Here is a 115,343-nt window from a genome sequence, read left to right as displayed (position 1 = left end):
ATTCCGCCATTTTGTGGGCTGTAGTATTTTTGAAAATAATACGGAATCCCTATTTTGAAATGCAACTTCAAAAGTTTGACACCCGATATAAATTGCATGGTAAGATAGGCAGTTGTCTAGCCGATTACAGCACCTAACAAAATGAGAATGGGGTACAATATCTTGTTTGGTTCAATTGGAGATTAGGGAGGGATAGCAGAATGAGTAAATTCATCTTTAGCGACGTTTACTTCATTCGGTTGGGCTTGCATTGAGTGAAGGGCTTGTTCGAAGGAAATCGAATCCCACTTTAAAGCCAGTATTTCGTTGCATCTTAAGCCACAGTGAGCCGACAAACAATAACTTGGCTTCAAGCAATGTCACTCGTCGGAATCGTACCAGCACGCCCGCATGGAGTTGTTGTTTGCTTCAGTTATTTCAATGAATTGCATAAGTCATGTTGCATTAATTTATTTCTTATACACACGGACCGCGTGAGGTCCGTGTGTTTTTGGTGCAAGTAATTGGTAATCGAAGCTGGCACTTGATAATTTTTAATACAAAGAAGGTGCAAATATTAAACAATATGTAAAAAGAATTTACACGATGTTTACATATTGTTAATGTCTCGAAAACAATGGATAACTATACTAAATAGGTTACTACTTAGGTATCTCTAGAAGCTAAATTGACCCTTAAAAGCCGAAGTGAGTGAAGAAAGAATCGAAAGATTTTGTTTGCGGAATGTAGCGATTATACTGCGGATACGAGCAAATTGCTTTGCATTAGATAGCGTTCGATAGGAGCCAGATACTTTTATTTTAATTTTCACCATGCGAATGTCACGCTCGGCTTGGTTGTTATCAAAGGGAACGTAGGCATCACGAATAAAGCGAAAAATGGCTTCTTTGTGAAGCTGAAATCGCTGCCCTAGATTTGCTGCTTTGCTCTTTTTCTTTCTGCCAGCTTCCTTTACCACTTCCCAGGTCTCTCGAGAAAGCGCTTTCATATCAGTTGTCCAAGGCTGGTTATCATAGGTTTCAATGCCTATGCATTCACGTAATAAATGAGAGTTACATAACGCATGGACAAAGTTGTAGATCTCTTTGAAGTATGTGGCGTAGCAATCATGCACCAGTGTATTTGTGAATCGAGGCAAAAAGTCCAGTTGCTCGATTCGCTGGGCATGCTCTTCAATGGTTTGAGTTAACGTCGTGATAAAGGCTGCAATTTCTGGATCTCCTTTGCTGATTCCTGAGATTTGCTCTGGCTTTAGCTTCACGATGTAACCTCTTTTCCGTTCTCTTATTTGTTTTCTATTTCTATCTTAATTTCCAATAGTTTCATATATGGGTACCTAAGTAGTAACCTAATTAGATGACAAAACTTCTAACAACATGAAGGAGACAGAATAATTTGAAAAACATTACAAAAAAGTTGAATACTAAACCAATCTTACGTGCTCTGAACGTCTTTTTGGCAGTTTCGTTGATCTTCACAACTCTATTCACAAATCCGATCACGGTTTCTGCCGCCGTCGATTATTCAAAACAAGCCTATGCGAGCTTCGTGATAAACAAGGGCAATCGCTATGACGTCTTGCGCGTCAACCCTAACATACTTAATACGGCAAATACGTATTTTATGTACACCCCCAAGAGTGGTCTTGCCACAACGCCCGCTTATCCAGCAACAGCCTCGGAAGTTATCGTTCAGGTCATGGACACTGATGTAACAGGCGGTTACACCACAACCAAGGCTGTTGGCCGTGTCATTTCAAAGCCGATTGCCGGTGACGGTACATTCGGCACAAAAATTCCCGAGAACAGTTTTGTTATAGGCGGCGAAGGTGCAACGTATCAAGCTGTCATAAACAGCCTTAACGTGGGCGATTTGATCGAATATATTCCGGCTACAGGTGCAAATGCCAGCGATGCGTATCAGCTTGCAGACCAAACGTATAACGGCGGCACCGGCGCTGCGACAAGTCCATACTGGGTAACGATCGCAACCCCCTCCAACGGAAGCTATACCATTCCGATTGATAAAGTGAATGACGGCACCGGTAATGGCACTATTAGTCTCTCCACTTATGGTACCTATGCGCTTTATATAGGCGAAACGGGACTCGCCGACTATATCAGTCACAATACCGGGACCGTGTATTCTTACCGGATCGGATTCAACGCTTCCGGCAACATCGTGTACTACGGCTCCTGGGCAACTAATCAAACAACAGTGGCAAACCTGAATGCTTTGGGTGTTACGAACCTGCTTGTCATCAAATTAAAAGCCACCGACACAGGCGTACCAACCTACCAGCCGGCGCCGGCCGATCAAGGTGCCTTTGCTCAGGAGTTTTCGAAAATCGTTGGATACAGTGCAACGAATGGAGGAACAGACACAGGCGCTTATACAGGCGTGATTGCCGCCGCCGCGAAAGCAGGCAACTTCTCCGGCTTCAAATTGACCGTATCCAACCCGTCTTTGACCGCGATCAAGCTCCCGAACGGCGGGATCGGCGTCACGGCTATCAATCCGACAACCGACGTTCCCAACACGATGACGGCCGCGAATAAAACCGTCATTTACACCAGTGTCTTCGGTAGCTCGGTCACGACACCTGATTCGACGAGCAATGTGATCGTTGTCGACAATACGGGCAATGTTCTACAGAACACAGCCGCAGGAAGTTCCCAAGGCATCTATACCATCCCCAGCAACGGCAGCGTTATTGTCAGCAATATGGGCTCGAGCTACTATGCAGCGGCCTTCGCCAACACCTTCCAGTTGGGCTCAAGCATTGCTTTTGATCCGACAACCATGCAGCTTACCTTGCTAAGCGCCTCGACGGTTGTTATCAAAACTGCTCTTCAAGCGGAGATTGCGGCAGCAACCGCATTGAATGAATCCGACTATACCTCCGCTACGTGGTCGGCACTTCAAACTGAATTGGCAGCAGCTCAGACGGTGGAGGCAAGCGATTCTGCCACCCAGAGCGAAGTGGACACTGCATGGATGAATCTGAAAAATGCAGTTCAGGCGTTGGTCAGACTCTCAGAGTCAAATGCAGTTTATGATATTCTGCACAGCGGGCTAACCTGGTCGACTCCGACAGGCGGGAATCTCAAGATCAATGCCGGCGGCGCCGTCGCAATCACAAATCTGAGAATAGATACACAGGATACGATAGGCTGGCCGAGTACCACCGCGACGATCCCGGGCGGCGGCTGGAGCATCAACACCCATGCTACACCTTATCTTTATGTGGATGTGACAACAGACCCGGATGTCACGAATGACGACTGGAATATCACCTTGAGCAACGGCAGCAGCAGCGTCAACCTTGACAAGATATTCAACGAAGGCTCGACAAATGACGGGCACGGATCGCAGAAGGTCAGGATCAATCTGAAAGATTCGAATTTTGCATCCATAACGACAGGCGGCGTGATCCATTTAAAAACCGTTTCGCTGCAAGCTGTTACCGAAATGTACCGAACGGTAACTTTCAACAAAGTGTATATCTCCGGCCCGCAGCAAAGCGAGGATACGAATAGTTATACGGATCCTGTAAAAATCCCTAACGGTGTGATGATGGATCGTACGGTAGAAAAGGATCCTTCAGAATACGAGATTAATCTCAAAAACAACGCAGTGGTTAACGACACGCTGAATCTTACCTATACATCCCAATCTGCTGGCCAATTAAGCGTAGAATTAGACGGGGAACCTGTTGATGGAACGTTGGTCACGCAGAAACCTGTATTGTCCGTTTACACGTACGGTCTCAACCCGACTAGTTTCCCATATGCCTCGGTGCTGTCACCAACTGAGGACGGAAGCGCCTGGAATGTGGATGGCCGATTCCAGAAAACGAGTACCGGAAGTACCAGCTATTGGCTGACCTCACCGGAACAGGTGCAACTATTAAATGAAGTGCATTCCGGTGTGAACGAGCTCCGAATTGCTCCCAGTAACTCGTCGGGTTATTTCAAGCTTGGAGAAACGCCTTTCGGAACGGATAACCTCAACGATATCCAGTTGAAGAATATCAGGCTTATCATGCCGAACGGCAAGGCCTATGCCCCGACAGGTGTTAATAAATACGCCCCTGTCGCCATTGGCAGCACCTCCTACTCGAAGACCGAAAACGTCACCTACTCCGACACTGCGGCTTATGCTCTCGGCGACGGATATCCGGCCGGTTCAAGTCTCGGTTTGGCCACTCTTGGCTTGTTGTTCGATATCTCTGCCGATGACATGGACCCGCTTTATAACGCCGAGTCTTTCTCGATCAACACGACGACCTTAACGGACGGGCCACACACCTTATCGCTTTATTTTAACGGCAGCGAGGTCAAACAAGTTAACTTTACGGTTAGCAATGCTGCGACCCGGCTTGCGCTTTCGCCGACTTATAGCAATGTCGGTTCTGCTTTTGACAGCGTGACACAATCATACTCTTTAAATTTGAACGTCAGTTCTGCGCTGAACGACCCGTTGGACGTAAGCTTCTATAAAGCGGAGCTCTTCCCGGTCAGCGGAACGGTCACTGAAGACAGCGGAACAGCAGAACTCAGCGATGATCAGATCAACGCTTTGAGTTCAACCGATGCCAATATGAGCACCAACGCATCTTCAGAGGTTCCGTCGCATGAATTTGATGTCAACGTCGGATCCTATACAGGTAATGTGATCTTAAGCTATAACGGAAGTACGAAGCCTGGGGAAACGATTCGTTTCTCGGTGTATAATCCGACAACTACAACTTGGGATGTTCTGTACAAGAAGCAGACGAGCATCCAGAACAGCTTCGTCGTCGATTCGGCCCAATATGCTTCCGATGGCATCATCAAGACCAAAGCCGATCTGGTCTATGTCGATAACGGCTCCGATACCTTTATGTGGTTCTCCGACCCTCAGATGTATACGAACTTCACGGGGCTTAATCACTTTTATTCTGATGTGACCAATTATGCAGTTTCTCAATATCAGGACGGCGATATCGGTTACTTTATCAATACCGGCGACCTGGTCGACCTGAACGTAACCTCCAACTGGCAGATTGCCGACGCCGCGCAGCAGATTCTGGATGACGCCGGCGTGCCGAACGGAGTTCTCTCCGGGAACCATGATGTCGGCAACCATACCGGAGTCCGCGGAGATTATACAAGCGGCGATTATAGGAACTATAAGAAGTATTTCGGCGAGTCGAGATATATCAACAACGATTGGTATGGAGGCAACATCGACGACAATACCAATCATTACGACCTGGTCACGATAGACGGCAAGGACTTCATATTCCTCTATCTCGGCATGGGCAGAGAGGCAAGCAGCGAAACCGTCAGCTGGGCCAACGAGGTATTGAGCAAATACCGTGATCGCAACGCCATCATCGGAGTTCACCAATATCTGAGCTATAAAGGCCAGTATTATGTAGATACTAACGGCAATAGTGAAACTGTTGGGCAAGATATATTCAATAAAATCGTCACGCCTAACAGCAATGTCGTCATGGTTCTATGCGGACATGAACCGGGCGCATTCACTCGGGTGACTCCCATTGCCGGAACGGATCGGAATGTCATTGAGATGCTAGCCAACTATCAAGTAGTGGATATCAGCCGCTCTCAGACGAGTACGGACACCTATTTCAGGTCTAACGGCGACGGATTCGTCAGGCTGATGACGATCGACGGGAACAAGCTGAACTTCACTACGTACTCCCCGTCGCTTGATAAGTACAACGCCTTCGCGCCACAAATCGACACTGGCACGGAAACGCTTGATCTGCAGAAGCCAGATCGTCAGCTGACGACCCTTAACTTCACCGCTACGGCTGGATCCGCCACACCGATCCAAGCCATTCAGGACCAGGCAAGCGGGAGCACGGTCTCAAGTACGCTTGATATGTCGAATGAGACGGCCGGAACCGGGATGTATGCTGCAATCCAGGATTCTGCAGGGAATATCACGTATTCTCCGGTATTCGTTTGGGCTACCGATGCAACTGCAGATCTGACATTCACCACTCAGCCCGAAGACGTGACGACGGGTGTAGGCGGAGCTGCCAACTTATCCGTTGCAGCAAGCGGCGAAGGGGTACTCTCCTATCAGTGGTATAGCAACACGGTAAACAGCAACAGCGGAGGAACCCTCATCGATGGAGCGATAGACAGCAGCTATTCCGCACCGACTGATGCAGCGGGAACAACCTACTTCTACTGTGTAGTGACCAGCCCCGACACCGGGGCAACGGCAACGAGCAATGCTGCCAAGGTGACCATTATTACGCTGGATATGATTGTGTTGACGACAATGGCTGGCGACTCGCAAGTGGATCTTGCATGGACATCCGTAGTGAATGCGACGTACACATATGATGTGAAACGAAGCACAACGTCCGGTTATTCTTATGTAACAATCGCAACGGATGTGGCAGCATCAAGCTACAAGGATACAACCGTAGACAACGGAACGACTTACTACTATGTCGTCACAGCGCTGGATCAAGGAGTGGAGAGCGCTTGGTCCAATGAAGCAAGTGCGACTCCAACTGAAGTGGTTGTTGTGCCAGCAGCGCCTACAGGCTTGATAGCAACGGCTGGCGACTCGCAAGTGAGTCTTGCATGGACCTCCGTATCGGATGCGACGTACACATACAACGTGAAGCGAAGCACGACGCCAGGCGGTTCTTATGTGACAATCGCAATGGATGTGACAGCATCAAGTTACAAGGATACAACCGTAGCGAACGGAACGACTTACTACTATGTCGTCACAGCGCTAGATCAAGGAGTGGAGAGCGCCGAGTCAAACGGAGCGATAGCGACACCGACTGCAGCGTATGTGCCGACGCCAACGCCAACGCCGACACCAACGCCGACGCCGACGCCGACGCCAACGCCAACGCCAACGCCAACGCCGACACCAACGCCAACACCGGAACCAACGCCTGGAAAACCAACGCTCAAGGGTGATCTTGTAGACGTTGAAGCGTTGAAGAGTACGATCGTACACGCAATAGAAACCGTTCCTGCTCTTACTTTTGATGATGTGTCGACAACAGGCTGGAGTACGAAATCAATCACGTTGGCTTCGCAAATCGGTTTTGTGACAGGGTATGCCGATGGCACTTTCCGTGCTGGCTCCTTCATTACAAGAGCAGAGTTCGCTACAATGCTCGTCAAAGCATTGGGAATCAAAGCTGAAGGTTCCGATACTTTCAACGACACTCATGGTCACTGGGCAGAGGTGGCTATTGAAGCTCTCAAGTCAAATGGTATAATTGCAGGTTATGGAGACGGAACCTTCAAAGCGGACAATGAGATCTCTCGTGCTGAGATGGCAACTATTCTCGCCAAGATAATGGATTTGAGGAACGTATCCGTAGCTTCCATGTTCTCGGACATATCGGGCAATTGGGCAGAGCAATCCATTAATCAACTGGCTAACGCGGGCATTATTAATGGTAAAGGGGCAAATACATTTGATCCTGACTCCCCTGCATCTCGCGCAGAGTCGGTAGCGCTAATCCTTCGCGTTCTGAATGTGGGCCTTGGTCTAGATTTGAAGCTGTAAGAACCTCCAGCTCGGAGGCGATTTCGTCAAGAACAGCCCGTTCGGATTGTATCTTAAGATTACAGGATCCACCCGTTACCGCAGAACCAACTTGATGGAATTGCGCTTTGACGCGGTTCCATCAAGTTGGGCGGTACCGCGAACTGACGCTCCTCGTCCCAGTACGGACGAAGGGCGTCTTTTTGTTATCTCAAAATAGGAAGATAGGTCAAGGAACAATGAATCGCGTTTACAACTTTAACTCGGGTCCAGTAGTATTGCCGTTTGGGATGCTGGAGCAGGCGCAGAGAGATATGTAAGGGATTTCTCTGCCAGGATCAGCTCGGACATTGTCGGACTTACGAGATGGTTGAAAGAGCCAATTAGTGAATCATCCTTCGACATTAGCTAGATAGCTGAAATCCCTTGTCCCACTGGGGATTTCAGTCGATGAATCCGATGCGTAGCGATCACACCGAAACCCCAATTTCAAGAATCAGGTTCTAATGGTGTAACAACCGTGGAGGTTCGAGTCCTCTTGGCCGCATAATCGATTTATAAAAGAGAAGCCTTGATTTTGAAGGCTTCTCTTTTATATTTGTCTGTATTAGGTGGCTAAGAAAGAACTAGAACAAAGAGAAGGTGATGAAGTATATGTCGTGATGCGGGTAATGCCGAAAGAATTAAGAGTTTACGGGATTGACGATATCCGCATCGAGCGAATTATACACGAGGAACTGGGCTTGAATATTTTGTGGGTACGTCTTTTTTTGTGCTCTGATACATAAATAACCCTCCTTACTCAAACAATGAAAGCAGAAGTAAGAAGGGGTGATCTATATGCGTTCAATAAGTAGTCGGTTTGTACAATGTCGTAAATGGGTAATTGTCTGTCTTGGGTTCAGCTTGATTTGGAACATTGGAAATGCGGATGCAGCGGGAGTGCGTACTGAAACCTCTCAGGCCAAGCCAAAGGTAGCGGTGATCATTGATGATTTCGGTAATGGACAGAATGGAACGGAAGAAATGTTATCATTGCCTGTCAAAATAACAGTGGCCATCATGCCATTCCTGCCAACAAGTCATCGGGATGCAGAGTTAGCCCATAAGAAGGGCTATGATGTCATCGTTCATATACCAATGGAGCCTAAGCATGGGAAAGCGAGCTGGCTTGGACCTGGAGCCATAACATCAGAACTTAGTGATACAGAAGTTCGTAAGCGGGTAGAAGATGCGATTGATGATATTCCATACGCGATTGGAATGAACAATCATATGGGTTCTCTAATAACTGGCAATGAAAGAATTATGTCTGTGGTGATGCAAGTCTGTCTAGAAAGAGGATTGATCTATATAGATAGCAGTACCAATTATCGTTCGATCGTTGGTAAGCTTGCAAACCAAATGGGCATACCTCCTGTAGCCAATCATATTTTCTTAGATGATGTTCACACGACCAGTCATATTAGTAGGCAATTAAAAGCTGTAGAATTATGGGCCAAGGATCATCACTATTGTGTCACTATTGGTCACGTCAGTACAAAAGGAGATAAAACTGTCCAATCACTTAAAGCACAAATTCCACAAATGAAGGAAAGTGTGGAATTTGTCGGAATAACTGATCTTGCGAGAGAAGTTTGGGGGTGGAATCCTGCTCCTATGATACCGTCAAATAACTAATAATACCTGCTACAATGGCCTCTGCTATGGCTAGTTGTTTACGTGGATTACAAAGCATGGCCCGATCTTCAGCATTACTTAGAAAACCCATCTCTACAATAACGGCTGGGTCTAGAACATAGTTGAGAATATAATATGGTTTACCATATACAGGCTGTTGGTGTGTGGTGTATAGAGGATTTAGATGTTGTTGAATGATATTGGCAAGAAGGAAACTACGTCCTTCATTCTGGTGCAACACGAGCGGGCCACGTTTATTAGCTCTCTTTCCCCAATTGACATGCAGGCTAACCACAATTTGTGTCGGAATGGAGCGACTTAACTCCTTACGCTGGGCTAAATCGCGAAGGTGACGTGAAGAGTTGTTCAACCAATGATTGTCATCGCTGAGGGCGTAATCTCCTGAACGATTCAATACGGCATCGTAACCCTTGCTTCGGAGGAGCATATATACTTTTTTGGCAACAATAAGATTGATATCCTTCTCTAGAATTTCTTGAAAAGATGTTCCTCCGTCGATTCCCCCATGACCTGCATCAATTAGAATGGTTTCTTTGGTGAAGGCAGATTGAGCTGGATCTTCAGGGGCAGCAATGATATAACTTGGGTTGGATAGCGTACTAAATAGTAAAACGATAGCCATCGTAATAGCTAGTAGATAACTTTTCCTGGATAAGATGATCATTGTTTCGTAGCACCTCTCTTTTCGTTTGAGTAACTGAATGTTAGAATGTGCAAATATGTGGAGAAAATTCATAGAAATATTTTTTTTAGAAAAAGAAGAAACCATTATCTAGTTCTTACGTACTAACCCTATAGTGAACCATTTGTTCAGAAGGGGAGAGATATTATTGAGCTTTAGTAATCAAGATCAGAACCACAGTAATAGTGGTCCAAAGATGCCAGATTTTAAGCCGGGAACAGTAAAAAAAATAGTTATCGGTATTGTTTCAGCAATCATTATTCTGTTTGTAGGATCATCTTCGTTCTATACGGTGCAAGAGCAAGAGCGTGCTGCTATTCTTACATTCGGTAAGTATTCGCATGAATCTTCGGCAGGATTACATTTCAAATGGCCTTATCCGATTCAACAGGTTATAACGGTCCCAGCGGAACTGACACAACGAATACATATCGGTTACCGTGAAGAGGGGAATAAATCAGTTGAAGTTGAAGATGAAGCGATGATGATTACGGGCGATGAGAATATCGTATCAGCGGACGCTGTCGTTCAGTGGAAAATAAGTAATATCCGCGATTATTTATTTAATATTGATGATCCAGAGCAATTTCTGCGTAATGCGGCCAGTTCTTCGATCCGTGCTGTTATTGGTTCAGAGAAATTAGATTATGCGATTACAGATGGTAAGACGGTCATTCAAGATAAGGTTCGAGAGAAGTTACTTGAACTCCAGACCAAATACAATACGGGTATTCAAATTATCGATATTAAATTCCAGGATATTGAACCCCCAAGCGGCCAAGTATCAGAAGCATTCCGTGAAGTAACGAATGCGCGTGAAGAGAAGAATACGAAGATTAACAATGCTGCGAAGTATGAGAATGATCTTATTCCCAAAGCACGCGGTGAGGCTCAAGCACTTCTGGAGAATGCAGAAGGAGAGAAGAAGTCACGGATATTAAATGCGCAAGGTGACGTAGCTCAATTTAACGCGATATATGCGGAGTATGTGAATAATCCAAACGTGACTGAGAGCCGTCTGATTCTAGAAACTTTAGAGAAAATTCTACCTAATGCACAAATATTTATTACGAATACAAATAGTGATACGGTGAATTACTTACCATTGAATGAGCTCATGCGCAGTGGTTCGAATAGCTCAACTAATTCAACCAATCCACCTGCTACAACTGCTCCACAAGGAGGCGTTACACAATGAAGAATAAATGGATAGCTCTTGTATCGGTCATTCTTATCCTTATTTTGGGATCAGGATCTATGTATGTTGTGAAGGAAGGAGAATATAAGGTCGTACTTAGATTCGGTGAAGCAGTAAGAGCAGTATCAGAGCCAGGATTAAAGTTTAAGATTCCGTTTATTGAGAATCTTTCAACTTTGCCTAGATATCAGATGACTTATGATAGCGCTCCTACCACCATACTTACGAAAGATCAGAAACCGATTGTCGTCGATAATTATACCGTATGGCGTATCAATAACGCCTCGAAGTTTCTAAGAACCGTTCAGTCGGTTAATGGTGGTACTCAACGAATCAATGAAGCGGTATATAACTCTGTTCGCCGTAAGTTATCAGAAGTGAACTATGAGAATATCATTAGTGAGAATACTGAACGCGGTAACATTAATGATGAGATAACGAAGGATGTTATTGATGCATTAACGAGAGATGATTATGGGATTGAGATTATTGATGTTCGTATCAAACGTACCGACTTACCAGAGGAGAATAAACAAAGTGTGTATAACCGGATGATTTCTGACCGTCAATCGATCGCAGCTCGTTATTTATCTGAAGGTGATGAACAATCGCGTAAAATAACGTCTAAAGCGGATCGTACGTCAACTGAGCTGCTTGCCCAAGCGCAAGCTGATGCGAAGAAGATTATTGCGGAGGGCGAAGGAGAAGCGGCAAGGATCTATAACTTGGCATATGGTAAGGATCCACAATTCTACAGCTTCTATCGGACGTTAGATAGCTATGTGACGACACTAAAGAACGAACCAGTCATCATGTTACCAATCGATTCACCGTATGCTAAAATTTTGCTAGGTAAGTAATAATTAAGAACCGCGTTCTTTCCGATACTTCGGAGAGGGCGCGGTTTTTGGTTTAAATCCTCTGCTAATTGCACAACCTAGTCATAAGCACTCTCAATGCGACCAATGAGCAAAGGAGATGAGTAGTTGTGGGAGATGAACTAAAATTGGTGAAATACATTACAGAACAAGTCGTCACTTATATAGAAACACCGCGTGAAGAGCGTCGTACAACGGTAAAAGAGCCTTGGTCCACGAAATGGTTCGGTATGATACCGATCGGTCTGACTTTGTGGAGACGGAATAGACATCCCATATCCGAGGCATCATGGCAAGATACTGACGGGGAAGAGAATTAACCTTTGTTACTTTTATTCGAACCTTATCTTCTGACCCTTTAATATATTGTGCAAAAGCGTCACTGTATTTTGCTTGAATTTGCTTCGCTGTATAATAATAGCTGTTATATTTACCAATAACTTTTCTTTCAAGAAGTGGTACGGACAATCATCGGTTTTCTACAGTTATTTTTCCATCCTTCGAAGATAAATTGATTTTAACTTCTCCCGATCCAATTGTAACGTTAGATCTTTCTTCGCCGAAAATCTTAATGCTTCCGTTATCAGCCTGTGCATGAATCGTCGCATTTGTAGGCTCGGTAGAAGTCAAAATATCAATGCGACCATTATTGGTAGTGAAGTCAATCGGGTAATCAAGTGAGTCTGTCAACAATTCGATCTGCCCGTCATTCGCATTTGCTGAGAGCTTGCCTTTGATCTCTTTCAGCCCGATCTTTCCGTTATCAGCAACGGCGGAGACTAAATCTGCCTGAATACGTTTAAACTCAATACGCCCATCATTTGCTTTAGCTTTGATGGTAGAGCCAATCATATTTTCTGCTTTTATTCGACCGTTATCGGATTCAATAATAATCGAATCAGCGTGAATGTCTCTTAATTCAATCCGTCCGTCATTCGCTTTAACGTTTACTTCGCTTGCCTCCATATCTTCTGCTGAAATCGAACCATTGCTGCTCTGAATCTGTACGGTGTCATACAGTTTTTTCGGTACATACACTTTCAATGTTTCTGATTTCGGAACAATGTCGAAATTATAAAATTTAGGACTCGCTTCTTTATAGACAATTGATAAAATGGAGTCCCGAACGGTAGCCGAAACATTATTTCTTATACCACGTCCTGAAATTTCGATAAAAGCACCCGCTTCATTTGTGGGAATCAGTTCAACCCGAGCATCATTGGTTGATATCTTAATGTTCGTGAAATTCTCATCTTTAATTGTGATTTCTTCCGTAACCCATTCGGATTTTTGTGTTAAATTATAGGTCAAAACACTTCCGACAACACCGACTAGTAAAAGGAGCAAAGCAATAATCGATATCTTTTTAATGTTCAGCATGTTTTAAACCTCCTTTCACAAGTTTCATGTTGAATTTCATATAGTAAACAAAACCGTTCATCAAAGACTTCGTAGCGAATAGCATACCAATTGCGATGAAGAAACCGAGTCCACACAAGGCTACTGAACTGAATAAATCGAAATACTCAAATGTACTTGGGTAAATAATAACATTTAGCAAAACGAGGAGAGGTGCTGCTATAAATCCAATGCCTGCCACCCAGCCAGCAATAATTACAGCGAGTATTGCAATGAATGGTCCAAGGACAATAATAAGGTTGAAGAACCCTAAACCAATAAGAGCCCACATTGCACGCATAATATTACCCGTTGTTACAGTAGTTTTCGCTTTTTCAAGATGGTATGTTGCGGACAACTCTTTGCCTATATTTTTTGGAGAGCCAAGGGAGGTTGCAATTTGCTCCTCGGATTTCCCATCTAAAAGCCCATTTGTGAAATACTCTTCATAGTCCTGTAATATTTCTTGCCGGTCGTTGATAGGAAGTCGTGTTAGAGTTGCTTTTAGTTCCTTTAGAAATTTTTCCTTATTCATCTAAACATTCCTTCCAAATAAATTTTCTGATCTATTCTTGATTGGATTACAATGCTTCAACTATCTGTCGGAAAATTAAATTTCATTCCGTAAACTTTCCTCGATTAATGTATTCACGCCATCCGTGAAATTCCTCCATTCCGCCAACTGTTCATGAAGATACTGGCGACCTGTCTCTGTCAACTTGTAATATTTCCGTGGAGGACCTTCCGTTGAATCCTGCAAATAGGTCGTGAAATAACCCTCCTTTGTCAAACGGCGAAGGAGGGGATAAACCGATCCTTCCGAAATGGCAATCTGATTGGAAATCTTTTGTACGAGTTCGTATCCGTAGCGATCTTGCTTGTCGAGAAGGACAAGAACACATAGATTCAAAACACCTTTTTTGAATTGAATATTCACCCAACAACTTCTCCCTCACTACTAGTTAATGTACAGTACCGTTTCATGTAAAGTACTTGCTGAAAAGAATATATCACATGGTACTATCCATTGCAAGGTACTGATAATTTATAATAGTGCGGATGCACCTGACACCCACACTATTATAAATTATTTGTTTTAGGATCTTTTATATTTGACTTTTCTTTTATAGATTGAACCTTTTCATCCACATAACAAGATCATTCTGTCAACTCAGGGAAAGCACGGAATTCCCCTTTGCTGCGTAAGAGAGATAAGGGAAGATATCGCTGTCCGCTCAGACCGGTACCTACATAAATAGTTTGTTGCGGAGTAGCTTTACTAGAGGTCCACTTCTGAAAACCTGATACTGCAAAGGGTCCGCCCACATCATCATTATGATAGGGTGCCGTGAAGATTAAGTTGTTATTATTATTGATATAGTTGACTATATCGTCGTCAGATAGCAGCGATAGACGTGGGGTTGTGATCCACATGAGATTTGCTAGTGGGTCTCTTTCCCCTTGTCGAGCTACCGCAGCTGCGGATGTAAAAGAGTAATCTTGTTCAGTAAAGTGTGCGGTATTTAGCTTAGAAGTTTGTAGGTTGAGCTTCTTTAAGTGCGATTCGTCCCAAGGAAGGACGTCCATGGTTAGTGCGTTAAGGTATAAGGTCTCATAGTTCCCAAATGATATTTTCCATAAAGGGAGTAATGGTGCATAGAGAGGCTCTATGTTAGTTGGGTACGCATACTTAGATGATGAGGAAATGATGTCTGACTGCATCAAGGTCTGATGCAGGGAAGTTAGATCGTAAGGTACCGAGGGACTGCGTCCGTATTCGCTGAGTATATAGGCTTGGGTATCACTGTCTTCTGCTGTGAAGATGAGATAGCCGAGTTCTTGTTGATTCATGGATACGGTAACGAGCCAGCTATGTGTACCAGGTCCTAGCGGGAAGTACCCAAGTTCGGAATTCTTCCAAGAAGCGAATGATGCTTGTTCTGAAAGTTGCTCGACAACAGTCTCGGTAAGAGTCTTTAAGACGGAAGGAGCAGGAATTGAACTCTGACCTGTTGTGACAGCCCAATCCGAAGGCTCATTGGGGGATTGCACTGTAGTCTTTTTCACGACAAAGGATTTTTTAGATATTGCTGCAGCACTGACAGTAGATACAGAAGCCGACGGCTGAGTGGCAGACATCAACAAATGGACACTGAGCAGGGCGATCATTAACTTGGACATTGTAGGTAAGAAGTTCATACAATCCACCTTTCACAAATAGAGGTTGTTCAAAAAGTCATCTTTTGATCACGAAGCATAGTGGGAAGCGTATTCGACATCGAATATTGAATTCAGCCGGTCTTACTCGCACTAATGGGAGCTTATTACAGTGTAAAGGACAGGCTTTAAAAAGGGTGTTGCAAACTGTCATGAGGCCAATGAAAAGAGAGGGTCTTATTTTGCCCTCTTTTAGCGATGGAAGTCATACTATCTCTACTGCATAGGTCTGAGGTGAAATAGACCGCAAGTTATGGCGGACAGTTTCACTTTGGGCTCGTATTGCCAGGCCATTTCACTACGTCTTGCATCGTATTGCTCACGGATGTGGTTATTCTTCTCTTCATCGGGGTCATTCATCATATGTTCATAATAACTATCAATAATCGCGAGCTCTTCCTTTAACCGTTCTTGTGCTTGATCTGCCCATTGGTAGTCGAGTTGGTTGAGTGTAGCAATCAGATTGGATTGTAACTGTTCGGCAGCCTTGCCTAAAGACAGTTCCGCAGGATTAATATGAACATTCTCGGGAATTCTCGGGCTTAAGCTTCGACCTGCTAATTGTTGACGGAAATCCTTGGTTATGACACCACTTAACAAAGAGATCCCCATGAAATGGAGTTGTTCTTTTTTCACATCACAAGTCATTTCTACTTTGAAGCAGACCGCTAACCAAGGTTCATAGGCGGCAGAGAATAGTGCGCGACGTTGTAAGTTTCCTGGTTCTTCAAATAAATAGACAGAGGAGCCTTCCCGTCTAGCAGCATCCCATATTTGCTGAAGTCGTTGGCTTCCATAGTTCACATCTTCACGTAGAATTCGACCGGGTCCCATGCGAGGCACCGTAGGTGTTACATCGAAATAGCGTGACAGAATGCTGTCTTGCGGAATCCCCTCACTATTCATTATAGGAGCAGGCTTCACATCGGGTACGGTGTAGCGTTCGGAATCGAAGACAAAGGTGTAGCACAAAGTTTCGGGATCTACTCCAGTACGCTCAACAAATCCCCAATAATAGGGACGATTCGTTAGTTGCTTATCAGCTTGGGGCGATAACTTCACCGTGATATGATATGGAGATTTCTCGATCACTTGACAGTCGGTCGCTTCTAAATAAGTCATCATATGTTGTTGTACTTGATCAGAAGACATACTCATGTCATGCCTCTTCCTCTCTTAATTCACTTAGGTCACTTATGCCTTCAACTTCAACTTGCCGCTTTACTTCATCTAATGTTTGACCGAGTGAACTAACCTTTTGTCTTAACTCCTCATTCGATTGGGATTCCAATACTATTTTATAGAGACTTTTCTCTAGAGATTCCTTTTTCTCGAATCGCTCTAGGATGACATCGAGTCCACCAATGACTGTTTCGAACATATTAATTTTTTCATGTAGCAAATTTAAAATATGTTCTTCAATCGTTCCTGTCGTAGATAAATTGAATATCTTCACATCATTCTGTTGTCCTAATCGGTGGATTCTCCCAATTCGTTGCTCTACACGCATCGGGTTCCATGGCAGATCGAAGTTAATCATATGGTGGCAAAATTGTAGATTGATCCCTTCGCCACCCGCTTCCGTAGCAATCATCACTTGTGCTCGACCACGAAATAGATCCATCATCCAATCCTTCTTACCACGATTCATACCTCCACGATAAGGAACGCAATTCAGTCCATGTGCACGAAAATACTGCAATAAATATTCTTGAGTGGCACGGTATTCTGTAAATACGATCACTTTTTCATTCATATCGCGGATAAGCTCCATCGTTTTCTCGGCCTTGGTGTTGGACTTGATTTCTTTGATCATATAGACGAGATCCCATATTTTGGCGCGAAGAGGGGAGTCCTCGGGCATTTTCTTAGTTAGATTTACTAACGTAACGAATACAGCATCACGGCTACTGCAAACTTCGCGTTGAAGGGTTACTAAAGACAGCATACTGCTGAGGTTACTTCCGGCTGCATCATACTGATCTTTCACATAAGAAGTCACACCGTCATATAAAGCTTGCTCGTCAGGAGATAGTTGAAGATTGACATTACGAACCGTTCTTTTGGTGAAAATAGTAGGACCTTCGCCCCGACGATTACGAATCATGACCTTAGAAAGTTCGTCTTTCAATAGTCCTTCGTTCTTAGCGATGCGCTTATCGACAACATAGTTCGTGGAGAACTCACCCTGTTTCCCAAGTTGACCAGGCTTCAGCAGTGTGATCAGATTGAATAACTCTCGAAGGTCGTTCTGAACAGGAGTTGCTGTGAGTAGCAGACAATATTTCTTCCTGAGCTTTTGGATGAATTGGTAGTTCGATGTCTTCTTATTTTTGAGTTTATGTGCTTCATCAATAATGAGCATGTCATATTCTTGATCTAATAGAATTTCCTTGTGAGGATCTCTCTTCGCTGTATCCATAGAAGCTACGACGATATCTGAGTTCCAAGAGTAGGCTTTCTTCTGAGCGACGGCTGGAATGCCAAACTTACTATTCAATTCACGAACCCACTGAAGAACCAATGACGCCGGTACGAGAATAAGCACTTTCGAGACTAGCCCGCGAATGATATATTCTTTTAGAATAAGTCCAGCCTCAATTGTCTTACCCAGCCCTACTTCATCTGCCAGAATAGCTCTCCCAGACATGTTAAATAATACTTTACGTGCCGTATCTATTTGATGGGGAAGCGGGGTTAGACCTTGAAGGTATTTGAGACATTGTAATTCATCAAAACTTGTAACCAAACGGGATTCTTCACCCTGTACAGCTAATTGGAACAATCGCCAGTCGCCCCAAGGTCCTCCTTTGTCAACACGATTCTCTAAATCTTCAAGCCAACGATTATCAATCACGAGTGGAACGGGCAACTCTTGTGTCGTCATAATGTGAGGATGAGTGCTTGGCGTATCCATGATTACCCTCCCTTTTGAATGAATAGAATTCACTGTAAGGTGTAGTATGCACTGAAGTAGTGGAGTTCATAACTAATGATGAAAGAAAGAGGTTGATAGAGGAAAATGAAGATTGTCTAATAATGAATAGGTTTCTTGGCTGAAATTTCACCAATTCGGCATAGAATTACAATATGTAGTGTAGTATAATATTCTGAGCACAATATATTGTGGAATATAGTTTTGGAATCTCGGATTTCAAAACATGAATACCATTAATGGGAGGTTGTTTTTTTGAGCGAATTACAGCATACAAGCCGATTAGAGGGCTTAAGTGAGAAAATATTTCTGGATAGATACGCGTGGAAAGATGCGGATAGTAATAACGCTAAGGTAGGGGATGTAGTTCTAGTCCTGACGAAGGATGACCCTAAATTCCCAACGAAGGAAGTAGGCGAAATTGTTAAGCGCGAGGGTAGATCGGTAACGGTGAAAACGCGCAGTGGCGAACTTGTAGAGTCTCAAGTTGAGAAGCTTACATTGAATATTGAGAAGACACCTGAAGAGATGTGGGATCGCTTAGCGAAGGCGATGTCCTCTGTTGAGGAGACACCAGAGCTTCAAGCCGAATGGCAAGGGAAGTTCCGTTATCTGTTGGATGATTGGAAGCTTGTTCCTGGGGGACGGATTGCGGCAGGAGCTGGTGCGAGTGAAGAACTGACCTTGTTTAACTGTTATGTTATCCCTTCACCAAAAGACAGCCGTGGCGGTATTATGAACACTCTTTCGGAGATGACAGAGATTATGGCACGTGGTGGAGGTGTGGGGATAAACTTATCATCCCTTCGACCGCATAGATCGATCGTCAAAGGGGTAAATGGTTCATCAAGTGGTGCTGTATCATGGGGAGGTCTATTCAGTTATACGACGGGTCTAATTGAACAGGGTGGTAGCCGACGTGGGGCGCTCATGTTGATGATTAACGATTGGCATCCGGATGTACTAGATTTCATTACGGTGAAGCAGACGATGGGTCAAGTAACGAATGCTAACCTATCTGTTTGTGTGAGCAATGGGTTCATGAAGGCTGTCAAAGAAGATCTAGATTGGGAATTAGTATTCCCAGACACATCAATGCCTGGTTACGATGAAACGTGGGATGGCGATTTAGATAAGTGGAAGCAAGCTGGAGGCAAAGTGATCCCGTACCGTACGGTGAAAGCACGTGAAATTTGGAATACGATTACGGAAGCGGCATGGAAATCCGCTGAACCTGGTGTCGTATTCATGGAACGTTATAATGATATGTCTAACAGTTGGTATTTTAACCCGATTATTTGTACGAATCCTTGTGGTGAGCAAGGCTTGCCGGCTTGGGGTGTATGTAATTTATCTGCGATTAATTTATCGAAGTTCTACGATGCGAAGACGCATGATGTGAATTGGGATGAACTAGCAACAACAACTCGTTATTCGGTGCGCTTCTTGGATAATGTCATTAACAAGACACCTTACCATTTTGAAGAGAATGAGAAGAACCAGAAGAAGGAGCGGCGTGTAGGTCTAGGTACGATGGGGCTCGCAGAATTGATGATTAAACTGAATATTCGTTACGGTAGCCCAGAATCATTGGAATTCCTTGATAAAGTATTTGGTTTCATAGCTCGCGAATCTTACTTGGCATCGGCAGATATTGCGGAAGAGAAAGGTTCATTCACAGCATTTGATGCTGAGAAATACTTACAAAGTGGATTCATGCGTAATATGACGGAAGTCTACCCAGAAGTTGGCCAAGCTATTAGAGAAAAAGGTATGCGTAACGTGACAGTCATTACGCAAGCACCGACAGGTAGTACGGGTACAATGGTCGGGACTTCAACGGGGATTGAGCCATATTTCGCATTCAAATATTATCGTCAAAGTCGTCTAGGTTATGATGAGCAATTCGTGCCGATCGCGCAGGAGTGGATTGAAGCACATCCTGGTCAGGAATTGCCGGATTATTTCGTCACATCGATGGATCTGTCGGCTAAAGAGCATATTTATGTACAAGCAGCGATTCAGCGCTGGGTAGATAGCTCCATCTCGAAGACAGCCAACTGTCCTTCCGACTTTACCGTAGAAGAGACGGCAGAGCTCTATGAGCTGGCATTCGATCTCGGTTGCAAAGGCGTAACCATCTATCGTGATGGTAGTCGTGACACGCAAGTTCTCAATACGGAAAAGAAGGAATCTGTGGACAATGTGGCACAAGAAGTGGAAGAAGAGAATCAAGTAGTGGATCATATTGCAGGTGAAGATGCTGCTCTAGAATCACTAAGTGGAAGTCTGACGTCTGAAGCGTCCGTTGAATCGCAAGAGACGAAAGTCGTTGATAAGAAGTATAAGAGACGTCCACAAGTTCTGCGTGGAGCGACATATAAGGTGAATACACCATTTGGGATGGCATATATAACAATCAACGATCTCAATGGAATCCCTAGCGAAATCTTCCTGAATGTTGGTAAGGCAGGATCTGACGTATTCGCTATGGCAGAAGCTTTAGGTCGTGTATGTTCCTTGTTCCTCCGCTATGGAGATCATGGGCAGAAAGTGGAACTCCTTATTAAGCATCTTAAAGGAATCGGTGGTTCAGGCGCTATTGGCTTCGGTGCGAATCGTGTGGAATCCATCGCAGACGCGGTTGCGAAAGCACTAGAATCTCATGTACAGAGTGATGCAGGGAGTGAACATGATCATGATCATGATCCAGCACCTGTAGCGCGCGCAGTAGAATCAGCGAACGCTGGCTCTGGTCAACATCATCAGGGGATAAAGCAAACATCTCGTGACCTATGTCCAAGCTGTGGTTCAGCTGCACTTATCAGCATCGAAGGATGTAAGACGTGTAGTAACTGTGGATATAGTAAGTGCTCGTAGGGTGAGGTTTAATATTTACTTTGGTGATCGTTTGTGATGGATCGCGAAAGCTGCGAAAAATTCTACAATGTTGCGAAAAATGGATCATATAAATTCTAATAAAAATACTGATAGTTGAGCCTACAGAACAATAGTTCTGTAGGCTTTTGTTTAATGGGTTACCCCGCTAGATCTACAACAAAAATTAACGAAGATTGATAATGCAGATCATAGATTATCAACATCAAGCTAACGGCGAACGGTAGTTGATTGAAATGGTAGTTACTGGTACTAAACTGAAGGGCAGCTTAGGTCAACAGTGCTGGGTAATAATATTTTTCCTTTAATGCGAACTTTGGGTTTAAAGTTGCGTCTAGATTACTATATAGAATCTTCTAAAAACATTTTTTGAGAGGGGTTTTTTTAAGTTGCAAAAATTGACAGAAAATGAGGTGTCTATATTGAAGAAGAGGGCTTTTGTTCTTCTCTTGTCCTTTTGTTTACTAAGCTCAGGAACGAGTTTTGCAAATTCGGTAGATAAACAATCGATAATCGTTAGTGTAAATGATTATGTAATAAATTTAGATGTGGAACCTATTAATGATCAAGGAACGGTTTTTGTCCCGATCCGTTCTATTGTGGATTCATTAGGAGGTAAAATAATCTCATGGAAGAACAACGATGTATTCATATCGAAAGGAACCACTACGGTTAAGCTAAGCATGGGTTCTAAAACGGTCTATAAAGATCACGAACAATTTTCGCTTATAGCTGCTCCAAAGTTAATAAATGGGAGAATATTGGTACCCCTTCGTTTTCTCTCCGAAGCGTTAGGTGCGTCGGTAAATTATGAAAACCATCGTGTAACGATTATAACGGACGACTCAAAACAATCACTAGACGTCAGTGGAAACACAATAGGTAACCTAAACAACGATGGCTTGTATGTGGAATATAAAGAATGGATTTATTACAATAATCATCGTGACAGCGGCAAACTTTACAAAGTAAATACAGATGGCTCCCAAAGACAAAAAGTCAGTGATGGAAAATTCGTCCAGTATCTTAACATCGTTAACGAAATTCTTTATTATACAAGTGACAATAAACTTTTCAAATCAGATTTAGACGGGGCAGATCGAACGCTTCTAAAGGACTTTGGAATTGGGAGCAACTTGGTAACAGTTATGGGTGATTGGATATATTACACGGAAGGAACTTCTATGCATAAACCGCTATATCGCATGAAGGTGGACGGAACATCAAATGAGTTGCTTGAAAAGAATGGTGTATCGAGTATCGCTATAACAGGTAGAAATATTTTCTATACGATTAATTTCAACAAATTATTCGTTATGGAGATTGATGGTAATAATAAAAAGAAACTGTTGGATGGCGGCTATATCATGTGGGTAGATGTAAAAGACCAGTCATTATTCTTTAACTATGATGGGCAGCTTTACACAATGGGTACAGACGGAAAGTCATTAAAGAAAATCTCGGAACATGATGCTCAAAATATTAACGTGAAAGGAGATTGGTTATATTACAGCAACCACTCAGAATATACTAAGAAATTATTTCGGATAAACCTAGTCGATAAGACAACCCAAAAGCTCAGCGACCACAAAACATTTTACCTTCACATACTGGGTGATAAGATTTTCTTTTACAATCCTGATGTCACTAGCATTGAAGAGATTACTGTTGAATGAAATGAAAAGGCAATTGAAATAAAACCAGCTAATATCTTGTCAATATATTTCTCTTAATTCAGGTTGTTAAAGGAGTTTGAGAAGATGGCTAAACTACATGACAAAAAGAACAATGGTACTTTTGTCGAATTCACTTTTTTAAGATGTATACCAGGGGAAGACGAAGGTTGCCAACTTAATTTCAAGTATTATAGAGAAAATAATAAAATTTATGAATTGTGTTTTGGATGGACAAATTTAACTATAAAAAATTATATTGAGGTAACTTCAAAATTCCCATTGGAGATGTTAAACAATTTTATATTAAATGGTATGTATGTCTCTTTTGAGAAACATCTTTACCAATTGGATTGGAAAAAGCTAAGAGAAGAAAAAATATATAGACTTAGATTTTTTGGGTCGCAACAAGATTTTTCGATAAATGTAGTTGATGATGCAGTCAGAAAGTTTGGCCGCGAATTAGAAACTGAGTGGAAAGAAGGGCTTCATCTAGCTCAATAAACAATAGAGACAGCTAGTTAACCTAAAACTTAAATGATGAAATACTATGTCTCTAATTCTTTAGAGAAGACCCCAAGATGATTTGAAGTCATTAATCTTTTGGGAATTGTGGGAAAATGGTAACAAGCCGCTTCCAGTTCACGTCACTAATGTAACAGGGGAATAGTATGATAAAAATATTTTTTGCGATAGTTAGTTTTGTGTTGTGCATTCCTGATTGTGAACATCATTCGAGGAGGAGATCTAAATGAAGAAAACCCAAATAATCATGATGGCAATTGTTCCAGCGTTACTAATGACTCTCACTGCCTGCAATACAGATCCGGTCGTTAATAGCCCTGCCATTCAAGGGCCAGAGAATACCACAACAGTTATTGACGATTCCAGCAAAGAATCAGTCGAGCCCGATGTTTCCGTGGGGAAAATTGATCACTATGAGAATATAGCCATCTCCGATTGGTTGGATGAAGAAACGGTCATTATTTCAAAAGAAAACGAAGATTTGGACAAAATGAGCCTCGAAGAGCTATCGGATTCCTATCCCAAAAGCCTGTATCTGTATCATCTGAATACCAAACAATACGATTTGTTAAAAGAACAAAAAGAGGTGTTTCTGGGCGACGCTGTCTTATCGTCCGACAAGAAGCATCTGTTATATAGCGAATACTCATTAGGGGATCCCGTCTTTCACGTGATGAATCTGGATACTTTGGATTCATTCGGCATCATGGGCGATCCAATCGGAGGGGCAATTAACGCCCATTGGACCGATGCTGAAACGGTTATTGGGACTTCCTACAGCGGCGCTGCCTTTACGGCAAGTATATCTGGGGAGATCGCAGCAGTGACTGGGCTATATGGGGAAGAGGACCCCATATTTACGGTCCAAAAAATGAAGGATAAGTTCTATTACAATACCCATTCCGATCAAATTTTACAATCTCTGGATGTAAAAACGAAGACTAAGTCAAGTTTAAATCTTGATCATGTTTATAATATATCCCCGTCGCCGGACGGAAATCAAATATTGGTGTTGCAAGATAACGCCTCGAAACAAACGTTAATCCTTTGCGATGCGGACGGGGGAAATAAAAAAATCATCGCGGAAGGTGCGGAGTTGGGCGGTGTTTCATGGTCGCCGAATCAGCGAATGATTGCCTATATCCTGAAAACCAATGAGAACGGTACAACTGTTAACGGACTTTATCTCTACGATCTGTTAACCGATAAGCCTACTCAGATCGCGGTAGATATCGAAGGTGTAACAACCTCTTGGAGCCCTTCGAGCAGAGAACTGGCGTATACCGATTGGAGTGAAAATCAAAACAGCAGCAGTATTGTCCATTTAACGTATTCGTTACAGGATTAAAGAAGATATCGACTTGTCGAAACTGAAGAAGAAGTGAAAAAGTAATGGATGCCATGTCGTTCTGACATATTTGAATGGAACATGACATCGATCAAAAATATTTTTTTAGGAGAGAACGATATGGAGGTTTTTGCAGAATACTTAGCGCAGATTGATAACCCACAACATCGGGAGAGAACGGAAGAAGTTTTGGCTTGGGTAGTTAACAATTTTGCAAATTTAGAGCCGAAAATTGCGTGGAATCAGCCTATGTTTACCGATCACGGCACATATATTGTTGGCTTTAGCGTAGCCAAACATCATTTGGCTGTTGCCCCTGAGTGTGCAGGGATTAATCATTTTTCTGATGAGATTGTGCAGGCTGGCTATGATCAAACCAAGCAGTTGGTACGTATCCAGTGGGATAGTCCGGTTGATTTCTCATTACTTGAGAAAATGATTAAGTTTAATATTTTGGATAAGGCAGACTGTTCAACTTTTTGGCGGAAATAGAAAAATCGAATTATTAAAGATTCATCACAAAGATAATAGAATATACTAACACAAACAGTCCCAATGAAGAGTTTCTGCATCAGGACTGTTTGTTTTTTAGGTAATTGTAGAAAGAGCACCTAATTTAGCTTTGAATTATATGTGCTGCCGCCTTTAATATGAACTGGTACGTCATTAATGGATACCCATACATCGGCTGCCGAATTATTGACAATAACCGAGAGGTCGACGCTAAACTTTAGGTTGCGCAAAGCGGTGACATAATCAAAAATTTCAATGTTTGTCGCATACCATACATCGGGATGTCCACCGGCTTTCTGACAGAAGTATTCCATTAGTTCCCAGTTGTTCTGATCTTCAAACTCGTAGCTATGTCCCCAAATATAGCATAGGCTAAGTTTCTGTGATGATCTTTGTGTAGTAAAACGCTCCCAGATCTTATTGATGTCATCATTGTGGTGGCAGGTCGGATGCCATTCCATGAAATCAAGCGGAACATCAAATTGTTTAGTGGAAGAAACGGTTCGACTGTATTCGATGCCCACTGCTTGCAGCGGGGGGATGATAGTTTGCGAATAAGAACCAAATGGATAAGACATTCCTCGAATCGGGTAGTCTACCAGCTTTTCCAACTGTTTACGGTCTTCTAATAGTTCATCCACAACCATAGGCAAAGGAAGACGGTCCAAGTGAGGATGGGTTACAGAATGTGCCGAGATTTCATGATTACGTGCAATACTTCGTACATCGTCATTCGTTAGAAACCCTGGGGTGTTCAACTTCGCGCTGTTGAGATGAAAGGTCCCTTTAATTCCGTATTGATCAAAAATTTCGGTTAATCGAATATCATGCTTTTGCCCATCATCATAACTCATTGTAAGTGCTTTAGATCTTCCATCTGGAAACAAATTAAATTGTAGACTCATTATATTAAACCTCCTTTTTAAACAGTACATAAACGTATTATATCATTCTAGTCTAATAGTTGAACGCTGATATTAACGATTATTCTAAGGTGGAATTCATTATGAATCGCAATCCATTTTTTAAAATGCCTTTCAGGAAATGAAACCTTTTGTCTCAAAGTGATGTATTATATGTGTAATGGAATTCTTAATGAGGAGGGTCATCATGGGAATCTTGTCAAGATTTAAAGATATTATGGCAAGCAATATTAACGCGTTATTGGATAAGGCAGAAGATCCAGAGAAGATAATTGATGATTATATGCGGAGCTTGAACAGTGATCTGGGCAAGGTCAAAGCGGAGACAGCTTCGGTGGTATCGGATGAGCGAAGAGCGAAGAGAGCGCTCGATGAATGCCAAGCTGAGATTAGAAAGCTGCAGAAATATGCGGAGAAGGCTGTGGAAGCTGGCGATGATGAGGGCGCTCGGAAGTTCCTTGAGAGAAAGGAGACGCAAGTAGAGAAAGCCAATCAATTACAAGCTACCTACGATTCAGCTGCGGCTAACGCCCTAAGTATGAAACAAATGGAGGACAAAATCGTGTCAGATGTAGGTCAGCTCGAAGAACGACGAGCCAATCTGAAGAGCAAAATAGCTGCCACGAAAGCTCAGCAAAAATTGAATTCCAGCAGCTCTTCTGCAGGTGCGAACAGTTCCATCCTCAATGCTATGGAAGAGAAGGTTAATCTGGCATATGATGAAGCTATGGCTCTAACTGAACTTAGAGCAGAACCGAAGGATGATTTGGACGATCTGATCGCACAATTAGAGAAGAGTATGAATGCGAATCCAGAAGATAATGAATAACAGTTTATTTGTGATAGAGGTGAGTAGATGTCAGTAATTGAATATAAATGTCCAAACTGTGGTAATGGTATGGTCTTTAATAGTAAGACAGGAATGTTATCATGCCAAAGCTGCGGAAGAGAAGATAATATTGAGCAACTTCCTGATCCAATCAGTCCCCATGTTTTTTCGGAGAATGAGGTTATGGAGTATCATTGTAATAGCTGCGGAGCAGTTATCATGACTGAAGCCGAGACGGCGGCAACGGTCTGTAGCTTCTGTGGTTCAGCTGTCGTAATCGGTGATCGGCTGACGGGGACGCTTGCTCCGGCGATGGTCATCCCCTTTTCAATTAGTAAGGAAGAAGCGATGAATGCTTTTCGGAAATGGTGCAAGAATGGACGTCTGACGCCAAATGACTTTATGACAGCGGATCGAGTCGAAGGAATAACCGGATTGTATGTGCCCTTCTGGTTATATGAATTACATAATAAGGTGGAGGTTCATGGTCATGGCACGAAGGTGAGAACCTACAGAAAAGGAGACTATCAGATTACGGAAACGCAGCATTTCGATGTATACCGAAAGATTCGTCTCAACTATGTGAAGGTACCGATTGATGCCGCGGAGAAAATGAATGATGAACTGATGGATAAATTAGAGCCATTTCCTTACGGAAAACTAAAAGAATTTAAAACGCCATATCTTGCTGGCTATATCGCAGAAAAATATAGTTATAACGATAAAGAGTTGTACCCGCGTGCGAAAGAAAAGATTAAGGAATACATTAATTCTTATATTCAGTCTGCGACTTCAGGATATACAACGATGAGCTTCACGAATAAGCAAATTGATACCCGTGTCAAACAGGCGGATTATGTCCTGCTTCCGGTTTGGATGGTACAGTATGACTATAATAAGTCAAAGTATACGTTTGCTATGAACGGCCAGACGGGTAAGATCGTTGGGAAGCCTCCGATCAGCAAGGTGAAAGTGACCGCATGGTTTGCAAGTATTTCTGGTGCCACCTTACTTTCACTGAAGCTAATTTCGTTGATGATGGGGGGAGGGTTCTGGTGAACAAGCAAAGAACGATCCTTGCCATCCTGTTCTTCTTCGTTGTGTACCTAGCGGTTCCTATGGAGATGACAGCTACAGCAGCAGAATTAAAAACGCTAATATATGATGAAGCGGGTCTGCTAGATCAGGGAGAGTATGATGAGTTGAATCTGATGGCTAATGAATACGGAGCCGAAAGAGAAACGGATATTATCATTTTAACTTCTAACAACGATGGCAATATTGATGTAATGAAAATGACACAGGATTTCTATGATGAACAGGCACCAGGATATGATAAGCCTCATGGTAATGCGGTTATATTGACTATGGATATGAGAAATAGAGAGATCTATTTCGCTGGATTTTATAAAGCTAAGGTTTATCTGGATGACAGTAGGCTTGATAAGATCCGCGATAAAATTACACCGGATTTAAGTAATGGCGATTACGGACTTGCATTTCAAAAGTATATTCAAACAGCATATGAATATATGGGAATTGAGCCAACGGTTAACTCAGGCACTAACTCGGGTATAAACTCAGGTAATAACTCAAGTATTTACCCGAATGAGACCTCAAATATGAACTCAAACGTTGATCCGGATAACATACTATTTAATGGTTGGTTTCAATTGGCTGTATCATTAGGACTTGGTGGGCTTATCGTAGGTCTGATGGCTTATCGTTCTGGTGGTCGTGTGACGGTAAATCGGCATACGTACGAGGATGCAAGCACTTCAGGGATTCTGGATCGCCGGGACCAATACCTTCGAACAACGACAACGAAACGGAAGATCGAAAAGAACAATGGCGGCGGTTCAGGTGGCGGAGGTACGACTCGAGGTGGTCATTCGCATAGCGGCAGTAGAGGATCATTTTAAATAGAAGGGATGATATAATAATGGGGTTTTTCAAAAACCAATTTGCTAACGTTGTGGAATGGGAAGAGTTTAGAGATGATATGATTTTTTGGAAGTGGAGCAACCGTGAAATTAAAAAAGGAAGTAAATTAATTATCCGATCTGGGCAAGATGCCATCTTCGTAAATAACGGCAAGATCGAAGGGATTTTCGAGGATGAAGGGCAATTCAATATTGATTCGGACATCATTCCATTCCTATCCACGTTGAAAGGGTTTAAATTTGGCTTTAACAGCGGGATGAGAGTGGAAGTCTTATTCGTCAATACGAAGGAATTCACCGTCAAATGGGGAACGCAAAATCCGATTCTGATCCCGACTCCACAGCTTCCAGGCGGTATGCCTATTCGTGCTAACGGCACATTCAATTTCAAAGTCAATGATTATGTTACGCTGATCGATAAGATTGCCGGAATTAAAAATAGTTATCTTGTCGAGGATATTAAAATTAGAATTACTTCTGTGTTAGATCAGTTATTAATGAAATGGATCAGCAGAGAAGGCAAAGACATGTTTAATCTGCAGGCGAACGCTTCGGATATTGCCAAAGGTATCCGCGAAGATTTGGATATGGAGATCATGGATAACGGGATGACAATTACAGGCTTTCAAGTGATGAGCTTTAATTACCCTAAAGAAATTCAAGACATGATTACGAAAACGGCTTCCCACGAAATGATTGGTAATCTGCAGAAGTATCAACAGGTTAGTATGACGGACGGTATATCCTCCGGAAAAGTAAAAGGCGGCGGTGCTGCTTCGGACATGGCGGGTATGATGATGGGAATGAATGTGGCTAATGAAATGATGAAAAATATAAATCAAAATCAAAACCAAAATCAAAACCAACAGTCTTCGGCTGGAAACCAGCAGTCTGCTTCTGCTGCTTCCTCTTCTCCGGAAGGCCATAAAAAGCCCAACTTCTGCCCAAATTGTGGTGCGAAAACCGAAGGTGCTAATTTCTGTCCGGATTGCGGTCAGAAGCTGTAACTAGGCTTGCAGTCGCTGAAGTTGATGAACTTCAATCTACGGATGACTTTATGACTCGTTTTCAAAAAGTGATTTGGAGGTTCAAATATGAGCGAACAAAAATTAGATTTGATTCTACAAAAATTAGAGTCACTGGAGTCAGGACAGCAAGAACTCCATCAAATCACTAGTGCGATCCGTGATCGCCAGGAAGAAACAGATGCAAAATTTGAAGCGTTGAGTATGGATGTGAATAATACTCATGGAAATACAGTTCGTATCGAGAAAATAATTGCTGATAACCTAGATGATATTCGTGGAGATGTCCGCTTCTTAAGTCATCGCATAGTTGCATTAGAGATGGATGTTGAAAAATTAAAAACTAAAAACTAAAACAGAGCCTCGCTCACCTGAGCGGGGCTCTGTTTTAGTAGAAATTGCACACTATCCCATAAGTGAATAAGTGATGACATGCCTTGTAATCACTCAACTTGGTAAGTATAATCGATGGACAACAAGCATATCGACAAAGGAGATAACAATACATGAGTAAGAAACAGAAGATTAATAACGAGTGGCTTTTTTCGAAACAGCCGCTACGATCGAATTACGATTCGGTATCTCAATGCAGTGATTGGGCTGCTGTAACGCTCCCACATGATTGGTTAATTTATGATTCGAATCATCTATATGAAGATGGGGACGGCTGGTATAAAAAGACGATAGAACAAACAGAAATATGTCCGAATACCTTATACACCCTCTATTTTGAAGGCGTATATATGGACTCAACGTTGTACGTAAATGGTCATGAAGTTGGAACATGGAAGAGTGGCTATTCTAGCTTTGAAATGGATATTACCCCTTATCTAATAGAGGGAATGAACGAAATCTATGTTCATGTTATCCATGAAGCACCAAATTCCCGTTGGTATTCTGGAGCTGGAATCTATCGTTCCGTATGGTTCAAGACGTATCCAACTTCCCATATTTCTCCGCATGGTATCTATGTAACTACCATGAAAGAGGAGTCGAATTGGAATGTAGAAGTGGATACAGAGATTGTGATCGATGCATCCCGTAGCACCTCATCAACCTATAAGCTTAGACACAGTATTGTGGATGGTAAACAGAATGTAGTGACGCAATCTGAGGTTCAATTTCATGCGGAAGATAGACAAATAAAGTCCACGCTAATTGTCAGTAATCCGAAGGTATGGGATGTTATCGATCCGAATTTATACACATTACAAACAGAACTTATCATAGATGATACGGTCATCGATGATGAGCAACTGAACTTTGGCTTTCGGACGATAGCTTTTGATACAGAAAAGGGATTCTTTCTGAATGGACGTCATGTCAAACTATATGGTGTGTGTCAGCATCATGATTTAGGAAGCCTAGGCGTAGCTATTAATAGAGTTGCCTTGAAACGTCAAATGACCCTTCTTCAAGAAATGGGAGTTAACGCGATCCGGACCGCCCATAATATGCCGGCGGTAGAACTGATGGAGCTTGCAGATGAGTTGGGACTATTAATCGTGTCTGAAGCGTTCGATATGTGGGAACGGCCTAAAAATCCATTTGATTATGCACGATTCTACTCAGAATGGTGGGAGAAAGACGTTGCAAGCTGGGTACGCCGAGATCGAAATCATCCTAGCATGTTAATGTGGAGTATTGGAAATGAAATATACGACACACATGCTGATGAACGAGGACAAGAGGTAACGAGAGAATTGTTAGCTGCGGTACAACTGCATGACCCAAGAGAGAATGCTGTCGTGACGATTGGCTCGAATTATATGCCTTGGATAAATGCTCAGAAATGTGCGGATATCGTGAAATTCGCTGGCTATAATTATGCGGAGAAATATTATGAAAGCCATCATGAAGAGCATCCAGATTGGTTTATTTACGGCAGTGAAACATCCTCTACTGTACAGAGCAGGGGGATCTATCATTTCCCACTTGCACAGTCCGTTCTATCTGATGATGACGAACAATGTTCATCCCTTGGTAACAGCTCAACAAGCTGGGGAGCTAAAAGTACAGAACATTGTATTATCGCAGATCGCGATGCGACGTTCTCGTTAGGCCAATTCATATGGACTGGCTTTGATTATATCGGTGAACCAACACCTTACTTTACTAAAAACTCTTATTTCGGTCAATTAGACACAGCAGGATTTAAGAAAGATTCCTTCTATATCTATCAAGCGGAATGGACAGATTACAAGAAAGCACCGATGGTGCATATTTTCCCTTATTGGGATTTCTCTGAAGGGCAAATGATCGATATTCGTGTATGTTCCAATGCTCCGAAGATTGAACTATTCTTCAATGAACAATCACAAGGCGTATTCGACATTGATCATGTACATGGTCAGAAGCTGATTGGAGAATGGCAATTGCCTTATACGAAGGGCACGTTAAAAGCAGTAGCATATGATGAGAATGGTCAAGTTATTGCGACGGATATTCAGCGCTCTTTCGGTGATGCAGCGACCATCGTACAGACGACGGATCACACGGTCATGCAAGCAGACGGATCTGACTTAATCTTCATTGAGATATCAAGTAATGATGAGGATGGAAATCATGTAGCCAACGCTAATAATCGTGTACATCTTACGGTTGATGGACCTGCTCGTCTAGTAGGCTTGGATAATGGAGATAGCACTGATTATGACTCTTACAAAGGAAACAATCGAAGAATGTTCAGCGGTAAGTTGCTCGCGATCATAGCCAGTACGAATGAGCCTGGTACAATTGTGGTGTCAGTAAGTTCGAAGGGACTTCCTACAAGTCAACTTACTTTGTCTTCTGTTGCGCCTTCGTATGCTGGCGAAGCTGAAGAGGAGCTAGCATTATACAGCTATTCAGCTATGCATGATGTATCGCAGCCGAATCACGAACTAGAACAACAAGCAGCAGATGAAATTCCGGTACGCAAGCTGGAGATCGTTTATCCTGAAGGCACCCAGTTCTCTCCAGAACAAACAACACTTCCGGTTCGTGTAAATCTTTATCCAAGTGATGCAACCTATCAGGAGGTTGAATGGAGAGTTACGAATGTGGCAGGTGTAGAATCTAACATTGCTACAATCGAGTCTAATGGTCATGAAGCTACGGTAACAGCTCTCGGAGATGGAAAAGTCTATATTCGATGTGCAACAAAGAATGGCTCCGATAAAATTAAGATGTATTCATTAATAGAAATGGAAATTCAAAATATGGGTCATGCCTTTATTAATCCTTATGAATTCGTATCAGCAGCTTATCATAGTGATACAAGCTATAATTTAACGAATGGTAATGATCGGGGAATGGCAACTTCTAGGGATGTCGAAAGTCTGATTAGTTTTGAGAGAATTGATTTTGGCCCATATGGCTCGAATGAAATTACACTCCCAATCTTTTCTTTGGATAGCGAACAGTTCTCTATCGAAATTTGGGAAGGTATACCGGGAGAAGCCCAAGCAGAATTGCTGACAGTCGTTTCCTATCACAAGCCAACGATATGGAATGAATATCAGGCGGAAACGTATACTTTACCGAAAACGTTAACGGGAGTGACATCGATCTATTTCGTGTTGCGCCATAAAATTCACCTCAAGGGCTTCGAGTTCAAGAAACGCTTGAAAGGATTCGAAAGATTAAGCGTACTTGATAATAATACGCTGTATGGAGATTCCTTCACTGTTACTCCAGATGCGATTGAAGATATTGGGAATAACGTATCGCTTATTTTTGAAGATATGGATTTTGGGGAAACAGGTAGTTGTAAGCTGGTTATTGAGGGACATTCACCAATCGATCATAATACAATCCATGTACTGTTCAACGGTGAGCAGGGAGATGTTAAACAATTGGTTGAATTCAGTTTCTCTGAGGGCTACTGCGAACGTGAATATGTTATCGAGCACGTCAAAGGTCTACAGACGGTCACTTTCGTCTTCCTTCCGGGTAGTCAGTTTAATTTCAAATCATTTCAGTTTCAGTCTGAGGAAATATAATTAAATTGAATTTTATCTATAAACTGAACGGAGCCTTCTCAATATGAGAAGGCTCCGTTATTCGTCTATCTGAATGTCATTTCAGTCTGGGATTGAAATTGTGTATACTTATATTCTAAACACCGATCATTTTGACGTATAGTTGGAGGTATTAAATTGACAAAGAATAAGATGCTATTCATTCTGTTGCTCTTGATGGTGATGATGCTAACAGGTTGTGCTAAAGGGGCAGTAGGTGTAGAGCTACATAAGAACGGAAGTGTAGATATCAGCGTGAATCTACAGATGGATGCTAGTATCAATATGCTTATAGGTAAGTCGTTGGATAAAGCACTTGAGACCTCGATGAATGACTTGGGAATTCAAGTTAACAAAAACCAAACTGGTGACAAGACGGAGTATGAATTGTTGAAATCTTATGCTTCATTTCAAGAGATGAAGGATATTCAAGGCGATTTCAAGGGGATTAAGGTGGATGTGAAAGAAACGGATAAATTTTTCTATACAAAATATAATATTTCTGCACAGCTTAATTTAACAGAATATGAACCTGAAATATTACAGGGCATTCGTACTTATGGGTTACCGGAAAAGCTGAGTCAATTTATTCTTAATCAGCTTGCTTTTGATTTCTCGCTTACGTTACCAATAGACCTCTTTGGTGATCATAACGCTAATAAAATAGAGGGAAATACATTAATCTGGAATATTTCATTGACTGAATCTGAACCTGTTCGGGTGGAGATTAACGCTCCTAACATAAACAATATTTGTATTGTTGCAGGATCGACCCTTCTAATTATGATATTGTTCGTCATTTATTGTATAAATAGAAGAAGGAAACATAGGAAGTACAAAGAAGGTTGATACGTTGTTGTCTGGAAACGAAAATGGCAGTTCAGAGGCGTATCATCACCTTCTGGACTGCCATTTATTCTCTGTATAGATTTTACCCTTAAACGTTATTCCTTCTCCAAACGATAGCCACCGTGAAAGACCGGACCCACATATTCATTAAATGCAAAACCGTTCCGAATGGCAGCTAAGACGAAATCTTTGGCTTTCGCTACAGCATCGTTAACCGACAGACCGTTAGCTAAACCACCAGCAATCGCAGCGGCAAAGGTGCAGCCAGCTCCATGATTCGTTGCGGGCTCAATTTTGACAGCTTCAAAGACTGTATATTCAGATCCGTTGAAAAAGACGTCAATAGCTAATTCTCCCCCAAGTGCTTTTCCACCTTTGACAACAACGTTACTTGCACCAAGGCCGTGAATAAGGCGGGCAGCCTCCTTCATATCTTCAATCGAAGAGAGCTTGCCTAGACCAGACAGTACGCCTGCTTCGAATAGATTGGGCGTTGCTACGGTAGCTAAAGGTAGAAGTAGATCACGGATAGCGTTAGCGCTCTCGGGATTCAGCACCTCATCTTCGCCTTTACATACCATGACTGGATCAATGACTACATTGGTCTGACGATTATTCTTAATGGATTGCTCCACAACACGCACAATGTCTACACTTCCGAGCATACCGGTTTTCATGGCATCGACGGGACCACCAGCAAAGACAGTCTTCAACTGTTCAGCGACGAGTGCTGCATCAATTGGATAGACATTATGATGCCAGCCGTTGTCTGGGTCCATCGTTACAATAGTAGTTAAGGCGCTGAAACCGTAGGTACCATATTCCTCAAAAGTTTTCAAATCCGCTTGAATGCCTGCGCCCCCGCTGGAGTCACTACCGGCAATAGTTAAAGTTTTAATGATTTTTGACAATTCGAACGTCCCCTTCGTCTATATCTAAGTTTATAAAATGTGAATTGAGTTGATTATATCAAACATTCTTGGAATTTTCATAAATGGATTGAAAAAAAACTGAAAACTCTGTTAGTCTATTAGAGTTGATCATTTTAAAAAAATAAGTTGAATTAATGAAGGGACTATAAGCATCATGAAAATCATTCGAATTATATCTCAGGTCGGATTGTTATATTTATTTTATTTGGCTGGTGACTACATACAGGGTCTGCTTCATCTCCCGATTCCAGGAAGTATTGTAGGCTTGTTGCTTCTCTTTAGTTTATTATTGTGTAAGGTGATCCCTGTGACTTGGATCGAAGTAGGATCGAATACGATATTATCATATCTTCCACTGTTTTTTATACCAGCAACTGCAGGGATTGTGAATCATATGGACATATTTAATGGAAGAGGATTGTTGTTGATCCTTGTGCTCATTGTAAGTTCAGTGTTGACGATTGGAGCTGCTGCCCACGCCAGTCAATGGTTAGCAGGGCGAGGTACTAGGAGTGTAAATGATACCAGCGATATGAGAGAGAAGGGAGAAGGAATATAATGTTTATGACTGCAGTAGTGATTGTTCTGGCTAATGTAAGTATTTACATCGTTATGTCTATGATCTATAGACGGTTTCATATTCCCGTGCTCATGCCTGCATTAACAGCTACTGTTGCTGTCGTTGTTTTACTATTGTCTTTCCGGATTCCTTATGAAACGTATATGATCGGCGGTCAATGGATTAACCAACTGCTCGGGCCGGCTGTCGTCTCTTTAGCTTATCCTTTATATAGGCAACGCCATGTGCTTCGTCGTAATCTAGCAGCTATCTTGGGAGGAACACTGACGGGGTTATTTGTAGGGATGTTCAGTGGGATGTTTTTAGCTATCATCTTGGGATTCTCTAAATTATATATTCTCTCGTTATTGCCCAAATCTATTACTACACCCGTAGCGATTCAAATATCGGATAACTTGGGTGGAGATTACTCCTTAACCTCTGTATTTGTGATGATTGCCGGTTTTACGGGAGCTATTGGCGGACCTTATATCTTGAAGATGTTTAGAATAAAAGATGCTATTGGAATTGGGATCGGTCTAGGTACGGCTTCCCATGCGCTCGGTACCGCGAAAGCGCTCGAATACGGTGAGGAGTCCGTCTCGATGAGCTCTGTAGCGATGACCGTATGTGCGATTGCCGGCTCAATGATCGCTCCATTGGTTGTCTGGCTAATGAATCATTTTATATACTAATTAGTGAAACGGAGGTCTGAATATAAATGAACATTACTATAGGGGAAGTTATACAAACTTTGAAGGAATCTGCAGGTCATATGGAAGCTGGCGTCGATCTTCTTCACTACGGAGAACCGAATGCAAGAGTGACAGGAATCGCAACGACATTTGTAGCGAGTCAGTCTGTGATTGAAAGGGCGAGAACGTTAGGTGTTAATTTGTTAATTACACACGAAGGCTTATTCTATAGCCACTTTGGAAATAAAGAACAGTTAGAAGAGGATCCAGTGATTCAAGAGAAGGTAAGAGTGATTGAAGAAAGTGGTATAGCTATTTATCGTTGTCATGATTTGATTCATCGATCTAAACCGGATGGGATTATGGCAGGATTGCTACATCAATTGGATTGGAATGATTTGGTGCAAGAAGAACTACCTTACGCGACTATTCTTGAAATTTCTGAAATGTCTGTCCAAGAGGTGGCAAACCATGTGAAGAATAAATTGAATATGAGTCATGTACGAGTTGTCGGTCATATCGGAATGCCATGTAAACGTATCGGCTTATTGGTTGGATATCGAGGTGGCGGTGAACAGGCCATTCCATTGTACGAAAGGTATAATCTTGATTTAATTATCTATGGAGAGGGTCCAGAATGGGAAACGCCAGAGTATGTTAGAGATGCTGTCTTTCAGAATGAAGAAAAGGCTCTGATCGTTGTGGGGCATGCTGAGAGTGAATGGGCAGGTATGAAATATCTTGCCAACAGGATTCAGGATAAATACCCCAATATTCCTGTTCAATTTATTTCAGACGAACCGATCTTTCAAATTATTTGACATATTGACTCTTTACTTGTCACATCGTTGCATAATTCACTGAAAATATGCGCATGATAATTATGACATATCAAGGAGGTTATGCCAAGTGAGTGACAAGGAAGATATGACGTTGACAGATCGCCAGGGGCATCCAATCGACAATAACCAAAGTATGCGTACGGTGGGGAGTCGGGGACCTACAACTCTCGAAAATTATCACTATATCGAGAAGATCACGCATTTTGATCGGGAACGAATTCCCGAACGCGTTGTTCATGCACGAGGTGCAGGTGCTCATGGATACTTCGAGTCCTACGGAAGTGTTGGGGATGAACCTATTGCAAAGTATACCCGAGCTAAACTATTTCAAGAGAAGGGAAAGCAGACGCCTGTATTCGTCCGTTTCTCCTCTGTTATTCATGGGAGTCATTCCCCAGAGACATTACGTGATCCGAGAGGATTTGCTGTCAAATTTTATACGGAGGACGGTAATTGGGATCTCGTTGGTAACAACTTGAAAGTGTTCTTTATACGGGATGCCATCAAATTTCCAGATCTTATACATGCTTTCAAGCCGGACCCTGTTACGAATATTCAGGATGGGGAACGTATATTTGATTTTATTATGAATACGCCTGAAGCGTTAATGATGATCACATTTTTATTCTCACCTTGGGGTATTCCAGCGAACTATCGGGAAATGCAAGGTTCAGGAGTCAATACATATAAATGGGTGAATGCTGAGGGAGAAGCAGTTCTGATTAAGTATCATTGGGAACCTAAGCAGGGAATCAAGAACTTAACCCAGAAAGAAGCGGAGGATATTCAGGGCAAGAATTTTAATCATGCAACTCAAGATTTGTATGAGGCCATTGAATCGGGGAATAATCCGGAATGGGAGTTATGTGTCCAAATCATGAGTGATGATGAACATCCTGAACTTGATTTCGATCCTCTCGATGATACGAAGCTGTGGCCGACGGACAGATATCCCTTTCTTCCAGTAGGACGGATGATTCTGAATCGAAATCCAGACAATTATTTTGCGGAAGTGGAACAAGTCGCATTTGGCACTGGAGTGCTTGTGGATGGGCTTGATTTCTCAGATGATAAGATGCTGCAGGGACGAACGCTGTCTTATTCGGACACCCAGAGATACCGTGTAGGACCGAATTATTTGCAGTTACCTGTTAATGCTCCGAAGAAGCGAGTTGCAACGAATCAGAGTGGTGGGCAAATGGCTTACCGAGTAGACAGCGCTCCGGGGCAGAATCCCCATATCAATTACGAACCATCTACACTAGGGGGCTTACAGGAAGCGAAGAAAACAGGGAAAGAACATACACCTCGTGTAGAAGGAAATCTGGTACAACAAGTGATTGAGCGTACCAACGATTACAAGTATGCAGGTGAAAGATATCGGGAGTTCGAAGACTGGGAACGTGATGATCTGATTCTTAATCTTGTGAATACATTGAAAACGAGTCGCCCCCATATTCAACAAGGGATGGTTGATCTATTCACTAAGTGCGATGAGGATTACGGACGTAGGGTAGCGGAAGGTTTAGGGTTAAAAGATAGAATAAAGCCAAGTAAATCCGAGGATCAAGAATTTGGAGGCCCCCTCGGAGCTATACGAACCAAAGAAGGCGTTCAAGATGCAGAAGATAAAGGTCATATAGCTGATCCGTATTAAACAAGTAAACGTAAGTAGGCTGTGAACCGGTTAGTAAATAGAGTTTGTCCATTCGGAGTATTCCGAGTAGATAGGCTCTATTTAGCTTGCATCTTGTAAAATAATATCCATTATCAAGAAACTCTTCGCTAAAATATGGTAATACTGTATAATGGGTGATAATGAATTTTTGTGAATTTCTCAAAAAGGAGACACGCCATTGTCTACCATACATATCAAGCCGAATTTATTCATTGGATCTGCAAGAGAATCTATTAGGTACGCAAGTGCGATTCAATCTCAAATTGGAAGATCAGTTCAAGTAACACCATGGTTTGCAGGAACCTTTGGTGCTAATGAATATACGATGGAATCTTTAGAACGTATATTGGATCAGAGTGATTACGGGATATTTGTATTCTCTCCAGATGATGTTGCTCTTATTCGTGGAAAGCATGTCTTTATTACGAGGGATAATACGATTTTTGAGATGGGGTTATTCTGGGGCAAACTGAGAAGGAATCGTGTGTTTTGCATGGTCCCACAAGAAGTAACTCATAGGGACGATCTAATCAATGATATGAATATAACACAATTCCATTTGCTCTCAGATCTTGCGGGTTTAACAATTTTGGAATATGAATGTAGAAACGATCGTAATTATGAAGCAGCGGTTACTTCAGCTTGCATCAAAATATTAGATATTATTGAGCGTGAGAAACATTATTTGGATCCAAATGTGCTTCTTAAGCAGAAGGAGGAGGAATTGCAGAGAAAACAAAGTATTCTTCATTTTTTTTGGGAATTCAACCGAAATGTTACGGTTCCAGAAGATCAGAAATACCATGCTTTAAGTGAAGCTGTTCGTAATTCATTTATTTCACCACTTAATTGTCGAGTCACAGGTGCGGCCTTCTGGCAGACAATCGGAACTGACGGGCTTCGACAAGTTGGTGGGAATGTCGGCAGGGGTGAATTTTATCCATTTAATACGAATATTATGGATCAAAAGTCACAATCCATTTATGTACTTGATGTATATAATAGTGGTAAGTGGACGTTTTTCAAGCGAAAGGAAGTTGCGGACGTATATGTGCTATGTTATCCTTTAGGTAAGGAGCATGTCCTTTCCGTTCATATTTCTGGTGTTGAAATGATCCCAGAAGGGAACCTTGAGGATATTGTCTCATATAATGATGAATTACTTCGTACCATAAGGCATTTAGTTGGAGGGGAAACCAAATGAATAATAACGACAACTTTCGGCAATCTCAACTTAATTTACCCGCCAAAGGGCCTTGGGTAGTGAAGGATGGAACGTCCGCAATTAGTAATGAATCCGTAGCTAGAGGAAGTTCAGTACCACAAGCCAAACGTATGCGAGCAAATGCCCGCAAAATTCAAGGTAAAGTACTATTTGTTGGACCTTCTGTTGAAGGAAGCGATAAGGAGTATGTTAAAGTGCTTAGTGGAACTGTTTATGAACATAAACCTTCGTTTGCATAACTTAAATATATTTTTATAAATAAAAAACAAGGTACTTGTAGAAATACAGTGGCCTTGTTTTTATTTGGCTTTTTCTAACGAATATCTCTAGTCTTCACGTTACTACTGTAAATGGTTGAATGACTGGATAATTTATAGGATGGGAAATTGGGATCCACATCAAGTGACATCACATCTTCATAATATATTTCTTGCTGCAGATTAATAAGAAACGGAAGAGAGTTAGCTTCTATTTCTATATCACCAATGTCTGGTTGGGTCATAATCAAGAGTACAGTTATTCCATCGCAGCCACAACCTACGGTATCAAAAAAAAGCTTGAAGTATCCTGGTTGGTCTCCAAGTGCATCCATTAACTTTTCTTTAGCCAGTGGTGTTATTTGAATATTCACGGGTTATTCGCGCTCCTCAAATAAGAGATTTTTTTTGCTAAGAAGATAATTATACTACATATTCGACAAAGTGTTATAATGGATGGATGAGTCGATGTATTGATACAATAGGACGTGTACTGGGATCAACCTAGTCACGTCCTTGTGTGGCTTGTATGCTTTTTTTGAAACGACCTTAGGATAAGGGAATTAACCTTATTCCTACTTAAAAATATAATTATTAAAGAATGAGGAGACAACATGACATTTACTGATATGAAAATAATACACCCAATTTTAAAAGCACTTGGGGATGAGAACTATACTGCGCCAACACCAATACAGGAACAGGCGATTCCGGCTATATTGGCTGGGAAAGATTTACTTGGTTGTGCCCAGACTGGAACAGGGAAAACAGCAGCATTTGCTGTGCCAATTCTACAATTACTAATCGAGCGGCAAAGTGATAGAAATACTCCACGCCGTATTCGTTCTTTAATTCTAACGCCAACAAGAGAGCTTGCACTTCAAATTCATGACAATATTGAATCATACGCGCGTTACACCGATATTCGCTGTAGTGCAATATATGGTGGCGTATCGCAAAAGACACAGGAGCGGGCCTTAAATCAGGGGGTCGATATTCTAGTTGCGACTCCAGGCCGGCTTATCGATTTAATGAATCAAAAATGTGTTGATCTTAAGTATATCGAAATATTCGTACTGGATGAAGCTGATCGGATGCTAGATATGGGCTTTATTCATGATGTGAAAAAAATAACTTCAAAAATCCCTGCTAAAAAACAAACATTGTTGTTCTCAGCTACGATGCCACCAGAAATATCCAAAATGGTGAAATCGATACTGGTTGATCCGGTGAAAGTGGAGATTACCCCGGTGTCTTCTACTGCAAGTCAGATTGAGCAATTTGTCTATTTTGTGGATAAAGGAAATAAGCAACAGTTATTGGCTCATCTTTTAGAGGATACATCCATTACATCGGCTCTCGTATTTACACGAACGAAGCATGGTGCTAATCGTGTGGTACGTGAACTATCCAAAGCGAATATACAAGCTCAGGCGATTCACGGAGATAAGTCACAAGGGGCTCGGCAACTTGCACTAAGTAATTTCAAAAGTGGTATAACGAGAGTGCTGGTTGCAACAGATATTGCTGCAAGGGGAATTGATATTGATGAGTTGTCCCATGTAATCAACTTCAACCTACCCAATATCTCGGAAACGTATGTTCATCGTATCGGGCGTACAGGTAGAGCAGGAATGAGTGGGATCGCCCTCTCCTTCTGTGAGATTGAAGAAATGCCGTTCTTTAAGGATATTGAGAAATTAATTGGTAAGAGTATCCCTGAAGTGAAGGGTCATCCTTATCCAATGCTGATTACAGCGGAACCGATCAAACCTAAACAGAAGGCATCGAATGACCAGAAACCATATTCTGGAGCGAACAAATATAAAGGGAAATCTCCCAATAAATCGGGTATGAAAGAGTCCCGCGTTTACAAGGGATAACTCGGAAGTCTCTCCACTTTTCATTCTTGGAGACATCTTTAATAGACGGTGTTGTTGTAGTAGAATAGAGTAGATGTTTCTAGGAATAAATATTGGTAAAGGAGTTGGAATGTGTATGATTTCGATTGAAAATAATAAAACTATTCTTTTTATAGGGGATAGTGTGACGGATTGTGGAAGAAATTATTCGGATAATGGTAGCTTAGGTTCTGGATATGCTTTTCTTGCAGCTGCAGAATGGGGTCGTAAATATCCGGAGAAGAATACCAATTTCATAAATCGTGGAATAAGCGGTAACCGTGTTATTGATCTCGATCGAAGATGGGAAGAAGATTGTTTACGATTAAATCCGGCATGGGTGTCAATATACATCGGTATTAATGATGTGTGGCGGCGTTATGACAATGATGATGCTACCTCTGTTGAGCAGTTTTATGAAGGATATCGCAAATTGATTGAACGCACCAACGAGCATACAGATGCCAAATTGATTCTTGTGGAGCCTTTTTGTTTACCAGTACCTGAAGATCGTAAGACATGGAGAGAGGATTTAGATCCTAAAATTCAAGCAATTCGTGATTTGGCACGTGAGTTCCAGACACTATATGTCCCTCTCGACGGATTATTTGCTTCGGCAAGTACACAGATTGATCCGGCTTATTGGGCGGGGGATGGTGTGCATCCAACAGCAGCAGGTCATGCTCTTATTGCAAAGGCATGGTTGGATACAGTGCAAGGATAGTACACAGAATACGAAATCATAATAATGATTAAGGAGAGATTTAATTATGAGTAAATTCAAAGTAGCCATTATTGGATGTGGAAATATTTTTCCAATGCATGCCATTTCCATTCAATTATCTGATGATGCTGAACTAGTTGCAGTATGTGACAACAAAGAAGATCGTGCTAAGCAAGCTGCCGAGAAATTTAATTGTAGTTACTATACAAGCTATGAGGAAATGTTAGATAAGGAAGAAATTGATGTTGTTCATATCTGTACTCCACATTATTTGCATGCTCCTATGACGGCATATGCGGCGAGTAAAGGTAAGCATATACTTACTGAGAAGCCGATGAGTATTACAACTGAAGATGGACAGAACATGGTGGATGTATGTGAGAGTAACGGTGTTACATTAGGAGTCATCTTTCAGAACCGTTACAATCCCGGATCACAGTTGATCAAGGATGCAATTGTAGATGGTAGTCTTGGACAAGTCCTTGGTGCAAAGTGTTCGGTAACTTGGAATCGTTCAGACGAATATTATAGCAAGAGTGACTGGAAAGGGACATGGGCTAAAGAAGGTGGCGGTGTTCTGATTGACCAAGCCATTCATACGATGGATTTGATGCGTTGGTTCGTAGGTGAAGAAGTTGAATATGTTGATGCTCAGATTGGCAATCGTGCACATGAAATTATAGAAGTTGAAGATAGTGTTGAAGGTGTAGTGAAATTTAAGAATGGTATCTTCGGTGGTTTCTTTGCGATCAATTATCATAGTTATGACGCTCCTGTAGAGATTGAGGTTCATTGCGAGAATGGCATCGCCAAAATGATCGGCGAAAAAGCAACTATTGTATATAATGATGGAAAAAGAGTAACGAGAGACAAGAATCCAAATGAAGAGATCGATTACGGTGAAGGTGTGAAAATGTACTGGGGAGTCAGCCATTTGAAACAAATTAATGATTTCTATGACTCGTTGAAGAGTGGTGGAGCGCTCTATATTGACGGTAAAGAAGCACTCAAGACACAGAAAATGATTTCGGGAATTTACCAATCGGGTAAGGAACTTAAACGAGTTTATTTATAATTCATGTGATCTGTATCGTCAGTAGTGAAGAAGAGATAATAAGAGCAAGGGCCTTTCCAGTTAATGGATGGGTCCTTGTTTGTTGTGGATTGAAGTGTTGTAAGAGTAGGTTGATTACAGCTACAGCCCGTGGGACTTTTTGAACTGTTCAGGAGTCATGCCCTCTAATCTTTTGAAAACGGTACAGAAATAACTAGGATGCTCATAACCAGATTCCTTAGCAATTTGGTGTATCTTTTTAGCAGGGTTGAGGAACATTAACTCCTTACTTCTAGTAATTCTTTCCCGATTCATATATTCCATAGGTCGAATATGTAACGTCTTTTTGAATAGAGAGCATAAATATTGAGGGGAAAATCCTGCATAGGTTGCAATCTGATCAATGGTAATCGACTGATGACAGTTCTGTTTCATATATTGCATGATGGGTTGTAATCGGAGAACATTCTGCTGGGTATTATCGTTATGCGTATAAACGTATTTGGTCAAATCGAGTACAAGCGTATATAGAACTTTAGAGCATTCCGTACTCAGATAGGAACGTTCTGAACTTGTAATCGTTAGTAAGTGCGTTAAATGAGCCATAATTGCATCACTATCGCTAAGTGAAAAAACACCGGATTGATGAATACCAGCTTGTTGTAATAATGTACTGCAGAGGTTACCGTCAAAAGATATAAAGTTCAATTCCCAAGGTTCTGATATCGCATGGTAGGAATGGGATATGTTAGGGTACAAACAAATGGCTTGCCCCGTTGTGACAGGATAGGTATATCCCTCTAAATGCAGTTCCCCTTCACCAGAAATAACTTGTAGCCATTGGTAACAATGGAAGCCTTCAGGACGAGAAATGGGACCTTGATGATCCCAGTGCCCTGCACTAGTCAGATAGATAGGAAGGTTGGAATCAAATTCGGTTATGATTGGAAATGCAATGGAATCCATATTGATCCTCCAGTTTCATATTGTTATATAGATGCGAAAATCCTTAAATAGAAATAAAACGATTTCATTATTATAATGTGAATATAGTGATAGTATATCTTAAATACGAGATTAGGAGTGACTTGTGTGACAAAACAGAAATATGTTTATAAAGCACCTGCAAACGGTTATCCTGAATGGAATAACAATCCTGAAATTTTTCAATTAAATCGGATGGACGCCCACGCGACATTAATGACATATCAATCGCTGGAAGAAGCTTTAGCTGGAAAATTAGAGGAATCGGCTAATGTTCATTCATTGAATGGGACTTGGAATTTCGCTTGGGCGAGTAACCCAGACCAACGGATCGTTGATTTCTATAAACAGAATGTGGATTGTAGTGATTGGGATACGATCTCGGTACCCTCCCATTGGCAGCTTCAAGGATATGATTATCCGCAGTATACTAACGTTCGGTATCCTTGGTCTGAAAGAGAGGACATCAAGGCGCCTTTTGCTCCAACAGAGTATAATCCTGTAGGGTCGTACGTACGAACATTCACAGTACCTGAAGCATGGGAGGATAACCCTGTATTTATTAGCTTTCAAGGGGTTGAATCGGCTTTCTACGTATGGCTTAATGGTGACTTAGTTGGTTATAGTGAAGATACGTTCACACCCGCAGAATTTGATCTGACGCCTTACCTAGTGCCCGGTGAGAATAAATTAGCTGTCGAGGTATATCGCTGGTGTGATGCTAGTTGGCTTGAGGATCAGGATTTCTGGCGGATGAGTGGTATATTTCGCGATGTATATTTATTTACAACACCTAATGTCCATATTTATGATTTATTCGCAAAAGCTGAACTTGAAGATGATCTACAGAATGGTCAACTATCCATTACAGCAACCGTCAATAATTATACAGAAGTGAATGCAGGGCTGATTAGTATAGAGGCAGCTTTGTATGATCATGCACATCAGTCGATATTACAGCAACCGTTAAGTATAGCTTCTTCCCTTGATGATAAGCCATCTACGCTGTTACAAGGTTCAGTTCGTGTAGATCATCCTGAGAAATGGAGTGCCGAGAAGCCCCATCTATATACATTAGTACTTGAGTTGAAAGATGCTAATGGTAATACGGTTCAGTTCATTAGCTGTAAGGTAGGCTTCCGTAAATTCGGTATCGAAGATGGATTGATGAAGATCAATGGTGAGATTATCGTATTTAAAGGTGTAAATCGCCATGAGTTCTCTCCTCGTACCGGCCGCGCGGTCAGTGTAGAAGATATGATTGCTGATATTGTTTTGATGAAATCACATAATATTAACTCCGTGCGTACCTCACATTATCCGAATCATCCGAAGTGGTATGAACTGTGTAATGAGTATGGACTATACGTGATTGATGAGACAAATCTAGAGACGCATGGTAGCTGGACCTATGGTCAAAAGGAACTTGGGGACGCCATCCCAGGCAGTAAGCCAGAATGGAAGGCTAACGTTCTTGACCGGTGTAATACGATGTTCCAAAGGGATAAGAATCATCCTTCCATTGTGATGTGGTCACTTGGTAATGAATCCTTCGGGGGAGATAATTTCATTGCGATGTATGACTTTTTGAAGGAAGTAGATCCTTCCCGGCTTGTACATTATGAAGGGGTGTTCCATTACCGACCTTCCGAGGCTGCATCTGATATTGAGAGCCAAATGTATACTCAAGTACATCAAATTGAGGAATATGCACGTAACAATCCACAAAAGCCATTTATTCTGTGTGAATATAGTCATGCTATGGGGAATTCCTGTGGTGGGCTGAATGAATATTGGGAGTTATTTGACCGTTATCCTATTCTGCAAGGTGGTTTCATATGGGACTGGATTGACCAATCCATCTTAACTAAGACAGACAGTGGGATACCTTATCTAGCTTATGGCGGTGATTTCGGTGAATCTCCGCATGATGGGACTTTTTGTGGGAATGGATTAATTTTTGCGGATCGGACGGTAACTCCCAAGTTACTTGAAACGAAGAAGTGTTACCAGAATGTGAAATTTACAAGTGAAGATATACAACAAGGTCGGATCAAGATTACGAACGAGTATTTGTTTACCAATATATCAGATTACGATTTAGTATGGCAGTTGACGAACAATGGGGTTATTGAACAAGAAGGGCGTACGACGATTTCTGTGAATCCAAATTCCTCAGAAGTGATTGATCTGAAAAAGGCTATCCCAGGGATAGGTCAGGTTGGATCAGAATATATTCTAACGTTGCGTTTGGTTCTGAAAGAAGATACAGCGTGGGCCAAGCGAGGGCATGAAATTGCCTATGACCAATTCGTTGTGTTACCGATAGCTTGGGAGCAGGTTGAATCTACGTCTCAGTCGGATGCTCTTCCTTTATTGGAGGTTGTGGACCAGGAGAAAGTGTTGAGAGTAAGTGGTGAGCAGTTCCTCTTGCAATTCGATAAGCTCACAGGTGAAATGTCTTCGTACCAATTGAAGGGTGTGGAGCTAATTCAACAAGCACCTATTCCGAACTTCTGGCGTGCGTTAACGGATAACGACAGAGGGAATGGTCATGAGGAACGTAGTGGGACGTGGCGGGAGGCAGGCGCGAGAAGAACGCTAGTTCAGTTTGCTTACGAAATACAAGAGCATACGGTGAAGTTGATCACATCTTATTCGCTCCCTACTCCAACGACTTCATTATGTACCATTACGTACACCGTCCATAGAGATGGAGAAGTCATCTTGGATATGGATCTTCTCCCAGGAGAAGGTTCTCCAGATATCCCTGAGATAGGATTACTATTGGCGATGAGTGGCTCCTTTGATCAAATAGAATGGTATGGTAAAGGACCCCATGAGAATCAGTGGGATCGCAATACAGGTGCACCTGTAGGTCTATATTCTGGTAAGGTGAGCGAGCAGTGGGTTCCTTATTTACGACCACAAGAATGTGGGAATAAGACAGAAGTACGTTACGCATCGATTGAGAACAATCAACAAGTAGGGCTCTTTATTCAAGGATCTCCACGGTTCGAACTGAATGTTCTTCCTTATACACCAACAGAAGTTGAAGCTGCGGACCATGCTTATAAGTTACCTAAGTCTGATGCAACAGTCGTTCGGATTAATTACAAGCAAATGGGTGTTGGTGGTGATGATAGCTGGGGTTCAAGACCTCATCCAGAATACAGACTGTTCGGGAACCGTAGCTATAGCTTCAGTGTCTCTTTGAAAGGATATCAAAAATAAATAATGAGAAGAAGGACTGTCACAAAGGTCAAAGTATCGACCTTTGAGATCAGTCCTTTTTGTTGTTCCTGAATGATCTTAAGTGTTGTCGTTCAATGGATCTAATTCTTCTACTATTTCTTGCTCTCCGGATTCCGAGATGTTGTGGGGGATATTTCTTCTTCCAATTAAATAATCAATGGAGACTTGGAATAAATCAGCTAGTTGTGATAATGTTTCGAAATCTGGTTTTCGTCTACTTTTCTCGTAGTGGGATAATGCTGCACGGCTGATCCCGATAGATGTAGATACTTCTTCTTGCGTCCATCCTTTCTGCTCTCGCAATTCTGCAATTCGATTCTCAATCTTCATTCATCTTCCTCCCTAAGCATCATAACCCTATAAAATGGAGACATAAAAATAACTTAACATGATATAAATTGTATTGTAGATCAGCACTAGGTAGTGTGATACATTTTGTATCATTATAGCGTCAAACATCTTGAAAATACAACTAAAAGAAAAAAATCGCATAGGTTTGTATATTAAGGAGTGAATATGAACGTAAACTTTGGAAATGAAAGATCCATCTTATGAGCATGCGATGCAAATCGTGAATGCAGTATCACAAGTTTTTAAGAGTGAGATTTCTAGAATTATGAAGATGGTTGCTTTTACTAATGATCTAATAGACTCGATGAATAATATCCTCAAATAATGGCTCCTCCATATGAATATCCTCGATTTCACCCCAATGACTCATGTAACGAAGAATATCCATCGCTTTCAATTTTTGTCCGTTAGCTTCAATAGTGATGGAATAATCATTGATTTCCATAATTCGAATCGTTTCTGTATCTGACAGTTGGAATGTAGCAGGTAAATGGGAGTGATCATCTATGGGAATCTTGAATTCTCTGTTAAACGTGACTCGAAATAAAGTGGGTAGCCCAATCTTGTTCCGAAGTCGCTGAATGGTCCCATCATAGCTTAACTCGCCATGGTTAATGACCATCACTCTTTCACATAACTGCTCAATATCGTCCATATCGTGAGTGGTGAGCAGGATGGTTTTACCGAAGTCTTGATTCAAAGTCTTCAGAAAGGTTCTAATGTTGCGTTTGGCGGTGACATCTAAACCGATGGTAGGTTCGTCTAGAAAAAGAATGTCTGGGTCATGAAGCATGGATGCCGCTAGATCCGCACGCATACGTTGACCTAATGACAATTTGCGGACGGGAGTCATCCAGAATTCATGTAAATCTAGTAATTCGGAGAGTTCACCTAATCGTTTCGTGGCATCCTTCGGATCTACTTTATACATCTGTGCCAGAATGTCGTAGGAATCCTTCACTGGCAAATCCCACCACAGCTGACTATGCTGTCCGAATACAACAAATGAATAGGATGCATGAGGTCTAGAGAGATCTGACCTGTACGTACCGATTGAGGAATGCCCAGCCCATTCGTTGTGAATCCAGAAACCCATAGGGAGGCTTGAGTGAAAGCGATATATGCCACCATGCCATGTACCCCATATTCTCCTAACGAACGATCCTGACCAATGCCGATCCAGACACAAGCATAAATATAGCCGAACAGCATACTGGCCACATTATGTAACATGTGTGCACCGCGGTATTGAAGATTCCGCGAATAAGCTTTTGAAGCCAAAGTGAAATAAAGCATGGAACACCTCCGATAAGTCTAGTGTGACGATGAGATTCGTCAACTTCAGTCAAGGCGAAATGAGAGAAGGACAGCCTTCAGAATAGTTATCCTGAGACTGTCCCTATGGCTGGTCGCATACTTGAATAGTGCTAATTAATCCTAATAAGCTCCCCGAATATGTGTTTCTACTTGATTCTCATAGAATGAACGTAATCGATCCAATTCTTTTGTGCTAAATGCAGGCACGTCAACGGTACCTAGATTATTCTCTACTTGGAGGACGTTTTTAAATCCAGGAATGACACAGGTGATATTCGGGTTCTCAAGAATCCAGCGCATAGATGCGCGTGCCATATCTCCCCGACCTTCTGCGATCCATGCAAGTTCCCTTGCAAGCTCTACTCCCTTGGTGAAAGGCAACCCGGCGAATGTCTCACCTACATTGAATTGTTCTCCATTCGCGTTAAAGTTTCGGTGGTCATCTGCAGCAAATGTACTGTTCTCATTGAATTTACCTGTAAGCAGTCCACTCGCAAGAGGCAATCTGACAAGAATTCCTACACCAGCTGCATGAGCCTTTGGAAACAGTTCATTCGCTGGCTTTTGGCGTAGTAAGTTAAATATGACCTGAAGTGCTTTCAGACCCGGAACGTCCAGACAGAATAAGCCCTCCTCGATCGTCTCTACACTGACACCGAAATGACGGATCTTTCCTTCTTGTTGTAGCTTCTCTAGTACTTCAAACACTACACCATCCTTTAGAATGGCAAGTGGTGGACAGTGAATCTGATATAAATCGATTCTTTCGCGTTGCAGACGCTTTAGACTATTCTCACAATATTGGCGAATCGCTTCTTCTGAATAATTGGCTGGATTCTGAACATCGCCTGCACGACAAAATTTGGTGGCAATATGTACAGTATCCTCTTTACCTTTCGTGGCTGTAGCTAGTAACTCCTCTGCATGCCCCGAACCGTAAACATCTGCCGTGTCAAAGAAGTTAACACCTTCATCCATAGCACGCTGAAGACCGGAAATGGCTTCCTGATCATTAGAATTTCCCCAATCTCCTCCAATGGCCCAAGTTCCAAAGCTAACTTCACTAACCTTCAGTTCTGTATCCCCTAGTAAACGGTATTTCATCTATTGTCCTCCTCGATATTATCTTTTCGACAAACTATATATTAACAGTAATCAAATTGGAAACCGTTTGCAAATTTCTACCCCATAAGGTTCTAAAGTTAGTGTTCCTTCATGTGTTATCCCATCATAGAGAACACTCTTATACGGATGATCTAAGATAATACTTCGAGATTCCCTACTTAAATTTAATAGGAAGAAGAATGCTTGAGAATCACGCATGCGTACAGATATTTGAACACCTTCTGGTAGATCGGGGAAATGTGGAATATCATGCGCTACTGCTAACTGATGAAGTAGTGATTTCATATAATTTTCCTCGGGATGGGTACCCAAATAATATACTTTTCCCTTGCCAAAGCTATTAACGGTAATCGCCGCTTTCCCTGCATAGAAATCATCATGATACGTAGCTACTACCTCTGCTGTAGTCGGGTGCAATATGTCGCACCACTGTGTGGAGGAATAGGTCTGTTCATCCGTTGTAATGATGTGATGGAGGCTGTTGGCAATCGGATCATACTCACTTACATGAACTCCAGCACAATAGGATAGCATGCCAGGCAAAGGCTCCATAAGGCATACATTATTCAGATTCTTCACACCACTTCGGTGAGTAATAATTAATGTTCCTCCCGCTGCCGCGAAAGCTTCTAGAGAGGTAGCAACCGTTGAATCCATTAAATATAGGCTTGGTGCAATAATAAGTTTGTATCCAGACAGGTCCTCTGTCCAATGAATAACGTCAGTACCAATACCTAATTTGGTTAAGGCTCGGTGCCATTGTTTGATATTCTCGTAATAATCTAGCCCTTCGACTTGCGGTTGGATATCTAGAGCTACGAGCTGGTCATGAGAGTGAAGAATAGCAACATCATTGCGGACTACGCTTCCTTCCAATAAACGTGAGAGTGTATTCACCTCTGTACATACTTGTGAGAATTCTTCAAATCGACGACCAGGCACATTGCTGTGATCGATCAATCCATGCCAGAATTGTTCAGCCCCGATGGTTGCACTTCTCCAGCGAAATTGGACAACCGTGTCTGCGCCTCTAGCAATTGTCTGCCATATATAGGCGCGAATGAAGCCTGGATAGGGTGTGCGCCACATTGGTCCCCAACCACCAGGAGGTCCACTTAATTGCTCCATAATCCAGAAATTACGTCGTTTAATACCTCGCGTGACATCTAGAGATAACGCTCCACTGTATGGGCCTGTAGATGTTTTGTCTGGTGACGTATTCGGATAATAGTCGAAGGCCGCTACATCTAGTTGCTCTCCTAAAGGGTATAGGTCCAGCTTTTGTGGATAACTATGAAAATTGTGCGTGATGAAATGTTCTGGGCAATTCTCGCGAATGATCTCAATCTGAGTCTGTTGATAATGATGAACGGAAGCTGATTGAAAGCGGTAGAAGTCCAGTAGATAGGATGGATTCTGATATGGTGATCCACCATAAGGTGTCGTTACTTGGCTCCAGTCGTTGTATTCACCACTCCAAACCACGGTTCCCCATTCCTGATTTAACTGTTCAAGAGTACCATATTTGGCTTGAAGCCATACACGAAATTGTTCGTTACAGGATTCACAGTGACAATACACTAGGCTGAACTCATTATCAGTCTGCCAACCAATGATGGCAGGGTGATCCTTGTAATGAAGTGTTAGCTTCTCAATGATGCGTGATCCATAAGAATGTAATGAAACACTGTTGAAACAACGATGCCCACGAACACCGGCATGATACGTCTGTCCATTGGCTTGGATAGGTAGAATATCCGGATATTTCTCAGTAAGCCATCTAGGAGGAGTATGGGTGGGAGTACCTATAACAATTTGAATACCTTGACGGTGAAAAAGATCTAAAGCGCGGTCTAGCCACTCGAAGTTAAATTGCCCCTCCTTAGGCTCAAATCGACTCCATGCAAATTCGCCAACACGGACAATTTTAATGCCAACTTCCTTCATCTGGATAGCATCCTGTTCCCATAGGGAAGGATCCCAATGCTCGGGGTAATAATCCACACCCATTTGAATCTTAGAGAAGTTATTCATTCTATATGACATCCTTTCAATGATAGTGTTATTTTGAAGAATAGGTAAAGTCCTAAATTCATTGTAAATCAATGAAGCAGAAGATAATATAGAATTATATTGCGAACTATATCAGGATCTTGCGATATTGTAGGGAGTGAAATAAATGAGAGTTCAGTATTTTTTGCCGAATCCAGGCTTTAAAGGTTATACATGTTATCCAGATGCATGTGGGCATTATATAGATCCCTTGCATGCAGAGAATCGCCTAAGCGGGCAACTACAACAATTCAATCTTCATATGGTTTTTCAAGGGAAGGGATTTGTATTTGTTCATGATAAGCAAGAGTGGGTGGAATTGGGTGAAGGGAATGGTTTTCTTTACGGTCCGGTCATCATGATAAAATACGCACAACGGCAGACTATATTCAGAATCACTGCCACGAATCACTTTCCTTATCGGATATGGCGGCCGTCTCCGGTTATAGCATCTATTACTTCAATCGAATGTTTCGTCAGATTATGGGTACAACCCCTGTTCAATATATGATGGAGGCTCGGATCACCCTTGCTAAGAAGTTACTCGCAACGAGTAGTCTTTCGGTCAAACAAATAGGGCTGCAGTGTGGATTCTCCAACTCTAGTTATTTCATTTATAATTTTCGTCGTCTAGAGGAGATGACACCTAATCAGTTTCGGCTTACCTATCATTTCATATGAAATAAAACTGCGGCTATTAGAGCCGCAGTTTTATGGATCTTTTATAAAGAGGATACAACCATTTCACACCCTGTGGTGTTAATGTATCCGCGAGTAGATGTGAGAGATAGCTGGTCGTCGCTACAGCCATTAATCCATCTACTTGTAGCTGTTGTTCCATGCTATAGCTTATCATTCCCCATATGCATAGAGCCCACACCGTGTGCGTCATTCCCCGATGTTTCAGCCAAGGTGCCCAAGCGATGAATAGGCCCAGCCCAATCAACCAATTCATATTGAAATGCCAGCCACCATACATTAGTAATCCTCCGATAGCACTAATCAGTGCATTGCGTATGATTCCTTCTTTAGTGATGAAACCAAAGAGTAAAGCGATCAGACAGACAATAGTATATTCGGCGTGAAATGTCTGGTCGTAAAGAAATAAGAATGTGAGTACTGAGGTGAGTATAAGGCTACCCCAGACAAGAAGTTGACGAATTTGTTTGGAAAGTTTACCTATTCTAGAGCTTAGAATACTGTTTCCATCAAGATCTGCACTTAAAGCAGAAAAGGTGGATACTGCGATATAAAGAGCAGTGTTATGAACGGAAAACGGATGATACATAGCTGCAGCGATGCCGATAACCGTTCCAATGGCGAGATGCGTGGAACCTTTCATAAGAACCTCCTGTGACTGACAAAGTTGATTGGATACATACATGTCAATAAATGCAAACGTATGTTTGTGTTACTATTATACACATAGTTCACATATACAGACAAGAAATATTGTTATTATCGTGCAACCTTCCAAGTATTGTAAACGTCTAACATGTAAGTATATGTTCAAAGGAAGATCTTTTGAACAACTTATATAAGATAGATCTGAATTAACAAAGAAAGCGGGAGGAATGAGTATGGGTAAACGGGGGCTTATTTGCATTCTGCTATTATCAATATTGTTAAGTGGTTGTGGGTCATCAAGTTCGGATAATGCTGACTATTCGTCAGCGAAGACAGATGCGAAGTCAGAGAGCAGTATGGAGAATATGGCAACATCAACAGGGTTTTCTGCAGATAGGGACTCAGCAGCGGAGCCAACCGCGGACCTTGCGCAGCAAGTGAATACAACAGAGAAGGAATTGCAGACTGTAGCAGCATCACCGGTTCTACCGGTTGAGCAACTAGCTGGATTTAATAGCGCTTCAACTGCGGAGGCATTGAATAAAAAGCTCATTTACACAGCCAATCTGGTAATGCGCATCAAGGATTACGCAGTGGCTCAATCAGAAGTGAGGAATTTAGTATCACTCTCAGGTGGGTACATTGTAGAGTTCTCAGAGAATCAATCGACACATGAGGTTGGAGGAACTTTTATTATTAAAGTTCCAGCGAATGGCTTCTCATCATTACTAGGTGGGCTAGAGCAAATAAAACATGAATCATTTCAGCAAAGTATTAAAGGTCAGGATGTAACTGAAGAGTATGTAGATTTGGAGTCTCGTCTTAAAGTGAAGGAACTAATGGAGACTCAGTATACGGAGTTTATGAAAAAAGCAACAAAGACGACTGAATTAGTAACCTTTGCGAATGAGCTAGGAAAAATTCAGGAGGACATTGAGCTGATTAAGGGAAGAATGCGTTATATCAATAATAATGTATCCTATTCAACGGTAGAAATTCGCTTGTATCAGCAAGATGGCATCGTAGATCCAGCTTTAATTGATAAAGAACAGGCACCTTTATTCGAACGGGCGAACGATGCACTTAAAGGGACGATAAATGTACTGACACTATTAATCCAGTGGATAGTCGTCATTCTCTTCGGGGCTTTGCCTGTCTTACTTGTTGGGGGTGTTATATGGTTAACACTGTGGTTGGTAGGGAGGAATAAAGTGAAACCAAAGGCGGCTAATCATAATGATGATCAGGATCCGACGGAAGATCAGAAGTAATGAAACACAATAATACAGCAAACAAAGATGCCCGTTTAGGTAACGGGCATCTTTGCGTTGATCCTTATGTTGAATTAGAATTTGAAAATATGAATGGTCTTCTGAAGCTGGAAGACGGCTCTATTCATCGTTTCTGCCTCATCAACAACGGCTTGTATTGATGAAATTTGCTCAGTCATAGAGGCAGAGACCTGCTGTGTACCCGCTGCGGATTGTTCAGTTATAGCTGAAATATTCTGAATCGCAGAAGATATTTTAAGAGCGCTTTCCAACATCACATCACTTTCCTTAGAGAAGGAAGAAATTTGTTCGGTGATATACTGGACACTTTGTACAATTTGGGTAAAGATCTGTTCAGCTTCATGGATCATTTCATTCTGATGTGTAACGATCTCTTCGTTGACATGAATGTGCTCGATCGCTTGTTTTACATCTTGTTCAATACTTTTTACTAAGCTGAATACACCCTGTGTGGATGCAGCTGACTCTTCAGCTAATTTACGTACTTCTGCAGCGACGACGGCAAAGCCTCTTCCATGCTCACCAGCACGAGCAGCCTCAATCGAAGCGTTTAGGGACAATAAATTAGTCTGTTCTGCTAATTCAGAAATAGACTTTGTTATTTTGGAGATTCCTTGTGCGTTGATGGATAAAGCCTGGATCGTACTAGCAACTTGTTGTGTAGCATGAATATTCTTCTTCATACCCTCAGCTTGCATCTCAACGGATTGACGACCGCTTTCGACGAGCTTGAGTGTATGAATAGAACGTTCATTCATGTTCTTCGTTGAAATCGTATAATTAGATACTTTCTCTTCAATATCTTGAATGGATTCGGTCATACCAGCGATATCCTGAGAGATTTCACTTGCGCCAATGGCTAATTCATTTGAAGAGGAGGCAACCTGTGTCATAACGAGTTTAAGCTCTTGATTCTTGTCTGTAATTCCACGGCTTGTCCCCATAACTTGCTTCGTAATGACAGAAGCTTCATTAAGAATCTTGGTAAGTTTGTCAATCATGCTGTTGAAGGACTGATTTAATTTGATCATGGAACCTGTTTCGCTAGCACGCTCGGTAAAGTCACCTTGGGCAATTCGAGCAGTAACGATGGCTATTTCATCAAAAGTAGATGTAAGCGTTCTCTCAATAAAGCGGGATAAGGGGTAAGTTAAGCCTAGTAGTAATAGGATTAGTATAATGCCGATAAGAATCCTACCAATAACAATAAAGGTTACAAAGACAGGAATTGAGAATAGTGCTGCTACGAGATAACATCCAACGATAACCTTTTGAGAAAGCTGTAGATTAAAAAACCATGACATATTATGTATCCTCCTTATTATATGGAAACTACTAACACACATAATAGCATCTTATAGTCTATATAGTCTATATAGTCTATATATTTAGACCTATTAATTATAAAAATAAGGATAAAAGGACTATATATATAAATTGAGATAAAGATGTCACAAAGTGTATTTTTGAATTAATATTTGTTTATGTTTGGAGTTGTTGTATTCAAACACAAACAAATGTAATACAATATAAAAAACACAATATTTATTGGAGGTAGTTATTTCTAATGGTGCAGAATAATTGGAGTCAATTGGAAGCTGCTAGTTGTTCAAATGGGTTAGAAGAGCTCGTGTATCGCTCGAACATTATTGGAGAAGATCGCCAAGTATGCAATTGGGGTGGCGGTAACACATCGATGAAGACTATCGTTAAGGATTTCCGAGGTCGAGAAGTCGAGGTGATGTGGGTGAAAGGGAGTGGTTCAGATCTTGCGACTATGAAAGCACGTAATTTCACAGGTCTACGATTAGAAGATATCCGTCCTTTATATGACAAGCCAGATATGACAGATGATGAAATGGTTCAGTATTTGAATCACTGCATGATCGATGCGCAACATCCACGGGCATCGATTGAGACGTTATTACATGCCTTTCTACCATTTAATCATGTCGATCATACCCATCCAGATGTCATTATTAGCATATGTTGTGCGGATAACGGACAGAATATTGCCCGAGAAATATTTGGAGATCGATTCGTTTGGGTTCCATATATTAGACCAGGGTTCACACTCTCTCAAATGATTGCTAGAGGCGTATTAGCTAATCCGAAGGCTGAATTGGTATTGATGGAGAAGCATGGTCTTGTAACTTGGGGGGATACTTCAGAAGCATGCTACTCCAAAACGATCGAAATTATTAATGAAGCGGAGCATTACATTGAGAATCATATAAATGAAGCGAAGCTATTTGGTGGACTTTCTTCGAAAGCGCTTCCCACGTTGGAGCGTAGAAGCATCGTCGCACAGATCGTTCCCCTTATAAGAGGACTCGTAAGTCATGAGAAGAGAATGATCTTAACTTTTGATGATAAGGAAGATATTTTACAATTTGTAAATAGTAGAGACTCTGCTAGGTTATCTCAAGTTGGAGCAGCTTGCCCAGACCATTTGGTTCATACGAAGGTTGTCCCGCTCTTCATAGATTGGACGCCTAATGCTGACGATGTTGAAGGACTTAAGAACAAGCTAGTCCAAGGGATAAGTGCTTATATAGAGCAATATAAATCATATTTCGAGAAGAATAAGCATGAAGGGGATGTTATGTTCGAACCGGCACCTCGTGTCATATTAATCCCAGGTCTTGGTATGATCAATACGGGTAAAAGTTGGTCCTACTCTAAGGTCAGTGGTGCCTTGTACCATCGTGCCATTGCTGTGATGAGAGGAGCCACATCTATTGGTAATTTCGTCTCTCTCAGCGAGAATGAATCTTATAACGTAGAGTATTGGCCACTTGAATTATATAAGTTGTCTCTAGCTCCAACAGAAACGGAATTCTCTCGGAAGATAGCCTTTATTACAGGTGGTGCGGGTGGCATAGGTAGTGAAACTGCTCGGAGATTAGTGTCTGAAGGAGCACATGTTGTACTTGCAGATCTCAATCTAGCAGGTGCGCAAAAAGTTGCAGCGGAGATTAATGCGCAATATGGTGAGAATCGAGCGATAGCTGTACAAATGGATGTTACCAAAGAAGAGGATGTTGTAAATGCCTATGCAGAAGCGGCAGTAGAATATGGTGGTATAGACATTATCGTAAATAATGCTGGGCTTGCAACTTCCAGTCCTTTTGCGGAAACGACTTTAAAGGAATGGAATCTCAATATTTCTGTGCTGGGTACAGGTTATTTCTTGGTAGCTCGTGAAGCATTTAAACTTATGAAAGAGCAGGCTATCGGTGGAAATATGGTGTTTATTGGCTCTAAAAACTCCGTTTATGCTGGGAAAAATGCAGCCGCGTATAGTTCTGCTAAAGCACTTGAAGCACATCTTGCACGTTGCATTGCAGCGGAGGGTGGAGAATTCGGAATTCGTGTTAATACGATTCTTCCGGACGCTATTTTACAAGGATCAGCGATCTGGAATTCCAATTGGCGCAATGAACGTGCAGCGGCTTACGGAATTGAACCGAATGAGCTCGAAGAGTATTATCGCAAACGGACCACATTATTGGTCAATATTTATCCGAGGGATATCGCCGAAGGCATCGCTTTCTTCGCATCTTCCAAATCCGAGAAGACAACGGGATGTATGATGACGATCGATGGTGGGGTTCCGGCAGCATTTACTAGATAATCATATTAATGTGAATGAAGAGAGGATGCGAACAATGATAGATCGCGCTTACGCATTATTTGAGGAACAACAACAGGCTAGAGGGATTGACCTTGACCAAGTGAAACAGAAATTGAAGGAACTTCGTATTGAGACCCCTTCTTGGGGGTATGGAGACTCAGGCACACGATTCAAAGTGTATCAGAAGAATGGTGTCCCACGTAATCCATTTGAGAAAATGGAAGATGCAGCTCAGGTCCATGCAATAACCGGATTGGCTCCTTCCGTGGCAATTCATATTCCATGGGATAAAGTGGAGGATTACGGTAAGCTACGTGCTCATGCAGAAGGTCTAGGACTCAGCATCGGTGCTGTGAACCCGAATCTTTTTCAAGAAGAGGATTATATGCTGGGTAGTGTGACGAACTCTGATGCGATGGTTCGCCGTCAAGCGACAGATCATCTATTAGAATGTGTTGATATTGCCAAAGAAACAGGATCTCGTGATATTAGTCTGTGGTTCGCAGATGGTACTAACTACCCCGGTCAGGGACATATTCGTAAGCGTAAAGCTTGGATGTACGAAGCTTTGTCTGAACTCTATAAGAAGTTGACCCCACAGATGCGGATGCTCATTGAATATAAATCATTCGAGCCTGCTTTCTATCATACGGATTTAGCGGATTGGGGAATGGCCTATAATATGGCGATGAAGCTTGGGCCGCAAGCACAAGTACTCGTGGATACGGGGCATCATGCGCAGGGCACGAATGTGGAACATATCGTTGCGTATTTAATTGATGAGAAAAGATTGGGTGGTTTTCACTTTAATGCTCGCAAATATGCAGATGATGATCTAATCGTAGGTTCGGTTAATCCGTATGAATTATTCCTCATATTCTATCAAATTATTAGTGCTTCAGAAGATCAGGATGCGGCTATTGTGCAAACTGTGAATAATATCGCTTATATGATTGATCAATGTCATAATATTGAACAGAAAATTCCGGCGATGATCCGTTCTGTCCTTAATGTACAGACGCAATTTGCCAAGGCACTTCTAGTCAACCATGCGGAAGTAGAGGATGCACAAGTTCGTAATGACGTTCTAGCTGCAGAGGATGCGGTGCGTCAAGCATATGAATTCGACGTGACTCCATTACTTCATGCGATTCGGGAAGAACAGAATTTACCGCTGAATCCGATGAAAGCTTATATGGATAGTAGTTACGAACAAGATATACAGGTAAGGGGTAAGGGTGGTGCAAGCTGGTGAATGTGCTAGCGTATGACCTCGGAGCCAGTAGCGGAAGAGCCGTTATTGGGAGGTTGAAGGATACCACGATGGAAGTAGAGGAGCTTCATCGCTTCTCTAACGACCCAGTACAGGTAGGAAATCACCTACACTGGGATATCCTCCGCCTATTCCATGAGATGAAGCAAGGATTACTGAAAGCGAAGCATCAGAAGCTAACGATAAAGAGTTTGGCGATCGATTCTTGGGCGGTGGATTTCGGAATGATAGGCCATAGTGGCGAGCTCATTGGAAATCCGTATCATTACCGTGATCTTCATACGGACGGGATCATGGAGGAAGTATTGGCAACGATCCCACAGAAGGAGATATTCGGTCGAACGGGTATTCAGTTCTTACCATTTAATACGATTTACCAATTGGTGGCGCTACAACATGCCAATTCTCCTATATTACAAGACGGTAAGCATTTATTGATGATTCCTGATCTTCTTCGTTATTTCCTATGTGGCGAAATGGTCCATGAATTCACGAATGTCACAACGACACAGCTATACAAACCGGTTGAAGGACAATGGGATGCTACATTAATAAGGAAGTTGGGATTAAAGGAGTCATGGTTCGGTCAAGTTGTCCAGCCGGGGACGAATGTTGGTAAACTAAGTTCAGCGCTACAGCATGAACTTGGTATGCCGTCCATCCCTATCTTCACTGCAGCTGAGCATGATACTGCTTCTGCTGTTGTGGCTGTTCCGGCTACTGAACGATCTTTCGCATATTTAATATGTGGTACATGGTCATTGATGGGAACGGAAGTGCAGGAGCCTGTTCTAAGTAATATGGCACTTGATCTGAATTTCACGAATGAAGGTGGTGCGTACGGTACCTTCCGGTTGCTAAAGAACATTATGGGATTATGGATTTTACAAGAGTGCAGAAGGGAATGGGAACGAGCGGGTGAGGTGTATTCTTTTCCAGAGCTAATTCAACTTGCGCAACAGGCACCTTCATTCGTTACGATGATTGATCCGGATGATCCAGTTTTCTTGCCTTCCGGAAATATGTCTGAACGAATTCGGAATTATGCTTTGCAGACGGGGCAGAAACCACCTGAAGGGATCGGTGCAATAGTAAGGTGCATTTTGGAGAGTCTTGCTTTAAAATATAGGCTTGTGTTGGAATGGACAGAACGATTGTCTGGGCAAGCTTTTCATGGACTTCATATGGTAGGAGGCGGTATTCAAAATACGCTTCTGTGCCAATGGACGGCGAACGCCATAGGGAAACCGGTGTGGGCAGGACCTGCAGAAGGAAGTGCCATCGGTAATTTGGCTGTTCAATGGATTGCTCAAGGCGATCTGAGTGATGTGTGGGAAGCAAGGCAAGTCATTAGAGATTCCTTCCCAATCACTATTTATGAGCCTGAACAGGCTGCGATGTGGGAAGAAGCATATGGACAGTTTCGAAGAGTGGTGGATCTAGAATAAATGACGGGTCCATCGTACAAATAAAGTTGTAGAAAGAGGTAAGTTATGCTAGTTGCAGAGCGATACGAGATGATTGTTGGATTGGTGAACGATAGAGGTAGCATCCGGGTAACGGAGCTGAGTGAGTTATGTCAGGTGACGGAGGAGACGATTCGTCGGGATCTTGATCGATTGGAGAAGTCTGGTCGTTTGCGGCGTTCTCACGGTGGTGCGGTGAATATAAAGGATCATCATCCCGAGACACCTTATGGGGAACGGGAGATCATGCATGCTGACGAGAAGCGAAGAATTGCTAAGGAAGCGGTCAAGCGAATTCAACCGAATGATCGAATCCTACTTGATGCGAGTACAACAGCTTGGTACATGGCTGCCATTCTACCTGATATTCCACTAACGGTTCTTACCAATTCAATCAAGGTCGCAATGGAGCTAAGTGTAAAAGAAAAGATTCAGGTTATATCCACAGGTGGCTTGCTGTCTCAAAGATCGTTGTCATTCGTAGGGCCATTAGCTGAACGAACGTTGGACACTTATCATGTGGACAAATGTTTCTTCTCCTGCAAGGGCGTTCATTTGGAGCGGGGCATTAGCGAATCTAATGAATTGCAAGCACAGGTGAAACAGCGGATGATTGGAATAGCGGATCAAGTTTTCTTATTGGCCGATTCTAGTAAGTTCGGTGTGCAATCTTTTACACATGTAGGAGAGCTTGATAGCGTTAGTGAGATCATTACGGATCAGAATCTTGATCACACAGCTCAGGAGCAATTACATGAGCGCTCCATCGTAGTAACAACGGTTTAACATAGAGAACAATGAGATGACTTTTTGAAAAGCCTCTATTAGTAGAAGGTCGGAAAGTGAGGTGGGAAGATGAAGGTAAGTATGTTCATAACTTGTATAAGTGATGCTGTGTATCCTCGAATTGGTGAGGCGATGGCTCGATTGTTGGCTAAATATGGTGTTGCACTTCACTTTCCCACTATTCAGACTTGTTGCGGACAACCTGCTTTTAACAGTGGCTATTGGGGAGAAGCGCGAGCATCGGCTAAGACGATTCTGGAAGCATTTGAGGATAGTGATTTCGTCATCGCACCTTCAGGCTCTTGTATAGGCATGATTCATCATTATCCAAAGTTATTTGAAGATAATCTTATCTTACGAGCTAAAGCGAAGAGATTACAAAGAAAGTCCTATGAGTTCACACAGTTTCTCGTGCAAGTGCTAGGCATTACTGATGTAGGGGCAACTTTCCCGTATAAAGTGACTTATCATCCATCATGCCATGGAAGCCGGATACTAGGGATTAAGGAAGAACCGATGATCCTCATGAGCAATGTCAAAGAAATGGAACTCATCCCCCTCCCTTTTGCCGAGGATTGTTGTGGGTTCGGGGGAACCTTTGCTATTAAAATGTCGGATATATCTGGAGCTATGGTGGTAGAGAAGGCAGATCATGTGCTAGAAAGTGAAGCAGAAGTGCTTGTCGGTCTAGACATGGCTTGCCTTATGAACATTGCGGGAAATCTACGTTACAGGAATAAGCCAATCCGTGTGATGCATTTAGCTGAGTTGCTATATGAAGGGGTGGAGCATGCATGAGTAAGGCAGACATCAAAGGAACGACTGTCAAAGGGCGTGCAGAGCTTGCTTTAAATGATGATTTTCTGCGTAAGGCGGTTAAATTCACGACCGAACGATTACGTGATGGCAAAAGGAAAGCTTCAGATGATCTCGGAAATTGGGAGGAATGGCGGGAACGTGGTAGACAAATCAGACTACATACCATTGCTCATCTAGATTATTATCTGAACCAATTTGCGAATCAGGCAAGATCGAATGGGGTTCATGTACATTTTGCAGATACTGCTGAGGATGCTGTGAAGATCACACTGGCTATAGCTGAGCGAAAACAAGCATCATCCGTCGTGAAGTCCAAGTCGATGGTGACGGAAGAACTCCATTTGAATCAAGCACTTGAATCCATTGGTGTGGATGTCGTGGAAAGTGATCTGGGTGAATATATTATCCAGTTGGCTGGAGAGACGCCTTCTCATATTATCATTCCTGCGATTCATAAGAATCGGTATCAGATTGCTGATCTTTTATCAAAGGAAGCTGGGGAGACGTTACCACCCGACACTGCCATACTGGCTGGATTTGTACGCAAGAAATTACGAGAGAAGTTCCTCGAAGCAGATATTGGGATGACGGGCTGTAATTTCGCGATTGCAGAGACAGGTTCTATGGTCTTATTTGAAAATGAAGGTAATGCAAGAATGGTGTCCACCGTACCCTCAACACAAATAACATTAATGGGAATGGAACGGATTATTCCATCCTGGGGTGATCTAGAAGTTATGGCAACACTGCTTCCACGCTCCGCTACAGGGCAGAAGTTAACGGTGTATATGTCTGGCATTACGGGACCTCGTAGACAGGGAGATGCGGACGGTCCGGAAGAGATGCATATTATTATTCTGGATAATGGCCGCTCTTTACAACTGGGTGATCCGGAATTTCAGGAACTGCTGAACTGTATTCGGTGTGGTGCTTGTCTAAATGCTTGTCCTGTGTACCGTCATATTGGTGGGCATGCATACGGCGGGACGTACAGCGGTCCAATCGGAGCAGTGTTGACACCCGCATTGAATAAGAATATTGACCAATGGGATGACATTGCTAGTGCATCGACGCTTTGTGGAGCTTGTTATGAAGCTTGTCCGGTGAAAATACCATTGCATGATATGTTGATATATTTGCGTAGGCGCAAGGTTGAACGAGGACTCGGAGATAAAATGGAATCCATCGGGATGCGTAGCTTCGCTGCCATTATGGCTAATTCGAAACGATATGAGAACGCTTTAAAAGTTGGGAGGATTGCGCAGAAGCTTGTTGTGAAGGATGGAGAAATCAGCTCGAAACTGGGTCCGCTGAAAGGCTGGAATAACTATCGTGTCGCTCCGAGCTTAGCGAAGAAATCCTTTCGTGATCAGTGGGGCACGATGGAAGAAGAGATTCGCCACGGATTACAAGAGATGGATCCATCGGTCTCTAATCGAATGGAAGAGATCGTAAGAAATAGGGAAGCGGGAGGGAAAGACCATGGCTGAGGCACATCAAGAGTGGTTGGCACAAATGGAATCAGAATCCCGTGCGAAACAGGAGCAATTCATGAAGGGGATTGCCGGACGATTAGGGCATCCACGTCTCACGAATGCTCCGCCACATCCCTTTCGAGGGGCACCAGATTTCTGGAAGTCCTTCGAATGGTCCTCTGAAGAACGAGTCCAACATTTCACAGGAAATTTCGAAGCCGCAGGTGGGCATGTACACAGATTAACTGATATGCAAGAAGTGCAGTCCTTTATTTGCAGCAAAGCTACTGAATTATCTGCACGATATATAATTCATCAGAATGAGGTTGAACTGAATCATCTTCAACTGAAAGAAAAGCTAGAGGATGTCGTAGTATCGCAGTGGAATAGCGGGTCCGATGAAGATTGGATAGCCCGAGCTGCAGAAGCGGACATCGGGATTGTGATGGCAGACTATGCCGTATCACATACGGGCTCGATCGTTGTGGTATCTTCCAAGGACAAGGGAAGATCCGTTAGTCTACTACCGACCGCGCTTATCGCGATCATCCCATTGGAACGATTAAAGACTCGTTTAGGTGAGGTGTTGATTAATTTCGATGAAGCGGGGAGGGAGCAGCTCCCAGCTGGTATTCATTTCATCTCTGGCCCCAGCCGATCGGCAGACATTGAGAACGATCTAACCATTGGGGTACATGGGCCGGGTGTGGTGTTTGCAGTCATTGTGGGGTGAAGGGTAAGAGGCATTAAAGGACCGTTCGACAGAGATGTTGATCGGTTTCTTTTTGTATAGGAGACAGTATAAAAGATCTTAGGAAAGAAGGATGTAGAGTTTCTATCACCTGCTCCTGGCACTTATTACTTCGAAAATACAGGCTTTTTCTTTTAAAACTGATTGTTTAGCGAAATGCCTACGATTGTACAGGAATTAAACCATTAGCTTTTGGATTTGAGGGTATGACAAGATAAAGGATGTATAATTGTAGGAATATCCCATGACAGAATAGATAATGAAGAAAAAAGATGCATAATCGTAGGCATTCTCTCGTTGTTTCTAGTATTGGATTGGAGTAGAAGGATCTTCAAAATGAAACAGGAGAAGGGAGTAAGTGTCGAGCAAGAAGTTTGCGTTTCGCCTAAAGTTACGTTCCTTCATTCTTGGGAAATCTAATTGCATTCTCGCAGTATTGGTGACTAGTGTAATTCCCTTGTTTTTAGTAAGTATCTAAATAAGGTACTGCTTTTTACATCCACCAGATGGTATAATTTGGGGTAAGAGTGAAAAGCTTCGTCTATCCCCCTAGGAGGGGGTAGTAAGCGAATTCGCTTATCTAGCTAGATGAGAGTGATAAACGAGTTCGTAGATTAGCAGTTAGGTGAAATTTCCGCAATTGATAAGGAGACAAAAAATGATAATACTAGGGATGTTATTAGCAAGTATTATATTATTGCTTTCATTCACAATAATCGGACCATATGGAATAGTCATATTTCTAATCTTAATATTTGGACTAGTATTCAGCACATATCACAAAAACCAACAGATATATGAAGACATAAAAATAATAAGAGAAAAATTAGGATTACTAAGGGATGAAGAAAAAGATGAATTAGAAATTAAAAAAAGTGAAGAAGAATATATGAATGCAAATAAGAATCCAGAATTTATTTCTGAACTAGATCAAGAAATTGAGGAAGAACTCAAGAAATATATTGAAGAAAACCCAGATTCAAAAGATAAATGAAAATAAGACATGGATTTTGAAAGTTTATCGAAGAGGGCGGAAACAACACCTAACAACGTATTCATGCTGCGTCGCCTCCGGCTCCTCGGTTCGGACCGAAGTAGGAAGATGAAGATTCGATGAAGCAGATTCAGTAGCAGGGAAGCCTATTCAGCCGAACAACCTTGCACTGCCTAACCGCGTCGCGGCCGTTCCCTTCGGTCACTTAAGGCAGTGAAGGTTCATGAATACAAGAACGTTATCGGAAATCAGCGTAAAACAAAAAAAGAAAAAGTGAAAGGAACATATCAAATGAATCATCAATATAATTTACAATTCGAAAAATTGTGCGACACATTAAAACTTGGTGAAATAATAAAAACACCAGAAATTATTTCGGGAGGGCTATTACATAGGATGTTTGCAATAGAAACAACCAAAGGGAAATATGCTGTAAAAGCTTTAAATCCACAAATTATGGCAAGACCGACAGCCCTACATAATTATATACAATCTGAAAGGATCGCAACTATTGCATACAATAGTTCACCTGTTCAACCAGCAAAAACGATTGATGGTAAGTTTATTCAGAGTATAGACGATCAATTTTACCTTGTTTTTGATTGGATCGAAGGATATACCCTTAAATCTGATCAAATTAATTTAACTCATTGTAAGAAGATTGCATCGATTCTTGCTGGAATTCATAAGACAGATTTCTCTCAAATAGAAAATAATGATAATTATTTTGATAATACGAAAGAATCAGATTGGAATCTTTACTTAAGTAAAGGGAAAGAGATCAATTCTGTTTGGGTGAATCTGTTACACGAAAACATTGAACAGTTATTTGTTTGGAGCGATAAAGCAAAGAGATCTTACAGAATGTTAGCATCAGAAATGGTTATCGGCCACAGAGATTTAGAACCCAAGAATGTTATGTGGTTTCAAGAAAATCCAATAATAATTGATTGGGAATCAGCCGGGTTTATTAATCCGAATCACGATTTGATTGAAACGGCAATTTACTGGTCTGTGAATGAATTAGGGAGTATAGACGAGGAGAAATTTTTAGCCTTTATTGATGAATATCAAAAAAGTATTGGAATTATTGATGCTGATTGGAGAAATATTTTAGAACACGGTTATTTAAGCAAATTAGACTGGCTGGAATATAGTCTTAAACGATCGTTACGGATTGAATGCACGGACGAAAATGAACAGGAAATGGGGACATTACAGGTAACTGGAACAATAAATGCTCTAAACCAATATGAAGAAATGGTTTCGGAATTAGAAACCTGGTTAAACAATAACTTAAGTAAATTCGAAGAAGACGCTGACATCCTATAACAAAGCATCTGCGCTGCGGGGCATTCGCCCCTTGGTTGTCGGGAAGTGTAATCATGGAAGTGAACTCAGACAACACACGACCCGGCCTAAGATAAGAGCTATCTAAGGCCGGGTCGCGTCGCAGATGCGGATACGTTATGTGAAATACTCGAAATTGGTTTAATATCCTTAAATGATTATATTTTTAATAATAGGAGAAATAGTATGACAACTGATAATTTCGATTACTATACTGATGATCAATTTGAATGGACTGGAATATTAAATTACTATCAGGCCCCTAATTTTATACATAAGAAGGGGACTGTTTTTAGTGTTGAAGTAATTGTAAATAAAGAAATAGATGAATCTGATAGTAACTTGATACCTGGGTTTAGTAAGGGGTGGACTTGGGGAGAAGACAGAAGAATTAAAGCTTTTAAAATGGAAGATCCAATGATTGTTGGAGATCGTATATTTTTGAAATTTCTTACCATTCGAAAAAGTAAAAGATATGATGAAATAAAGTATTTTCTTTTTGATTTAGGGGCTTTTTTAGATTTGAGTGACTATAAAATCATTGAAATAAATGTTAATGAGATATTGTAAGTAGATGCTACGAGGTCGAGTACATCACATAACATTACATTACCACAGCGGTCGCTAAGCTCCCTAGGTCACCAAGAGGTAGATTCGTGGAAGTTAATTCAGGTGACACATCCAACCAGCTAAGTGGCAGAGCCACCCGGACCTACGGTCCTTAAGCCGTTTGGACGTCGGTAATGCGCGAACGTTATATGAAAGATATGCAGATCTAAATCAGAAGGGAAGTCAAACATAATGATCAGAGTCGATGTAGCTTACTCCTTAATTACTGATCCAACCAATTCCAAAATATTAATGGTCAGGAATGTAGATGATTCTAGTGACCGATGGTCACTTCCAGGCGGTGCTGTTGAAAGAGAAGAATCATTAGACCAAGCAGCAATAAGGGAAGCTAAAGAAGAAACTGGACTAGATATTAAAGTTCATGGAATAGTGGCAGTAAATGAATGTAAATTTCCGAAAAAAGAAGAACATGTAATATTTATAACATTTAAAGGTGAAGTAATCGGTGGGAATGAAGAAATAGTTAGACCTAATGAAATTTCTGAAATAGCTTGGATTGATATAGAGAAGGCTGAACAATTAATGCCTTACTATAAAGATGGATTAAGAAGATTAATAGATGGATATGAAATAACATATTTTAACGAAGGCAATAAGTAATTTTGTGAGTTGTTCGAGACGGCATATCCTTCATATAACAAAATATTCGCACTGCGGGCCATTCGTCCCTTGATCTGCCAGGAGCGTTTTCGAGGAAGAAGAATCGGGCAGATACATCCATTCCCCTAAGATAAGAGCTATCTAAGGGGAATGGACGTCGCGAATACACCAACGTTATCGGAAACTTCTGCAATGTGTTAAAACATAAAAGTGAAGGTGATTAGTATGAAAAGCTCGAAAATGGAATTTTTAGAACCATGGGAATCAGAAACCTCGAGTGTTTTTCTCGATGAACTTAATAAAGAAATTTCTGATAATCACATTCTCAAAGGAATCAAACTAATAGTGGTTGCTAGAAGAATAGATCGAGACGATGTGTTATTTCAATACCAAGAGGTTCCTGATAAGTATGTTCAAGTTCATTTAACTTGGAAGAGTAATGAAGAATTAGATGCTCAATGGCCTAAATCAAAAATATATGAGGCACTTGAAGAATGGGTAAATGAAGTAATGCTCCTAGATAATAAGGAATATGAAGAAAATTGATTATAAGACATTAGATATATTCGGTAGTGGATTCGAAGATGCCAGAAGCATCCGATAACATTACATTTCTGCGTCGTCGCTGACGCTCCTTGGTCGCCAAGAGGCATGCCAGAGAAGTGGAATCAGGCGACACATTCAACCGGCTAAGTCTGACGACCCGTTCCCTTCGGTCACTTAAGCCGCTTGAACGTCAGAAATGTGCGAACGTTATCCGAAAACCTCGGTATTTAAAATCTATAACTGTATGATGTGAATGGATTTAGTCGAAAAAATTATTAAAGAAGCACAAAAAAAGGTTGATAAATAAGGAGCTGATTATCATGAATACTTGGATAAATATGTATCTTGATTGGAAAAAGAGACATCCATATTTTTTTACCTTTTATCTAGTAACTTTTGTTGCCCTTTTACTTTTATCACTATTTAACTATTCTGTTAAAGTAGGAGAAGTTATTGGAGATATTTTTTGGAAGTGATTAATGATGAAACAAGATTTACCCTAATAAAAACCATAATCAATCTATTAAGAACTATGAAGAATCCCGGGAAAATCATTAAATATTTGGCATCGAAATTATCCAATTGATTTATAGGCAGATGTTAAAGGGCTATGAGATTTTTGAAGGAAGATTCGAAGAGGTCGAGGTCATCGGATAACACAGCATTCCTACGTCGTCGCATTCGCTCCTCGGTCGCCAAGGGGATTTTCAGAGAAGTGGAATCAGGCGACACATTCAACCTGCTAAGTCTGACGACCCGTTCCCTAGGGTCACTTAAGCCGCTTGAACGTCAGGAATGCTAAACGTTATGTGAAATTACTGTAATGCTGATAAATAAAAGATTTAATTCGGAGGAGTAAATGATGAATGAAAGATCAGAAAAACGATGGGAAAAGATGAGAGCAAAAGGAAAAAGGCATTTTGTTGTAAATAGTGGCGTTCTAAAATGGGGATTGACTACAGCGGTTCTTTATTCTATCTTCATTACTTATTTGAATAATGGCTTAACTGGAATATTACTTAATGATTTTTTAAGAACTTTATTAATCGCTGTTATCTTGTTTCCAATCGGAGGATACTTCTGGGGTATATGGGTGTGGAAGTGGCAAGAAAGGAATCATAGGAAAGAGCAGTAAATAATAACGACTATCAAATTATTAAGAAGTCTTAAATACATATAGCGGGTTAATACAAACAAAGAGATTACTTAGTAATTCACAGGAGACAGTAACATCACATAACAATGCATTTTAGCTTCGTCGCATACGCTCCTTGGTCTCCAAGAGGTATTTCGGAGAAGTAAATTCAGGCGACACATCCAACCGGCTAAGTGGCAGAGCCACCCGGACCTTCGATCCTTAAGCCGTTCGGACGTCAGAAATGCGCAACGTTATGTGAAATTCAGGTAAAGGAGATTTTTATGGATAAGAATCAATTACTATATTCAAATCTAAAGGATATAAGAGATTATTGGATTGAAACCTCAAAAGCAGCGTTAGAACACAGTGCAGATTTGACTTGGGCTGAAAATGAAGAAGCAATTAAACATTTACAAAATATATTAAAGACAGAAAACGACATAGAATCATTCGGATTTCTACAGAAAGAAATAATTGACGGATTAATTCATTCAATATTGGTAATGGTAGATGGCGGTGATAAACTTGCAGATTTATTTACATTAGATTTGACTGATTTAGAAACGAAAGAAACATTGAAAAATGAAGCATTACATGAAGGATACACTGAATATTTACTGGATAACGAATAGAATATACTTGTTAGTTAATCAAGAAGACCTGAACATCACATAACAGAACATTCCTACGTCGTCGCTTTCGCTCCTAGGTCACCAAGAGGGATTTCGGAGAAGTGGAATCAGGTGACACATCCAACCGGCTAAGTCTAACGACCCGTTCCCTTCGGTCACTTAAGCCGCTTGAACGTCAGGAGCAACGTTAGGTGAAATATTCAAAGTGCGTTGAAAAGCATTTATAATCTTACTAACCATAACCTAAAGGGAGATAGAAATGGAGAATTGCGAATACTGCAATATTATCTTAGAACACCAAAAAGTTTTAATAGAGAATGATCACTGCAAATACTTACAACTATTAAACCCTGAAATAGAAGGATCAGGAATAATAATACCTAAAGAACATCGAGAAACCGTATTTGATTTGAGTGAGGAAGAGTGGAAATCTACAATTTCATTATTAAAAGAAATAAAAGGAATTCTTGATAGAGAAATAAAGCCTGATGGTTATAATGTGGGTTGGAACTGTGGGTCAGTTGGAGGACAACATGTATTTCATGCTCATATGCATGTCATACCTAGATTTTCAGATGAACCTTTTGCAGGAAAAGGAATTAGAAACTGGTTTAAGAGCCAAGAAAATAAACGAATAAGTGACAAATAAACTGTTTGATATTACAGGAAGACGAATAAATCACCTAACATCGCATTCCTACTGCGGGCATACGCCCTTGATCGCTCAGAAGGATTTCGAAGAAGTATAATCAAGCGATACATTCAACCGGCTAAGTCTTACGACCCGTTCCCTTCGGTCACTTAAGCCGCTTGAACGTCAGGAATGCACATACGTTATGTGAAATCATCGCAATAATAAGTGAAAGTAGGATCAGATTAGGAACGAGAACAGTTGTCGATTGATATAGTAACGAAGGATTCTTGGATTATTGAAGGAATTCATCAGTTTCCAAGAGACGGGGGGATTGTTAGTAAATGAGTATTGAATTTAAAAAAGTGAGCGACTTTAATCGAGGGATATTCTTTGAATTATTGAAAGATTCGTATTCATTTGACTGTAAATATGAACAAGCATGCAAATCTAAATGGCAGGAAAATGACGATTTCTTCTTCGATAATTTACAAATTGCAGATAAATACTGCTTTTTAACAACACTAAACGGTGAAGCCATTGGATTTGTTGCATGGGACCCAAGAAATATGCCTGAGTATGCGGAAATTGGTGATAATTGCATTGTTTCGAAACACAAAGGCAATGGATATGGTAAATTACAGCTTCGAGAAGCAATTAATAGAATCACCCAAAATGATGTAAAAAAAATAATAGTAACCACGAATGATGACCTAATCCCTGCTCAGCGGATGTATGAAAGTGTTGGATTTACAATATGTCAGAGAAGGAAGAAACAAAATGTTGAACATATAGATTATGTATATTTTCTATAGTCAATGAAGGTAAAAAGTATTATACGAAGTTTAATTGATTCACTGTTGTTTTTAATTGAAAACAAAGGAAGGAATCAAAATCCCTTCTTAAGTTCATATTTACGTAAAGTTGCACTATTTTTATCTCCACGGCACGATTTAATAGTGTAATTTTTACCATAAAAAGATACAGAGACACTATATCTGCTTTTCTATTAGAAATAGACGGTCAAGATATAGTTGTTTTTCCCCACCTCCACTAACACCACTATATAAACATCTTAAATCTAACCTAGTAATTTTAGCGAACTCGAGGAAGGAGATGACATCACATAACAATGCATTTCTGCTTCGTCGCTGACGCTCCTTGGTCGCCAAGAGGGGTTTCAGAGAAGCGGATTCAGGCGACACATTCAACCGGCAAGTCTGACGACCCGTTCCCTATGGTCACTTAAGCCGCTTGAACGTCAGAAATGCGCGAACGTTATGTGAAATCACATTGTGATATTTAATGAAAGCATCTATAGGAGGCCTGTATGAAGACATTTATCTATATGGTTAGGCATGGAGAATCACCATACACTGAAGGAAATGAAAGAACAAGAGGGCTTACCCCAAAAGGAAAGATCGATATTGAAAAAGTAACGGAGTTACTTATAGGTGAAGGAATAGACATGATTATATCAAGTCCTTATACTCGAGCAATTCTTAGTGTTGAGGGATTGGCCGAGCACTTAAAGTTAGATATTAAAGTATTTGAAGATCTTAGAGAACGTCATTTTGCATCTTATATTATTGAAAATACAGAGTTAATGTCTAGTATCAGAGAGAGTTTTAATGACCCTGATTATACCTTGCCGGGTGGAGAGTCTAATGCTGATTGTCAGAAAAGAGCAATCTCAGTTCTAAAACCCATATTAAAAGAGCACAGAGGGAAGAAAATAGCAATCGGGACTCATGGTCTTGTAATGACTTTGATGATGAATCATTTTGATCCAGCTTTTGGCTTGGAGTTTTTGAATCAATTAAAGAAACCAGATATCTATAAAATGCAATTCGAGGACTTAGAATTAGAAGAAATAACAAGAATGTGGAATGATTAGATTTCCTAAGGTTTATCGAAGAGGACTGTGACATCACATAACAGAGCATTCCTACTGCGGGCATTCGCCCTTGATCGCCAAGAGGGATTATCTGAGAAGTGGAATCAGGCGATACATCCAACCGGCTAAGTGGTAGAGCCACCGGGACCTTCGGTCCTTAAGCCGTTTGGACGTCAGAAATGCGCAACGTTAGGTGAAATTCCCGTAAATCATTAAATCTATAATATTAGGTCCATACAAAGGAGCTTAAATTATGAATAGAATGACTCGTGATAAAGCCATGCAATATGCTAAGTATCGATTACCCTTTTCAACAGAAGCGAGTAAATATGTTATTGATATAGCGAATGTAAGTCAAGGTGTAGTTGCCGATATTGGTGCAGGAACTGGACTTTTGACAAAACATTTTGTTGGTAATGTAAAGAAGGTATTTGTAATAGAACCTGATTTTGAAATGCGTGAACTTGCAAAGGAACTGATTGGGGAAAGAGTGGATGTAGAATTCCAAGATGGATTAGCTGAGAACACAAATCTGCTTGCACATTCTATAGATCTAGTTGTAGCAGCCAATGCTTATCATAGATTTCAACCAGAAAGTACAATTAAAGAATTTAAAAGGATACTTAAACCTAATGGAATGTTAGCTGTTTTTTCATATTATGATGACTCAAATTTTTTCAGGGATACATTGCGAGTATGTAACGATGAACAATATGTTAAGCGATTGACTGAGTCTAGGCACATTAAACCAGTTCAATATTTCTACGGAGATTCAACACCAAATAGATATTTGTTTAAACAAGAGCATAATGAGACATGGGATGAATATTGGGGGGCAGTTATCTCTAGCATGGAATCACCGCATGAGAGAGAGGAATGGTTCGTAACATTTCAAGAAGCACATAAACAACGATTCAATGATTTGGCAAGAGATGGTGTAATTACAGTAATGTACGATACAGAAGTGTGGCTAGGACAACCAAAATATATATAAGATCCTAGGCTTGAAATTCATTGAAGCCGGGGACATCATCTACATCGCATTCCTACTGCGGGGCATTCGCCCCTTGGTCGCCGGAGGCATTTCGAGGAAGAAGGATTCAAGCGACACATTGATTTCCCTAAGATAAGAGCTATCTAAGGGAAATCAACGTCAGGAATGCCAAACGTTATAGGAAATCAAGGCAGTTGATTATCAAGACAATAAATTCGTTAAAAATATTAATTTGTTGGGGGTATATTAATGAAACCATGTCCATTTTGTAATTTGAATGATGATGTAGAACAAAGAATCGTCTTTGAGAATGATTTCTGTCTCTTTATACAAAAGGACTCGGAACAAGAGATATTGGAAGGATGCGGGCTGATCATTCCGAAGGCTCATAAAGAGAACGTGTTTGAATTATCAAAAGATGAATGGAATTCTACTTATGACTTGTTACAAAAAGCAAAGAAATATTTAGATAAGAACCATGTACCTGATGGATATATTTTAGGTTGGAACGTAGGATTAGTATCAAATCAAACCATCAACCATGCCCATTTCCATGTAATTCCAAGGTTTAATGATGAACCATACGCAGGGAAAGGAATCAGATACTGGATAAAACAAAAGGGAAATAAAAGACCAGCAAGAAAAAAATGATTGAATGTGATTCACAGATGGCCCTGACATCCTCTAAACATTACATTCCTGCATCGTCGCGTTCGCTCCTAGGCCGCCAAGAGGATTTTTAGAGAAGTAGATTCAAGCGACACATTCAACCCGCTAAGTCTGACGACCCGTTCCCTTTGGTCATTTAAGCCGCTTGAACGTCAGCTGAAAGGGCTAAAATCGTTATGAAATAATAGAAGAGGTGATTATTTGATAATTCGACCGTATCAAATTACTGATGAAATAGGATGGCTTGAATGTAGAGTACTTGCTTTTCTTGATACATCATATTACGACAACGTCTTGAATAAGAAGGAGACATATAACAATCCATCTATTGAGCTTATAGCTGAAGTTGATGGAAAAATAATAGGATTGATAGATGTAGAATTAGAAGAAAAGCTAGGAACAGTTTGTTCTTCAACAGCGATTCAGAGCGGAATGATCTGGCATATTGCAGTCCATCCGCGATATCGGAGACAAGGAATAGGAAACCTATTATTAAAAGAAACAAAAAAAATCCTAAGGGAGAATAGTATATACAGGATTGAAGCATGGACAAGAGATGATAATTGGGTAATAAATTGGTACGAAAGAAATAAATTTATGAAGAAAGAAACATACTTACATATTTTTATGGACAGCGAAGAAGAATTAAAAGGAAATATAAAAAGTGTAATAGAGAATTTGTTCCCAGTATTGACCTTTGCTCATTATATTGGAGATGATCATGATGAGATGAAGAAAAAATTTAAGAGAGTACATGAATGTTCGATGTATGAGAGATTCATAGAAGAACGCCCCATCAGCTAACACCGTATCTATGCTGCGGGGCATTCGCCCCTTGGTCTGCATGGGGATTTCGAAGATGCTGATTCAGCAGACAACCCTCATTGCCTAACCGGGTCGCGGACGGGACTACGTCCCTTAAGGCAGTGAGGCTTCATAGATACCCAACGTTATCGGAAAGATACGCAAGGAATATTAATAAAATCACTTATGTTTAATGAGGGAGACTAATATGTCTGATATCATTTTAGAGAATATTAAGATCACATTAGATTCGAATGATACTGATTATAAAGAGGTTTGTAATAATTTATATCAGTATAATATTCGTGCAACCAATGAATTACTAAAAAAACCTGGCAAGGATATAAATTTATATTTGAAAGATGAATCAGGAAAAGCTATGGGCGGTTTATTTTGTGAAACTTGGTTATACGGCTTGTATCTTGATGTTTTTTGGATAGCTGATGAATATAGACATAAAGGATATGGAAAAGTCATGATCACTGAAGCTGAAAGACTGGGAAAAGAACTCGGATGTACATTTGCTCATACTTGTACTTTTTCATATCAATCTCCGGAATTTTATAAGAATATGGGATATGAGATCTTTGGAGTTAATGATGAATATCCAGATGGAATAAAACAATTTTTTTTGAAGAAGAAGTTGAAATGATAGATTAATAATGTCACAAGCATTTCGAAGTATATCAAAGAGGACGTATCCATCCGATAGCACAGTATTCCTACTGCGGGTATTCGCCCTTGATCGCTTAGGAGGAATTTCAGAGAGGTTAATCTGGCGATACATTCAACCAGCTAAGTCTGACGACCCGTTCCCTTCGCTCACTTAAGCTACTTGAACGTCAGGAATGGCGGACGTTAGAGGAAATGGCCGCAACCAATATTAATAACTAAAATACTTATTCTCGGAGGTTAATTCATGGGAGTCGAATGGTATGACATGATCGCTAGAAGAAATGGCGGATATAAAAGCAATGCTGTATTTAATATTGAGGGAATTTCAGCGGAGCAGATATTTGAAGAGAGACTAATGAGCATGGTACCTAATTTCAATTCAGTCTTAGATGCTGGTTGCGGACATGGGGATTTTACATTAAAGATGTCGAGATATGCTAAATCGATAATAGGATTTGACAACTCATTTGAAATGATTAGGATTGCTGAGTCAATTTTAGAAGAAAGTAAAATGAATAATGTAAGATTTATATTCGCTACCACTAAGACTGACTTACCTTTTAGTGATGGACAATTTGACTTAATTTATGACAGAAGAGGACCAACATCTATATTAAACCATAGTAGAGTACTTATTTCTGGAGGTACTGTATTCGGAATTCATTCAGGAGCATTGGAAACTGTTAAAGATAGACTAAACAGTAATGGATTTATAAACATTGAAATTGAAGAATTTAATAGTGCGATTATCTTTTTCCCTAATGAGATTGAATTTGCTAAGTTTATTTCAGGAATACCTGGAAATCCCGATTATACTATGCCTGAGTTAAAGAAGGAATTAGAATTAAAAATTCAAGAGAATATCATAAACGGAAAACTTGGATTGAAAGAATATAAATACATATGGAAAGCCAACATACCTTGATTTTATTAGTCAACTCGAAGAAGGTAGCTGCATCATCTGACAACGATTTCCCGATGTGGGGTTACGCCCCTTGGTCTGCCCGAGGATTTCGGAGAAGTGGAGTCAGGCAGTCAACCCTGCACCGCCCAAGTCCGTTGGACCCGGCGCTACGCTCCTCGGTCGCCAAGAGGGATTTCAGTGAGGCGTATTCAGGCGACACATTCGACCAGCTAAGTGGCAGAGCCACCCGGAGCTATGGTTCTTAAGCCGTTTGGACGTCAGATATGCGCAAAGTTAGCTGAAAACTTGTGCTCGTTATTAAAATCTGAAAGGGGCAGTTAGCGTGAACCTTGCGAATAAGATTACAATTGCAAGAATTTTCTTAATACCTTTATTTATGGTGTTCTTTTCTAAATATCCTGAGTGGCTGGCCGATGAAAGTAGATTCTTTAGTTTTATTAATCAATACGGAATTTATTTTGCAATTGTGGTATTTCTTGTAGCTTCGGGAACAGACAAGTTAGATGGTTATATTGCAAGGAAGTATAATCAAATAACTAATTTAGGTAAGCTGTTAGATCCCTTAGCCGACAAATTATTGATATCCGTTGCATTAATTATGATGGTCCAATCAAATATGATTCCTGCGTGGATAGCGATTATTATAATCGGAAGAGAATTTGTAATTACAGGACTAAGAATGATAGCATCGGGACAAGGAATTGCTCTGTCGGCGGACAAGTTTGGTAAAGTGAAAATGGTTATGCAAGTGGTTGCCATTGTTGCAATATTATTAGACAATTACCCATTCGAATTGCTAACTAGCATTGAGATAGATTATATTCTTATGCTAATAGCTGTGGGCCTGACTTTATACTCAGGATTTAACTATATATTAAGAAATTATAAAGAACTTAAACTTGATAAGATGTAAAAGGAAATCGAAGATGGCACAAGATATCTGATAACATTACATTACCACAGCGGTCGCTATCCTCACTTGGTCATTAAGAAGTAATTTCAAGGAACACCTTCAACCGGCTGAGTCTTAAGACCTGAATCCACGGACCTTAAGCCGCTTGAACGTCAAGAATGTACGAGCGATAGCTGAAATCATTGCAATACTGATATAAGAAAGCGGTGACATAGAAATGACGACCCTTATATATTTTGTAAGGCATGCTGAGTCTATTTATGTAGAAGGCATTGAAAGAAGTAGAAGCTTATCAGAAAAAGGATTGGCTGATGCATTAATCATAAAAGACATATTAAAAACAGAAGAAATTGATTATTTCATATCAAGTCCTTATGAAAGATCAATAGAAACCATTCGTCCAACGGCAATTGAGTATTTGAAAGATATTAAAATTGAAGAAGATTTAAGGGAAAGAAACATTGGTAAATTCTCGTCAATATCATTCAAAGAAGCAAAGTACCAAGTATATGAAGACATTCATTATGCATTTCCACAAGGGGAATCTAACTTAATAGCACAAAAAAGATCTGTGAAAGTTATGGAAGACATATTAGAAACATACGAAGGTAAGAAGATCGTAATTGGAACCCATGGAGATATTATGACGTTAATGATGAATCACTTTGATAAACAATATGGATTTGATTTTTGGCAGTCCACATCGATGCCAGATATTTATAAACTAAGATTTGAAGAGAAAAGATTAAAAAACTCGACGAGAATATGGGGAAGTCCACTCGAAGAAGGCAATGGCATTAGCTGAAAGGCATTCTAAAAATATATTAGGGAGTGACTATAATGGATATTAAATATTATACAGAATCAAACAGAGAAGCTTGGAATGAAGTGACACCTTTACATCAACAAGCAAGAGGTGATTCAATTATTAGTAAATTTAAAAAGCCGGAATATTATGGAATAGATGAACTCGCAATTAATAAATTGAAGGAATATGGAATTTCAGGAAAAAATGTTGCTCAGATATGTTGCAACAATGGTATTGAAACCATATCACTGAAAAAACTTGGGGCAGAATATTGTGTTGGATTTGATATTTCAGATGAGGCTATCGAAGAGGCTAATCAATTATCTGAGAATGTTAATATTCCAGTAACATTTGTAAGAACAGATATATATGAAATACCCAGCCATTTTGAAAGGCAATTTGATATTGTATACATATCAGTGGGTACTTTAGGATGGATGCCAGATTTAGAGTTGTTTTTCCAAAAGGTCTATAATCTTTTGAGAGAGGATGGAATAGTGTTCATATACGAAATGCATCCGATCATAGATATCTTCGATGAGAATGTTAAAGAAATAAAATATTCATATTTTAAAGATACACCAGTCATTGATAATACTGGCTTGGATTATATGGGCGAAGTAGACTATGAATCAAAAACAAAATATTGGTTTCCACATACTATGTCGAATATAATTCAAGGGCTTATCAAACAAGGAATGAATATTGAATGGTTTGAAGAGTTATCCAAAGATATCTCATGCGTTTCGGGTCATTTAGAGTCAGAAGAAAATCATTTACCGTTAAGTTATTTATTGGTTGGGGTAAATTCGAAAGGAATAAAAAAATGAATCTAATTCGCATAGAACCCATTGATAAACATAATTGGGAAGACGCTCTCTCGATATCTTTACTCAAATCACAAGAGAAACTTGTGCCTTCTGTTATCGAATCTTTAGCATGGGCTTATATAAAACCATGGGATGAGGCTTTTGATCCATATATTTTATACAAGGATGATATAATATTTGGATTTTTCTATCTTTCCTGTACACCTAATAGTTCGAATAATTACTGGATCGGTGGCTTTCAAATAGACAAGGAATATCAAGGGATGGGGTTAGGAACACAATCTCTTAAAAGAATATTAGAATTCATTCAGGAAACGCACAGACAATGTGAAGTAATCTCTCTAACAATCGAAAAAAGTAACGATCATGCTAGAAAGCTTTACGAGAAATTAGGATTTGTCAATCAAGATAAAGAGAACCAAGATGGCGAGATTATATATAAACTAAAGTTAAAATAAACTATAAATTTTTCTAAGGAGATTAAAATGGAAGCATCTAGTACTTTACAAACAAGAAAGTCAATGATTGATGATTTAAAACGACTTGGCGTAAAAGAGGGAATGACTTTGATCGTTCACTCCTCTCTGAAATCTTTAGGAAAAGTTGTAGGGGGACCTGTTACTGTTATATTAGCATTGGAAGAGGCGGTCGGGATGAATGGAAATATCGTTATGCCGACTCAATCTGAACATTTGTGTGCTCCGACGGAAAACAAAGATGACTTAACCTTAGAGGAAATAAAAATAATAAAAGAAAATATGCCAATATATTACCCTGACCTAACACCAACTTCGTATATGGGATTCATTCCTGAAACATTTCGAAAACAAGATGGAGTGTTAAGAAGTTCACATCCTCATATGTCATTTGCTGCGTGGGGGAAAGATGCTAAAAGTATTACGATGAATCATAGACTAGAATATGCGTTAGGCGAGGATTCTCCTTTGGGGAAAATCTATGAGTTAGAAGGATATATTCTATTGCTTGGAGCTTCTACGAAAAGTAATACTTCATTACATTTGGCTGAGTATAGCCAGAAAAACTCTTATATAAAGCCTAAAGTTTGGGAAGTGAAAATGAGTGTAGATGGAAAAGAACAATGGACTACTTATGATGATATTAATAATGAATCTGACGATTTCAACATGATTCTTGATGCGTTTAAATCCAAGACTACTTTGGTAAAAGAGGGCTTAATAGGAGAAGCGGTGAGTTATTTAATACCACAGAAAGAAATGGTTGATTTCGCATTAGAGTGGATGAATGAGAACAGAAGATAGATTGATAACATTGAAAGAAATTTCATAGAAGGCAGGTCCTTCTGATAACAATTTGTTCACGCTTCGGGCCATTTCCCCCTCGGTCCGGACAGATGCATCATTAAGTGTTGTGGGTAGGCCTAATGAGGCTGTATCAAGATCGAATAAATTGCGTCGTATGAAAGTACAGGCTTGATTCAAATATTATTGATTTCAAGGAGAGATAGTATATGAAAAAATTGCCGACAATTCAATTAGAAAGATTGATATTGCGACCTTTTAGTTTAGATGATGCAAAGGTAGTTCAAGAACTAGCAGGTGATAAATATATTGCTGAAATGACGTTATATATCCCACATCCATATGAGGATGGAATGGCAGAAGAATGGATTAAAACACATACAGTTAATTTTAATGAAGATCGATCACTTGAATTAGCAATTGTACATAATGAAGAAAAGTATTTAATCGGAGCAATATGTATAGGATGTAATATGAAGTTTGAACATGGTGAATTGGCTTATTGGATTGGGAGAAAGTACAAGAATAATGGATATTGCACTGAGGCAGCAAAAGGAATAATAAAATATGCATTTGAAGAAATGAATTTAAACCGAATATATGCGCGTTATTTAGGAAAAAATCCTGCATCGGGAAGAGTTATGGAAAAACTGGGTATGAAATACGAAGGGCTATTAAGACAACATGTTAGAAGATGGGATGAATATGAAGACCTTGTGTATTACGGTCTTTTAAAGGATGAGTATTATTCAGAGAATAACTAATGAAAGTTTGCAGCTTGAAGGTTATTCAAGTAGGCAAGTACGCCATATAACAACGTATCTACGCTGCGGAATTTACCTTTGGTTCGGGAGGAGAAGTGTTGGGCAAAGAAGCTGATTCAACTCACCCATTTCAAAAGTTGTAAAACATATAAGTGTTGATAAGGGGGTGATAATAAAGGTGCTTAATCCTGTGTTACATTATCTTTCTATTTTACTAAACATAATATTGTATCCTGTAGTCCTATTGATGGGAATCATACTTTGTAAGAAGTGCAAATTTAGAGGTGGATTTTATTTTTTTCTTCTTTTGCTGATCAATCAAATTTATTCGTTAGTGTACCCCCATATCGTAAAAAATCTTATGGATAACCATTTGAGTTTTCAAACAGGAGCTTATTTTATCAATATATCACAGCGCTTTGCTATCTTTGAAATGGTAATACATATTCTTGCCTTTCTTATATTGATTATTAGTTTGTACAGTACGCTGACATCGAATGATCTTGTAGGGCAAAACATTGAAAAAATAAAGTTTAAGGTGCTTAAACATAAAAAAGTTACCATCACCATCATTTTTATTTCCTTTCTCACGGTAGTATTGCTAATGCTTGTTGGCAATACCAAGGACTTTGAATTAATTAGTGCAAAAGCACAAATTACAAATAATCCTTCCATAGCTACAGCATCAGCTGTAAAAGAAGGAGATGAGGGGCCAAGTCGGCCAAGTCGATTTATCGAATATACTTTTATTATTAAAAACAAGAACAATAAGCAATATGGGAATTCTAGCAACTTTGTTCAATTAGATTTTATTCCATCAAAAGATTTATTATTGTTGGTTGGAGAAGAGGTATTCAGTGACAGACTCGGATATAACGGACCTGGTTTCTTTGAAGAAAACAATACAAGAGAGTTTAAAATTGTTTATGGTATTGGTAATCATGATGATTTGGATATGAAATTAATAGAAGAACAAGCATTAAAGGGACAATTAATTCTGTCATTAAACTGGAAACGGATACAAAAATTTACGTTGAGATGAATATTGAAAAATTTATTTGGTTTACGTCCTGTCTCTATTCGAGGAAGCAAGGCAGTTCCTTCAGATAACTATACATTTCTACATCGTCGCTGGCGCTCCTTAGTCGCCAAGATGGATTTTATGAGAAGTGGAATCTAGCGAGATATCCAACCGGCTAAGTGGCAGAGCCACCCGGACCTACGGTCCTTAAGCTGTTTGGAAACGTTAGGTGAAATTAACACAATATCAAATATAGTACATTTGAGGATGATTAATATGAAAACCTTTGCCATTTTGACGGATATTCATGGCAACAGTCCTGCATTAAAAGAAGTATTAGACGATATATCAAGTAAACAAATAGATCATATTTTTTGTCTAGGAGATATGGTCGGGATTGGACTGAACCAATTGAACGTCAGAAATGCGCAACGCTATATGAAAGATTTCCCCCCCAAGATTATGTAAGCAGTTATTCCGCAACGACCTGTTGTTAGAAGTATTTTATTATTATATTTGGAGGTATTGTATGATTAGAGTAGGCCTTGTTGGAGGAACCGGTAAACTGGGAAGGGATATAATCAGGTTATTAATTGAACATGAAGAAATTACATTAGGTGCCGTTATAGCCCGGAAGAACAACCCTTTTGTGGGTAAAGATATAGGCTTATTAATTGATAATCAGATTGCAAATATCATGATCGATGATGATATTCTTGCAGCTAGCAAAAAATGTGATGTATATATTGATTGTACGAATGCTGATTCATTTATGGAGAATTATGACGCATATATCCTTGGTGATAAACCTGTCATAGTAGCAACTACAGGGTTTGAGTCTAAGCATATGGAGAGAATTACTATGCTTGCAGAATCAATTCCTGTAGTTATATGTCCCAACTTCAGTATTGGAGTGTACAAATTCCTGAAATTAATCAAACTGGCATCTATTGAATTTAGCATAAATACGGATATCGATATATTAGAGTACCATCACAAATTTAAGAAGGATAAGCCAAGTGGAACTGCAATTGCGATAGCCAACACTATAAGAGAATCAGGTTTTGAAGAGAAAATTAATATACATAGTGTAAGGGCGGGAAACATTATTGGAGAACATAGCGTTTTGTTTACGACAAGTGATAACGAAAGAATTGAGATTTCACACAAAATATATTCGCGAGAAGGATTTTCTAGGGGGGTGATTGAGACTATTAAGTGGATTATTAATAAAGATACTGGTTTGTTCGGCATTGAAGATATATTCAAATAAAATTGTGCACCAACCTCCTGTTGCTCGAAGTGAAAAAGGTAAACTTTCTTGGATCGAGATAAAACTGGTGGATGAAGCAATAGATAATGAGGATGTTACTTTTTGTATTTGGCGTGAAACTAGTGATCTTGCATGGAAAAATGGGAAGGTTGAGATTCCAGAGGGAGATGACGCTGACATCCTATAACACAAGTTTCATTCGACGGGCATACGCCCTTGGTTGGGAGAAGAAATTACATAGAAGTATATACACCAACACAGAAATCCAACTGATGAAAGCGAGAGCAAGTAGTAGGTGGGTTTCCGTCGTGAACCTCTGATAGTGAACACATGGAATGCCGATGCTGGATATTAGGGAGGACAAAATGTACAAATATCAGAAAACTGAGAGTCCGTTGCACGCGATGTTAACCGATTTTGTTGAAAATGGACAGTTTCCGGCATTAGCCGTCGGGATAGTGAAGGACAACCAAATTTTCTTTGCTGGTGAATATGGAACAGCCAATTTATCGACTGGTGATCCTGTTGTTCGTAGCACTTTGTTTCACCAAGCTTCCGTCTCAAAGACATTCGTTGTAACGGCCATTATGCAATTGGTTGAGCATGGAAAAGTAGATCTGGATTCACCAATCGCGAAATATCTTTCTTACTTTAAGATGGAGGACGAGCGGTATCAATATATTACTATAAGGCAGCTTTTGAACCATACTTCTGGCATGCCAGATGAAGAAGATTATGCATGGGATCGGCCCGAATACGACGAGCAAAGTCTTGAAAGATACGTAAAAAGTATCCGTCATCACAAGCTTTTGAGCGAGCCTGGAATTAAATATGCTTATAGTAATATTGGCTACGAGATATTGGGCGACTTGATAGCAAAGGTTAGCGGAATGAGCTTCGAGAATTATATCAAAAGGCATATTCTTGAACCGGCAGGAATGCAGTCCAGTTCCTTTTTGAAAAAGGAGGTAGAAGCTCATCTTGCAGCACCTCATGTGCTCAGGACTTCCGATGGGTACGGCGGGTATATCAGTGATATATATCCTTACAATAGGGCGCATGGACCTAGTTCCACTCTATATACCAATGTTGATGACATGTGCCAGTATATGCTAATGCATCTTAAACAGGGAATTGCAAAGGATGGATATAATTCCTTGCAGTCTAGCAGCTATGATGAAATGTGGAAGCCACATGCAGCTACTGGATACGGACAAGAAAATGCACAAATCGGTCTGGGTTGGTTTGTGGGAGAATATAAGGGTATTCGAATCGTCTCACATTCCGGATGGGATACCGGATTTCTAAGTGATCTAATTCTACTTCCTGATGAAAATATCGCTATTTCTGTGATGACTAATTGTGACTACGTCTGGCTTGGGAGCGTAACCTATCCAATACTTGATCTATTGCTTGGTTCGAACATTCACCAAATAAAGCGATCAATGGCACACATAGTTGCAGACTTAGCCGTAACTAATGGAGTGGAGAAGGCGATGGAAGAGTATCATCGCATCACTAGAATGGAACAAGACAAGTATTATCTAGTGGATTTTGAATTTATGCGCATCACTGAAGCATTAACGTGGAATGGGCACAAAGAGGATGCTTTCCACATTCTGACCTGTGCAGCTGCAATATTTCCTGACAACGAGCCAATTGCTAGCAGGTTGCAGGAGTTTCAGACAAAAGCGTAGTCAATCTTAAAACAACTAGCATTCAGATTCGATAGGTGTATGGATCGTTCCACAAATGGGGGTACGTTAGGAGAACAAATATCCAGAACCATAGAGGTGAATTATGTGATTATATGGGTCAATGGTGCATTTGGATCTGGAAAAACTCAAACTGCCTATGAATTACAAAGAAGAATTTCCGATTCATTTATTTATGATCCTGAAAATGTTGGCTTTTTTATCCGGAAGAATATTCCTGCCGAAGTTAAAAAGAATGATTTTCAAGACTATCCAATGTGGAGTGAGATTAATTACACTATGTTAAAACACATAAACAATCATTATGAAGGAACGATTATAGTACCCATGACCATAGTGAATCCCCAGTATTTCGAAGAAATCATAGGTAGATTAAGAAGTGATAGAATTTCTATCAATCATTTTGTATTATGTGCAACGAAAGAAGTCTTACAAAAGAGATTAAGAAGTAGAGGTGAAAGAAAGAATTCGTGGGCTGAGCGACAGATCGATAGATGCATAGAAGGTCTTTCCAATAGCATATTTGAGAAACATATTGATACAAATAAATTGACTATTGAGGATGTTGTAACACAAATAGCATCTTTATCGAATATTAATCTGTTGCCTGACAACAGAGGGACCTTTAGAAAGAAATATGACAAGATAAAAACACAAATAAAAAGATAATGAAAGCCATTTCAAGGAGATGAAAAATATTAAAATACGTATTATTGGTTCCTGTGGAAGTGGAAAATCATATCTAGGTAAGGAAATTTCTGAGAAGTTAGGGATAATCAATTATGAACTTGATAATATGATTTGGGACAGAAGTGTGGTAAATCTAAGATTTCCTGAGGCAATAAGAGATGCAGAATTCAATAGAATAGTTAGACTAGAGTCGTGGATTATTGAGGGAGTTCAATACAATTGGACGAACGAAAGTTTTATAAAGGCAGATATCATATATATTTTAAATCCTAATGTATATATAAGGGATTATAGAATTATCAGGAGATTTATTAGGTCAAGAACAGGAATAGAGCAGTGGAATTACAAGCAGTCTTTCAATAATTTAATAAAGATGTTGATTAAATGGAACCACGGATACAATCTGAAAGAGGTATTGGACATCACAAATGAGTATTCTTATAAGAGATTCGAGATGAAAAGTTCAAGAGATGTAATAAAACATATACAAGATAATATGAAGGTAATTCAAGATGGCAATGACATCACATAACAACATATTACCACAGTGGTCGCTAGGCTCCCTTGGTAAGCAAAGAGGAAGTCTCGTAGGTGATACATATCATTAACGATATTAAAAGTCTCTATGAATACAAGGTCAAAAAACAATTATATTGAAGATTCGAAGAAATCGAGGACATCCGATAACAGACCATTCTTACATCGTTACCTATGGCCCTCAGTCGCCGAAGGGGACATCGGAGAGGTGGATTCAGGAGATGTATTCAATCTGATAAGTCTGATCTGACGACCTGGACCTACGGTCCTTAAGCTGCTTGGATGTCATTAATGCGGAAAGTTATATGAAAGTCTCTGAAGTCATTAATTAATAGATAAGGAGGAATAATGAATGCTTATTTCTAAGATAAACCCTGATGAATTAACACCAGAACAAATGATAACTCTGTTGTATCCTAGTGAGCGAGTAGAATCAGAATTGAAGGGCGATTGCATCATGGTATTCGGCAACGGGAATTTAGATAGGTCCAAAAAGGCTATACAATTATATAAAGAGGGAAGAGCTCCTGTTATTTTATTTTCAGGAGGAGATAAGTGGGGGCAACGAGATGAAATTGAAGCAATTTCTATGAAACGATATGCAATTGAACAGGGTGTTCCAGAAGAAGCAGTAGTAATAGAAACAATATCAAATCATACTAAAGAAAATGTCTTGGCATCCATATTAGTATTGGATCGAGCTCTTGGGTTACATAAAATTAAGAGAATAATTGCAGTTAGTGATTCTGGACATTTGAGGAGATGTTTACTTACTCTTAAAACATATATGCCTAATTGGATAGATTTTAAAATGGTTGGAACGGATGTAGAACTACCAGCTAATTGGTGGAATATACGTCCAATCAGAGAGAGGGCAGATAAAGAAGTGAGAAGTTTAATACAGTATATTAATGAAGGACAACTCGAAGATGAAGAAATAACTTTGTGAATGAGTGTTTAGGAATGAAGAAGGAAAGAACACTTGGATTACAGAATTATATTATATAAAAAGAAAGGAGGATTTATATATTATGTATTTTCACTGCTATAGAATGATAAGGATCCGTGAACTTCCTCAAAATCAATTAATTTGAGGAGGAGTAAATATGAAAATAAATGATGAATATTTAAAAGAACAATTAAAGCACGTGTATTGGTTAAATGGTGGACCTTGCGCAGGGAAGACGACGATGACAAAGAAATTTATTAAGGAGTTAGGATTTCAAACTTTAGCGGATGATGTCCTGAAATATAGACCATTCTCTAACCCTGTTGATTATCCTGCCCTTCAAATGCCTAATCCTAATTTAGACTGGGATAAGTGGTTTAATAAACCCGTTGATGAGCATTGTCATTGGCTCTTTCAAATAGTCGAAGAAATGCTGGAATTCTTTGTGATCGATTTGTTAAAGTTACCAAGTAACAGACCGATTATTATTGATTTAGGGATAATGCCCGAAAGCATTTTATCTTTTATTCCAAAAGAAAGAATGATATGTCTTTTCACGTCTGATGCAGAAATTGAGAGATTATATTTCTTTAGAGAAGACCACAAGATGATTTTGGATTGTATTAACGCTTGTACATCAAACCCAAAGGAAACGATCATGCACAGTAATAAGTCGATGATTATGTTTTCAAATATAATCAAAACTGCCTGCGTTAAGAGTGGTATCAAAACAATTAAAAGAACAGCTGGCATGAGTGTTGATGAACAATTTAAATTAGTTAGTGAACATTTTGGATTGTAGATAAAAAAACTAGTTAAACAGGCTGCCAACATTAGGCAGTCTGTTTAACTAAGGATAACACAAGTTATTTCAGGTGATACCTTCGCCAGGCAAAGTCTGACGACCTGGTGCTATGCTCTTTAAGTTGCTTGACCGTCAGAAATGTGTGAATGTTATAGAAAATTAGTGCAAAACAAAAATATAAAAATGGCTATCAATTTACCTTGAACATTAAAACATAGAAAACTCAAAAATGAGAGGAGAAAATTGATGTATGAGAACTCGGATATAAAAGATATGATTCTTCAGAAAGATCCAACTGTTCCATCGGTAGTAATGATGTGTGGGGTAGCAGGTTCTGGTAAAACTACTTTTGCTCAGCAGTTAGAGAAAGATGGTTTTGTGCGTCTCTCCATTGATGAAGAAATATGGGTTACAAAGGGGCGATATGGCATTGATTATCCAACTGAAATATATGAGCAACTCAAAATAGAAGCTGAAATTAAGTTGCGAAATGAATTAATGATTCTATTGGGAGAAAATCGTAATGTAGTGATTGATTTTAGTTTTTGGCAACACAAAAAAAGAATGGAATATAAGAATCTTATAGAGGAGGCGGGTGGAGAGTGGAAACTTATTTATTTGAAAGTTCATCCAAACGAATTACGTGAACGGCTTCGCCTACGAAGTAAGAGATTTGACGCAAATGCTGCATTTACTATTACAGAGGAAATATTAACATCTTTTCTCAATGGATTTGAAGTGCCTTCAGGTGAAGGGGAGATTGTAATAGAAGCTATAAATAAAAAGTGAATACCGGATTGATTAAGTCTGACGACCGTTCCTATTGGTCACTTAAGCCGCTTTTGGTAAGGGGTTGGAAATACAACAACGTTAGGTGAAATCGAGGATAGGTATTAATAAAACCAGTTAAGGCAAATGAAGACCAAAAGGGGCGTGAAGATATTGAATTACATAAGACAATTAAGAGAGTTAGTAGGTACCTATCCAATAATTATGGCTGGAGCATGTGTCATTCTTATAGATGGAGAAGGTCGATTATTATTACAACAAAGAACGGATAATGGTTTATGGGGATTACCGGGAGGTTCAATGGAGCCTGGGGAAGAAATGAAAGAAGTTGCAAGACGAGAACTTTTTGATCTGAACAAGATACCAGATCAAATAAGTCCCCCAGATCTACCTGTGATAACAAGATTTTTAAATGAAGTAAGATCATGAAAATATTTTGGGGTAAATCGAAGATGTCCCCGACATCACATCGCATTCCTATTGCGTGGGCCCGCTTAGGAGGATTTTCAAGTAGCTTGTTCAGGCGATATATTCGAGCAACTGAGTCTGACGACCAGGATCTACGTTCCTTAAGCTGTTTGGACGTCGGTAATGCGCGAATGTTATGAGAAATCCCCGCTGAACAAGAAGATTATGATAAAGAAAGTGAGATGAATTATGACTATATCAATTCGACAAGCAACTGAAAATGATCCAAGGATTATTTCGGATGCTTTTAAAGAACAAGGCTGGGACAAATCTATTTCTCTTTATGAGAGATATATAATTGAACAGAATAACGGGGAAAGAGTGACATTGATTGCCGAAGTAAATGGACAATTTGTTGGGTATGTAAATGTACTTTGGAAATCGTATTATCCTGCATTTAGGGAGAAAAGTATACCAGAAGTTAATGACTTTAATGTTTTATTAAAATATAGAAGATTAGGTATTGGCTCTAAATTGATGGATCGCGCCGAAGAAATAATAAGAGAAAAATCATCCGTTGCCGGAATCGGAGTAGGAGTATTTTCTGATTATGGTAATGCTCAAGTGCTGTATGCAAATCGTGGTTATGTCCCAGATGGTAAAGGGATACATAATGGACAACATTATGTTGAATATGGGGAAACTGTTGTAATAGATCATGATATTGTTCTCTACTTAACAAAGAAATTACAGAATTAGAATTTGAGATATATTATTCGAATTTTAAAAAGGGGGATTTTTATGCCAAGTTATGATTATGAATCTAAACAGGCATTGAAAAGCGCTATCCATATCGGTTATCTGTCTCTGGATATTGAATTTGATGGAATTAGTGAGCATCAAAAAGACATACGTATTCAAGAGGTAGATCGCACGCCTGCAGAAATCATTGCCTATCAACTTGGCTGGATGAATCTTGTTATGGGATGGGACAGGGATGAAAAAATAGGTAAACCAGTCATTATGCCTGCTCCAAACTATAAATGGAATCAACTTGGCGGACTGTATCAATCATTTTATGATACATATGCGTCCTACTCTTTAAACCAATTGAGATCTTTATTCAAAGAAGCAGAACAACAATGGCAGGAATGGATTGATTCTTTGGATGAAGAAGAACTTTTTACGCAAGGTGTTAGACAATGGACAGGTACTAATCCGAGGTGGGCGATGGTCAAATGGATTCACATTAATTCAGTTGCGCCTTTCAAGACATTTCGTTCTAGGATTCGTAAATGGAAGAAACATCAGTTCTAGGGATCCTTTTTGGATACCTTACTATACTCTGGTATGAAGGGTTAACAACACCATACCTGTTGCGTCGCTAACGCTCTCGGTCACCAAGAGGAATATGAAAGGTGGGGATTCATGATGAAAGGCAAATTGAAAAAAAATGATTACTCTTTTTATTACTTGTACCTATAGTGCTTTTTATTGAGCAGGAATATATTGTGACTTTCTTAGGATTTCATTTGTTGTTTATATGGTTTTTTTTAATAGACTGTTTTATAAATAGAGAAACAACAATAGACAATAAATAAGGAACAATGATTATAATTTCATGGAAGTACTGTACATTAGGAAAGCCAAAAGTTAGTGAAATCGGACAAAATGGAAACCTTGATGGTTTAATTTGAATACAAAAGATGGAGGAGTTAAATCTATCAATACACAATTGATTATGATTGAGGGATTACCTGGATCAGGGAAAACGACTGTCGCACAATTAGTATCTGAAATATGTGATGAAAGAAGTATTGAGACACATGTTTTTTTAGAAGGAAATTTAGATCATCCTGCTGATTACGATGGAGTTTCCTTTTATAGACAAGAAGAATTTAATAGGTTATTGGCAGACCATGAAGGATTTAAAGAAATATTAGAGAGTAGAGCAGTAAAACAAGGGAGTGATTTCTTAATCCCCTATCGAAAAATAAAAAATGAATATGGATCTGATTTTCCAGATGAGTTACTACATGAAATATCCACAAAAGATATTTACGAGTTGCCATTCGAACAAAACGTAAGGCTGATTACAGAAAAGTGGAATGGCTTTAAGGAAGATAATCTTCAGAGTAATTCATTACACATATTTGAATGTTGTTTTATACAAAACCCAGTGACAATAGGTACGGTGAAATATAACAAACCAAAAGAAGATGTTATTAACTACGTATTACAGTTAGAGGATGCAGTAAAGTCATTGAATCCTTTATTGATTTATGTTGACCAACAAGATATCAAGTCTACTTTTGAAAAAGCAATAAATGAAAGACCTAAGGAATGGTCCGACGGATTTATTGAATATTATACAAATCAAGGATTTGGCAAGATGCAGGGATATCGTGGATTTGATGGGACTGTTCAAGTTCTTCAAGAAATGAAGAATATTGAACGTGAAATTTTTGATTCATTAAAAATTGATAAGCAATGGATCAATAATTCACAATTTGATATTGAAAAGTGTAAAGAAGAGCTAAGAGGCATTCTGAATAATACGTTTAACAAAATGTGAAGTGAAAGCGAATTCAGGCGAAACATCCAACCAGCTAAGTCTGATGACCCGTTCCCTTCGGCCACTTAAGTCGCTTGAACGTCAGGAATGCGCAACGTGAGAAGAAATCGATGAGGAATATATTGGGTGAAAAATATATGATTTCAATGAAGATAAAATAAAATCAAAACAAATAAACCAAAACCAACGGAGGATTAACTATGAGTAAACATTTTTCCTTTACACAAATTGGTTATGTCTACGTTCCAACTTCAAACATTGAGGAATCAATAGAATGGTATACAGGAAATTTGCAATTTAAATTAATGAATAAGTTCCAGGATCGGGGTTCATTTATGGCGGTGTTACACCATCCTTATAAACATTCAATTGCTTTATTACTTATAGAGACTGAAGACAAAAATAGATTGGAAATAACGCGTAATGGAAAGTCATTTCCAATCATGGCTATAAATTGTCCGAATATCGAATATACTCATGGTTACTTGAAGAATAATGGAATTGTAGTTGATGATTTGCAGACACTTGGAGACGGGGAGGCAAAGTATTTTTATTTTAGAGATAATCAAGGGAATCTCTTAGAAGCAGCATGGTCTATATGGGATCTAAAGGATGAAATCAAAGAAGAATTTATAAAATAGACAAATGAATAATAGATATTTTGAAAGTAAACTAAGGGGAGAGAGATCTCCTGATACAATGCATTTCTGTATCGTCGCAAGCGTCTATCTGTCGCCTAGGAGGATTTCAAGGATGCTGATCCAGGCGACACATCCAATCGCATAAGTCTGATCCGCCCAACCTACAATCCTTAAACTGCTTGAACCTCAGGAATGCGCAGCATTAAAAATAATTAGCTAACAGGCAGGAGAGTAAAACTTTGAATGAATATAATTCTCGGATTGTTGAAAATAATAAATTTCGATAATACTAGTCAATAAATTAGGGAGGTTCATAGGTTTGAATCTGTTAGTACATAATAATACAAGTTTACCTATAGGGAACAAAATTGATCAAATCTATGCTTGTATCCAAAACATATTTGGTGAAGTTACATTAGAACTTATAACGATCACATGCGACGATTTAGATTATAAAACACCAAATTTTACAACAGCGGGAATTTTTCATCTGCATGGCTCCGTAAGAATTAATAATGAGCAGCAGCCATGGTCTATTATATTAAAAGTTATTAAAGCGGATAGTGCAGAGAAAGAAGAACCTCATCATCACAATTACTGGCGTCGGGAAGCACTTGTGTTTGAATCAAAGCTTATGGAAGATCTGCCCAAGGCAATTAAAGCTGCCAGGAGTTATCTTGTTGAAGAAGAGCAGGATGGTACCATATGGTTATGGATGGAACGTATAGAAGGTAACTATGCACATTCACAGGAACAGTTTGACTTTATCGCTCGTCAGATAGGCCGTTTTAATGGAAGCTATATTACGGGAAAAGAAATACCCAATGAGGAATGGATATGCAGAGGCTGGCTTAAGTCATGGACAACATCAAGTCGAATGTATGCTCCTAATCCGGAAGTTTACTTAAATCGATTACAAAGGAAAAATGAACTGAGCATTTGGACGTGGTTTCTAAGCTTTTCTAAAGATATTGAAGAAAACTTAACTTCTCTTGAGTGCTTGCCACGTGTGCTAGCACATCAAGACTTGAGTCAAATGAATATGCTAATAAACAAAAATGATTCAGAGAGCGATCAATTAGTGCTGATAGACTGGCAATTCATGAGTATATCAGGCATCGGTGAGGACCTTGGGAAGATGTTTGGTGTAAACATGAGCCTGGGCATTATTCCGACAATTGAATACGAAGCTTTTCAACAATCTTTATTCAAAGCCTACATCAAAGGATTGAGGGATATGGGATGGCAGGGGGACGAGCGACTAGCTAGGTATGGTTACTGTTTAAGTACTGCTTTACGAAGCGTCTGGGAAGTGCCCCAGTTTTTATCATTGGCGGCTCAGTTAAAAGATGATCCTCTAAACTCAAAGCTTCAGGAACGTGTTGTTCAGCTTGAGCAAATTATCAATATTCATCAGGAGATGGCACTAGAGGCCGATAAGTTAAAAGTACATATGAAATAAACGTCCCTCGAGAACACTACCTATTTTATGGAGGCTACCCATGATTACATATCAAATAATGTCTTTAGATCTAGTAAATAAACTTAAAGAAATCGACCGAACCGAGCACATCGATCTAATTTATGAGATGCAAAATGGACAAATAGTAGAAATCACCACGAACCATGAATGCGCTAATTGGAATGAAGATTTGATAGAGGAAATACAAGAACGATATTTGTTTGAATTACGTAATGGCGGATTGTCCATCGGAGCATTCTATGGAGACACATTAATTGGATTCGGAGTTCTTGCTCATCAATTTAGAGGCAATAATCAAGATCAATTGCAGATAGATTTAATGTACGTATCTAAAAACTATAGAAGAAAAGGTGTTGGAACCCGGATATTAAATGAATTGAAAGGAGAGGCCAAAAAAAGGGGGGCCAAGTATCTGTATATTTCTTCGACGGAAACAAGGTCAGCTGTATCCTTTTATAAGAGTAATGGGAGTCAGATAACAGAAGAAATAGATGTGGAACTTTTTAATAAAGAACCAAAAGATATACACATGATTAACGAACTGTAATCGGGAAGTGATCCAAAGAAGCAAGGTACGTTACATAACAATGCACTCTTACTGCGGGCATTCGATCATGATCGCTAAGAAGAATCTTAGAGAAGTGGATTCAGGCGACACATTCAACCAGCTAAGTCTGACGACCCGTTCCCTTCGGTTATTTAAGCTACTCGAACCTTAGATGAAATGACTAAGTAAGTCCGTTATTATAACCTGGAGGTGAAGTATGCCAAAACATATTACATTGGCTGACGGTAGATCAGTAGAAGTAGAATGCTTAAGCTGCGCCTTAACAAGTGGATTAATCACACCAACGGGTGGAACAATGTATGAAAGTTCCAATTTTCATGTGCATCAAGATGTTGCTTACCCGATTACAGGTTTAGTGATACTAGCCTCGAAAAGACATTTTTACAGCATGGATGAGCTAACGGTTGAAGAACAAATGGAATATATCTCTTTAATACATAAGATAAGGCATGAACAAAGGCGATTATTGGGAATCGATAAGGTATATTACTTTTATAATGAAGACACGACACATCATTTTCATTTGTGGATGGTACCAAGATATGAATGGATGTATCAATTTGGTAATTCAGTAGAATCATTAAGACCCGTTTTGTTACATGCAAGGAATAATATGAATGATGAAGAAAATATGAAAAGTGTAATTGAAGGAATTGAAATATTAAAAGATGGTTTAAGGGATTTTGTAAGTGTTTTTTGAATATGAATCGAGGTGCTGAAAACAGCATTATCTCATTTGTTCCTCAATCGCTAAGTGGTAGAGACACCCGAATCTAGAATCCCTAAGCCGTTTGGACGTCGGTAATACGCGAACGTTAGACGAAAATCACTTGAACTACTAAAGGATGGAGATTATATGATTCAATCAATTATTTTTGATCTTGATGGAAATCTCTTGGATCGTAATCATTCGTTATACCTTTTTATTGTCGATCAATATGAAAGGATTATAAAACACGCTAAGGATATTAATAAAGAAGACTATATTAACCGTTTCATTGAACTTGATCATCGTGGGTATGTCTGGAAGGATAAAGTCTATCAGGACCTCATCAAGGAATTTCAATTACCTTTAGATTGGAATGACTTACTATCTGACTACACAATCGGATTCTCATCTTTTGCAGTGTCGTTCCCTAATACAATTGAAACACTAAATAATCTCAAAAATAAGGGATACAAGCTCGGAATGATTACAAATGGATATGGTGATTTTCAATCTAGTAATATTCAAGCATTAGGAATACAAGACTACTTTGAAGTCATATTGATATCTGAATTAGAGGGAATTCGAAAACCGGATCCATCTATATTCCTTAGAGCAGCTGAAAGGATGAACGTACAACCTACAGAATGTATCTACGTGGGAGATCATCCGACAAATGATGTAATTGCGAGTAGAGATGCTGGTATGAGGGGGATTTGGAAAGAAGACACTTATTATACAGAACGATTTGAATCAGATGGAATTGTAAGAGATTTATTAGAACTTGAAGGATTGATAGAACAATGGAATCGTGAAGGTAACTCTTAGATATAGTGATCATCATCTAGCCAGGAATGCACAACGTAATGTGAAATCATATGCAGAGTTTGGAAACAGCTTTAACAGAGAGGGATGATGTCATGTTTTATGTTAATACAAGGGCAATAATTGAAAGACAAATGGATGGAGAATTAGAAATTGTCATTCAGAATAGAACAAAAACGAATGAACCTATAACAATTGAACTACCTGGTGGACGAATTGAACAGTTTGAATCACTAACCCAAGCCCTAAGAAGAGAGGTTAAAGAAGAAACTGGATTGGATCTCATTACAATAGAAGGAGAAGAATTAAGGATTGTTACTGAGGGAGTTTACTTTGAAGTTGAATGTATAAAACCATTTGCAGCATTTCAAACTATAAAAGGACCTGTAGATTCAGTTGGATATTATTTCAGATGCAAAGCAAACGGAGAATTACTGAAATCAGGCGACGAAACAACAGGGATCAGGTGGATCAATGTAAGAGATTTGAGGATTCTAATAGATGATAATCCTAGACAATTTTCTGATGTAGATAGGGCTGGTATTGAATACTATTTGAACCATATCGAAGGCAATCGTAAGTAATTCAGGAATTGTATCCAGTTCTATCATGAAGCAAAATGGAGGATGTTTTTATGGAAGTTAGATTCGAAGAATATTTGATTAGCACAGACAAAACACTCTTAAATCATGAAACTATCCATATGTTTTTAGCTGCGTCTTATTGGGCGAATAAAAGATCAGTTGAAATAATGAATAGATCGATTGAAACTTCACTATGTTATGGTGTCTATCATGGAAGTAGACAGATTGGATTTGCACGAGTTATCACTGATTGGGCAACCACATACTGGTTGTGTGATGTCGTAATTGATGATGAGTATAGAGGTAGAGGCATTGGCAAAAATCTAGTAAAAGTCATTATACAGAGCGAAGATTTAAAAGGTTTATCTGGATTCTTAGGAACAGCTGATGCTCACGGATTGTACGAACAATATGGATTTGTAAAAAATACTGAAAGATTTATGGTAAGAAGACCTCGATAGAGAATATTCCTAGTAAGAAATTAAAGAAGCCGCTAGTCGTAAGGGGATTTTTAGATGAGCCTTTTGCAGGAAAGAGAACTAGAAACTGGTTTAAGAGCCAATACCATATGCACGTAATCCCAAGATACGTGGGAGATGGATTTAGTTGGTCTGATCCAAGGGATGAGTTCAAGACAGACAGGACATTAAGAGAGATAAATTCAATATTAGTTAAGGAACTAGAGAGTAACTAAGGAAGTTAGTGACATAACATTCCTTCCATCAGATTCGCTCCTCGGCCGTCAAGAAGGATATCGAGAAGCAGGTTCAGTTCGTACATCCAACCGAATAAGTCTGACAAACTACAGAATAGGATGAAATATATGAATCAGTTTACTATAGGAATTGATCTTGGTGGTACCAACATCAAAGCGGCTATATTTAATAATGATTTTAAGACGCTAACAGAAAAAAGTGTTCCTACTGAAGCAGCCATGGGGCCTGACCATGTAATGGATAGAATTACAGAAACGATCATGGAAATGATTCTTACATCAAATTTATCTCTAACCGATATTAAGTGTATGGGGATGGGTATTCCAGGTCTTTTAGATCCTTATGAAGGGCTTTCGATTTTTTCACCTAATTTCCCTGACTGGAGCAACATTCATGTTGTTAATCGTATGAAGACTTTTTTTGATTTTCCTACTTTTATTGATAATGATGTTCGTGTAAATCTCTACGGTGAATGGCGATATGGTTCTGGAATGGGTTATCAAAATCTAGTATTAATTACGTTAGGAACAGGGTTAGGGTCGGGAATAGTCAATGATGGAAAAGTCATTTATGGTACAACTTCAAGTGCTGGGGAAATTGGACATATGAATATGTACAGAGAGGGGCGTCCTTGTAAATGCGGAAGTTCAGGATGCTTAGGAAGATATGTTTCTGCGGTAGGCATGGTAAATACCTGTATTGAGAGACTCAATGCAGGTCAAAAAAGTATTATTCAAGAATGGGTCGGGCAAGATCAAAGTGAAATATCAGCGAAAATGATTTCCGAAGCATATGATCTAGGAGATCATCTCGCTATTGAAGTTATGCATGAAACGGGGAGGATATTAGGTTATGGTCTTTCTAACGTTATCAATTTATTGAACCCTGAAGTCATTATTGTAGGTGGTGGCATGTCTGCTGCTGGTGATAGATTGCTAAATATCGTTCGAGAGACAACGGCTAAACACGCGTTAAAGATATCCAATCACGCATGTAAGATTCAGCAGGCCCAACTAGGTGAAAGAGCAGGAATGATAGGTGAGGCTACTTACGCAAATGAGAGATTAAAATTAATTTAGAAAAATGAATTTATTTCAAGGAAGAGGAAGAACATGAAATATCCTTTTAGTTGTATTACGGATTTAATATTTGTTGAAACGGAAATTCTACCAGCAGATATTATTGTAGTACCTGGTGGTAGTCATCCTCAACAAATGGAAAGAGCTGCGGAGCTTTACCATAAAGGTTTAGCACCATACATACTGCCTTCAGGAGGTTATAATTCGAAAATTAATGAAACAGAATGGAATTATTTCAGAAAAATCGGAATAAATCTAGGTGTACCTGAAGAAGTCATATTAAGAGAAGATCAAGCAAAGAATACTTTTGATAATGCTAGAAATTGTTGGGAAGTAATGAAGTCAAAAGACTTAAATGTTCAGAGTGTCATGCTGGTATGCAAAGCGCATCACTCAAGACGAGCATTAATGACTTATCAGACCGTTTTTCCAATGAATATTAGGTATATGGTATCGACAGTTATTGATAATAGAGCTATTAGTAGAGAGAATTGGTTTTTAGAAGAAGAGAAAATCAAAGTAGTAATGCTAGAATTAGAGAAGATTGGTAAGTATTTTGGACAACATATACCAAATTGGGTTAATAGATAATTAGAAAGCAACTTGAAATAGTCGACACATTCAAGAGAATTAATTTTGTAAGTAACCATATTATTTCATGCTCGTTTAAGTAATAAGGGGGAGATAATTGGTGGGATTTTCGTTCTCATAGGTCTCAATAATTATTATAGTAGAGTGATGAACGGATTATAAAATTGAAGAAACTGAAGAGGGAACGTTTGGCTTGGTTAACTCTAGAAATGCGTTTATTAAGCACGGGTATTTATTTAAATTTAATGAAAATGAAACACAAGTAGAGTGTATCGTTAATTCAGCAAATTGTAGGGTTAGTAATCTTTTGTGGATTATTTTAGTATGGTTGTAGGTTCATTAAAGGAAAAGTATTTATAAAAAAAGTGATTATAAACCATTGAATGAACATTCAATACCGTGTATATTTATTCAAAGTGAATATATGGTGGTGAATGGTATGGATAGAAAGATTGAGGAATACGCCCTTAACGCTTGGCCGGCATTACAGAGTTTTGTTCATGACGGGTGGCTCTTACGTTTCGCTAACGGATATACGAAAAGATCGAATTCCATTAGCCCCATTTACAATGAGAATGAGCAGGATACTCTAGGTAAAATCCAGTATTGTGAAGATGTTTATGCGAGCGTTGGATTGGATACCATCTTTAAAATAACTCCTTTTGTTACTCCAGGGAATATAGACAATATATTGAACGGCTTAAGTTATGATGTTGTGGACCATTCAAGTGTTCAAATTCTTGATCTGTCAGTGCTTGAAGAACCTCGAACAAACGATGTACATGTTAGTGTTGAAATGACGAATGAATGGCTAAATATTGTGACGGATATGAATCAACTCACTCAATCTAATGCTGAAGTCACCAAGAGTTTACTGTCCAAGTCATATCTAAAGAAAGGCTTTTTTACACTCTATCATGATAACATTCCCGTTGCTTGTGGCGTTGGCGTGATCGAACAAAATCATGTTGGACTCTATGATATTGTCACAGATCCTAACTATAGGAATAGAGGATATGCTAGAGAACTCATTTTGCACATTGGGAAGTGGGCCAAGTTGAATGGGGCAAGCCACAGTTACTTGTTGGTAGTGAAAAGTAATGCGCCAGCTATAAAATTATATGCGGGACTCGGATATGAGGAGATATACTCTTATTGGTATAGACAAAAAAAGATAATGTGAGTCATTCACTGTGAAGAGCTAACTGTTGCCTTCTTGGATAGAAGATGTAGGGCTATCGCATACCGATCCCCTTTCTTCTTCCAACGTATCGGTAGTTGTTCTACGGATTACACATCGCATGGCGTGGGATTCATTGGTGAAGAGTTCGTGGGATGTGACAAGGTGTAGATTATTTGGTAGAATCGAGTCATCCTGTGATCAGCTTTATCAATGGAAATTTGTGCAAGCGCTTTCGTTTTGACTACTACTAAAGGAGACTGATAAGGATGGAAAAGAACATATTGGGAACTCAAGTCGTGACACAAATCGGGATCGTCGTCAAAGATATTGAAAAGGTATCACAAGTTTATGCTGATTTCTTTGGCATTGAGAAACCAAAGTGGTCTATGACTGATCCGCTTGAAATGTCACAGACGGAATACAAAGGTCAACCTGCAGAAGCACGGGCAAAGCTCGCTTTTATCGATTGTGGCCAACTGCAAATTGAATTAATTGAGCCCGATGAGAATCCGAGTACTTGGCGTGAATTCCTTGATGAACAGGGCGAAGAAGTTCATCATATCGCATTCATGATCCATGGAATGAAGGAAAAAGTGATGTTGCTAGAGAAGAATGGCATGCCGTTGATTCAGAAAGGTGAATATACAGGTGGGCGCTATGCTTACATAGATAGCTCTGATCATTTGAAGGTACTCATTGAATTGCTTGAGAATGATAATAACTAACCACCAGTGTAACGAAATCGATAGATTGAAGGAGACTGATTATACGCCATGAGAATATTAATAACAGGTGCTGGAAAAGGATTGGGCTACGCTGCGGTTCGAGAAGGATTGTTACGTGGACATGATGTCATAGCTGGAAGTAGAAACCCGGAACGGGATGATGTACAACTACGCGAATTAGATACTAGCACGGGGACACTTACGATTGTTCCACTGGATGTAACGAATGAGAATTCGATATTTCAGGCAAAAGAAACGATTGAGTCTGAAATGGACTATATTGACGTAATTGTGAATAATGCAGGCATTCTTATCGCCCGTGATGAGACTATTGAATCTTTAGACTTTAGTGATATGGAACAGACGATGGAGACTAATGTCTACGGTCCGATGAAGATGATTAAGCATTTCTTGCCCTTACTTCGTCGAAGTGAAAATGCTTGTATTATCAATGTAAGCTCCGAATCAGGATGCTTCACTAGTGCTTACGGTGGGGATTATCCGTATGCGATATCTAAGAATGCTCTGACTTTCTTCTCGGCTCAGTTAAAGAATGCATTAACACCGGAAGGATTCAGTGTTATCTCAATTCATCCAGGATGGATACGGACGCAAATGGGTGGAGACCAAGCACCGGGGGATCCGGAGGATACTGCCGGAGGGATATTAGATATGATCGAGGGGAAAGTGAAGTTGCCAGATGATGCTTGGATGGTTGATCATAAAGGTCAACCGATGCCTTTCTAACATATACATTCAAGTACAGAAAGGAGATTTGCCGATATGAAAAAGGTACTAGCTATAGTGGGGGACTTTTACCATGACCTTGCCCTGATCCAACAATCGTTGACTGAAATTCTCTCTCCGCTCATCGCGGAGGGGAAGGTTCAGCTTGAATTTTGTGAAACCAGTTGGATAAGTGAACGGCTGAATGACAAGCCGGATATAACTATTCTGTTTGCAGAAAACAGAGTAGATCCACAGAACGAACCTGAACTGCGTTGGATGACACCAGAAGTCTCAAAGCAGATTGTACAGTATGTAGAACAAGGTGGAGCTTGGATTGCGTGGCATGCCGGAATGGCATCTTATGATGAGGATTCCGAATATGTACAAATGTTACGTGGATTCTTTCTTTACCATCCAGCAGAAAATGCTGAAGTTACTTATCATCCAGTCTTGGACAAGTCTATTCCATGGACAGTGAATTCAGAGCTGGTATCAGGGCTTGAGATGAATAGGGGATCATTCTCATTCCTCGATGAACATTATTTTGTGAAATGCGACGAAGCCAATACAAATGTATTCTTGCGTTCCAGCTCGAAAGATGGAGAGGCACCCGCTGGTTGGATTCATACTTACGGGCAAGGAAGAGTTGGATGTATCACCCCAGCTCATCGATCGGAGGGTTTATTTCATCCATCGTTCATTGTTTGTATGCGACAAATGTTTGGTTGGACGGCTAAGATACACTAAATAGGAGAATAAATGGGATGATTGTGACCGTCCACATCATATGGAATGGATCAATTCATAGGCGAAGTTGAATATTGGAATCAAGGTATCGGTTCAGTTTTGATACAAGAGATGGTTCATTATCTAATCACGAATAAAGACGCGGACAAAATTGTTATGGACCCTCAGACTTGGAATGTTAGAGCTCTGAGGGTATACGAAAAGAATGGGTTTGAGAAAAAGAAACTGCTTGAGAAACATGAATGGCATGAAGGTGAATTAAGAGACTGTTGGCTTGTTGAGTATGACGTTGTGTAGAAATCGATACTTCCTAAGACTTTAAATACGTGTCTAACTGATCCGCAGGTCGGAGAACGGTTGATCCATGACAGACTTCAAGTCGGAGTGGTCTCAATTGACGGACAATGGAACTGCTTCGGATGGCTTCAGCCATATCGGCGGTAAACATCGCCATTGGTTTGCGGAGTTCACCTTTTTTAGCTGTGAATAAATCTCCAACCAACAGCACTTGATCCTCCGGATGGAAATAGACGACATGACCGGGGGAGTGACCTGGGGTGTGGTAAGGTGTCAATCCCCCAATGGATTGAAGTATCCCGTGCTCGTTCTCGGGAAGGGCTTGCGTGAGTTGCTTAGCAACGGTGATCGCTGCCTTTTTTCTACGAGGATAGGGAAGCTCTCCTTCTATATAAGGAATCTCAATCGGATGGGCGAATACAGGGACTTGTGTTTCTTCTAGTATTCGTTGGATGGCTCCAGTATGATCGCCATGACCATGGGTTAAGAGAATGGTTGTCAGTGGTCCTGCATCCAATTTTTCTATAAATGTAAGAATACCTTTGGCCATGAAGGGTATCCCTGCATCGACCAAGGTTACTCCTTCCTCGTTAACAACAACCCACACGTGAATCGGAATCACTATCCATATTTTCAAACTCCAAATATGATCTGAAATTTGTGTTATTTTCATTTTAGTTCACTCCTTTTAATTTCTCCTGCATACCAATCAATAACACCTCAATCGCTTCTTCAAAAGTAGGTAACAGTCTTTCCATCAAGCTCTCAAGAGATTCTTCAGAATGGGTATAGGTACTTACGATGCCATGCAAGGTGAAGAAATAGATGCGAGTATACATCAAGAGAAGTTCATCATTCCCCTCAATGGTCAAGCAATATTGAAGTGCTTCCTCCAGAAATGTAAACAAAGAAATCCTCATTGTATTAATTTCATTCGCTGAGTCTTTTTGGTCCACACGCGATGACTTTACAGCTATAAAGGTTGTGTATATATTCCGATGAAGCAAGCAAAAACGAATAAATTCAAGGCTGATGGTTTTAAGCCTTTCTTCAGGGGATAAATTTATTTGTAGCGAGATATTCTTCAGTTGCGTTTTTAATGCTTCGAGTGGGGGCATAGAGAGCTGATGGAGTAATGCTTCTTTGTCCTTAAAATAAATATAAATCGTAGTATGGGAACAACCTGCGACTTTGGCAATTTCTCGCATCGTAACCGAATCGAACCCTTGGGTAGAGAACAGCTGTCCAGCCGCCTTAATGATTTCTTTCTTCGTCTCTTGTGAACGAAGTTCCTGTTTAGTTAACATTTCTGATAAGCACTCCTATTGAGAAATTAACGTTGTATAACCACTGGTTAGTAACCGATGGTAATATAATAACCAATGGTTACTTATCTTGTCAACAAACAATAATAGTTGGAAGGATTACATGTAAGTGTAAATTGGGGGAACTCCTAAAGAGAGGAGGATAATATTCATCCTCCTAACAGTTTAATAAATAACTTCAATATCAAGCTCCGCCAATCGCTCTAACCACGGATTGGAGGGCTTCTGATCTGTAATGATATAATGGATGACATTTAGTTCAGTTAGCTTTACAAAGGCAACTTTATCAAATTTCGTGTGGTCAGCTAGGAGAATAACTTTGTTAGCTTGTTTGAGCATCGTTTTCTTCAATTCACATTCAGGTTCATTGGAATCTGTAATCCCCTTGTCGAGGGAAAGCCCCTTACAACTGATAATAGCTGTATCTACGTTATATTTCTGCACTGTTTCTTGAGAAATAGGTCCTACTAATGAAAGTGAACGATATCGCAAAGAGCCCCCAGTTGAAATAATATTCAAGTTGGTATTGGGAAATTCAGACAGAATATTAATGGAATTCGTGATCATTGTGAGATTGTTTTTATTATTTAATGTCTTCACAAATTCGAATGCCGTTGAACTGGGATCTACCATTAACGTATCGCCATCTTGAATTAAATGTAGAGCTTTTAAGGAAATATCTCTTTTCATGTCCATATTAATCGTATTCCTAGTTGAATAGGGCAGATCCTCGTTCGTGTGTCGATTCAGCATTGCTCCACCGTAAGTACGAGTTACAATTCCTTCTTTCTCTAACTTTTCTAAATCTCGACGAATGGTCTCTTCTGTGACATCAAACATTTTACTTAAGTCGGCGACCAATACGCGCTTATCTTGATGAATAAGGTCAATCGTTCGTTGCCTTCTCTCAGCTGCTAACATTAGTGACACCACTCTTTCTAATTAATTACAATAGAACAATCATCTTAATTTTAGCAACTTTAAGTGATTACCGATACATTGTTTCTTTGGTTGTCATTAAAAATACATAAATAAAATATAAAACAACATTAATTATGATTGTCGTGTTGACAATAAAGATTCGTAAACGTAGGATAAATGTATAAACCTCTATAAAGGAGAGAACTATTGTGACTTTAACATTGAAGGTTGATGAACCAGCGCGGAGCTATGTGTCAACAATGGAAGTACCTTTTATACGTGAAATGGCGGATATTACTTATCATATGTGGAGATTGGGTTGGGACGAACGTAACGGAGGGAATATTAGTTATTTGTTAGATGAGTCCGAAGTTAGCCAATATATCGATACACAGAGAGTGAGCAGGACGATTGATTTGACCTTTCCAGTTGAGCCATTAGCAGATAAATACTTCATAGTAACGGGATCGGGCAAGTATTTTAAAAATATGATCACGGATCCTGAGTCGAATCTAGGCGTTATTCGAGTATCATCGACGGGCGATAGCATTGATATTGTGTGGGGACTAAAAGATGGAGCAGTTCCAACAAGCGAGCTGGCATCCCACTTCATGAGTCATATAGAAAGGTTACAAGTAGATCCAACACATCGAATTGTCATGCATACACACTCTACTAACACACTTGCGATGACTTTTATTCATGATCTGGATGAATTACTGTTTACTCGGACGCTATGGGAGATGTGTACAGAATGTATCGTTATTTTCCCTGATGGTGTTAGTGTGATTCCTTGGATGGTGCCTGGGAGTAATGAGATCGGGCGGGAAACAGCGAAGAAGATGAAGGATCATCGCATTGTCATTTGGCCGCAACATGGCATATTCGGAACAGGATCTACGTTGGATGAAACTTTTGGGTTGATTGAAACGGTAGAAAAGGCTGCGCAAATATATATGTTAGTAGCTCATCATCCCATTAAACAAAAAATAACGGACCAGCAATTGATTGATTTAGCAAAGGCTTTCGGTGTCACCCCCGTTGCAGGAATTCTTCAAGGAAATGAATAGAGGAATAACGGATTTCAACGTAGAAAATACGTATGAAATCCGTTATTTTTATGTCGTTTGCGGACAAGAATTAAATTTTTTCAGGTATTGATGTGGATGAGCGGATAACTAGCTCTGGCTCCAAATAAATGGAGAGTACAGGTTCCTTATGCTCAATCATCGTAAGTAAGGTTTGCACCGTCGTATCAACAATTTCTGCTAAAGCTACGCCTACCGCTGTCATAGGTACTTCAAGTTCTTCCATCTGTTGAATATTATCATAACTAATGATCGATAACTGTTCTGGAACCTGAATTTGTAATTCAGTAGCAGCACGCAAGATCCCCTTAGTCAGATCATAACTCCCACTGATGATGGCGGTTGGCCGATTTGGAGAGACGAGTAATTGTTTGGTAGTCATATAACCTTCATAAGTGTCCAGACTATTCATGGGAAGAAGAGATTCCATAGTTATAGGTAGATGATATTTGGTCAATTGCTCAGTGAAGGTAGCGACCTTCTCAGATTGTAAAGGATCTATTGAATTCGTATTTCCTACATAAGCAATACGTTGATGACCTAGTACGACTAAATGCTCAACAGCAAGCTCAATAGCTTTACTTCGTGTGGCATCAATCGTTGTAAAAGGGGTTAATCCATTTACGCCATAATAAAGAATTGGAATAGATGATTGCTTAGTAAAGTTCTGTAATTCATCACCTTCTCGATCGTAGAATACTAGTATGGCATCACACTGTAATCGTAAGAAGGTCTCAATAGCCAAATCTGTCTGATTAATAGATAACAGTGTTGTATAATTATGTTTGGCCATTTCATTATTGATTCGAGTAATGAGAGCAGATGGAGCGAACCTTTCCACTGAAGGCCATACTACGCCAATTGTCCAGCTTTTATTCGATACAAGTCTACGAGCAGCAGTATTGGGTTGATATCCCAATTCGAGTGAGATATCTAGTATTCTTTGTTTCGTATCATTGTGCACAAGTGGACTGTCGTTAAGTGCTTTGCTAACAGTGGAAAAACTTACCCCTGCTCGTTCGGCTATATCTTTAATCGTAACGGACACTTCATTTATCCCTCCTACAATTAACAACGTTGTTATTATAACATAGACGATCCAAAACGATAAGTTATTTATTTGTTGTAAAGAGGTAGACAGTATATATAAAGTGGGTTATTATGATTAATAACAACGTTGTTATTCGCGTTAGTATAGCAACATAACAATTAGGAGGGACTATTATTATAAATTTATTTGATCTAACAGATACAACATCAGTAGTTATAGGTGGGAACGGCGTACTTGGAGGAGCAATGTCCGAAGCTTTAGCGGCTCAAGGTTCACGAGTAGCTATCGTTGGACGTAATCTTGAGAAGGCAAATGACGTGAAGAAACGAATTGAAGAGGCAGGCGGAGAAGCCCAAGTATTCCAAGCGGATGTAACAGTAGAAGATCAGTTAAAAGAAGTGCTTAATCAAGTGTTAGCATGGACAGGAAGTATCGATACTTTGGTGAACTGCTCTGGGGCGAATAGTCCGACGCCTTTCTTTGAACTTGAGATGGATGAGTGGGATAAGATCATGGATGTCAATCTGAAGAGTGTCGTATTGGCTAGTCAAATATTTGGTAAACAAATGGTTGATCAAGGAAAAGGTGGATCGATCATTAATATATCTTCCGTTTCGTCTGATCCGCCATTATCCAAAGTGTTCACCTATTCTGCATCCAAAGCAGGCGTGAACAGTGTGACGAAATTTCTAGCCCGTGAGCTAGCTCCGCATCAGATTAGAGTGAATGCGATTATTCCAGGGTTCTTCCCTGCTGAACAGAATCGGAAGATTCTATCACCAGAACGGACAGAGTCTATTATGAACCATACACCGATGAATCGCTTTGGTAATCCTGAAGAATTACAGGGAACTATTATTTATTTAGCCTCTCCGAAAGCGTCCTCATTCGTTACGGGAGCGTTAATTCGTGTAGATGGTGGATTTGGAGCGATGACAATATGAGTAGCGACCTGTTAAGTCAAATGCTGAAGGACATCCCTGTGCCTCGCATGGTGAAGATCCGTCAACATTTCGATGCTACAAAGCTAGCTGATCCTATTGCTGAACTAAAGTTGAAGTTGGATGAATCGGGATGTATTGCTACTATTGCTACGGGGAGTAAAGTTGCTGTTGCCGTAGGTAGTCGAGGAATATACAAGATTGATGAAATAACGAAATGTGTGATTGATGAATTGAAACGAGCGGGAACAGAACCGTTTATCGTTCCTTGCATGGGGAGCCACGGCGGTGCGACAGATCAAGGACAGAGTGATGTGCTTGCGCATCTAGGAATAGATGAACAGAGTATGGGCGTTCCGATTCGATCATCTATGGATGTTGTATTGATTGATACACTTCCTAATGGATTACCTGTGTATGTGGACAAAATAGCAGCAACAGAGGCAGATGCCATTATCGTAATTAATCGTGTGAAGCCGCATACAGCATTCCGGGGTACCATTGAAAGTGGACTACTGAAGATGATCGCGATTGGTCTGGGTAAACAAAAAGGTGCAGAAGCAACACATCAATTAGGCTTTAAATACATGGCAGAGAACGTTCCGGCAATGGCTGCTAGAATGATTGCTAAGCTACCGATCGTATTCGGAGTTGCTTTGATTGAGAATGCTTATGATGAAACATGTAGAATTGAGGTCGTTCCAGCAACAGAGATGGAAGAACGCGAACCAGAACTTCTTCTCGAAGCGAAAAGACGTTTGCCACAAATTTTATTCTCTAATTTAGATGTACTAGTGATAGATTATATTGGTAAAAATATTAGTGGAGATGGTATGGATCCTAACGTGACTGGTCGTTATCCAACGCCTTATGCGCATGGTGGACCTGAGATCAACAAGATGGTTGTCCTAGATTTAACGGAAGAGTCACAGGGGAATGCGAATGGTGTAGGTACAGCAGATTTCACGACGCAACGCTTAGTGAGTAAGGCTGATTGGATAGCTACTTATGCCAATGGTCTGACTTCTACGGTATGTGCTCCTACGAAACAGGCAACAACACTTAGCAATGATCGAGATGCGATTAAAGCAGCGGTCAAAACTTGCAATATTCTTGATTTCACCACATGCAGATTAGCAAGAATTCGAGATACGCTACATTTGGGCGAAATCGAGATTTCTGAAAATTTACTTGATGAAGTGAGGAATAACCCTCGCATAGAGATAATTAGTGAACCTTATGAATGGGAGTTTGACCAGGAGGGATATCTAAGTAAATGATGAATGAACCCAATTTTGTAGTTGCTGTAGATATCGGTACGACAAGTGCAAAGACATTGTTGATCGATCGTACAGGGCAAGTCAAGGAAGTACATTCAATTGCATATCCACTTGATGTTCCGCAATCGGATATGGCAGAACAAGACCCTGAGCAAATCTTTCAAGCCGTGATTGATGGGATGAATGTAGTCATTGTGGCATCGGGAGTTCATCCAGATGATATCTTGTGTGTGTCATTCAGCTCAGCTATGCACAGTCTTATCGTCATGGATGAGCAACACCAACCATTGACCGCAAGCATCATATGGGCAGACCAGAGAAGTGTTGAAGCAGCCGAAGAATTGATCAGCAATGGGAAGGGGCAATCCATTTATCAGAATACGGGAACCCCAATCCATCCGATGTCTCCTTTGACGAAGCTGATTTGGTTACGTGAACATCGACCAGAAATATATCAACAGGCTTCTAAATTTATTGGTATCAAAGAATATATATTCTATCGTTTGTTTAAGGAATACAAGATTGATTATTCAATTGCAAGTGCCACAGGGATGTTCAATATTCATCAATTGGATTGGGATGAACAGGCTCTTCAAGTGACAGGAATAAGTAAGCAGCAGTTATCTGAACCCGTTCCCACAACATATGTGATCAAGGGATTAGATCCTGAATACGCATCTAAGATTGGGATGAATCAGGATACGCCATTTGTTATTGGAGCGTCAGATGGTGTACTTGCTAACCTTGGAATCGGTGTGATGGATTCGAAGGAAGCTGCTGTAACGATTGGAACGAGTAGTGCCGTTCGTGCGGTTGTTCGCCAACCAACACTTGATCCTGAAGGTCGATTGTTCTGCTACGCGCTGACTGAGGACTATTGGGTCATTGGAGGAGCTTCGAACAACGGTGGCGTTGCACTTCGGTGGACAGTGGATCAATTGTTCTCAGATGGGCTAGCACCATTAGGTCGGCATCATTTGGAACAATATACTTCATTTCTAGAAATAGCGAAACAGGCGCCTCCAGGGGCAAATGGACTTCTCTTTCTGCCACTATTAACAGGTGAGAGGGCACCTTTCTGGGATGCCAAAGCAAGAGGCGTATACTTTGGACTATCGATGAGTCATCATAAATCTCATATGCTAAGAGCAGCGATGGAGGGCATGATCTTTCAAATCGGTTCGATTGTGTCTTTGATGGAACGGCTTTCCGTGACGCCAACCATCATAAGAGCTTCGGGTGGTGTTGTCCAATCTGAACTTATCTGTCAGATTATGGCGGATGTTCTAGGAATTCCAGTTGAAGTGCCTGAAGTCATAGAAAGCTCAGGGCTTGGTGCTGCTAAGTTAGGTCTTTATGCAATGGGTGTGATCGATGATCTAATAGATCCAATCTCATCTTCTGAAGGCTCTTCTAACGTGCGCTATGTACCTAATGAGCAGAATCATCAACTTTATCAACAGTTACTACCTATATATCTGAAAGTCTATAGCCAATTGAAAGATAGCTATAAGGAAATTGCCAAATTCCAAATGTCGGATTCTACTAGTATTAAGGAAATGACAACTTAAAACTTCGTGGGTTCTTAAATGGAATGAAAGGTGTGAGGAAATGTCTGAACTACAGCATAAATATGACCAACTAAAAAAGACATTAGCTGAAATGAAGCGAGTAGTAGTGGCATTCTCTGGTGGTGTGGATAGCACACTTTTACTAAAAGTGGCACTGGATACACTTGGGACGGACAATGTATTGGCTGTCACAACAGATTCGGAGACATACCCTTCTCGTGAGTTGAAAGACGCGAAGCGAATTGCTATAGAGTTAGGTGCACCGCATAAAGTAGTATATACGTCTGAGCTAGCAATACCGGGATATGTGGAGAACACACAGAATCGTTGTTATTTCTGCAAAAAAAATCTGTTCGAAGAGTTACTACCCGATATTAATGACAGTGTAGAAGGATTTGATCACTTAGTATTTGGCCTCATAGCAGATGATATGAGTGAACATAGACCAGGCGTGAAGGCAGCTCGAGAGTATGGAGTTCGCGGACCGCTACAAGAGGTGGGCTTATTCAAACCTGAGATTAGAGAGCTTGGGAAGCAGCTCGGAATATCGAACTGGGATAAACCATCCTTCGCATGTTTGTCTTCACGGATTGCTTATGGGGAGACGATTACACTTAAGAACATAAGCAAAGTAGATCAAGCAGAAGATTATCTTCTATCTATAGGATTCCGTCAGGTTCGAGTTCGAACGCATAATAATATTGCCAGAATTGAAGTTGAACCCAATGAAATGACTCATCTGATCGAGATGGGAACTGAAATTACGAACCAATTGCGTAAGATAGGCTATGAATTTATAACGATGGATCTTTCGGGTTATAAAAGCGGCAGCATGAATCGCGTATTGGAACAAGGAGGCAGCTATGAGCTCGTTTGAGGAATTGGGGTTCTGTAAGCTAGATACGGACCGTGAACAAAGAACGGGATTTCCCGAAGTTGTGTTTGGCGCTGGAAAGACTAAGGAACAAATTACAATCATAGTTTCACGTCTCATTGAGAAACATGGTCGTGTTATGGTTACTCGCTTATCGCCAAGTATAGGCGCTGAATTGATGGAGTTATTCCCTGAGGGAGTCTATCAAGCTATTCCACAAATCTTCACCTATGGAACAGCGAAGCGTCTTTTCTTAGGGAAAGTTTCCGTACTAAGTGGGGGAACCTCGGATATGCCTGTTGCAGAAGAAGCGGCCATCACTGCCGAGTGGATGGGTTGTAAAGTAGAGCGAATCTATGATGTTGGTGTTGCAGGGATTGATCGATTGCTTGCGCATCGCGAGAACATTCAAAGTGCTAATGTTGTTATAGTAGTTGCCGGTATGGAAGGGGCATTGGCTAGTGTTGTAGGTGGTCTTGTGCGAAGACCGGTTATCGCAGTACCTACTTCCGTAGGATATGGTTGCCATTTCGAAGGTCTTACGCCCCTATTATCAATGATGACATCCTGTGCAGCAGGGATTTCAGTAGTTAATATTGATAACGGTTTCGGCGCGGGATATAACGCAGCCATTATTCAACAATTGGTAGCGGAGGCGAGCGATAAATGAGTAGAGTATTATACTTCGATTGTTTCGC

Annotated in this window: 113 protein-coding genes and 4 pseudogenes (1 of these 117 only partly in view); 93 read left to right on the top strand and 24 right to left on the bottom strand. The window is 40.2% G+C overall.

The window, feature by feature from the left end:
- Positions 1 to 655 precede the first annotated feature (655 nt).
- Positions 656 to 1,261, bottom strand: a complete 606-nt coding sequence (locus AC1TO9_RS07515; RefSeq protein WP_482058777.1) for an IS66 family transposase — start codon at positions 1,259 to 1,261, stop codon at positions 656 to 658.
- A 134-nt stretch (positions 1,262 to 1,395) separates the two neighbouring features.
- Here AC1TO9_RS07515 and AC1TO9_RS07510 point away from each other — a divergent pair, with 134 nt between their 5' ends.
- Positions 1,396 to 7,566: an S-layer homology domain-containing protein gene (locus AC1TO9_RS07510; RefSeq protein ID WP_482058776.1), complete on the top strand. Its 6,171-nt coding sequence runs from the start codon at positions 1,396 to 1,398 to the stop codon at positions 7,564 to 7,566.
- Between the two features lie 237 nt (positions 7,567 to 7,803).
- Here the strand turns inward: AC1TO9_RS07510 and AC1TO9_RS07505 are convergent, their stop codons facing one another.
- Entirely contained in the window at positions 7,804 to 7,950 is a 147-nt protein-coding gene (locus AC1TO9_RS07505) for a hypothetical protein (RefSeq protein ID WP_482058775.1), read from the bottom strand.
- Positions 7,951 to 8,385: 435 nt separating this feature from the next.
- Between AC1TO9_RS07505 and AC1TO9_RS07500 the strand changes: the two genes are divergently transcribed.
- Positions 8,386 to 9,225, top strand: a complete 840-nt coding sequence (locus tag AC1TO9_RS07500; protein ID WP_482054217.1) for a divergent polysaccharide deacetylase family protein — start codon at positions 8,386 to 8,388, stop codon at positions 9,223 to 9,225.
- Here AC1TO9_RS07500 and AC1TO9_RS07495 read toward each other — a convergent pair.
- Positions 9,203 to 9,910 carry an N-acetylmuramoyl-L-alanine amidase gene (locus tag AC1TO9_RS07495; protein ID WP_482054216.1) on the bottom strand — a complete coding sequence of 236 codons (708 nt, stop codon included), beginning with the start codon at positions 9,908 to 9,910 and terminating at the stop codon, positions 9,203 to 9,205. The genes AC1TO9_RS07500 and AC1TO9_RS07495 overlap by 23 nt on opposite strands.
- 166 nt (positions 9,911 to 10,076) lie before the next feature.
- Here AC1TO9_RS07495 and hflK point away from each other — a divergent pair, with 166 nt between their 5' ends.
- From hflK to AC1TO9_RS07480, 3 genes are all read left to right on the top strand, one after another.
- On the top strand, positions 10,077 to 11,126 hold the full coding sequence (gene hflK, locus AC1TO9_RS07490) for an FtsH protease activity modulator HflK (RefSeq protein ID WP_482054215.1): 1,050 nt from the start codon (positions 10,077 to 10,079) through the stop codon (positions 11,124 to 11,126).
- Entirely contained in the window at positions 11,123 to 11,986 is an 864-nt protein-coding gene (hflC, locus tag AC1TO9_RS07485) for a protease modulator HflC (RefSeq protein WP_482058774.1), read from the top strand. The genes hflK and hflC overlap by 4 nt, the downstream gene beginning before the upstream one ends.
- A gap of 128 nt (positions 11,987 to 12,114) precedes the next feature.
- Positions 12,115 to 12,324 (top strand): YqzE family protein, encoded by a 210-nt coding sequence (locus AC1TO9_RS07480; protein WP_482054213.1) that lies wholly within the window; start codon positions 12,115 to 12,117, stop codon positions 12,322 to 12,324.
- Between the two features lie 148 nt (positions 12,325 to 12,472).
- On the opposite strand, the gene AC1TO9_RS07475 is transcribed toward AC1TO9_RS07480, so the two are convergent.
- The 6 genes from AC1TO9_RS07475 to AC1TO9_RS07450 form a co-directional block, all read right to left on the bottom strand.
- On the bottom strand, positions 12,473 to 13,384 hold the full coding sequence (locus tag AC1TO9_RS07475; RefSeq protein WP_482058773.1) for a DUF4097 family beta strand repeat-containing protein: 912 nt from the start codon (positions 13,382 to 13,384) through the stop codon (positions 12,473 to 12,475).
- A complete protein-coding gene (locus tag AC1TO9_RS07470) occupies positions 13,371 to 13,937 on the bottom strand; it encodes a DUF1700 domain-containing protein (RefSeq protein ID WP_482058772.1) in 567 nt (188 codons plus the stop codon). The genes AC1TO9_RS07475 and AC1TO9_RS07470 overlap by 14 nt, the downstream gene beginning before the upstream one ends.
- Before the next feature lie 75 nt (positions 13,938 to 14,012).
- A complete protein-coding gene (locus AC1TO9_RS07465; RefSeq protein WP_482054210.1) occupies positions 14,013 to 14,339 on the bottom strand; it encodes a PadR family transcriptional regulator in 327 nt (108 codons plus the stop codon).
- Positions 14,340 to 14,560: 221 nt separating this feature from the next.
- A complete protein-coding gene (locus AC1TO9_RS07460) occupies positions 14,561 to 15,583 on the bottom strand; it encodes a hypothetical protein (RefSeq protein WP_482058771.1) in 1,023 nt (340 codons plus the stop codon).
- A 252-nt stretch (positions 15,584 to 15,835) separates the two neighbouring features.
- Positions 15,836 to 16,777, bottom strand: coding sequence for a YqhG family protein (locus AC1TO9_RS07455; protein WP_482058770.1), 942 nt, complete (start codon positions 16,775 to 16,777; stop codon positions 15,836 to 15,838).
- Between the two features lies 1 nt (position 16,778).
- Positions 16,779 to 18,536, bottom strand: coding sequence for a DEAD/DEAH box helicase (locus tag AC1TO9_RS07450; protein WP_482058769.1), 1,758 nt, complete (start codon positions 18,534 to 18,536; stop codon positions 16,779 to 16,781).
- A gap of 273 nt (positions 18,537 to 18,809) precedes the next feature.
- Between AC1TO9_RS07450 and AC1TO9_RS07445 the strand changes: the two genes are divergently transcribed.
- The 5 genes from AC1TO9_RS07445 to AC1TO9_RS07425 all read left to right on the top strand — a co-directional run bounded on the left by AC1TO9_RS07445 (position 18,810) and on the right by AC1TO9_RS07425 (position 25,490).
- Entirely contained in the window at positions 18,810 to 21,434 is a 2,625-nt protein-coding gene (locus AC1TO9_RS07445; protein ID WP_482054206.1) for an adenosylcobalamin-dependent ribonucleoside-diphosphate reductase, read from the top strand.
- A 407-nt stretch (positions 21,435 to 21,841) separates the two neighbouring features.
- A complete protein-coding gene (locus tag AC1TO9_RS07440) occupies positions 21,842 to 23,128 on the top strand; it encodes a DUF5050 domain-containing protein (RefSeq protein WP_482054205.1) in 1,287 nt (428 codons plus the stop codon).
- 84 nt (positions 23,129 to 23,212) lie between these two features.
- Complete coding sequence (locus AC1TO9_RS07435) at positions 23,213 to 23,629, top strand: hypothetical protein (protein ID WP_482054204.1); 417 nt, start codon at positions 23,213 to 23,215, stop codon at positions 23,627 to 23,629.
- 247 nt (positions 23,630 to 23,876) lie between these two features.
- Positions 23,877 to 24,998 (top strand): TolB family protein, encoded by a 1,122-nt coding sequence (locus tag AC1TO9_RS07430; RefSeq protein WP_482058768.1) that lies wholly within the window; start codon positions 23,877 to 23,879, stop codon positions 24,996 to 24,998.
- 120 nt (positions 24,999 to 25,118) lie between these two features.
- Positions 25,119 to 25,490, top strand: coding sequence for an iron chaperone (locus AC1TO9_RS07425; protein ID WP_482058767.1), 372 nt, complete (start codon positions 25,119 to 25,121; stop codon positions 25,488 to 25,490).
- A 119-nt stretch (positions 25,491 to 25,609) separates the two neighbouring features.
- Here the strand turns inward: AC1TO9_RS07425 and AC1TO9_RS07420 are convergent, their stop codons facing one another.
- On the bottom strand, positions 25,610 to 26,416 hold the full coding sequence (locus AC1TO9_RS07420) for a polysaccharide deacetylase family protein (RefSeq protein ID WP_482058766.1): 807 nt from the start codon (positions 26,414 to 26,416) through the stop codon (positions 25,610 to 25,612).
- Between the two features lie 205 nt (positions 26,417 to 26,621).
- Between AC1TO9_RS07420 and AC1TO9_RS07415 the strand changes: the two genes are divergently transcribed.
- The 7 genes from AC1TO9_RS07415 (at position 26,622) to AC1TO9_RS07385 (ending at position 35,081) form a co-directional block, all read left to right on the top strand.
- Positions 26,622 to 27,263, top strand: a complete 642-nt coding sequence (locus AC1TO9_RS07415; RefSeq protein WP_482058765.1) for a PspA/IM30 family protein — start codon at positions 26,622 to 26,624, stop codon at positions 27,261 to 27,263.
- 27 nt (positions 27,264 to 27,290) lie between these two features.
- On the top strand, positions 27,291 to 28,322 hold the full coding sequence (locus AC1TO9_RS07410) for a TFIIB-type zinc ribbon-containing protein (protein ID WP_482058764.1): 1,032 nt from the start codon (positions 27,291 to 27,293) through the stop codon (positions 28,320 to 28,322).
- On the top strand, positions 28,319 to 29,185 hold the full coding sequence (locus AC1TO9_RS07405) for a TPM domain-containing protein (RefSeq protein WP_482058763.1): 867 nt from the start codon (positions 28,319 to 28,321) through the stop codon (positions 29,183 to 29,185). Before AC1TO9_RS07410 ends, AC1TO9_RS07405 begins: the two co-directional genes overlap by 4 nt.
- A gap of 20 nt (positions 29,186 to 29,205) precedes the next feature.
- Positions 29,206 to 30,213: an SPFH domain-containing protein gene (locus tag AC1TO9_RS07400; RefSeq protein WP_482054197.1), complete on the top strand. Its 1,008-nt coding sequence runs from the start codon at positions 29,206 to 29,208 to the stop codon at positions 30,211 to 30,213.
- A gap of 87 nt (positions 30,214 to 30,300) precedes the next feature.
- Entirely contained in the window at positions 30,301 to 30,585 is a 285-nt protein-coding gene (locus AC1TO9_RS07395) for a hypothetical protein (RefSeq protein ID WP_482058762.1), read from the top strand.
- Positions 30,586 to 30,737: 152 nt separating this feature from the next.
- Positions 30,738 to 34,214: a glycoside hydrolase family 2 TIM barrel-domain containing protein gene (locus AC1TO9_RS07390; RefSeq protein ID WP_482058761.1), complete on the top strand. Its 3,477-nt coding sequence runs from the start codon at positions 30,738 to 30,740 to the stop codon at positions 34,212 to 34,214.
- Positions 34,215 to 34,370: 156 nt separating this feature from the next.
- A complete protein-coding gene (locus tag AC1TO9_RS07385; RefSeq protein ID WP_482058760.1) occupies positions 34,371 to 35,081 on the top strand; it encodes a hypothetical protein in 711 nt (236 codons plus the stop codon).
- Positions 35,082 to 35,176: 95 nt separating this feature from the next.
- On the opposite strand, the gene thiD is transcribed toward AC1TO9_RS07385, so the two are convergent.
- Positions 35,177 to 35,992: a bifunctional hydroxymethylpyrimidine kinase/phosphomethylpyrimidine kinase gene (thiD, locus tag AC1TO9_RS07380; RefSeq protein WP_482054193.1), complete on the bottom strand. Its 816-nt coding sequence runs from the start codon at positions 35,990 to 35,992 to the stop codon at positions 35,177 to 35,179.
- 175 nt (positions 35,993 to 36,167) lie between these two features.
- Between thiD and AC1TO9_RS07375 the strand changes: the two genes are divergently transcribed.
- From AC1TO9_RS07375 to AC1TO9_RS07350, 6 genes are all read left to right on the top strand, one after another.
- Positions 36,168 to 36,572: a CidA/LrgA family holin-like protein gene (locus tag AC1TO9_RS07375; RefSeq protein WP_482058759.1), complete on the top strand. Its 405-nt coding sequence runs from the start codon at positions 36,168 to 36,170 to the stop codon at positions 36,570 to 36,572.
- Positions 36,572 to 37,267, top strand: coding sequence for an LrgB family protein (locus AC1TO9_RS07370; protein WP_482058758.1), 696 nt, complete (start codon positions 36,572 to 36,574; stop codon positions 37,265 to 37,267). The genes AC1TO9_RS07375 and AC1TO9_RS07370 overlap by 1 nt, the downstream gene beginning before the upstream one ends.
- 26 nt (positions 37,268 to 37,293) lie before the next feature.
- The gene (locus tag AC1TO9_RS07365; RefSeq protein ID WP_482058757.1) at positions 37,294 to 38,088 is read left to right on the top strand and encodes a Nif3-like dinuclear metal center hexameric protein; all 795 of its coding nucleotides are present in this window, start codon (positions 37,294 to 37,296) and stop codon (positions 38,086 to 38,088) included.
- Between the two features lie 106 nt (positions 38,089 to 38,194).
- The gene (locus AC1TO9_RS07360; RefSeq protein WP_482058838.1) at positions 38,195 to 39,766 is read left to right on the top strand and encodes a catalase; all 1,572 of its coding nucleotides are present in this window, start codon (positions 38,195 to 38,197) and stop codon (positions 39,764 to 39,766) included.
- 199 nt (positions 39,767 to 39,965) lie between these two features.
- Positions 39,966 to 40,991: a TIR domain-containing protein gene (locus AC1TO9_RS07355; RefSeq protein WP_482058756.1), complete on the top strand. Its 1,026-nt coding sequence runs from the start codon at positions 39,966 to 39,968 to the stop codon at positions 40,989 to 40,991.
- Complete coding sequence (locus AC1TO9_RS07350; RefSeq protein WP_482054188.1) at positions 40,988 to 41,251, top strand: hypothetical protein; 264 nt, start codon at positions 40,988 to 40,990, stop codon at positions 41,249 to 41,251. The genes AC1TO9_RS07355 and AC1TO9_RS07350 overlap by 4 nt, the downstream gene beginning before the upstream one ends.
- 74 nt (positions 41,252 to 41,325) lie before the next feature.
- On the opposite strand, the gene AC1TO9_RS07345 is transcribed toward AC1TO9_RS07350, so the two are convergent.
- A complete protein-coding gene (locus tag AC1TO9_RS07345) occupies positions 41,326 to 41,643 on the bottom strand; it encodes an iron-sulfur cluster biosynthesis family protein (RefSeq protein ID WP_482054187.1) in 318 nt (105 codons plus the stop codon).
- 240 nt (positions 41,644 to 41,883) lie between these two features.
- Here AC1TO9_RS07345 and AC1TO9_RS07340 point away from each other — a divergent pair, with 240 nt between their 5' ends.
- The 3 genes from AC1TO9_RS07340 (at position 41,884) to AC1TO9_RS07330 (ending at position 44,969) form a co-directional block, all read left to right on the top strand.
- Positions 41,884 to 43,152 (top strand): DEAD/DEAH box helicase, encoded by a 1,269-nt coding sequence (locus tag AC1TO9_RS07340; protein WP_482054186.1) that lies wholly within the window; start codon positions 41,884 to 41,886, stop codon positions 43,150 to 43,152.
- A 115-nt stretch (positions 43,153 to 43,267) separates the two neighbouring features.
- Positions 43,268 to 43,894: an SGNH/GDSL hydrolase family protein gene (locus tag AC1TO9_RS07335; protein ID WP_482054185.1), complete on the top strand. Its 627-nt coding sequence runs from the start codon at positions 43,268 to 43,270 to the stop codon at positions 43,892 to 43,894.
- A gap of 46 nt (positions 43,895 to 43,940) precedes the next feature.
- On the top strand, positions 43,941 to 44,969 hold the full coding sequence (locus AC1TO9_RS07330; protein WP_482054184.1) for a Gfo/Idh/MocA family protein: 1,029 nt from the start codon (positions 43,941 to 43,943) through the stop codon (positions 44,967 to 44,969).
- Positions 44,970 to 45,089: 120 nt separating this feature from the next.
- Here the strand turns inward: AC1TO9_RS07330 and AC1TO9_RS07325 are convergent, their stop codons facing one another.
- Positions 45,090 to 45,914 carry an AraC family transcriptional regulator gene (locus AC1TO9_RS07325; protein ID WP_482058755.1) on the bottom strand — a complete coding sequence of 275 codons (825 nt, stop codon included), beginning with the start codon at positions 45,912 to 45,914 and terminating at the stop codon, positions 45,090 to 45,092.
- A gap of 126 nt (positions 45,915 to 46,040) precedes the next feature.
- Between AC1TO9_RS07325 and lacZ the strand changes: the two genes are divergently transcribed.
- Entirely contained in the window at positions 46,041 to 49,166 is a 3,126-nt protein-coding gene (gene lacZ / locus AC1TO9_RS07320) for a beta-galactosidase, LacZ type (RefSeq protein WP_482058754.1), read from the top strand.
- A gap of 158 nt (positions 49,167 to 49,324) precedes the next feature.
- Here the strand turns inward: lacZ and AC1TO9_RS07315 are convergent.
- The 5 genes and pseudogenes from AC1TO9_RS07315 to AC1TO9_RS07295 all read right to left on the bottom strand — a co-directional run.
- Positions 49,325 to 49,517: pseudogene (locus AC1TO9_RS07315) on the bottom strand (helix-turn-helix domain-containing protein); the annotation flags it as partial.
- Positions 49,518 to 49,830: 313 nt separating this feature from the next.
- Positions 49,831 to 50,541 (bottom strand): annotated as a pseudogene (locus tag AC1TO9_RS07310) (ATP-binding cassette domain-containing protein); the annotation flags it as partial.
- Positions 50,541 to 50,834, bottom strand: a pseudogene (locus AC1TO9_RS07305) (hypothetical protein); the annotation flags it as partial. The pseudogenes AC1TO9_RS07305 and AC1TO9_RS07310, both read right to left, overlap by 1 nt.
- Positions 50,835 to 50,975: 141 nt before the next feature.
- Positions 50,976 to 51,959 carry an aldo/keto reductase gene (locus AC1TO9_RS07300; protein ID WP_482058753.1) on the bottom strand — a complete coding sequence of 328 codons (984 nt, stop codon included), beginning with the start codon at positions 51,957 to 51,959 and terminating at the stop codon, positions 50,976 to 50,978.
- Between the two features lie 51 nt (positions 51,960 to 52,010).
- Complete coding sequence (locus tag AC1TO9_RS07295) at positions 52,011 to 54,014, bottom strand: beta-galactosidase (RefSeq protein WP_482058752.1); 2,004 nt, start codon at positions 54,012 to 54,014, stop codon at positions 52,011 to 52,013.
- A 486-nt stretch (positions 54,015 to 54,500) separates the two neighbouring features.
- Between AC1TO9_RS07295 and AC1TO9_RS07290 the strand changes: the two genes are divergently transcribed.
- Positions 54,501 to 54,713 (top strand): helix-turn-helix transcriptional regulator, encoded by a 213-nt coding sequence (locus AC1TO9_RS07290; protein WP_482058837.1) that lies wholly within the window; start codon positions 54,501 to 54,503, stop codon positions 54,711 to 54,713.
- A gap of 16 nt (positions 54,714 to 54,729) precedes the next feature.
- On the opposite strand, the gene AC1TO9_RS07285 is transcribed toward AC1TO9_RS07290, so the two are convergent.
- Entirely contained in the window at positions 54,730 to 55,374 is a 645-nt protein-coding gene (locus AC1TO9_RS07285) for a metal-dependent hydrolase (protein ID WP_482058751.1), read from the bottom strand.
- 238 nt (positions 55,375 to 55,612) lie between these two features.
- On the opposite strand from AC1TO9_RS07285, the gene AC1TO9_RS07280 reads away from it, so the two are divergent.
- Positions 55,613 to 56,650 (top strand): DUF4349 domain-containing protein, encoded by a 1,038-nt coding sequence (locus AC1TO9_RS07280; protein WP_482058750.1) that lies wholly within the window; start codon positions 55,613 to 55,615, stop codon positions 56,648 to 56,650.
- Positions 56,651 to 56,724: 74 nt separating this feature from the next.
- Here AC1TO9_RS07280 and AC1TO9_RS07275 read toward each other — a convergent pair whose 3' ends face one another.
- The gene (locus AC1TO9_RS07275; RefSeq protein ID WP_482054176.1) at positions 56,725 to 57,975 is read right to left on the bottom strand and encodes a methyl-accepting chemotaxis protein; all 1,251 of its coding nucleotides are present in this window, start codon (positions 57,973 to 57,975) and stop codon (positions 56,725 to 56,727) included.
- Between the two features lie 263 nt (positions 57,976 to 58,238).
- On the opposite strand from AC1TO9_RS07275, the gene AC1TO9_RS07270 reads away from it, so the two are divergent.
- The 57 genes and pseudogenes from AC1TO9_RS07270 to AC1TO9_RS06990 all read left to right on the top strand — a co-directional run.
- Complete coding sequence (locus tag AC1TO9_RS07270; RefSeq protein WP_482058749.1) at positions 58,239 to 60,308, top strand: bifunctional aldolase/short-chain dehydrogenase; 2,070 nt, start codon at positions 58,239 to 58,241, stop codon at positions 60,306 to 60,308.
- Between the two features lie 34 nt (positions 60,309 to 60,342).
- Positions 60,343 to 61,563 (top strand): L-rhamnose isomerase, encoded by a 1,221-nt coding sequence (gene rhaI, locus AC1TO9_RS07265; RefSeq protein WP_482054174.1) that lies wholly within the window; start codon positions 60,343 to 60,345, stop codon positions 61,561 to 61,563.
- Positions 61,560 to 63,029, top strand: a complete 1,470-nt coding sequence (locus AC1TO9_RS07260) for a rhamnulokinase (protein WP_482054173.1) — start codon at positions 61,560 to 61,562, stop codon at positions 63,027 to 63,029. Before rhaI ends, AC1TO9_RS07260 begins: the two co-directional genes overlap by 4 nt.
- A 45-nt stretch (positions 63,030 to 63,074) precedes the next feature.
- Positions 63,075 to 63,833 (top strand): DeoR/GlpR family DNA-binding transcription regulator, encoded by a 759-nt coding sequence (locus AC1TO9_RS07255; RefSeq protein ID WP_482054172.1) that lies wholly within the window; start codon positions 63,075 to 63,077, stop codon positions 63,831 to 63,833.
- A gap of 69 nt (positions 63,834 to 63,902) precedes the next feature.
- Positions 63,903 to 64,631 (top strand): (Fe-S)-binding protein, encoded by a 729-nt coding sequence (locus tag AC1TO9_RS07250; RefSeq protein WP_482058748.1) that lies wholly within the window; start codon positions 63,903 to 63,905, stop codon positions 64,629 to 64,631.
- Positions 64,628 to 66,142 (top strand): LutB/LldF family L-lactate oxidation iron-sulfur protein, encoded by a 1,515-nt coding sequence (locus AC1TO9_RS07245; protein WP_482054170.1) that lies wholly within the window; start codon positions 64,628 to 64,630, stop codon positions 66,140 to 66,142. Before AC1TO9_RS07250 ends, AC1TO9_RS07245 begins: the two co-directional genes overlap by 4 nt.
- Positions 66,135 to 66,860 (top strand): LutC/YkgG family protein, encoded by a 726-nt coding sequence (locus AC1TO9_RS07240; RefSeq protein ID WP_482058747.1) that lies wholly within the window; start codon positions 66,135 to 66,137, stop codon positions 66,858 to 66,860. The genes AC1TO9_RS07245 and AC1TO9_RS07240 overlap by 8 nt, the downstream gene beginning before the upstream one ends.
- Positions 66,861 to 67,536: 676 nt before the next feature.
- The gene (locus AC1TO9_RS07235) at positions 67,537 to 67,872 is read left to right on the top strand and encodes a hypothetical protein (RefSeq protein WP_482058746.1); all 336 of its coding nucleotides are present in this window, start codon (positions 67,537 to 67,539) and stop codon (positions 67,870 to 67,872) included.
- 273 nt (positions 67,873 to 68,145) lie between these two features.
- A complete protein-coding gene (locus tag AC1TO9_RS07230; RefSeq protein ID WP_482058745.1) occupies positions 68,146 to 69,204 on the top strand; it encodes a phosphotransferase in 1,059 nt (352 codons plus the stop codon).
- A gap of 204 nt (positions 69,205 to 69,408) precedes the next feature.
- Positions 69,409 to 69,792: a hypothetical protein gene (locus AC1TO9_RS07225; protein WP_482058744.1), complete on the top strand. Its 384-nt coding sequence runs from the start codon at positions 69,409 to 69,411 to the stop codon at positions 69,790 to 69,792.
- 231 nt (positions 69,793 to 70,023) lie between these two features.
- Positions 70,024 to 70,452, top strand: a complete 429-nt coding sequence (locus tag AC1TO9_RS07220) for an NUDIX hydrolase (RefSeq protein ID WP_090993669.1) — start codon at positions 70,024 to 70,026, stop codon at positions 70,450 to 70,452.
- A 240-nt stretch (positions 70,453 to 70,692) separates the two neighbouring features.
- Entirely contained in the window at positions 70,693 to 70,998 is a 306-nt protein-coding gene (locus AC1TO9_RS07215; RefSeq protein ID WP_482055207.1) for a hypothetical protein, read from the top strand.
- An 859-nt stretch (positions 70,999 to 71,857) separates the two neighbouring features.
- A complete protein-coding gene (locus tag AC1TO9_RS07210) occupies positions 71,858 to 72,133 on the top strand; it encodes a hypothetical protein (protein WP_482058743.1) in 276 nt (91 codons plus the stop codon).
- Positions 72,134 to 72,417: 284 nt separating this feature from the next.
- Positions 72,418 to 72,768, top strand: coding sequence for a histidine kinase (locus tag AC1TO9_RS07205; RefSeq protein WP_482058742.1), 351 nt, complete (start codon positions 72,418 to 72,420; stop codon positions 72,766 to 72,768).
- A 259-nt stretch (positions 72,769 to 73,027) separates the two neighbouring features.
- Positions 73,028 to 73,417 (top strand): HIT family protein, encoded by a 390-nt coding sequence (locus AC1TO9_RS07200; protein WP_482058741.1) that lies wholly within the window; start codon positions 73,028 to 73,030, stop codon positions 73,415 to 73,417.
- A gap of 326 nt (positions 73,418 to 73,743) precedes the next feature.
- Positions 73,744 to 74,214, top strand: coding sequence for a GNAT family N-acetyltransferase (locus AC1TO9_RS07195; RefSeq protein WP_482058740.1), 471 nt, complete (start codon positions 73,744 to 73,746; stop codon positions 74,212 to 74,214).
- Positions 74,215 to 74,729: 515 nt separating this feature from the next.
- Positions 74,730 to 75,296: a histidine phosphatase family protein gene (locus AC1TO9_RS07190; RefSeq protein WP_482058739.1), complete on the top strand. Its 567-nt coding sequence runs from the start codon at positions 74,730 to 74,732 to the stop codon at positions 75,294 to 75,296.
- Positions 75,297 to 75,549: 253 nt separating this feature from the next.
- Positions 75,550 to 76,290 (top strand): class I SAM-dependent methyltransferase, encoded by a 741-nt coding sequence (locus tag AC1TO9_RS07185; RefSeq protein ID WP_482058738.1) that lies wholly within the window; start codon positions 75,550 to 75,552, stop codon positions 76,288 to 76,290.
- A gap of 249 nt (positions 76,291 to 76,539) precedes the next feature.
- The gene (locus tag AC1TO9_RS07180; RefSeq protein WP_482058737.1) at positions 76,540 to 76,941 is read left to right on the top strand and encodes an HIT family protein; all 402 of its coding nucleotides are present in this window, start codon (positions 76,540 to 76,542) and stop codon (positions 76,939 to 76,941) included.
- A 219-nt stretch (positions 76,942 to 77,160) separates the two neighbouring features.
- Positions 77,161 to 77,763: a GNAT family N-acetyltransferase gene (locus tag AC1TO9_RS07175; RefSeq protein ID WP_482058736.1), complete on the top strand. Its 603-nt coding sequence runs from the start codon at positions 77,161 to 77,163 to the stop codon at positions 77,761 to 77,763.
- A 208-nt stretch (positions 77,764 to 77,971) separates the two neighbouring features.
- Positions 77,972 to 78,415, top strand: a complete 444-nt coding sequence (locus AC1TO9_RS07170) for a GNAT family N-acetyltransferase (RefSeq protein ID WP_482054149.1) — start codon at positions 77,972 to 77,974, stop codon at positions 78,413 to 78,415.
- A 267-nt stretch (positions 78,416 to 78,682) separates the two neighbouring features.
- A complete protein-coding gene (locus AC1TO9_RS07165) occupies positions 78,683 to 79,363 on the top strand; it encodes a class I SAM-dependent methyltransferase (RefSeq protein WP_482058735.1) in 681 nt (226 codons plus the stop codon).
- Positions 79,364 to 79,685: 322 nt separating this feature from the next.
- The gene (gene pgsA / locus AC1TO9_RS07160) at positions 79,686 to 80,276 is read left to right on the top strand and encodes a CDP-diacylglycerol--glycerol-3-phosphate 3-phosphatidyltransferase (protein WP_482054147.1); all 591 of its coding nucleotides are present in this window, start codon (positions 79,686 to 79,688) and stop codon (positions 80,274 to 80,276) included.
- A gap of 217 nt (positions 80,277 to 80,493) precedes the next feature.
- Complete coding sequence (locus AC1TO9_RS07155; RefSeq protein WP_482054146.1) at positions 80,494 to 81,081, top strand: histidine phosphatase family protein; 588 nt, start codon at positions 80,494 to 80,496, stop codon at positions 81,079 to 81,081.
- Positions 81,082 to 81,116: 35 nt separating this feature from the next.
- Entirely contained in the window at positions 81,117 to 81,914 is a 798-nt protein-coding gene (locus tag AC1TO9_RS07150) for a class I SAM-dependent methyltransferase (RefSeq protein WP_482054145.1), read from the top strand.
- Positions 81,911 to 82,372, top strand: a complete 462-nt coding sequence (locus AC1TO9_RS07145) for a GNAT family N-acetyltransferase (protein WP_482058734.1) — start codon at positions 81,911 to 81,913, stop codon at positions 82,370 to 82,372. The genes AC1TO9_RS07150 and AC1TO9_RS07145 overlap by 4 nt, the downstream gene beginning before the upstream one ends.
- 27 nt (positions 82,373 to 82,399) lie before the next feature.
- Positions 82,400 to 83,194: an AAC(3) family N-acetyltransferase gene (locus AC1TO9_RS07140; protein ID WP_482054143.1), complete on the top strand. Its 795-nt coding sequence runs from the start codon at positions 82,400 to 82,402 to the stop codon at positions 83,192 to 83,194.
- Positions 83,195 to 83,403: 209 nt separating this feature from the next.
- The gene (locus AC1TO9_RS07135; protein ID WP_482058733.1) at positions 83,404 to 83,958 is read left to right on the top strand and encodes a GNAT family N-acetyltransferase; all 555 of its coding nucleotides are present in this window, start codon (positions 83,404 to 83,406) and stop codon (positions 83,956 to 83,958) included.
- 361 nt (positions 83,959 to 84,319) lie between these two features.
- Positions 84,320 to 85,000 (top strand): hypothetical protein, encoded by a 681-nt coding sequence (locus AC1TO9_RS07130; RefSeq protein WP_482058732.1) that lies wholly within the window; start codon positions 84,320 to 84,322, stop codon positions 84,998 to 85,000.
- 3 nt (positions 85,001 to 85,003) lie between these two features.
- Positions 85,004 to 85,138 carry a hypothetical protein gene (locus tag AC1TO9_RS07125; RefSeq protein ID WP_482058731.1) on the top strand — a complete coding sequence of 45 codons (135 nt, stop codon included), beginning with the start codon at positions 85,004 to 85,006 and terminating at the stop codon, positions 85,136 to 85,138.
- Between the two features lie 117 nt (positions 85,139 to 85,255).
- The gene (locus AC1TO9_RS07120) at positions 85,256 to 85,447 is read left to right on the top strand and encodes a metallophosphoesterase family protein (protein ID WP_482054139.1); all 192 of its coding nucleotides are present in this window, start codon (positions 85,256 to 85,258) and stop codon (positions 85,445 to 85,447) included.
- A 61-nt stretch (positions 85,448 to 85,508) separates the two neighbouring features.
- Positions 85,509 to 86,252, top strand: a complete 744-nt coding sequence (dapB, locus tag AC1TO9_RS07115; RefSeq protein ID WP_482054138.1) for a 4-hydroxy-tetrahydrodipicolinate reductase — start codon at positions 85,509 to 85,511, stop codon at positions 86,250 to 86,252.
- Between the two features lie 365 nt (positions 86,253 to 86,617).
- The gene (locus AC1TO9_RS07110) at positions 86,618 to 87,949 is read left to right on the top strand and encodes a serine hydrolase domain-containing protein (RefSeq protein ID WP_482058730.1); all 1,332 of its coding nucleotides are present in this window, start codon (positions 86,618 to 86,620) and stop codon (positions 87,947 to 87,949) included.
- 105 nt (positions 87,950 to 88,054) lie between these two features.
- Positions 88,055 to 88,636, top strand: a complete 582-nt coding sequence (locus AC1TO9_RS07105; protein WP_482058836.1) for an AAA family ATPase — start codon at positions 88,055 to 88,057, stop codon at positions 88,634 to 88,636.
- Positions 88,637 to 88,655: 19 nt separating this feature from the next.
- Positions 88,656 to 89,189: a P-loop NTPase family protein gene (locus AC1TO9_RS07100; protein ID WP_482058729.1), complete on the top strand. Its 534-nt coding sequence runs from the start codon at positions 88,656 to 88,658 to the stop codon at positions 89,187 to 89,189.
- A 357-nt stretch (positions 89,190 to 89,546) separates the two neighbouring features.
- Positions 89,547 to 90,143: a YdcF family protein gene (locus AC1TO9_RS07095; protein ID WP_482058728.1), complete on the top strand. Its 597-nt coding sequence runs from the start codon at positions 89,547 to 89,549 to the stop codon at positions 90,141 to 90,143.
- Between the two features lie 157 nt (positions 90,144 to 90,300).
- A complete protein-coding gene (locus tag AC1TO9_RS07090; protein ID WP_482058727.1) occupies positions 90,301 to 90,945 on the top strand; it encodes a hypothetical protein in 645 nt (214 codons plus the stop codon).
- Positions 90,946 to 91,194: 249 nt separating this feature from the next.
- A complete protein-coding gene (locus AC1TO9_RS07085) occupies positions 91,195 to 91,737 on the top strand; it encodes a P-loop nucleotide/nucleoside kinase family protein (RefSeq protein ID WP_482058726.1) in 543 nt (180 codons plus the stop codon).
- 126 nt (positions 91,738 to 91,863) lie between these two features.
- On the top strand, positions 91,864 to 92,166 hold the full coding sequence (locus AC1TO9_RS07080; RefSeq protein WP_482058725.1) for an NUDIX domain-containing protein: 303 nt from the start codon (positions 91,864 to 91,866) through the stop codon (positions 92,164 to 92,166).
- Positions 92,167 to 92,394: 228 nt separating this feature from the next.
- A complete protein-coding gene (locus AC1TO9_RS07075; RefSeq protein WP_482058724.1) occupies positions 92,395 to 92,904 on the top strand; it encodes a GNAT family N-acetyltransferase in 510 nt (169 codons plus the stop codon).
- A gap of 42 nt (positions 92,905 to 92,946) precedes the next feature.
- Positions 92,947 to 93,462, top strand: coding sequence for a ClbS/DfsB family four-helix bundle protein (locus AC1TO9_RS07070; protein WP_482058723.1), 516 nt, complete (start codon positions 92,947 to 92,949; stop codon positions 93,460 to 93,462).
- 406 nt (positions 93,463 to 93,868) lie between these two features.
- Positions 93,869 to 94,720 carry a P-loop NTPase family protein gene (locus AC1TO9_RS07065; RefSeq protein WP_482058835.1) on the top strand — a complete coding sequence of 284 codons (852 nt, stop codon included), beginning with the start codon at positions 93,869 to 93,871 and terminating at the stop codon, positions 94,718 to 94,720.
- 200 nt (positions 94,721 to 94,920) lie between these two features.
- Complete coding sequence (locus AC1TO9_RS07060; protein ID WP_482058722.1) at positions 94,921 to 95,361, top strand: VOC family protein; 441 nt, start codon at positions 94,921 to 94,923, stop codon at positions 95,359 to 95,361.
- A 319-nt stretch (positions 95,362 to 95,680) separates the two neighbouring features.
- Complete coding sequence (locus AC1TO9_RS07055) at positions 95,681 to 96,823, top strand: phosphotransferase (protein ID WP_482058721.1); 1,143 nt, start codon at positions 95,681 to 95,683, stop codon at positions 96,821 to 96,823.
- Between the two features lie 40 nt (positions 96,824 to 96,863).
- Complete coding sequence (locus AC1TO9_RS07050; RefSeq protein ID WP_482058720.1) at positions 96,864 to 97,391, top strand: GNAT family N-acetyltransferase; 528 nt, start codon at positions 96,864 to 96,866, stop codon at positions 97,389 to 97,391.
- A 40-nt stretch (positions 97,392 to 97,431) separates the two neighbouring features.
- Positions 97,432 to 97,563, top strand: a complete 132-nt coding sequence (locus AC1TO9_RS07045; protein WP_482058719.1) for a hypothetical protein — start codon at positions 97,432 to 97,434, stop codon at positions 97,561 to 97,563.
- Between the two features lie 45 nt (positions 97,564 to 97,608).
- Positions 97,609 to 98,112: an HIT family protein gene (locus tag AC1TO9_RS07040; protein ID WP_482058718.1), complete on the top strand. Its 504-nt coding sequence runs from the start codon at positions 97,609 to 97,611 to the stop codon at positions 98,110 to 98,112.
- A gap of 156 nt (positions 98,113 to 98,268) precedes the next feature.
- Entirely contained in the window at positions 98,269 to 98,946 is a 678-nt protein-coding gene (locus AC1TO9_RS07035; RefSeq protein WP_482058717.1) for an HAD family hydrolase, read from the top strand.
- Between the two features lie 59 nt (positions 98,947 to 99,005).
- Positions 99,006 to 99,527, top strand: coding sequence for an NUDIX hydrolase (locus AC1TO9_RS07030; RefSeq protein WP_482058716.1), 522 nt, complete (start codon positions 99,006 to 99,008; stop codon positions 99,525 to 99,527).
- A gap of 50 nt (positions 99,528 to 99,577) precedes the next feature.
- Positions 99,578 to 99,988: a GNAT family N-acetyltransferase gene (locus AC1TO9_RS07025; protein WP_482058715.1), complete on the top strand. Its 411-nt coding sequence runs from the start codon at positions 99,578 to 99,580 to the stop codon at positions 99,986 to 99,988.
- 362 nt (positions 99,989 to 100,350) lie between these two features.
- Positions 100,351 to 101,322 (top strand): ROK family protein, encoded by a 972-nt coding sequence (locus tag AC1TO9_RS07020; RefSeq protein ID WP_482058714.1) that lies wholly within the window; start codon positions 100,351 to 100,353, stop codon positions 101,320 to 101,322.
- 33 nt (positions 101,323 to 101,355) lie between these two features.
- Entirely contained in the window at positions 101,356 to 101,913 is a 558-nt protein-coding gene (locus AC1TO9_RS07015) for a YdcF family protein (RefSeq protein ID WP_482058713.1), read from the top strand.
- A gap of 439 nt (positions 101,914 to 102,352) precedes the next feature.
- Positions 102,353 to 103,096: a GNAT family N-acetyltransferase gene (locus AC1TO9_RS07010; protein ID WP_482058712.1), complete on the top strand. Its 744-nt coding sequence runs from the start codon at positions 102,353 to 102,355 to the stop codon at positions 103,094 to 103,096.
- Positions 103,097 to 103,362: 266 nt separating this feature from the next.
- Positions 103,363 to 103,821 carry a VOC family protein gene (locus AC1TO9_RS07005; protein ID WP_482058711.1) on the top strand — a complete coding sequence of 153 codons (459 nt, stop codon included), beginning with the start codon at positions 103,363 to 103,365 and terminating at the stop codon, positions 103,819 to 103,821.
- A gap of 48 nt (positions 103,822 to 103,869) precedes the next feature.
- Positions 103,870 to 104,568, top strand: a complete 699-nt coding sequence (locus tag AC1TO9_RS07000; protein WP_482054124.1) for an SDR family oxidoreductase — start codon at positions 103,870 to 103,872, stop codon at positions 104,566 to 104,568.
- A 36-nt stretch (positions 104,569 to 104,604) separates the two neighbouring features.
- Positions 104,605 to 105,297 carry a ThuA domain-containing protein gene (locus tag AC1TO9_RS06995; protein ID WP_482058710.1) on the top strand — a complete coding sequence of 231 codons (693 nt, stop codon included), beginning with the start codon at positions 104,605 to 104,607 and terminating at the stop codon, positions 105,295 to 105,297.
- Between the two features lie 39 nt (positions 105,298 to 105,336).
- Positions 105,337 to 105,594 (top strand): annotated as a pseudogene (locus AC1TO9_RS06990) (GNAT family N-acetyltransferase); the annotation flags it as partial.
- Between the two features lie 13 nt (positions 105,595 to 105,607).
- Here the strand turns inward: AC1TO9_RS06990 and AC1TO9_RS06985 are convergent.
- The 3 genes from AC1TO9_RS06985 to AC1TO9_RS06975 form a co-directional block, all read right to left on the bottom strand.
- A complete protein-coding gene (locus AC1TO9_RS06985; protein WP_482058709.1) occupies positions 105,608 to 106,267 on the bottom strand; it encodes an MBL fold metallo-hydrolase in 660 nt (219 codons plus the stop codon).
- Between the two features lies 1 nt (position 106,268).
- The gene (locus AC1TO9_RS06980) at positions 106,269 to 106,901 is read right to left on the bottom strand and encodes a TetR/AcrR family transcriptional regulator (protein ID WP_482054121.1); all 633 of its coding nucleotides are present in this window, start codon (positions 106,899 to 106,901) and stop codon (positions 106,269 to 106,271) included.
- A gap of 183 nt (positions 106,902 to 107,084) precedes the next feature.
- Entirely contained in the window at positions 107,085 to 107,840 is a 756-nt protein-coding gene (locus AC1TO9_RS06975) for a DeoR/GlpR family DNA-binding transcription regulator (protein ID WP_482058708.1), read from the bottom strand.
- A gap of 260 nt (positions 107,841 to 108,100) precedes the next feature.
- Here AC1TO9_RS06975 and rhaD point away from each other — a divergent pair, with 260 nt between their 5' ends.
- Positions 108,101 to 108,910: a rhamnulose-1-phosphate aldolase gene (gene rhaD / locus AC1TO9_RS06970; RefSeq protein WP_482054494.1), complete on the top strand. Its 810-nt coding sequence runs from the start codon at positions 108,101 to 108,103 to the stop codon at positions 108,908 to 108,910.
- 70 nt (positions 108,911 to 108,980) lie between these two features.
- On the opposite strand, the gene AC1TO9_RS06965 is transcribed toward rhaD, so the two are convergent.
- Positions 108,981 to 109,976: a LacI family DNA-binding transcriptional regulator gene (locus AC1TO9_RS06965; RefSeq protein WP_482054119.1), complete on the bottom strand. Its 996-nt coding sequence runs from the start codon at positions 109,974 to 109,976 to the stop codon at positions 108,981 to 108,983.
- 179 nt (positions 109,977 to 110,155) lie between these two features.
- On the opposite strand from AC1TO9_RS06965, the gene AC1TO9_RS06960 reads away from it, so the two are divergent.
- The 6 genes in view from AC1TO9_RS06960 to larC are tightly spaced (at most 40 nt apart) and all read left to right on the top strand, a layout consistent with a single transcriptional unit that may run on beyond the window.
- On the top strand, positions 110,156 to 110,923 hold the full coding sequence (locus tag AC1TO9_RS06960; RefSeq protein ID WP_482054493.1) for an SDR family oxidoreductase: 768 nt from the start codon (positions 110,156 to 110,158) through the stop codon (positions 110,921 to 110,923).
- Positions 110,920 to 112,200 (top strand): nickel pincer cofactor-dependent isomerase, group 22, encoded by a 1,281-nt coding sequence (locus AC1TO9_RS06955; protein ID WP_482058707.1) that lies wholly within the window; start codon positions 110,920 to 110,922, stop codon positions 112,198 to 112,200. Before AC1TO9_RS06960 ends, AC1TO9_RS06955 begins: the two co-directional genes overlap by 4 nt.
- The gene (locus tag AC1TO9_RS06950) at positions 112,197 to 113,771 is read left to right on the top strand and encodes a gluconokinase (RefSeq protein WP_482054117.1); all 1,575 of its coding nucleotides are present in this window, start codon (positions 112,197 to 112,199) and stop codon (positions 113,769 to 113,771) included. The genes AC1TO9_RS06955 and AC1TO9_RS06950 overlap by 4 nt, the downstream gene beginning before the upstream one ends.
- A gap of 40 nt (positions 113,772 to 113,811) precedes the next feature.
- Complete coding sequence (gene larE, locus AC1TO9_RS06945; protein ID WP_482058706.1) at positions 113,812 to 114,648, top strand: ATP-dependent sacrificial sulfur transferase LarE; 837 nt, start codon at positions 113,812 to 113,814, stop codon at positions 114,646 to 114,648.
- Complete coding sequence (larB, locus tag AC1TO9_RS06940; RefSeq protein WP_482058705.1) at positions 114,635 to 115,315, top strand: nickel pincer cofactor biosynthesis protein LarB; 681 nt, start codon at positions 114,635 to 114,637, stop codon at positions 115,313 to 115,315. Before larE ends, larB begins: the two co-directional genes overlap by 14 nt.
- Positions 115,312 to 115,343, top strand: the 5' portion of a protein-coding gene (gene larC, locus AC1TO9_RS06935) for a nickel pincer cofactor biosynthesis protein LarC (RefSeq protein ID WP_482058704.1). 1,348 nt of this gene lie beyond the right edge of the window; only the first 32 of its 1,380 coding nucleotides appear in the window; its start codon is at positions 115,312 to 115,314; the stop codon falls past the right edge of the window. The genes larB and larC overlap by 4 nt, the downstream gene beginning before the upstream one ends.

The organism is Paenibacillus sp. Y916 (assembly GCF_056786435.1).
Note: the sequence above shows the minus strand (reverse complement) of the source record. Positions and strands in the feature narration are given on the sequence as shown.

What these genes read in the sequence shown, in the direction of transcription:
- AC1TO9_RS07100 (WP_482058729.1), top strand. Translation starts at nt 88,656, where the DNA reads ATGAAAAATATTAAAATACGTATTATTGGTTCCTGTGGAAGTGGAAAA.
- AC1TO9_RS07400 (WP_482054197.1), top strand. Translation starts at nt 29,206, where the DNA reads ATGGGGTTTTTCAAAAACCAATTTGCTAACGTTGTGGAATGGGAAGAG.
- AC1TO9_RS07135 (WP_482058733.1), top strand. Translation starts at nt 83,404, where the DNA reads ATGAAAAAATTGCCGACAATTCAATTAGAAAGATTGATATTGCGACCT.
- AC1TO9_RS07350 (WP_482054188.1), top strand. Translation starts at nt 40,988, where the DNA reads ATGAATAATAACGACAACTTTCGGCAATCTCAACTTAATTTACCCGCC.
- AC1TO9_RS07140 (WP_482054143.1), top strand. Translation starts at nt 82,400, where the DNA reads ATGGAAGCATCTAGTACTTTACAAACAAGAAAGTCAATGATTGATGAT.
- AC1TO9_RS07455 (WP_482058770.1), bottom strand. Translation starts at nt 16,777, where the DNA reads ATGAGTATGTCTTCTGATCAAGTACAACAACATATGATGACTTATTTA.
- AC1TO9_RS07325 (WP_482058755.1), bottom strand. Translation starts at nt 45,914, where the DNA reads ATGGATTCCATTGCATTTCCAATCATAACCGAATTTGATTCCAACCTT.
- AC1TO9_RS07300 (WP_482058753.1), bottom strand. Translation starts at nt 51,959, where the DNA reads ATGAAATACCGTTTACTAGGGGATACAGAACTGAAGGTTAGTGAAGTT.
- AC1TO9_RS06995 (WP_482058710.1), top strand. Translation starts at nt 104,605, where the DNA reads ATGAAAAAGGTACTAGCTATAGTGGGGGACTTTTACCATGACCTTGCC.
- AC1TO9_RS07505 (WP_482058775.1), bottom strand. Translation starts at nt 7,950, where the DNA reads ATGTCGAAGGATGATTCACTAATTGGCTCTTTCAACCATCTCGTAAGT.
- AC1TO9_RS07450 (WP_482058769.1), bottom strand. Translation starts at nt 18,536, where the DNA reads ATGGATACGCCAAGCACTCATCCTCACATTATGACGACACAAGAGTTG.
- AC1TO9_RS07185 (WP_482058738.1), top strand. Translation starts at nt 75,550, where the DNA reads ATGAATAGAATGACTCGTGATAAAGCCATGCAATATGCTAAGTATCGA.
- AC1TO9_RS07035 (WP_482058717.1), top strand. Translation starts at nt 98,269, where the DNA reads ATGATTCAATCAATTATTTTTGATCTTGATGGAAATCTCTTGGATCGT.
- AC1TO9_RS07080 (WP_482058725.1), top strand. Translation starts at nt 91,864, where the DNA reads ATGAAGACCAAAAGGGGCGTGAAGATATTGAATTACATAAGACAATTA.
- AC1TO9_RS07190 (WP_482058739.1), top strand. Translation starts at nt 74,730, where the DNA reads ATGAAGACATTTATCTATATGGTTAGGCATGGAGAATCACCATACACT.
- AC1TO9_RS07225 (WP_482058744.1), top strand. Translation starts at nt 69,409, where the DNA reads ATGACAACTGATAATTTCGATTACTATACTGATGATCAATTTGAATGG.
- AC1TO9_RS07060 (WP_482058722.1), top strand. Translation starts at nt 94,921, where the DNA reads ATGAGTAAACATTTTTCCTTTACACAAATTGGTTATGTCTACGTTCCA.
- AC1TO9_RS07120 (WP_482054139.1), top strand. Translation starts at nt 85,256, where the DNA reads ATGAAAACCTTTGCCATTTTGACGGATATTCATGGCAACAGTCCTGCA.
- AC1TO9_RS07200 (WP_482058741.1), top strand. Translation starts at nt 73,028, where the DNA reads ATGGAGAATTGCGAATACTGCAATATTATCTTAGAACACCAAAAAGTT.
- AC1TO9_RS07365 (WP_482058757.1), top strand. Translation starts at nt 37,294, where the DNA reads ATGAACATTACTATAGGGGAAGTTATACAAACTTTGAAGGAATCTGCA.
- AC1TO9_RS07020 (WP_482058714.1), top strand. Translation starts at nt 100,351, where the DNA reads ATGAATCAGTTTACTATAGGAATTGATCTTGGTGGTACCAACATCAAA.
- AC1TO9_RS07095 (WP_482058728.1), top strand. Translation starts at nt 89,547, where the DNA reads ATGCTTATTTCTAAGATAAACCCTGATGAATTAACACCAGAACAAATG.
- AC1TO9_RS07015 (WP_482058713.1), top strand. Translation starts at nt 101,356, where the DNA reads ATGAAATATCCTTTTAGTTGTATTACGGATTTAATATTTGTTGAAACG.
- AC1TO9_RS07215 (WP_482055207.1), top strand. Translation starts at nt 70,693, where the DNA reads ATGGAATTTTTAGAACCATGGGAATCAGAAACCTCGAGTGTTTTTCTC.
- AC1TO9_RS07040 (WP_482058718.1), top strand. Translation starts at nt 97,609, where the DNA reads ATGCCAAAACATATTACATTGGCTGACGGTAGATCAGTAGAAGTAGAA.
- AC1TO9_RS07145 (WP_482058734.1), top strand. Translation starts at nt 81,911, where the DNA reads ATGAATCTAATTCGCATAGAACCCATTGATAAACATAATTGGGAAGAC.
- AC1TO9_RS07460 (WP_482058771.1), bottom strand. Translation starts at nt 15,583, where the DNA reads ATGTCCAAGTTAATGATCGCCCTGCTCAGTGTCCATTTGTTGATGTCT.
- AC1TO9_RS07240 (WP_482058747.1), top strand. Translation starts at nt 66,135, where the DNA reads ATGGCTGAGGCACATCAAGAGTGGTTGGCACAAATGGAATCAGAATCC.
- AC1TO9_RS07425 (WP_482058767.1), top strand. Translation starts at nt 25,119, where the DNA reads ATGGAGGTTTTTGCAGAATACTTAGCGCAGATTGATAACCCACAACAT.
- AC1TO9_RS07335 (WP_482054185.1), top strand. Translation starts at nt 43,268, where the DNA reads ATGATTTCGATTGAAAATAATAAAACTATTCTTTTTATAGGGGATAGT.
- AC1TO9_RS07500 (WP_482054217.1), top strand. Translation starts at nt 8,386, where the DNA reads ATGCGTTCAATAAGTAGTCGGTTTGTACAATGTCGTAAATGGGTAATT.
- AC1TO9_RS07090 (WP_482058727.1), top strand. Translation starts at nt 90,301, where the DNA reads ATGAAAATAAATGATGAATATTTAAAAGAACAATTAAAGCACGTGTAT.
- AC1TO9_RS07330 (WP_482054184.1), top strand. Translation starts at nt 43,941, where the DNA reads ATGAGTAAATTCAAAGTAGCCATTATTGGATGTGGAAATATTTTTCCA.
- AC1TO9_RS07430 (WP_482058768.1), top strand. Translation starts at nt 23,877, where the DNA reads ATGAAGAAAACCCAAATAATCATGATGGCAATTGTTCCAGCGTTACTA.
- AC1TO9_RS07245 (WP_482054170.1), top strand. Translation starts at nt 64,628, where the DNA reads ATGAGTAAGGCAGACATCAAAGGAACGACTGTCAAAGGGCGTGCAGAG.
- AC1TO9_RS07050 (WP_482058720.1), top strand. Translation starts at nt 96,864, where the DNA reads ATGATTACATATCAAATAATGTCTTTAGATCTAGTAAATAAACTTAAA.
- AC1TO9_RS07155 (WP_482054146.1), top strand. Translation starts at nt 80,494, where the DNA reads ATGACGACCCTTATATATTTTGTAAGGCATGCTGAGTCTATTTATGTA.
- hflC (WP_482058774.1), top strand. Translation starts at nt 11,123, where the DNA reads ATGAAGAATAAATGGATAGCTCTTGTATCGGTCATTCTTATCCTTATT.
- AC1TO9_RS07375 (WP_482058759.1), top strand. Translation starts at nt 36,168, where the DNA reads ATGAAAATCATTCGAATTATATCTCAGGTCGGATTGTTATATTTATTT.
- AC1TO9_RS07290 (WP_482058837.1), top strand. Translation starts at nt 54,501, where the DNA reads ATGTTTCGTCAGATTATGGGTACAACCCCTGTTCAATATATGATGGAG.
- AC1TO9_RS07250 (WP_482058748.1), top strand. Translation starts at nt 63,903, where the DNA reads ATGAAGGTAAGTATGTTCATAACTTGTATAAGTGATGCTGTGTATCCT.
- larE (WP_482058706.1), top strand. Translation starts at nt 113,812, where the DNA reads ATGTCTGAACTACAGCATAAATATGACCAACTAAAAAAGACATTAGCT.
- AC1TO9_RS07070 (WP_482058723.1), top strand. Translation starts at nt 92,947, where the DNA reads ATGCCAAGTTATGATTATGAATCTAAACAGGCATTGAAAAGCGCTATC.
- AC1TO9_RS07170 (WP_482054149.1), top strand. Translation starts at nt 77,972, where the DNA reads ATGTCTGATATCATTTTAGAGAATATTAAGATCACATTAGATTCGAAT.
- AC1TO9_RS07210 (WP_482058743.1), top strand. Translation starts at nt 71,858, where the DNA reads ATGATGAATGAAAGATCAGAAAAACGATGGGAAAAGATGAGAGCAAAA.
- AC1TO9_RS07340 (WP_482054186.1), top strand. Translation starts at nt 41,884, where the DNA reads ATGACATTTACTGATATGAAAATAATACACCCAATTTTAAAAGCACTT.
- AC1TO9_RS06985 (WP_482058709.1), bottom strand. Translation starts at nt 106,267, where the DNA reads ATGAAAATAACACAAATTTCAGATCATATTTGGAGTTTGAAAATATGG.
- AC1TO9_RS07130 (WP_482058732.1), top strand. Translation starts at nt 84,320, where the DNA reads ATGGATAACCATTTGAGTTTTCAAACAGGAGCTTATTTTATCAATATA.
- AC1TO9_RS07390 (WP_482058761.1), top strand. Translation starts at nt 30,738, where the DNA reads ATGAGTAAGAAACAGAAGATTAATAACGAGTGGCTTTTTTCGAAACAG.
- AC1TO9_RS07045 (WP_482058719.1), top strand. Translation starts at nt 97,432, where the DNA reads ATGCACTCTTACTGCGGGCATTCGATCATGATCGCTAAGAAGAATCTT.
- larB (WP_482058705.1), top strand. Translation starts at nt 114,635, where the DNA reads ATGAGCTCGTTTGAGGAATTGGGGTTCTGTAAGCTAGATACGGACCGT.
- AC1TO9_RS07285 (WP_482058751.1), bottom strand. Translation starts at nt 55,374, where the DNA reads ATGAAAGGTTCCACGCATCTCGCCATTGGAACGGTTATCGGCATCGCT.
- AC1TO9_RS07420 (WP_482058766.1), bottom strand. Translation starts at nt 26,416, where the DNA reads ATGAGTCTACAATTTAATTTGTTTCCAGATGGAAGATCTAAAGCACTT.
- AC1TO9_RS07180 (WP_482058737.1), top strand. Translation starts at nt 76,540, where the DNA reads ATGAAACCATGTCCATTTTGTAATTTGAATGATGATGTAGAACAAAGA.
- AC1TO9_RS07395 (WP_482058762.1), top strand. Translation starts at nt 30,301, where the DNA reads ATGAGCGAACAAAAATTAGATTTGATTCTACAAAAATTAGAGTCACTG.
- AC1TO9_RS07470 (WP_482058772.1), bottom strand. Translation starts at nt 13,937, where the DNA reads ATGAATAAGGAAAAATTTCTAAAGGAACTAAAAGCAACTCTAACACGA.
- AC1TO9_RS07005 (WP_482058711.1), top strand. Translation starts at nt 103,363, where the DNA reads ATGGAAAAGAACATATTGGGAACTCAAGTCGTGACACAAATCGGGATC.
- AC1TO9_RS07415 (WP_482058765.1), top strand. Translation starts at nt 26,622, where the DNA reads ATGGGAATCTTGTCAAGATTTAAAGATATTATGGCAAGCAATATTAAC.
- AC1TO9_RS06950 (WP_482054117.1), top strand. Translation starts at nt 112,197, where the DNA reads ATGATGAATGAACCCAATTTTGTAGTTGCTGTAGATATCGGTACGACA.
- AC1TO9_RS07085 (WP_482058726.1), top strand. Translation starts at nt 91,195, where the DNA reads ATGTATGAGAACTCGGATATAAAAGATATGATTCTTCAGAAAGATCCA.
- AC1TO9_RS07150 (WP_482054145.1), top strand. Translation starts at nt 81,117, where the DNA reads ATGGATATTAAATATTATACAGAATCAAACAGAGAAGCTTGGAATGAA.
- AC1TO9_RS07025 (WP_482058715.1), top strand. Translation starts at nt 99,578, where the DNA reads ATGGAAGTTAGATTCGAAGAATATTTGATTAGCACAGACAAAACACTC.
- AC1TO9_RS07360 (WP_482058838.1), top strand. Translation starts at nt 38,195, where the DNA reads ATGACGTTGACAGATCGCCAGGGGCATCCAATCGACAATAACCAAAGT.
- rhaI (WP_482054174.1), top strand. Translation starts at nt 60,343, where the DNA reads ATGATAGATCGCGCTTACGCATTATTTGAGGAACAACAACAGGCTAGA.
- AC1TO9_RS07220 (WP_090993669.1), top strand. Translation starts at nt 70,024, where the DNA reads ATGATCAGAGTCGATGTAGCTTACTCCTTAATTACTGATCCAACCAAT.
- AC1TO9_RS07270 (WP_482058749.1), top strand. Translation starts at nt 58,239, where the DNA reads ATGGTGCAGAATAATTGGAGTCAATTGGAAGCTGCTAGTTGTTCAAAT.
- AC1TO9_RS07410 (WP_482058764.1), top strand. Translation starts at nt 27,291, where the DNA reads ATGTCAGTAATTGAATATAAATGTCCAAACTGTGGTAATGGTATGGTC.
- AC1TO9_RS07165 (WP_482058735.1), top strand. Translation starts at nt 78,683, where the DNA reads ATGGGAGTCGAATGGTATGACATGATCGCTAGAAGAAATGGCGGATAT.
- AC1TO9_RS07295 (WP_482058752.1), bottom strand. Translation starts at nt 54,014, where the DNA reads ATGAATAACTTCTCTAAGATTCAAATGGGTGTGGATTATTACCCCGAG.
- AC1TO9_RS07110 (WP_482058730.1), top strand. Translation starts at nt 86,618, where the DNA reads ATGTACAAATATCAGAAAACTGAGAGTCCGTTGCACGCGATGTTAACC.
- AC1TO9_RS07075 (WP_482058724.1), top strand. Translation starts at nt 92,395, where the DNA reads ATGACTATATCAATTCGACAAGCAACTGAAAATGATCCAAGGATTATT.
- AC1TO9_RS06955 (WP_482058707.1), top strand. Translation starts at nt 110,920, where the DNA reads ATGAGTAGCGACCTGTTAAGTCAAATGCTGAAGGACATCCCTGTGCCT.
- AC1TO9_RS07255 (WP_482054172.1), top strand. Translation starts at nt 63,075, where the DNA reads ATGCTAGTTGCAGAGCGATACGAGATGATTGTTGGATTGGTGAACGAT.
- AC1TO9_RS07435 (WP_482054204.1), top strand. Translation starts at nt 23,213, where the DNA reads ATGGCTAAACTACATGACAAAAAGAACAATGGTACTTTTGTCGAATTC.
- AC1TO9_RS06975 (WP_482058708.1), bottom strand. Translation starts at nt 107,840, where the DNA reads ATGTTAGCAGCTGAGAGAAGGCAACGAACGATTGACCTTATTCATCAA.
- AC1TO9_RS06980 (WP_482054121.1), bottom strand. Translation starts at nt 106,901, where the DNA reads ATGTTAACTAAACAGGAACTTCGTTCACAAGAGACGAAGAAAGAAATC.
- AC1TO9_RS07475 (WP_482058773.1), bottom strand. Translation starts at nt 13,384, where the DNA reads ATGCTGAACATTAAAAAGATATCGATTATTGCTTTGCTCCTTTTACTA.
- dapB (WP_482054138.1), top strand. Translation starts at nt 85,509, where the DNA reads ATGATTAGAGTAGGCCTTGTTGGAGGAACCGGTAAACTGGGAAGGGAT.
- AC1TO9_RS07235 (WP_482058746.1), top strand. Translation starts at nt 67,537, where the DNA reads ATGATAATACTAGGGATGTTATTAGCAAGTATTATATTATTGCTTTCA.
- AC1TO9_RS07280 (WP_482058750.1), top strand. Translation starts at nt 55,613, where the DNA reads ATGGGTAAACGGGGGCTTATTTGCATTCTGCTATTATCAATATTGTTA.
- AC1TO9_RS07000 (WP_482054124.1), top strand. Translation starts at nt 103,870, where the DNA reads ATGAGAATATTAATAACAGGTGCTGGAAAAGGATTGGGCTACGCTGCG.
- rhaD (WP_482054494.1), top strand. Translation starts at nt 108,101, where the DNA reads ATGGAAGTACCTTTTATACGTGAAATGGCGGATATTACTTATCATATG.
- AC1TO9_RS07010 (WP_482058712.1), top strand. Translation starts at nt 102,353, where the DNA reads ATGGATAGAAAGATTGAGGAATACGCCCTTAACGCTTGGCCGGCATTA.
- AC1TO9_RS07195 (WP_482058740.1), top strand. Translation starts at nt 73,744, where the DNA reads ATGAGTATTGAATTTAAAAAAGTGAGCGACTTTAATCGAGGGATATTC.
- AC1TO9_RS07495 (WP_482054216.1), bottom strand. Translation starts at nt 9,910, where the DNA reads ATGATCATCTTATCCAGGAAAAGTTATCTACTAGCTATTACGATGGCT.
- AC1TO9_RS07205 (WP_482058742.1), top strand. Translation starts at nt 72,418, where the DNA reads ATGGATAAGAATCAATTACTATATTCAAATCTAAAGGATATAAGAGAT.
- AC1TO9_RS07370 (WP_482058758.1), top strand. Translation starts at nt 36,572, where the DNA reads ATGTTTATGACTGCAGTAGTGATTGTTCTGGCTAATGTAAGTATTTAC.
- AC1TO9_RS07275 (WP_482054176.1), bottom strand. Translation starts at nt 57,975, where the DNA reads ATGTCATGGTTTTTTAATCTACAGCTTTCTCAAAAGGTTATCGTTGGA.